The organism is Arcicella rosea (genome assembly GCF_014204325.1).
GTDB lineage: Bacteria > Bacteroidota > Bacteroidia > Cytophagales > Spirosomataceae > Arcicella > Arcicella rosea_A.
Genome location: NZ_JACHKT010000005.1, coordinates 115,344 through 206,539 on the forward strand (window position 1 = coordinate 115,344; position 91,196 = coordinate 206,539).

73 protein-coding genes and 1 pseudogene (1 of these 74 only partly in view) are annotated in these 91,196 nt (G+C 32.9%); 58 read left to right on the forward strand and 16 right to left on the reverse strand.

Going from position 1 to position 91,196, the window contains the following annotated elements; genetic code table 11:
• A protein-coding gene (mtgA, locus tag HNP25_RS05155) for a monofunctional biosynthetic peptidoglycan transglycosylase (protein WP_184131318.1) crosses the window boundary here: on the forward strand, positions 1–27 show its end. It extends 780 nt beyond the left edge of the window; the window shows 27 of its 807 coding nt (coding positions 781–807); its start codon lies beyond the left edge, outside the window; the stop codon is at positions 25–27.
• A 106-nt stretch (positions 28–133) separates the two neighbouring features.
• Here the strand turns inward: mtgA and HNP25_RS05160 are convergent, their stop codons facing one another.
• Together HNP25_RS05160 and HNP25_RS05165 are read right to left on the reverse strand one after the other, a co-directional pair.
• Positions 134–1,267: a glucosaminidase domain-containing protein gene (locus tag HNP25_RS05160; RefSeq protein WP_184131321.1), complete on the reverse strand. Its 1,134-nt coding sequence runs from the start codon at positions 1,265–1,267 to the stop codon at positions 134–136.
• A gap of 134 nt (positions 1,268–1,401) precedes the next feature.
• Positions 1,402–2,172, reverse strand: a complete 771-nt coding sequence (locus HNP25_RS05165; RefSeq protein WP_184131323.1) for a class I SAM-dependent methyltransferase — start codon at positions 2,170–2,172, stop codon at positions 1,402–1,404.
• A 202-nt stretch (positions 2,173–2,374) separates the two neighbouring features.
• Here HNP25_RS05165 and HNP25_RS05170 point away from each other — a divergent pair, with 202 nt between their 5' ends.
• The 28 genes and pseudogenes from HNP25_RS05170 to HNP25_RS05305 all read left to right on the forward strand — a co-directional run bounded on the left by HNP25_RS05170 (position 2,375) and on the right by HNP25_RS05305 (position 37,969).
• On the forward strand, positions 2,375–3,613 hold the full coding sequence (locus tag HNP25_RS05170; protein ID WP_184131326.1) for a GWxTD domain-containing protein: 1,239 nt from the start codon (positions 2,375–2,377) through the stop codon (positions 3,611–3,613).
• Between the two features lie 644 nt (positions 3,614–4,257).
• Positions 4,258–4,968, forward strand: a complete 711-nt coding sequence (locus HNP25_RS05175) for a hypothetical protein (protein WP_184131329.1) — start codon at positions 4,258–4,260, stop codon at positions 4,966–4,968.
• Between the two features lie 100 nt (positions 4,969–5,068).
• On the forward strand, positions 5,069–6,643 hold the full coding sequence (locus HNP25_RS05180; protein WP_184131332.1) for a hypothetical protein: 1,575 nt from the start codon (positions 5,069–5,071) through the stop codon (positions 6,641–6,643).
• 426 nt (positions 6,644–7,069) lie between these two features.
• Positions 7,070–8,749 carry a capsule assembly Wzi family protein gene (locus tag HNP25_RS05185; protein WP_184131335.1) on the forward strand — a complete coding sequence of 560 codons (1,680 nt, stop codon included), beginning with the start codon at positions 7,070–7,072 and terminating at the stop codon, positions 8,747–8,749.
• Positions 8,750–8,800: 51 nt separating this feature from the next.
• Positions 8,801–9,640, forward strand: a complete 840-nt coding sequence (locus HNP25_RS05190; protein ID WP_229202795.1) for a polysaccharide biosynthesis/export family protein — start codon at positions 8,801–8,803, stop codon at positions 9,638–9,640.
• Between the two features lie 40 nt (positions 9,641–9,680).
• Positions 9,681–12,074 carry a GumC family protein gene (locus tag HNP25_RS05195; protein ID WP_184131339.1) on the forward strand — a complete coding sequence of 798 codons (2,394 nt, stop codon included), beginning with the start codon at positions 9,681–9,683 and terminating at the stop codon, positions 12,072–12,074.
• Between the two features lie 50 nt (positions 12,075–12,124).
• Entirely contained in the window at positions 12,125–12,784 is a 660-nt protein-coding gene (locus HNP25_RS05200) for an acylneuraminate cytidylyltransferase family protein (protein WP_184131341.1), read from the forward strand.
• A 10-nt stretch (positions 12,785–12,794) separates the two neighbouring features.
• The gene (locus tag HNP25_RS05205) at positions 12,795–13,475 is read left to right on the forward strand and encodes an inositol monophosphatase family protein (protein ID WP_184131344.1); all 681 of its coding nucleotides are present in this window, start codon (positions 12,795–12,797) and stop codon (positions 13,473–13,475) included.
• Positions 13,420–14,991: an N-acetylneuraminate synthase family protein gene (locus HNP25_RS05210; protein WP_184131347.1), complete on the forward strand. Its 1,572-nt coding sequence runs from the start codon at positions 13,420–13,422 to the stop codon at positions 14,989–14,991. The genes HNP25_RS05205 and HNP25_RS05210 overlap by 56 nt, the downstream gene beginning before the upstream one ends.
• A gap of 81 nt (positions 14,992–15,072) precedes the next feature.
• On the forward strand, positions 15,073–16,377 hold the full coding sequence (locus HNP25_RS05215) for a sialidase family protein (protein WP_184131349.1): 1,305 nt from the start codon (positions 15,073–15,075) through the stop codon (positions 16,375–16,377).
• Between the two features lie 391 nt (positions 16,378–16,768).
• A pseudogene (locus HNP25_RS22035) lies at positions 16,769–16,918 on the forward strand (DapH/DapD/GlmU-related protein); the annotation flags it as partial.
• Between the two features lie 75 nt (positions 16,919–16,993).
• Entirely contained in the window at positions 16,994–18,265 is a 1,272-nt protein-coding gene (locus tag HNP25_RS05225) for a hypothetical protein (protein WP_184131355.1), read from the forward strand.
• 20 nt (positions 18,266–18,285) lie between these two features.
• Complete coding sequence (locus tag HNP25_RS05230) at positions 18,286–19,818, forward strand: lipopolysaccharide biosynthesis protein (protein WP_184131358.1); 1,533 nt, start codon at positions 18,286–18,288, stop codon at positions 19,816–19,818.
• 78 nt (positions 19,819–19,896) lie between these two features.
• Positions 19,897–21,288 (forward strand): O-antigen ligase family protein, encoded by a 1,392-nt coding sequence (locus tag HNP25_RS05235; RefSeq protein WP_184131361.1) that lies wholly within the window; start codon positions 19,897–19,899, stop codon positions 21,286–21,288.
• A 36-nt stretch (positions 21,289–21,324) separates the two neighbouring features.
• On the forward strand, positions 21,325–22,278 hold the full coding sequence (locus HNP25_RS05240; RefSeq protein WP_184131364.1) for a glycosyltransferase family 2 protein: 954 nt from the start codon (positions 21,325–21,327) through the stop codon (positions 22,276–22,278).
• Positions 22,279–22,429: 151 nt separating this feature from the next.
• On the forward strand, positions 22,430–23,707 hold the full coding sequence (locus HNP25_RS05245) for a glycosyltransferase family 4 protein (protein WP_184131367.1): 1,278 nt from the start codon (positions 22,430–22,432) through the stop codon (positions 23,705–23,707).
• A 226-nt stretch (positions 23,708–23,933) separates the two neighbouring features.
• Positions 23,934–25,025 carry a glycoside hydrolase family 99-like domain-containing protein gene (locus tag HNP25_RS05250; RefSeq protein ID WP_184131369.1) on the forward strand — a complete coding sequence of 364 codons (1,092 nt, stop codon included), beginning with the start codon at positions 23,934–23,936 and terminating at the stop codon, positions 25,023–25,025.
• 91 nt (positions 25,026–25,116) lie between these two features.
• Entirely contained in the window at positions 25,117–26,070 is a 954-nt protein-coding gene (locus tag HNP25_RS05255) for a glycosyltransferase family 2 protein (protein WP_184131371.1), read from the forward strand.
• A 54-nt stretch (positions 26,071–26,124) separates the two neighbouring features.
• Entirely contained in the window at positions 26,125–27,264 is a 1,140-nt protein-coding gene (locus HNP25_RS05260; RefSeq protein ID WP_184131374.1) for a glycosyltransferase family 4 protein, read from the forward strand.
• Positions 27,265–27,288: 24 nt separating this feature from the next.
• Entirely contained in the window at positions 27,289–28,377 is a 1,089-nt protein-coding gene (locus tag HNP25_RS05265) for a glycoside hydrolase family 99-like domain-containing protein (RefSeq protein ID WP_184131377.1), read from the forward strand.
• Between the two features lie 18 nt (positions 28,378–28,395).
• The gene (locus HNP25_RS05270) at positions 28,396–29,493 is read left to right on the forward strand and encodes a DUF1972 domain-containing protein (RefSeq protein WP_184131380.1); all 1,098 of its coding nucleotides are present in this window, start codon (positions 28,396–28,398) and stop codon (positions 29,491–29,493) included.
• Positions 29,494–29,555: 62 nt separating this feature from the next.
• The gene (gene rfbB / locus HNP25_RS05275) at positions 29,556–30,608 is read left to right on the forward strand and encodes a dTDP-glucose 4,6-dehydratase (RefSeq protein ID WP_184131383.1); all 1,053 of its coding nucleotides are present in this window, start codon (positions 29,556–29,558) and stop codon (positions 30,606–30,608) included.
• An 84-nt stretch (positions 30,609–30,692) separates the two neighbouring features.
• Positions 30,693–31,553: a glucose-1-phosphate thymidylyltransferase RfbA gene (gene rfbA / locus HNP25_RS05280; protein ID WP_184131386.1), complete on the forward strand. Its 861-nt coding sequence runs from the start codon at positions 30,693–30,695 to the stop codon at positions 31,551–31,553.
• Positions 31,554–31,594: 41 nt separating this feature from the next.
• Complete coding sequence (rfbC, locus tag HNP25_RS05285; RefSeq protein ID WP_184131389.1) at positions 31,595–32,128, forward strand: dTDP-4-dehydrorhamnose 3,5-epimerase; 534 nt, start codon at positions 31,595–31,597, stop codon at positions 32,126–32,128.
• Between the two features lie 235 nt (positions 32,129–32,363).
• Positions 32,364–33,431, forward strand: a complete 1,068-nt coding sequence (gmd, locus tag HNP25_RS05290) for a GDP-mannose 4,6-dehydratase (RefSeq protein ID WP_184131392.1) — start codon at positions 32,364–32,366, stop codon at positions 33,429–33,431.
• Positions 33,432–33,523: 92 nt separating this feature from the next.
• Positions 33,524–34,378 (forward strand): dTDP-4-dehydrorhamnose reductase, encoded by an 855-nt coding sequence (gene rfbD / locus HNP25_RS05295; protein WP_184131395.1) that lies wholly within the window; start codon positions 33,524–33,526, stop codon positions 34,376–34,378.
• A 494-nt stretch (positions 34,379–34,872) separates the two neighbouring features.
• Positions 34,873–36,228, forward strand: coding sequence for an undecaprenyl-phosphate glucose phosphotransferase (locus tag HNP25_RS05300; RefSeq protein WP_184131410.1), 1,356 nt, complete (start codon positions 34,873–34,875; stop codon positions 36,226–36,228).
• 349 nt (positions 36,229–36,577) lie between these two features.
• Positions 36,578–37,969 carry an undecaprenyl-phosphate glucose phosphotransferase gene (locus HNP25_RS05305; RefSeq protein WP_184131425.1) on the forward strand — a complete coding sequence of 464 codons (1,392 nt, stop codon included), beginning with the start codon at positions 36,578–36,580 and terminating at the stop codon, positions 37,967–37,969.
• 42 nt (positions 37,970–38,011) lie between these two features.
• Here HNP25_RS05305 and HNP25_RS05310 read toward each other — a convergent pair whose 3' ends face one another.
• The gene (locus HNP25_RS05310) at positions 38,012–38,752 is read right to left on the reverse strand and encodes a tyrosine-protein phosphatase (RefSeq protein WP_184131428.1); all 741 of its coding nucleotides are present in this window, start codon (positions 38,750–38,752) and stop codon (positions 38,012–38,014) included.
• Between the two features lie 316 nt (positions 38,753–39,068).
• Here HNP25_RS05310 and fucP point away from each other — a divergent pair, with 316 nt between their 5' ends.
• Together fucP and HNP25_RS21800 are read left to right on the forward strand one after the other, a co-directional pair.
• The gene (gene fucP, locus HNP25_RS05315; RefSeq protein ID WP_184131431.1) at positions 39,069–40,304 is read left to right on the forward strand and encodes an L-fucose:H+ symporter permease; all 1,236 of its coding nucleotides are present in this window, start codon (positions 39,069–39,071) and stop codon (positions 40,302–40,304) included.
• Positions 40,305–40,498: 194 nt separating this feature from the next.
• Positions 40,499–41,524, forward strand: a complete 1,026-nt coding sequence (locus HNP25_RS21800) for a zinc-binding alcohol dehydrogenase family protein (protein WP_184131434.1) — start codon at positions 40,499–40,501, stop codon at positions 41,522–41,524.
• Positions 41,525–41,796: 272 nt separating this feature from the next.
• Here HNP25_RS21800 and HNP25_RS05325 read toward each other — a convergent pair whose 3' ends face one another.
• The gene (locus tag HNP25_RS05325; protein ID WP_184131437.1) at positions 41,797–42,819 is read right to left on the reverse strand and encodes a LacI family DNA-binding transcriptional regulator; all 1,023 of its coding nucleotides are present in this window, start codon (positions 42,817–42,819) and stop codon (positions 41,797–41,799) included.
• Positions 42,820–43,093: 274 nt separating this feature from the next.
• Between HNP25_RS05325 and HNP25_RS05330 the strand changes: the two genes are divergently transcribed.
• The 16 genes from HNP25_RS05330 (at position 43,094) to HNP25_RS05405 (ending at position 63,141) form a co-directional block, all read left to right on the forward strand.
• On the forward strand, positions 43,094–43,864 hold the full coding sequence (locus tag HNP25_RS05330; RefSeq protein WP_184131439.1) for an SDR family oxidoreductase: 771 nt from the start codon (positions 43,094–43,096) through the stop codon (positions 43,862–43,864).
• Between the two features lie 40 nt (positions 43,865–43,904).
• Positions 43,905–44,735 carry a 5-dehydro-4-deoxy-D-glucuronate isomerase gene (gene kduI, locus HNP25_RS05335; protein ID WP_184131441.1) on the forward strand — a complete coding sequence of 277 codons (831 nt, stop codon included), beginning with the start codon at positions 43,905–43,907 and terminating at the stop codon, positions 44,733–44,735.
• Positions 44,736–44,950: 215 nt separating this feature from the next.
• On the forward strand, positions 44,951–47,287 hold the full coding sequence (locus HNP25_RS05340; RefSeq protein WP_184131443.1) for a glycosyl hydrolase family 28 protein: 2,337 nt from the start codon (positions 44,951–44,953) through the stop codon (positions 47,285–47,287).
• Position 47,288: 1 nt separating this feature from the next.
• Positions 47,289–47,630: a cupin domain-containing protein gene (locus tag HNP25_RS05345; protein WP_184131445.1), complete on the forward strand. Its 342-nt coding sequence runs from the start codon at positions 47,289–47,291 to the stop codon at positions 47,628–47,630.
• Between the two features lie 336 nt (positions 47,631–47,966).
• Positions 47,967–49,493: a tagaturonate reductase gene (locus HNP25_RS05350; protein WP_184131447.1), complete on the forward strand. Its 1,527-nt coding sequence runs from the start codon at positions 47,967–47,969 to the stop codon at positions 49,491–49,493.
• A 71-nt stretch (positions 49,494–49,564) separates the two neighbouring features.
• A complete protein-coding gene (locus HNP25_RS05355) occupies positions 49,565–51,220 on the forward strand; it encodes a UxaA family hydrolase (RefSeq protein ID WP_184131449.1) in 1,656 nt (551 codons plus the stop codon).
• A 100-nt stretch (positions 51,221–51,320) separates the two neighbouring features.
• A complete protein-coding gene (gene uxaC, locus HNP25_RS05360) occupies positions 51,321–52,730 on the forward strand; it encodes a glucuronate isomerase (protein ID WP_184131451.1) in 1,410 nt (469 codons plus the stop codon).
• A 125-nt stretch (positions 52,731–52,855) separates the two neighbouring features.
• The gene (locus HNP25_RS05365; RefSeq protein WP_184131453.1) at positions 52,856–53,884 is read left to right on the forward strand and encodes a sugar kinase; all 1,029 of its coding nucleotides are present in this window, start codon (positions 52,856–52,858) and stop codon (positions 53,882–53,884) included.
• A gap of 201 nt (positions 53,885–54,085) precedes the next feature.
• On the forward strand, positions 54,086–55,099 hold the full coding sequence (gene fbp, locus HNP25_RS05370; protein ID WP_184131456.1) for a class 1 fructose-bisphosphatase: 1,014 nt from the start codon (positions 54,086–54,088) through the stop codon (positions 55,097–55,099).
• An 18-nt stretch (positions 55,100–55,117) separates the two neighbouring features.
• Entirely contained in the window at positions 55,118–55,792 is a 675-nt protein-coding gene (locus HNP25_RS05375; protein WP_184131458.1) for a bifunctional 4-hydroxy-2-oxoglutarate aldolase/2-dehydro-3-deoxy-phosphogluconate aldolase, read from the forward strand.
• Positions 55,793–55,918: 126 nt separating this feature from the next.
• The gene (locus tag HNP25_RS05380; RefSeq protein WP_184131460.1) at positions 55,919–57,199 is read left to right on the forward strand and encodes an MFS transporter; all 1,281 of its coding nucleotides are present in this window, start codon (positions 55,919–55,921) and stop codon (positions 57,197–57,199) included.
• A gap of 226 nt (positions 57,200–57,425) precedes the next feature.
• Entirely contained in the window at positions 57,426–59,075 is a 1,650-nt protein-coding gene (locus HNP25_RS05385; protein WP_184131462.1) for a M14 family metallopeptidase, read from the forward strand.
• A gap of 44 nt (positions 59,076–59,119) precedes the next feature.
• Entirely contained in the window at positions 59,120–60,865 is a 1,746-nt protein-coding gene (locus HNP25_RS05390; protein WP_184131464.1) for a M14 family metallopeptidase, read from the forward strand.
• 14 nt (positions 60,866–60,879) lie between these two features.
• Positions 60,880–61,419 (forward strand): ATP-dependent protease subunit HslV, encoded by a 540-nt coding sequence (gene hslV, locus HNP25_RS05395; protein ID WP_184131466.1) that lies wholly within the window; start codon positions 60,880–60,882, stop codon positions 61,417–61,419.
• Between the two features lie 218 nt (positions 61,420–61,637).
• Positions 61,638–62,273: a peroxiredoxin gene (locus HNP25_RS05400; RefSeq protein WP_184131468.1), complete on the forward strand. Its 636-nt coding sequence runs from the start codon at positions 61,638–61,640 to the stop codon at positions 62,271–62,273.
• 79 nt (positions 62,274–62,352) lie between these two features.
• Positions 62,353–63,141, forward strand: coding sequence for a glycoside hydrolase family 25 protein (locus tag HNP25_RS05405; RefSeq protein ID WP_184131471.1), 789 nt, complete (start codon positions 62,353–62,355; stop codon positions 63,139–63,141).
• A 64-nt stretch (positions 63,142–63,205) separates the two neighbouring features.
• On the opposite strand, the gene HNP25_RS05410 is transcribed toward HNP25_RS05405, so the two are convergent.
• The 5 genes from HNP25_RS05410 to HNP25_RS05430 form a co-directional block, all read right to left on the reverse strand.
• Complete coding sequence (locus HNP25_RS05410) at positions 63,206–64,402, reverse strand: glycosyltransferase (protein ID WP_184131473.1); 1,197 nt, start codon at positions 64,400–64,402, stop codon at positions 63,206–63,208.
• A 14-nt stretch (positions 64,403–64,416) separates the two neighbouring features.
• Positions 64,417–65,523: a glycosyltransferase family 4 protein gene (locus HNP25_RS05415; protein WP_184131476.1), complete on the reverse strand. Its 1,107-nt coding sequence runs from the start codon at positions 65,521–65,523 to the stop codon at positions 64,417–64,419.
• 150 nt (positions 65,524–65,673) lie between these two features.
• A complete protein-coding gene (locus tag HNP25_RS05420) occupies positions 65,674–66,963 on the reverse strand; it encodes an aminopeptidase P family protein (protein ID WP_184131479.1) in 1,290 nt (429 codons plus the stop codon).
• Positions 66,964–66,974: 11 nt separating this feature from the next.
• Positions 66,975–67,739, reverse strand: coding sequence for a class I SAM-dependent methyltransferase (locus HNP25_RS05425; RefSeq protein WP_184131482.1), 765 nt, complete (start codon positions 67,737–67,739; stop codon positions 66,975–66,977).
• A gap of 129 nt (positions 67,740–67,868) precedes the next feature.
• On the reverse strand, positions 67,869–68,636 hold the full coding sequence (locus HNP25_RS05430) for a 3-keto-disaccharide hydrolase (protein WP_184131485.1): 768 nt from the start codon (positions 68,634–68,636) through the stop codon (positions 67,869–67,871).
• 155 nt (positions 68,637–68,791) lie between these two features.
• Here HNP25_RS05430 and HNP25_RS05435 point away from each other — a divergent pair, with 155 nt between their 5' ends.
• A complete protein-coding gene (locus HNP25_RS05435) occupies positions 68,792–69,292 on the forward strand; it encodes a hypothetical protein (RefSeq protein ID WP_184131487.1) in 501 nt (166 codons plus the stop codon).
• Positions 69,293–69,324: 32 nt separating this feature from the next.
• Positions 69,325–69,732: a hypothetical protein gene (locus HNP25_RS05440; RefSeq protein WP_184131490.1), complete on the forward strand. Its 408-nt coding sequence runs from the start codon at positions 69,325–69,327 to the stop codon at positions 69,730–69,732.
• A gap of 59 nt (positions 69,733–69,791) precedes the next feature.
• On the opposite strand, the gene HNP25_RS05445 is transcribed toward HNP25_RS05440, so the two are convergent.
• Positions 69,792–69,947 carry a hypothetical protein gene (locus HNP25_RS05445; RefSeq protein WP_184131493.1) on the reverse strand — a complete coding sequence of 52 codons (156 nt, stop codon included), beginning with the start codon at positions 69,945–69,947 and terminating at the stop codon, positions 69,792–69,794.
• A 286-nt stretch (positions 69,948–70,233) separates the two neighbouring features.
• Between HNP25_RS05445 and hisS the strand changes: the two genes are divergently transcribed.
• The 3 genes from hisS (at position 70,234) to HNP25_RS05460 (ending at position 74,582) form a co-directional block, all read left to right on the forward strand.
• Complete coding sequence (hisS, locus tag HNP25_RS05450; protein ID WP_184131496.1) at positions 70,234–71,589, forward strand: histidine--tRNA ligase; 1,356 nt, start codon at positions 70,234–70,236, stop codon at positions 71,587–71,589.
• Between the two features lie 125 nt (positions 71,590–71,714).
• On the forward strand, positions 71,715–73,118 hold the full coding sequence (locus HNP25_RS05455; protein WP_184131498.1) for an energy transducer TonB: 1,404 nt from the start codon (positions 71,715–71,717) through the stop codon (positions 73,116–73,118).
• A gap of 42 nt (positions 73,119–73,160) precedes the next feature.
• Positions 73,161–74,582 (forward strand): energy transducer TonB, encoded by a 1,422-nt coding sequence (locus HNP25_RS05460; RefSeq protein ID WP_184131501.1) that lies wholly within the window; start codon positions 73,161–73,163, stop codon positions 74,580–74,582.
• 87 nt (positions 74,583–74,669) lie between these two features.
• On the opposite strand, the gene pgi is transcribed toward HNP25_RS05460, so the two are convergent.
• Positions 74,670–76,316, reverse strand: coding sequence for a glucose-6-phosphate isomerase (gene pgi / locus HNP25_RS05465; RefSeq protein WP_184131504.1), 1,647 nt, complete (start codon positions 76,314–76,316; stop codon positions 74,670–74,672).
• 427 nt (positions 76,317–76,743) lie between these two features.
• On the opposite strand from pgi, the gene HNP25_RS05470 reads away from it, so the two are divergent.
• The 3 genes from HNP25_RS05470 to HNP25_RS05480 all read left to right on the forward strand — a co-directional run bounded on the left by HNP25_RS05470 (position 76,744) and on the right by HNP25_RS05480 (position 82,933).
• Entirely contained in the window at positions 76,744–78,396 is a 1,653-nt protein-coding gene (locus tag HNP25_RS05470) for a CTP synthase (protein ID WP_184131507.1), read from the forward strand.
• Between the two features lie 217 nt (positions 78,397–78,613).
• Positions 78,614–80,467 carry a membrane protein insertase YidC gene (yidC, locus tag HNP25_RS05475; RefSeq protein WP_310587158.1) on the forward strand — a complete coding sequence of 618 codons (1,854 nt, stop codon included), beginning with the start codon at positions 78,614–78,616 and terminating at the stop codon, positions 80,465–80,467.
• A gap of 585 nt (positions 80,468–81,052) precedes the next feature.
• Entirely contained in the window at positions 81,053–82,933 is a 1,881-nt protein-coding gene (locus HNP25_RS05480; protein ID WP_184131510.1) for a tetratricopeptide repeat-containing sensor histidine kinase, read from the forward strand.
• 437 nt (positions 82,934–83,370) lie between these two features.
• On the opposite strand, the gene HNP25_RS05485 is transcribed toward HNP25_RS05480, so the two are convergent.
• Together HNP25_RS05485 and HNP25_RS05490 are read right to left on the reverse strand one after the other, a co-directional pair.
• A complete protein-coding gene (locus HNP25_RS05485; RefSeq protein WP_184131513.1) occupies positions 83,371–84,546 on the reverse strand; it encodes a class I SAM-dependent rRNA methyltransferase in 1,176 nt (391 codons plus the stop codon).
• A 60-nt stretch (positions 84,547–84,606) separates the two neighbouring features.
• On the reverse strand, positions 84,607–85,632 hold the full coding sequence (locus HNP25_RS05490; protein ID WP_184131516.1) for a zinc dependent phospholipase C family protein: 1,026 nt from the start codon (positions 85,630–85,632) through the stop codon (positions 84,607–84,609).
• A gap of 143 nt (positions 85,633–85,775) precedes the next feature.
• On the opposite strand from HNP25_RS05490, the gene rpsT reads away from it, so the two are divergent.
• Together rpsT and radC are read left to right on the forward strand one after the other, a co-directional pair.
• Positions 85,776–86,030, forward strand: a complete 255-nt coding sequence (rpsT, locus tag HNP25_RS05495) for a 30S ribosomal protein S20 (RefSeq protein WP_184131519.1) — start codon at positions 85,776–85,778, stop codon at positions 86,028–86,030.
• Between the two features lie 147 nt (positions 86,031–86,177).
• Entirely contained in the window at positions 86,178–86,879 is a 702-nt protein-coding gene (radC, locus tag HNP25_RS05500; protein ID WP_184131522.1) for a RadC family protein, read from the forward strand.
• 68 nt (positions 86,880–86,947) lie between these two features.
• Here the strand turns inward: radC and HNP25_RS05505 are convergent, their stop codons facing one another.
• Positions 86,948–88,507 (reverse strand): DUF5723 family protein, encoded by a 1,560-nt coding sequence (locus HNP25_RS05505; RefSeq protein WP_184131525.1) that lies wholly within the window; start codon positions 88,505–88,507, stop codon positions 86,948–86,950.
• Between the two features lie 357 nt (positions 88,508–88,864).
• Between HNP25_RS05505 and pfkA the strand changes: the two genes are divergently transcribed.
• A complete protein-coding gene (gene pfkA, locus HNP25_RS05510; protein ID WP_184131528.1) occupies positions 88,865–89,839 on the forward strand; it encodes a 6-phosphofructokinase in 975 nt (324 codons plus the stop codon).
• 93 nt (positions 89,840–89,932) lie between these two features.
• Here the strand turns inward: pfkA and HNP25_RS05515 are convergent, their stop codons facing one another.
• Together HNP25_RS05515 and HNP25_RS05520 are read right to left on the reverse strand one after the other, a co-directional pair.
• On the reverse strand, positions 89,933–90,457 hold the full coding sequence (locus tag HNP25_RS05515) for a T9SS type A sorting domain-containing protein (protein ID WP_184131531.1): 525 nt from the start codon (positions 90,455–90,457) through the stop codon (positions 89,933–89,935).
• 250 nt (positions 90,458–90,707) lie between these two features.
• A partial coding sequence (locus HNP25_RS05520) for an integrase core domain-containing protein (RefSeq protein ID WP_184131535.1) occupies positions 90,708–91,196 on the reverse strand: 489 nt, incomplete at its 5' end.

Consider the following 91,196-nt stretch of genomic DNA (forward strand, 5'->3'; position numbering starts at 1 on the left):
GGAAAAGCTTATATCGCTGATTTGTAATTTTGAGCTAGTAATTTTTATGATGCTTTGATGGAATAAAAAGACGAAACAAAATAATTTTAGGGAACTGATTATCAAAAATTCCACTTTCCATTACTCATTAGAACTAATCGTATTGAGTTAAATTATACTTATCTACTAATTTCATAATTCTATCTGCATAATATTTACCGCCTTTGTGTGAGTAGCCTTTTTCTCCAATTGAATATACAAAGGTGTAAGCGGCAGAATATTTATCTACTCCTTCTTCAATTTGTCCTTTGTAAAATCTTGCAATGCTACTGTAATCACGTTTCCACAAACCTGTTTTGTGTAAAAATATTTCTTCTACCAAAAATGTCATACAATCTGCACGAGAGTTAAAACGCTTGTACCAATTATCAGGACGGTTTTCTTCATCATAAATGTACTGTCCTTCTTCAGTAATTTTCAGAATTTGGACTTTCCCTTCATGTTCGTCTGGTTGTCCTTTCAATTGATAGGCATTTGAATTATTCCCTTTCCATTGTTTTATACCTAAAAAATTATTGGCATAAACGGCATTTCTACTAAATCCATAGCCACTTTCTAAGGATGCCATCGCAATAACGATACTTGCCGGAATTTGATATTTTCTGGATAGATATTGAGCGTCTGGGCTAATGTCAGCAATGAAATTACGAACATCGTCAGTAGTTGGATGACCAATCGCTGTGGCATAAACATTTTGGTTTTTACCGAAAGGGTCTTCGTTGGGTGTAGGAGGGAATCTGAGGGAGGTATTTACTCTTTTTGGGAGAAAATATTCGTTAGTGACATCTTTCCTAAAGCTTTCATCAATAGAAGCAGATACGTTGTTGTCTGTCTGAGTGTTTTTACGCTCATAGGCAAGTACATCATTCTGGAATACTTTTCCAGTAATAACTATCTCACCATAAGATACATTGACAGTATCGTCAGCGGATGAAATACCTATAAATTTCAATTGTTTTACACCAGAATAGCTAAATAAAAACGGGAAAATAGCTTTGTTATAAGCTACGAATGCAGTGCCTAAACTTCTATTATCAGAATAGACTTTTACTCTTTGAACATTATCTCCAACGTGAAATATGAATTTTACCTCATCGCCAACTTGAGCTTTGGCGACATATTCTACATTGAAGGTAAAGCGGTTAAGTTTTTGTGATGAAAATGCAAAAAATACTAAACCCAGCAATAAGATACTTATTACTTGGTTACTAAAAACTGTTTTTATCATTAGTAATGTTTTGTTAGATTTTGATTTTAACTCAGCGGCGGATAAGATGAAACCTCTTGTTAATCTTAACAAAAAAGAATGTGCTTAAATTTTTAGATTAAGCACATTGCAATATATGATTTTTTTTACAATTATTACTTTGTTGCAATATAAAAAAAATCAAAACATTCTTCGGCATCGTCTGAAAGGAAATAATCTTCATGAGTAATTCCAGTGACCAATTTGTCATCTGAACGTTGAATTATATTTCTGCTCATTCGGTTTGCAATGTCGTAAGGGATTTGTAACATCCATCTTGGCAGGCGATATTGCAAGTTAAAAATGTCAAAACGAGTGATTTTTTCAACCGAACGTTTATTTTTTTCGTAGTAGTTCATTACCTTTTCATTACCATGAACTCCTTGGGTTTGAATAGAAGAAAAATGCTTTAAAATAAGATTTTTAAGTTCTGTTGCTAAGTATTCCCTTACGTGCCAAGGATTTCTTGAAAGCGAATATTTTTTATTTACTGTTGTTAAAATTAATTTTCCTCCTGGTTTTAAAACTCTATGTGCTTCTTTGATAAACTCATTATCATCTTCAATGTGTTCTATTACTTGAAAAGTCACAATATAGTCAAAAGTATTATCTGCCAAACCTTTTAATGGCGGCAAAAACATATCAATAAATTTGAAAGAAGGATATTGTATGCTTAGTTGCGTCATCAAAGGCTCATTTTTATCTACACCTGTAAAGTTCGCAACAGAAGGAGCTAAAACGGCTACACCACGCCCAGTTCCGCAGCCAATTTCAAGTAAGTTTCCAGAAACGATTTTAGCAGCTTCAATGTATGGGAATAATAATCTTTGATGAACAGGATTATCTGAAATGATTTCTGAGGAAGCAATTTCGGTTGTTTTGTACATGATATCAGGTAAAAAAGGAAATAATTTTTAATTTTATCCCAAATTTAGGGCATTTGCTTGACATCAGGAAAATACTTGTTAAATTGAATTCGTTATCAACTCAAATTATCTTGTCGAATTTGTAATAATTGACATATTTATATTTGTTAATTTCCTAATATAAACGCTTTGAGCTTGAAGCTTATAGCTATTCTTTCAACTGATGAAAAAAATACTTCTATTCATTCCAATCATTTTGTTTTTGGCAAGTTGTAGCCCTACAGCTCCCAAGAAAACCAAAGAACAAGGCGAAAGTAAAGTCCTTTTACAAAGATTTTTAAGTAAAAGCCGATTTCTGGATAATGGCTCTTCTGTAAGAATTTTTTTAAGTATAGATATTGACAGAACTTTTACACTTGCTGAAGCTAGTAAAGATTTTGTGATTTCATATAATCTTTATCCAGATTACAGTGCCAAGCAAAATAGTTTAAGTACTGGAAATGTTGCTATCAATACTGAGAATGCAACACAGGAAGGAGGATTGTTGACGGTTTGGTTTGATATTCCCAAGCCGAAGGATTTATTAACAGGCTTGGCTCTTGCTGAAATTAAAGATTTAAGAACTGGGAATAAAATTTTTAATGATTGTTTCTTGAGATTTCAATCGGGTAAAGTAAGCGATTACTTTATGTTTTATGATAAAACAGGAAAAACGCCACTGGCTAGAAACTATTTTACGGTTCAAGATACTGTTGTTTTGAGAAGTCTTTCTGAGAAAGAGCAAACTTTTAAAGTTTTCAAATATCGTTATGATTTTGACGCAGCTATTTCACCAATGTCAACTACGCCAAGAGCGGCTTCAAAAAGTTTGTTTGTGGATTCTTCATTTACCATTTCAAGTAATAAGCCTTTTGTCTTAAAAAGTGATGCACTTTATTATTTCACAAGAGATACTACTGAATCGTACGGAATAGGAATGGTCGTTGGAGATAAGCGATTTCCTAAAATGACACGTCCAGAGAAATTAGTAAGACCATTGATTTACGTAAGTACTAATGCTGAAACAAGTGATTTGTATAACTCCAAAGATTCGAAGCGTTCTCTTGATAATTATTGGTTGAATATCATGCAAGGAAACCAAGGTACAGCAAAGAGGACGATTAAATCATATTATCAAAGAGTAGAGCAAGCAAATCGATTATTTACTACTTACAAAGAAGGTTGGAAAACAGATAAAGGAATGGTTTATATCGTAATGGGCGACCCGACGAGAATTACCAGAACAAAAGACAAAGAAGTTTGGACATACACCCGAAATAGCCAGTATTCAGAAGTAAACTTTACTTTTACTCGAAGAGCGAATCAATTTGCAGACGACCATTATGAGTTACAACGTTATGCAGAATATCAATCCATTTGGTTCCCAACAGTAGAACAGTGGCGGAATGGCGATAAGATATAATGTGAACAGGGATTAGAAAGATAAAGACTTTTTAATCCCTGTTTTTTTGCAACTGATAAGAATCACAATGCTTTCAATCTCCTTTCAACCCAGCTTAACCTTCTTAACCTTTGAATAGTTGCTTAAAACCCGTAAATTTTATGTTGAATTAAGATGATATTTAATGAAATCTTAACTTTCAATTCTTCATTTAATCCATTATTTCAATAATTTTTGATTTCTTCATAATTCTTTAATAAATACAATTTTAAAATAGTCTAGCTTTAGTAATTATTTTTCAAAAGTTAATGTGGATAGGAATAATCGTTAAATCAACCTCCATGATACTTAGAAAAGTTTAATTGTGCACAGAATTAAAAGAACTGTTTGAGGACTTATGAGTAGTTAAAACTAATGTTTTATGTTCAATGATGGACTATAAATTTTGTTTTATAGTTTAATTGGCAAATATTATTTTGAATATTGATTTTTGGTCAATTTAAGGATAAAGCAATATTACTATTTTGATAAAGAATAACAAATTTCAGATAAAATATACCGTTTAATAATTTTTTTGTTTGAAAATCGAAAATTGTTCTTACTTTTGACTTAGAAGAATACAAAAATTCTAAGTTTTATCATAGTACTTGAAATTTTAATTCTTTATGCAGTCTAAACGCTATCTAACTTTCATACTATTTATTACGGCATTTTATTTATGCCCTAATAGTAATGTTTGTGCGATAGCCGACTCAACAAACGTTCATAAACATAATGGATCAATCGGTGTCTCTCTAGGAACCAACGGACTAGGATTAGAATTCGCTAAAGCCACTCGTTTTAAAAAAATATATTGGCGTGTTGGCACTACTTATCTTCAGTACCATAGATTGTTTAATGTCAATCTAAATACTAAGTCAACTATCAATATAGAATCTGATTTAAAATTCAACCAGATTTTTTTAGCAAGTCAAATTTATCCTTTCCAAAAGTCATCTTTTCATTTAATCGGAGGAGCTAGTTATTTGTATAATTTCAATGTATCAGCATTTATTGATACAAATACAGGAATTAGTTATGAAGGCGTTGAAGTTAATGCAGAGGATTTTGGAGAAATTAGTATTAAGGTTGATTGGAATAAAATAGTTCCTTTCGTAGGTTTTGGATTTGGTAAAATTATTCCTAGAAAAAGACTTAGTTTTAACGGAGAGATTGGTTGCTATTATATGGGTAGTCCAGTAATAAAAAGTGAATACTTTGGCATTTTGGACACTACTAACGCAGATGAATTAATACCGATAATAGAAAGAAATATCAAAGATTATTCTTTTTTACCTTTTATTAATTTAAAAATTAGATATAGCATTGGAGATTAAGTACGGAGTTATTAATTTGATTTATACATGATTCTAATCTCTTGAATCGTTTGTCTGAAATCTTAAAGTCCTTTAGTCCAATGACCAATAAAACAGAAAAATGAAATACTTTGGTTACTCCATATTATTGATTTTTTTTGTAAGCTTATTTAATGCTTGTAATAATCCATTAGAAAACGTTTCTATTAAGATAAAGGATGCATTAACTGAGTCAGCGATTAATTTAACGTACAGAAATGCAGTAACAAGCGATACAACACTAAAACCCAAAAATATTAAATTTACTTTTTTGGGGGAAGATGCAGAAGGCATAGTAAGTTCAGTTGGGAATAATAAGATTAATATTAGCAGAGAAGGATTGTTAGGAATTGCGATTTCTCCAGAGTATTCAAAAAGACCAGCGAACATTAAGGTTGTCGCTCAATTAGAAGGATACTTAACTGATATTAATCAAGTAACAATACAAGGCAAATCAAATATCAATAGAACGATAAGAATTTTCAACATCAACAACTTGCCATCTGGTATGAGTGTTGATTTAAAGGAATTAAATACTAAAGATATTGCGACCCAAACAGTAAGTTTACTTACGAATGGTCAGAAAGAAAAAGTTAGTTTAGTTGCGAATAGTGGTACAAATGTAATAGATAAATCAGGTACTGTTTTGTCAGGTAAGTTTGAAATGCTTTTGAGTCATTTTGAAAATAAAGCCAGAGAATTTGTTCCTTCAAATTACACTGTGTATCAAGCAATCGGGATTGATAACAAAATATTACCTCCCTTTGAATTTCAATCTTATGGCTTTTTTTCATTTAAAATAATAGATGAGAAATTTGAAGAGGCTAACAACCTTTCTAAACCATGTTCTGTAAGTATTGAAATTAATGAAGATAGTTACCATACAAATGGAACAAGATTAAAAGAAGGAGATACTATTCCATTTTGGGTTTATGCGAATAATACTTGGAAAATGTTAGATAATCCTATTTTAAAAAGAAATGCAAACGGTAAATTATCAATTACAACAAGTATTTCATCGCTTAGTTATTATGCTTTAGGAGAGATGTTTCCTGTTTGCGAGAAAGGGCCAATGCTAGTTGTAAATAGTGCAAATAAAGGATTGGATATTTATCATTACAGTCGATTAATTGAAAAATCATCAGGAAAGAATGTTGGAGATTTATATTTGAGCTTGAATAATGGGGCAAGGTATTCTTTAACAGGTAGAAGGAAAAATACAGTTTATTTGCAAGTATTTAATTACAATAATCAGTATGGTGGAGATTTATCAAAGCCTATTTTCCAAACTGAGCCTTTTGATTTATGTGAGGAGAAAACAATTCCAGTTAATATAGCGACTCCTTCACCACAACCTATTAACGTAGAATTAATCATAGAATGTGCAAAGGGGCAAGTAGTAAATAATGAGACAGTTCCAGCTAAAGTAGATATACAATTCCAACCCAAAGGAGCTTCTGCTAATGATTGGAGAGATTTAATGACACTCACAAGAAATCAATTGAAGGGTAGTACTTATAAACTAAAATATGGAAGTACATATTCAATAAGAGCTTCACCTAATCCAGCACAGGGTTGGTTGTTTTACAAAAGAGATACATTAATAAATACATATAATTATCGTTTTTATATTGAGAATAAAGATTATTGTAAGTAAGAAACTCTTGAGTACTTAATCTAAAGTTTTGAGTGAGGAGTTTTGGGAATTACATATGTGGTTTTTGCTAAATAATATTTTAGGTAATGAATTATTATTGAAAAATTGATTTAGGGTATGTCTAAATTTTAGAGTTATCTATATAATCAAATATTTTATATTATTTAGGCGTCAGCATTTAATGAATTTATACTGTTTGAGCGATAGCGAGTTTATAAATTCTTGACTTTCTTTTGTTACTTTTCTTGTGTCAAGACAAGAAAAGTAAGGTCTTGTAAAAGGGAATATTGTTTTTGGTACAAACAAAATACAAATATATTCTTTAGAACTTTAATTGTTAAATAACGTCGTTTGTTATACCTAAATTAATTATTTTAATTAGCTTTAAAGCTTAATATTGAAGATTACATTAAACAATTCGATTTGATGAGAAAATTTACTAAACTGTTAACCATTTTAATGCTATCATTTTTATACTTACTCGTTTTTCAAGCAAAAGCGCAAGTAGTATATGAACCTAGCTATAAAACAGTTTATCCTTATCTATCAAGATTAGCCCAAAAAGGAGTGATTGATTTAAATGATGTAGTATTACCCTTATCTAGAAATTATATCCTATCCAAATTAGATACACTCAATAATCATCCAGAACGACTTACTTCTCTTGAGAAAGAAGAGCTTGCCTTCTACCTCAAAGAATATACTATTGAGAAAAATTTAAATAAAGATTTTAGTGCAGAGAAGCCATTTCAAAGTATTCTTCAGGCAAAAACGAATGATAGAATTAGATTTGCCGCCTATCAGGATAAACAATTTTCATTTAATCTTCAGCCCATTGTAGGGTATCAAATTGAAAATAATGATAATACAACGATAAACCAACGTTGGATTGGGGCTTGGATTTATGGTTACCTCGGTAAAAACATAGGTTACAGCGTAGATTTTAGAAACAGTCAGTTGAATAATTTACCTGTAGGTTTTGATTATAAACAAAATTTTAGTTCAGAACCAGGTAGAATAGGTGATTTATTGCTAGGAGGAAAGCGATTTGATTATAGTCTTATTAATGCCTCTGTTACGGCTCAATGGAAATGGGGTTATGCTACTTTTGGTAAAACTCCTCTGACAGCAGGCTACGGTACAGGTGGCAAGATTATCTTATCTGATAAAGCTCCTACTTATCCGCAAATACGCCTAGATATTAATCCAGTAAAGTGGTTATCATTTACTTATGCCCATGCTTGGTTGAATTCTAATATTATTGATTCATCTTCTATTTACAGTACAGCAGTACCAGGCAGAAAACAATTTTCCTACAGAGAGAAATATCTAGCATTTCACGCCCTGACGATAAAGCCACTCAAAGGATTAAGCCTTTCTGTCGGCGAATCAGTAATCTACAATGATCAATTGAAAATCGCCTACATGATTCCTATTGCTTTATTTTCAGGCATGAATCATTATTTGGGTGAGGCAAATACCACACAGAATGCAACAAATACTATTGCAAACTCTCAAATATTTGTACAGTTAAGTTCAAGAAATCATATTCCTAAAACGCATTTGTATGCAGGCTTTTTTATTGATGAAATTGAGTTTTCTTTGACAGGTGGAAATGCTAGTGAGAGAAATGCCAGAAATCATACTGCTTATCAAGTAGGTGTAAGTGTAGCTGATTTTCCCATCAATAATTTACATTTAACATTAGAATATTCTAAAGTACAGCCGTTCAACTATGTACATTTTATTCCTGTACAAACTTTTCAAAGTAATAATTTCAACTTAGGTCATTGGATAGGATCAAATGCTGACCAGTTATTTGCTCAGTTACATTATAGAGTATTAAGAGGGTTGGATGTTAAACTAATTTATAATTATGTCAGGAAAGGAACTGTAGGAACTGGAGTTCAGCAAGCTGACTTTAGAGATATTTATCCATTTTTATGGGGAGATTTAAAAAAGTATAGCTATTTCCAGACCCTTTTGCAATATGAATTTATTCACGATTTATTTTTCAAACTGAGCTATCAACACAATGACTTGAATCAGCAAAATGTATCTTCCAATAAAAAGATATTTTCATTTGCTTTAAATTATAGTTTTTAATCACATACAATCAATAAGAAAATCTCAAAAATCATCTTCAAATCAAATTTTATGAAGAATTTATTTAGTAAAAAATGTATTTCAAAAGATATAAAGCTATTGCTGATGATGGCTTTGTCATTATCTTTTTTCACATCTTGTTTAACTACAAAAAATGTAACTTATTTTCAGGGCTCTGACCCTTTAGATACATTACGCTATTCTACTTTAAAAACGATAGCACCACTTATACCCAAAATTCAAACAGATGATATTTTAGCGGTTACAGTGAGTTCATTGAGTGCAGAATCAAATGAGGTTTTTAATTTTCAAAATGTAACGCCATTAATTACTTCAAATTTTCCGGGAGTTACAAGTAATGGAGTAGCAAGAAATCAGCCTTTAGGTTATTTGGTTGATCCTTCAGGAAATATAGAAATGCCCTTGATTGGTAAAGTTCATGTAGCAGGTTTAGCTTTGGAAGAAGCAGGGATTAAGATTAAAGGAGAGTTAGGCAAGTTTTTAAAAGAGCCAACAGCTAACGTACGTTATCTTAACCAAAAATTTACGATATTGGGAGAAGTCAATAGACCAGGAATTTATAATTTGTTAGATAATCATACTTCTTTGCCGGAAGTAATAGGTGTAGCAGGAGACTTAACTATATTTGGAAGAAGAGATAATGTGATGCTAATGAGGACTACCGAGGGGAAAAGAGAGATTATTAAACTAAATCTTAACTCAAGAGAAGTTTTAGAAACGCCCTATTATTTTATTAGAAGTGGTGACATAATTTATGTAGAACCAACCAAAGGGAAACTTGCTTCCTCTGACAGAACTTTGCAGTTAATCCCTATTGCCACAGGTGTTACAACATCTTTAGTATTATTACTAAATCTACTATTCAAGTAAATTGTTAGAAATTTTTTTAATTTAATAATTTTAATTAATCATGGCTGAGAATTCTCTTGATTTTGCTGAAAATAATGAAGACAACTTCGATATTAGAAAAGTCTTTTTGATGTATTTTAGGTATTGGTATTTGTTTGTTATTTCTATCGGAATTACTATTATTGGGGCTTATTTTTATTTACGTTTTACAACGCCTATATATAACGTTAATGCCGTACTTTTAATTAAAGATGAAAAAAAGGGTATAGGTGGAAACGATATGTTGAAGGAGCTAGAAATGTTCTCTGGCAATAAGATTGTAGAAAATGAGATGGAGGTGTTAAAATCTCGTACTCTAATTACTAAAGTGGTTGATGATTTGAACCTTACCGTTGCCTATTTTCAAAAAGGCAAAATTCGTTCATATGATGAAATTTATAAATCTTCACCGATTTGGGTACAACATGGTGAATTAAATGAAATAGCATTTAAAGAACCGTTGTTTATTCATATTATTAATCAGCAAAAGTTTGAGTTAAGGAATAATAATGGTGAATTAATGGGGACTTTTGGCTATGGGCAAAATATTAAGAGCAAATATGGAGCCTTTAGGGTATTTATCAATGATTCTTTATATCGTCATGACGATGACCTTATCAAAATAGCATTTTTGGAAAAAAATTCTTTAATAGAAAATCTTCAAACACAAATTAAAGTAGAATTACTTAACCAAAAAAGTACTGTTCTTAAACTCTCTTTAGAGAACCCTTTACCATTGAAAGGAAGATCAATTTTATCCAAATTAATTGAATCATATACTTTTTCTGCTTTGACAGATAAAAATATGGAAGCGACTGCTACTTTACAATTTATTGATAAACGTTTACGCTTAATTACAGGGGAGTTAGGAGATGTAGAAAAAGATGTAGAGAATTATAAAAGTTCTGAAGGAATTACAGATTTGAGTGTTGAGGGTAATTTATTCTTGGAAAAAGTCAAAGAAAATGACACAAAACTGAATGAAGTAGATATCAATTTAAAGGTATTAGATGGCGTAGAAAATTATCTTAAAAGTAGCCAAAGTGGTGTAGCTCCTGCTACTTTAATGGTGAATGATGCAGTATTAATTGGGTTATTGAGTAAACTCAATGAATTAGAGTTACAAAGGGAAAAGTATGTAAGAACTGTTCAAGCAGATAACCCAATTTTAGGAACAGTCAACACACAAATTGCCAATACAAAAGCAGCCATTCGAGAAAGTATTACCAATCAGAAACAAGGCTTACAAGTAACAAGAGCAAGTTTAAAGAGTTTAAATAGTCGTTTCGAGTCATCAATACGTACTATTCCAAAAAAGGAGAGAGAGTTCGTTAATATAAAAAGACAGCAAGGTATCAAGGAAAGTCTTTTCTTAATGCTATTACAGAAAAAAGAGGAGACTGCCATTTCTTATGCCTCGACTGTTACAGATAGCCGTTTAGTTGATGAACCTTACAGTAATCCTAATCCTGTAAAACCCAAAAGCAGAATTATTTATATTATTGCTATGATTATTGGTTTAATTTTACCAGCAGGCTTAATTAATCTGAAAGAATCCTTTAACGATAAAATTCAATCAAAAACAGAGATTGAAAATGCTACTGGTATTACTGTATTTGGAGAAATTGGTAAAAAACCAAAAGAAATGAAAGACAATATTGTAGATATGAAAAGTACATCCTTCTTGGCTGAACAATTTAGAACACTACGTACTAATTTACAATATGCAGCAGGCGGTGTTAATGTAGATGGAAGAGGGAAAGCAATTTTATTGACTTCTTCTATCGGTGGAGAAGGAAAATCATTTGTCAGTATCAATTTAACTGCTAGTATTGCTTTATTGGATAAAAAAGTAGTGGTACTTGAATTAGATTTACGTAAACCAAAAGTATCTGAATATTTAGGGGTATCTCGTGAAATAGGTATTTCTAACTATTTAATTGGTCAAGCTAAGGTAGAGGATATTATCAAGCAAAGTGCATTAAATCCTAATATGTACGTTTTGCCTTCTGGTCCAATTCCGCCAAACCCTTCAGAATTATTATCGAATGGCAAAATGGGCATATTAATTGAAGAGCTAAGAAAGCAATTTGATTATGTGGTGTTAGATACGCCTCCAGTAGGTCTGGTGACAGATTCTACTATTTTAGGTCAATATGTAGATGCTGTCTTTTATTTGATGCGTTATCAACATACCCCTAAATCCTATCTAAAGGTCTTGAAAGACTTGAAGAGTAAAAACAAATTCAAATCGTTAAATATAATTTTTAATGGAGTTGATTATCGTAACTCTAAAGAGTATGGATATGGATATGGATATGGATATGGATATGGTTATGGTTATGGCTATGGCTATCATGGAGATACCCAAAAACCAACTTTTTGGACAAAATTAAAGAATAATTTTAAAGTCTAGAAGTTTACCTGTAATCAAGAAATACCTCCCCAAAAAAATTAAAATTTAAGATGAAAATTACCGCTGTTATTCCTGTTAGGATAGGCTCCCAAAGGGTTAAAAATAAGAATTTAAAGCCTTTTGGCGATACTACGTTGTTAGCATTAAAAATTGATAACCTTCTAAAAGTTAAAGGTATTTCTGAAATTATAGTTAATACGGATTCTGAAGAAGCTATAGAGTTGGCTAAATTTAAAGGAGTTGCCTTCCATAGGAGAGAAGATTACTTTGCATCTTCCCAATGCACGAATAGTGAGTTTTTACAACATCTTGGGCTGGTAACAGAAACAGATATTTTTGCATATTGCCCTTGTACAACTCCTTTTATTAAACCGTCAACTATTCAAGAAGCAATAGATTTATTTCTTTTGAGTAATGAACATGATTGTTTAGCTACAGTATCTACAGTAAAAGAATTCTTATGGTTAGATGGTAATCCTATAAATTATGAAAGAGATAAGCAACCCAATAGTCAGAATTTACCTAATATTTATGCCTTGAATTTTGGATTAAATTTAATTTCGAGAGATAACTTGATTAAATATAAGAATATAGTAGGTCAAAACCCAATTTTCACAGTTACTAATGAGATTGAAGGTTTAGATATAGACACTCCTTTAGATTTTTTTGTAGCGGAGCAAATTTATTATAAAGGACAAGATTCATTTTAAATGTAAGTGTATGACGATATGTAATCAGATTAAGGAAATTATCATCAATAATTTACCTGAAATTATTTCTCTAAGGAAAGAAAAGATGCTAAAAGAGGATGGTAGTTATGTTTCTAAAGGAGATTTTTTATGCGAAAAGCTTGTAAAAGATTTTATTGCTTCAGAAATGAGTGATTACTTTTTAGTCTCTGAAGAATCTCCTGAAATTAATAATGCTAACTCAAAAAAAGATAAAGTAATTATTTTAGACCCAATAGATGGCACAGAAAATTTTGTCTCGGGTTTAAAAGAATGGGGTGTCGCTATCTGTATTTATGAAAACGGTGTTCATAAAGAGTCTATGCTAGCTCTTCCAGAATTAAATTGTTATCTAAAGACAGGAGATATTTTTGAAAAATTTGAATCAAGAATATGTGGGATATCTTCTAGTTTAACGAAAGAAGATATATTAAAACTTGAACCTGGTTTTGAATATAGAATTATCGGTTGTGCAGTATATAATATGTACAATGTAGTAACTGGTTCTTTTTTTAGCTTCGAAAATCCTAAAGGTGCTAAAGTTTGGGATATAATACCAGGTTTAAATTTAGCTTTAGAAAATGGATTATCAGTAACAGTAAATAACACACAATATCATGGAGAACTTCTTGACCCAAATCAGAAATATATTTTCAAAGTCCAAAACAGATAGAGTATATATACTCGGAAAAGGTGCTAGTTTAGGTAAAATTGCCAAATCGCAGTTAGAAAATGGTGTTGTCATTAATATTAATGACTCAGAAAGATTTTATGCTGGAGATATTGCCTTGGTTCATAGTTTATGGGCATATCAGAGTATTAAAGAAAACGGATTTAAAGCATCTTTGTATATCTCAGACAAACAGATGCCAGAGTCAGTTAATAGTCTTCAAGTTTCATATTTCCCAGATACTTATGAAACAACTGAAAGCTATTTGTTTTCAGCTCATGGTGATGAACTTTTTATATCAGATTTTTTATTCTTGTCAGCTATTAGATTAGGAATCGTAATGGCTAAGGAGCTAAATAAAAAGCTTGATATATACTTTTTAGGCTTTGATTTTGGCTCTGATTCAAATACAACATTGATTGAAGACTATTCTGGGCATAGTCAACAGTTTAGAGACGCTGTTCTTCGTACTCAAGAGGATACTTTTGTTAGAATTAAATCATACATAGAAACTGAAGTTCCTTCAATTAACATTCTTCATGTAGGACGTAAACCATATAGTGATATCTCTATTGGTTTATTTAATCAAGGTAATTTCACTGATTTTGCTGAACACAAAAGTAATAACGATTTGTATTTAGGGGTGAAAGAGAAAATCTTTGCAGGAATACCAATGGTTGTTGCTGAATTAACAAATAATCATATAGGTGACGAAAAAAGATTACGTACTATGATTAGAATGGCAAAAGATGAAGGTGCAGATATTATTAAAGTTCAAAGGAGAGATGTTGATTCATTTTACAGTGAGTCTGAGCTATCCAAACCATATAAGTCACCATTTGGAAACACTTTAGGTCATTATCGTAGAGCAGTTGAGCTTACAGATGATTTGTTTAAGGTATTGATTGATGAATGTAGAAAGAACGAGATTTTTTGGTTTACCTCTGTCTTAGATAAAAACTCTTATGAATATATATTACAATACAATCTACCGCTTATCAAACTTCCAAGCACCATTTCTAATCATAGAAATTATTTGAAACATGTGGCAGATACTTTTGATGGAGATATTGTAGTATCTACAGGTTTTACAGACAAAGAATATGAAGAGTTTGTACTAAATGAATTTACCACAAATAATAGATTACTTTATTTATTACAATGTACTTCCTCTTATCCTGCACCTCCAGATGCATGTAATATTGCAGTAATTAGACATTATAATGAAATAAGACATGAACGTTTTCCTAATATTATCCCCGGCTATTCTAGTCATGATGTAGGAGCATTAGCTTCGCAAATGGCAATTAGTGCGGGTGCATTGATGATAGAAAAACATGTTAAGTTAGGGAATTTAGATTGGGTACATTTTGACAGCGTTGCATTAGATATTTCTAAAGGTGAATTAAGGCAATTTGTTGAAGAGGTAAAAAAAGCAACAATTATATGTGGTGAAAAGGAGAAAAAAGTACATGCTAAGGAACATCACAAATATGTACCTAATGACAAAAGTAATTAAACTTATAGATAATGTATCCTAAACTATTTTGTGATATCTTATCATTCCATAAATCCTAAATATAATGTATTTCTCTCTTACATGAAAAAATTGATATTACTTGTTATTGTTTTATTGTTCAATACGCTTGGTTTTTCAAGTTGTAAAGATGATTTATCCATTTCTTCTCAAGTTATTATTCCCAAAGATACTGTACTGCTCGAAAAAAATGTTACAAAAGAACAAGCCATTCAATACGGAGATGAATTGATAAAAAAGCAGGTTGCTATTTCTAAATTTGAGGGAGAAATTTATGCACATGATTCAAAATTGTTGATTGTAGATGGGATTGGTTATTGTGCATATTACGGTAATGATGCAAGTACTCAGGAGGGAGTTGCTGGGCAAGCCGTAAGACTGTCTGTATTTGATATTGAGAATCCTAGAGATAAAGTAGTGTATGATGTTTTTAAATCAGGGGTAAACTATTCTAATGGTATTAAATTCGATGATGAACATCCATGCTATACACCTGTATTGTTTAGAACTAAAGAGGGTTCAATAAGAATACTTAGTAAGGTTTATCAGAAAGGAGTATCAAAATATTATTACCGAGATTTTGATATAAAAACTAAAAACATTTCTGAACCTAAAATTTGTAAAATAGTTAACGATAACCTTAGTCTAATTGATTTTGATATTGTAAATGTAAGAAAGAGTCTTAAAGTTATCTTGGGAGAGAACTACAAGCTTAGTACTGATTTTATGTTTATGACATCCGAACCAGTTAGGAATGGAGATAGTTTTTTAATAGGACTTACTATTGGCAAGTTTACTGTAAATTGGCAAACAGATGAAGGAACGACTATATTGATGAAAACAGATAACGCTGGTCAATCTTTTACTGTGATGGGAGCTCCTGATAGTAGACAAATTGCTACAAAGTATTGTCTCCAATTTGTAGAAGGTGCATTTGACTTAATTGATAACAATGGAAAGAATATGCTTCTGATAGGAAGGAATAGTTTAGGGAATATTATGCTCAGTGGAAGTATTGATGGAGGATATACTTTTACTACTCCTTATTCTTTAAATCAGGCTTGTGGATATAATACCTTGGCTTCTAAACCTAATCTAATAAAATATAACGAGGGGTATCTATCTATCTGGAATACAACAGAAAATGCAAATAATTACAATTACAGAACAACTTTGGAAATTAGATACGGTAAAGATCCATCAATGTGTGGAAACCCTGTAAAAATTAAATTTAGAAACCAGTTTGGATGTCACTATCCATCGTTGTTTAGATATAAAAATAATTTTTATCTTACTTATACAACTGATTCTAGAAGATTTAATAGAAACAGTACAGGTGAAATCTGTTTTATAAAGTTACCATTTTAAAATAAAAAGTATGAAAAAAATCTTATTAATATTAATTCCGATTAGTGCAAGAAAGATAATATTTAACTGGTTATCATCATTGGAATGGTTCTTTTTAAATAGTATAATATCTTCTTTTCCTTCTCAAAGAATAAGAATTTGGGTTTTGAATTTGATGGGAGCAAAAATTCCTAAATCAACAGCTTTATATGGAGGCAATGAATATAGAAATCCAAAAGGACTTACAATAGGAATGAATACTGCTTTAGGGCATAGAGCTGTTTTGGATGCAAGAATGGGACTCGAAATAGGTAATAACGTTTGCTTTGGTACAGAGGTTATGATTTGGTCATTACATCATGATTATAATGATATTGGATTTAAAGGTATTGGAGGAAAGGTTACAATTTCTGATTATGTATGGTTAGGTTCACGATGTATTATTCTCCCTGGAGTAACTATTGGAGAAGGTGCTGTGGTTGCAGCAGGAGCTGTTGTTACAAAAGATGTTGAGCCTTATACAGTAGTAGGTGGTATTCCTGCTAAGAAAATTTCTCTCAGAGAAAGAAAAGAGTATAATTATTCTCCGAATGCTGATAGACTTCATTTTGTGTAAAATAACTAATATTTCGATAGAATGACTGATAACAATTACTTTCAAAAATATATAGAACTAAAAAAGAAGTTTGGTTTTTTATATAAAGAAATAGATTTAGGAAAAGCTTTAGCTCATGATATAGCTAAAATTACTTTTAATCAAAATAGTGCGAATCAAGCTATTGAAATATTTCATAATATATTTTACAAGATTGATTTTAATCAATTGAAAAAGTCAATGGCAAGTAATAAAATTGTCTGTATTTATTCGGTTGATAGACTAGACTACAAGTATCAGCTTGAGCAAACATTTAAGTATATAGATTCATCGGAAATTTGGATTTTAAGTGATTTTTCTTGGAAAAAAAGCTTTAATATACTTAGAATTCTCAAAGCCTTTTTTTATACTTTGGAAATATCTTGTTCTTATCAATTAAATTTTAAACAAATAATTTTTTTAGCAAGCCGACTGGTATATTACAAAAATCTTTGTGATCAACTTTATCAAACTTTTGATAAGTTTGATAATGAGGGTAAAGTATTTGTAGCCTTTAATAGTGCTTTTACAGTTGAAAATTTGCTAACTCAATTTTTCAGAGGACAAGATGTTCGAACAATTTCTCTATCACATTGCATTTTTACATCTTATAAAAGTTTTGTTCCTTTAGATATAATAAATTTAGAGAATATTGTATCTGAAAAGCTTCTTGTTTGGGGAGAGTCTTCAAGAAATTATCTAATTAACCATTTTGGAGCTTCTAAAGACAGTATAGAAGTAGCAGGTAATCCAAAATATTCTCTAAAAGTTATCAATGTTAAACAAAGTTTTAAAAAAGGGGTAGTACTTCTTGGTAGAAAAATTTATGAAGAATCAAACTTTGATATAGTAAATATATTAAAAAAACTATTACACACATTACCTAATATATGTTTAGAACTAAAACTTCACCTTTCGTTAGATAGTGCTATTTATAAAAAACTATGCGAAGGTACTAATATAAGTGTTATTGAAGGCAAAGAATCATTAAATGAGCTTTTTGAGAAAAAGGGTTATGACTTTGCCATCGTTAATAATTCAACTGCATATTACGAAGCAATGTATTATGACATGGTATGCTTTCGTTATGAGCCATCAGAAAATGAAAAATTTGAAGGATTGGACGATTACTTTCATGATACTTCAAGCCTATTAGATAGAATTTCAATGTTTCAATCTACAAGTTCCGAAAATCTTAATTTCCATGTTGAAAGAGTATTGACTGAAGCCATTGGGATGGGAATAAATCGATACAAAGAACTACTAGAAAGTTAAGATATTAACATATAATTCAAATGAAAGGTTTTAAAAATATATTTGGTGGTGTTGCTTGGAGTATTATTTCTAATGTTATTGGAGCTGGATATAGTTTTCTTTCGGTTCCATTATTACTAACCTACTTTGGTAAGGAGCAGTATGGACTTATTGGGATAGCACTGTCTGTGAATGTTTATTTGAGAATTCTTGATATGGGATTTTCCTCTGGAAATGTTAAGTTTTTTTCAACATACTTAGTGAAAAATGACCTTGATGGTTTAAACAAACTTTTTCAATCCAGTCTATTATTTTACATATCAATTGCATTGATTAATGCTTTAATTTTGTTTGGTTTGAGTTTTTATTGCCAAGAAATTTTTCATTTAACTATAGAGGAAAATCAAGTATTTAAGAAACTTCTTTACATATTGATAATAACATCTTTTCCTGTTTGGGGTTCTAATGTTATGGAACAGTTATTGAGGGCTAAAGAATTAGTTGCTTGGCAACAAAGAGTATTGTTATTATCTAAAATAGGTCAAATAGCATCGATGTTACTAACAATTTTTTTAAAACTAAGCGTTGTTAGTTTTTTTGCAATCAATACATGTAGTTTTTTAATAGTTATACCTTTTTACATAGCAAGAATTAAAAACATGTCTTTAGGGTTATCCTTTATGCCCATGTATCACAAAAAAGCAATGGCTGAGGTATTACCATATTGTTTAAGTGTATTCTCATTTGGTTTATTTCAGTTCTCTGCCAATTACCTAAGGCCTGTGCTATTAGGCATGAAATTAGGGTTATCTGTAGTTACGGATTTTCGATTAATAGAAGGTATTGCTAATCTGATACTGATACTTGGGTCAAGTTTTTTGGGAGTGATATTACCTCACGCAACTAAGGCTAAAGCCTTGGGTGATAAAGAAGCTGAAATGCAAATAGCTAGTAATGGAACAAAGTACATTAGTATTTTTTTGGCATTCTTGATATTTAGTTTTGTTTTAAGCTCCAAAGAAATAATAATAATGTACGTGGGAGCGGAGAATTCCTACCTATCATATTGGTTTAATATCTGGGCAATATCGCTTTTAGGTCTTCATAGTTCTGCTCTATCAAGTATAGTTCTTTCGGGGAATGTTCTTAGACCAATTGTTTATATGTCTGCGTTTTCTACTATATTTTCCCTTACCGCAGCTTGGTTTCTAATGAATTATTTTGGAATGGGTGGGGTGATTATATCTTATTCATTGTATGTAATACTTCAAATGGGTTATTATTATATCTATTATTATCCTACCAAACTGGGCTATAATTCTAATAAGATATTTATTCATTCGTTTTTTGTACCAGTTGTAAGTATCGGGTGTATTTGTTTGGCTATTTATAACTTATCAGCGTTTATTGTATTTTCTAAACTCTATTATGCTGTGTTATACAAAGAATTATTATTTGTTTGTCTAGCAATACCTGTTGCCTATAGCTTCTTTTTTGACAGAAGTGAAAAAATATACATAGCAGATAAGGTAAAAAAAATCACAAAAAAAATAAAGACCATCAACAGACCTTGAGTAAAATAAAGGTGGACAAATACAGAAGAGGTATAAGGTAGAAACTATAAAGAGTCGTAATTGTATAATTCACAGTAAATGGAAGGATATTTTTTTCAATTAATAGCATTTGGTATAGTGTACAAAATGTATCAAGCGGTCTATGTAGAACGGTTAGCTTGGTTTTTGTTTGCCATTTTATTTATTCCTGATCATTTCCCATTGTTTAGCACAACTATTGCATCAAGGTTCTTTATATTTTCCTTAATGTGCATATTCATATTGAAAAATTATAATAATTTAATAAAGAAAATAAAGAGTTTTCCATTGAAATATAGTTGGGGAGCTGTTTTGATTGGGTTCATTATAACATCCATTGCAGACGTTAGACTAAAACTAGATTTCGTGAAAATTATTCTTTGGGGAGGTGGTTTTTTCTTAGATAATTTTTTGGTTGTATTTTTATGTTATAATCTTATCAAAACATTTGATGACCTTATTCGAGCCTACAAGATTATACTACTATTTTTTGGCGTTTTATCAGTTTATGGAATTTATAATATAGTCACACGAGATAATTTTTATATGTCTATCATTTCTAATGTTTATGGTGTAAGAGATTTAGCAGAGGTATATATGTCGGGTAGGGATGGTCGTTTTCGGATTTCTTCGTTTACTTGGCATCCAATTTATTATGGTTTTGTGTTGGGAATGGGGATTTTAATGAGTTTGTTACTACTTATTAGTATAAAGTTAAAGACTCTTTCAAAAAGAGTATATCTGTGTATATTACTGGGAGTAATAGTGAATTTACTTTTTGTAAATTCTCGGACTCCTTTCTTTTCCTTGATAGCAGGGCTACTGATTTTCTTAGTATTTGGACTAGATTTGCAAAAGAAGTTAAGATTTACATTTATTGCAATAGGGCTTTCAAGTATCTTATTGACTAGCGTGCCTAAGTTTTCTGAGTTTGTGAACGATTCATTAGATACTTTTAGTAGTAAAGGGTCTAAATTAGAAGGAAGTTCGGTAGAAATGCGAAATATGCAACTAGATGCAGCATTATTGATTTTTAGCAAAAATCCTGTAACAGGTAACGGTATTGATTATATTATAACAAACTTGGGTTTTTCTTCCGAAGTTGAAAACCGAGTAAGTGATAGTGATTTTGCAGGGTTTGAGAGTTACTTATACAAAATGCTAATAGAACAAGGGTTGATAGGGATTGTTAGTCAAACAGTGTTTATCTTATCTATTATGTTTTACTTGGTCGGTCATACTGTTCGGTCTAAAAGTACCATCCGTAAACAGTTTGCTATATTAAACATAGCAATGCTATGTTGTTTTTTACTTTTTATTTTTGGAACAGGTGATTTAGGAACATTTAAAATTTACTTTTCAATTTTAGGAATTAATTTAAAAGGCTTAGAAAGCCTTAAGATGAAAGAGCAGGCTATGTTAGCACAAAATGCTGCTATTTTAGATGTATAGTATTTATTAATAAATCTATAAAAACTAACACATACAATGGTAAAACAAAATAATAGGCTTGCAATAGTAATACCAGCATACAAAAGAAAATATTTGAAAGAAACTCTCGATTCACTTAAAAATCAGACTAATCAAGCCTTTTCACTCTATATTGGAGATGATAATAGCCCTGAAGATCTTTGGGAGGTTATTAAAGAATTTACTAACGATTTACAAATTGAATATACTAAATTTGATTCAAACTGGGGTGGGAAAGACCTAGTAAGTCATTGGAATAGATGCTTGGATTTGATTAAAAATGAAGATTGGATATGGTTATTTTCAGATGATGATTGTATGGATACGAATTGTGTAGAAGTCTTTTACAATCACATAAATGCAAATCCAAATCATGAATTAATCCATTTTAATGTTAAAGTAATAGATCATATTAGCAAGGAGATTCCTCATTACGAGCAACTCAATAATTTTGAGACATTTATGTCTTCAAAAGACTTTTTTAAAGCCAAAATACTTGGAAATATTCATAGTTATGTTGTAGAATATGTTTTTCATAAAAAACTATTATCAAAATATGGAAAATTTGTAAACTTTGATTTAGCCTGGTGTTCTGATGATGCTACTTGGATAAAATTTGCACAAGAAACAGGTATAAATACGGTAAAAGGTGCAGCAGTTAGTTGGAGACTTAGTGGAATAAATATATCTTCTAAAAATGAGCCAGCTATTGTTAGAAGAAAACTTGATGCTAAACTTTCTTACTTTATCTGGGTACGACTAATTCTGGGAAAGTTACCTTTAAATAAGCTTCATATTATAAAGTGGTTTTTTATAGAGCTGGATGAAGATAAAACACTAAATTTTGCCACTAAATTAAGATTAGCTTTTAAGTATAGTAATCATCTTTGGGATATCGGTACCGCTATTTTTGCAACTACCTACATTGTATATAAAAATGTAAGAATTAAAATGGCTCTTTTAACGAAATAATAATTTATCAATTACGCAATAAAGTAAATAAGAATATCAAAACTTCTATTTAGTCCCTTATATATTTAATACACTAACAAAATTATTATTAAGAAGGATACTAAAGTGCAAATATTGTGTAAGTGAAAATTATTTTTTATTTGATTTAAACATGAAGTATTCAAAAAAAAAAACATTGCTTATTGTTACAGAATGCTTGCCTTACCCGCTTAATTCAGGAGGAAATATCGCACAGTTTGAAATGAACGACAAGCTGAGGGAGCATTTTAACATAATTATGATATTCCCTCTTCACAAAGGTCAAGAAACCTATTTTGAGGAGTTGCAAAGTATCTGGACAGATGTTAAGTTCTTTCCATTTATAAATAGTAATACAAATAGGTTACATAAACTGATCTATAAAAAACCATTAGTTTGGTATAATACCTTTTTGAAAAAGAGGTTATTACGGATGTCAAACTTAGCTTATATTGACGATTTTATACTCAAAAATTCAAAGATTTTCAGTTCTGGATACCTTGATGTGGAAGGGGGATTGGTTGAACGAGTAAAAAGAGTAATTGATGATAATCAAATTGATTACATTCAAGTAGAATTTTATGAACTACTAACTCTAATTAGTTATTTACCCCAAAATATAAAGAGAATATTTGTAAACCATGAATTAAGGTATGTTCGAGAAAGAAGAGAATTAGAGTTATTAACAACAGAAATTCCATTTTTAAGATATCTTTTTATCAGGAATAAGGGTTATGAAATATCCTTTATGAATGAGTATGATAGAGTAGTTACAGTCTCTGATGATGATTGCAAAGAATTGTCAAAGTATCTACCTTCAGATAAACTTTATTCTTCACCGCTGACAATAAAACTACCAAAAGTGGAAGAAAGTAAGGAAATCTCAGAGATAAAAAAGATTATTTTTCTTGGTGGAGAGGAACATTTTCCAAATAATGATGGAATACAGTGGTTCATAGAAAGTTGCTGGGAAAAACTTTGTAAGACATACCCAAACCTACAATTTTCGATTGTAGGAAAATGGAGTGATGACGCTCAAGTCAAGTATTCGAAGTATAATAATATACTATTTCATGGTTTTGTAGATGACTTAGGCACTGTTCTCAAAGATGGGATTTTTGTTGTTCCAATTAGAATTGGGAGCGGAATGAGAATGAAGATTATTGATGCAGTTAACTATAATCTTCCTTTTGTTACTACAACAGTTGGTGTTGAGGGGTTATTATTTAAGAATAACATTGACTGCCTCCATGCTGATGATAGTCAAATGTTTATTAATAGTATTGCTAAATTAATTGAGGATAAACAACTTAGAGAAAATTTATCTAAAAATGCAAAATACACATTGCTAACTGAATATTCACATGATAAACTTATAGGAAGAAGGTTAAATTTGTACCAAACTTTGTAATAAAAATTTACATGTAAAATAATTTGACGAACACATGGTAGATATTTTATCTATTATTAAGTGAATTTATAAATATAATTTGATAAACGCTTGTTAATAAATACAAAAATCAAATTTTCACTTTTTAAAGGTTCTTACTCAACTATTTTTTCTTAAATCAAATAAAAAAGTAATCTCATACATTTAGCCTGTGACATAATAGATCAATTTTTAATTTCAATAAATTATGGATAATAAATTAAGAGCCCTTGCAGTGTATCTACCTCAATTCCATCCTATTCCTGAAAATGACTTATGGTGGGGGAAAGGTTTCACTGAATGGAGAAATGTAGTTAAAGGGAAAACTATTGTTAAAGGTCAATATCAACCACATTTGCCAGGAGAGTTAGGATTTTATGATTTGAGAATTCCTGAGATAAGAGAACAACAAGCAGATTTAGCAAAAAAAAGCGGTATTTACGGATTTTGCTATTACCACTACTGGTTTAATGGTAAACGTTTATTAGAAAGACCCTTGAATGAAGTATTAGAGTCTGGGAAACCTGACTTCCCTTTTTGTGTTTGTTGGGCAAATGAGAATTGGTCTAGGAACTGGGATGGAAGAACTAAAGATATGTTAATGGAGCAAAATTATTCTAAACAGGATGATATAGATCACATAACTTATTTATGTAAAGAAGTTTTTTCTGATAAAAGATATATAACAGTTGATGGTAAACCGGTATTCATTATATATAGACCATCCTTATTTCCGAATATTAAAGAAACAACGGAAACATGGAGAAATGAAGCAAAAAAATATGGATTTAATGATCTTTATCTAGTTTTCTTTTGGTCTTTTGATAGTGGAATTGAACCAATGTCAATTGGATTTGATGCAGCAGCTCAATTTACTCCAAATAAAATGGGGTTCGTGAGAAAAAAAGCAATAGCAAGTGAATTAATTAGAAAACTAGGTGTATTTGCACCCGTTCGAAGCAAATATTTAGTAATAGATTACAAAGAGGTAGTTGATTACTATAAAAACTTTGAATTTCCGGAAAACTTCACTTTATATCCTTGCGTAACACCAATGTGGGATAACTATGTCAGAAGGAGGGAAAAAGGAGGAATGGTTTTGACTAATTCAACTCCTGAAAAGTATAAAGAGTGGCTAGAGAACATTTGTAAGCGTTGGAAACCTCAAAGTGAGGATGAAAATTTTGTTTTTATAAATGCTTGGAATGAATGGGCTGAAGGGAATCATTTAGAGCCTTGTGAAAAATGGGGAACAAAATACCTTGATGCAACTAAAGAAGTGCTTGTTAAAGAAGATTAATTCTTTTTATTAGAGTAAAGTATTGTGATGATAATTTAATTCGAGTGAAATATGATATTTTCTTCTTGAAGAAGTTTTAAATCAAATATTTATGAATAAAGGCTTATCAATAATTATTACTTATTATAATGGATACAACTATATATTTAATTGTATTGACTCATTATTGGCATCTTTTTCAAATTCAAAATCTAAATTGAAGTTTGAAGTTATTTTAGTTGTAGATTCTCCAAATGATCCCAAACTTGATAATTATAAGGTATTTGATAAATATTATGAAATGTTAGATTTAACTATATTAAAGAATGAGTTTAATATCGGTGTATCAGAATCTAGAAATAAAGGCTTAAAGAGTGTAAAGTTTAACCATTTTACAATAATTGACCAAGATGACTTAGTTACACTTAACTATTTTTCTGTATTGGAAAATAATATTAATATTTTTGATTTTGACTTATACATTATTAACGCTAATATTAGGTATACTAAAAGTAACACTGAGTCTAAAATGTTTTACTTTACACCAAAATTTGAACTTGAAAGTATATTATTTCAAAATACTAATATTATTACTCCTGCATTGATAATTTTCAATTCAAATGCTGTGAAAACTGACGGTCTCTTTATCGAAACATCAGAAAAATATAAAGGTTGTGATGACTGGGCTGCCTATCTAAATATTTTAATGAAAAATAATAGCATTAAGTATAGATATATAGAGGATGTATTATTTACTTATTGTTATCATGATAATAACTACAGTCATAATTTAAAAGAAATGATATTTTCTTCCATAACTGTTATTGATTTCTTTATTAAAGTTACAGACAAGTCAAATACAAAAATTCTAAATGCTTTAACTTTTGCTAGGAAAAGATATGAATTTTTATATTATCAAAAGGTTAAGAAAATGAATTACTTTGATTTAATTAGGTATTTTTCTGACCAATTTTTTTATCAATATTTCTTTTCGTTTTTTAATTTTGACAGACTTAGTAGATTGTTCTACAGGTTGTCCAGATTAAAAAAAAATGTATTTCCTTAAAAGTATTTACAAATCATTGAGTTTAATTTTTAAGCATCATTAACACATTTTATCATGAACATTCTTTTACTTCATAGTTCTTCAGATTTATACGGGGCAAGTAAAATCCTTCTGACTACAGTTAAGCTTTTAAAAAATGATTTTCAAATAACAGTCGTTTTATCAGAGGAAGGTCCGCTAGCAATAGCTTTAAGAGAAGAAGAGATAGATGTCGTTATTATTAGGCTTGGAATTTTGAGAAGAAAGTATTTTAATCCAACAGGATTATTGAACAGATTACTTGTTCTAAAAAACGCAAAAGAAGCATTGACAAAAGTAGTAATTGAAAAAAAAATTAATATCATTTATTCAAATACTGCAGCAGTACTAATTGGAGTCTTGGTTGCAAAAAGTTGTAACATTAAGCATATATGGCATATTCACGAAATTATTCCAAAACCTATTTGGTTCTCTAAATTTATTGGGTTTCTTTTAAATAATTTTAGTGATAAGGTTGTAGTTGTTTCTGACGCTGTGAATAACCATTGGAAACCATTGATAAAAAATAAGGAGAAGTTAGTAACCATTTATAATGGTATAGATTATAATCCTTACTTGGAGTCAATCCCAACTTTGAGAGATGAACTAGGAATAAAAGATGGGATTTTATTGATTGGGATGGTTGGAAGAGTGCACTTCTGGAAAGGACAAAAGTATTTTCTAGAACTAGTATCTTTAATAAATGAAAAATTTGAGAATGTCAGATTTGTAATGGTTGGAGATGCATTTCCAGGATATGAGTACTTATATGATGAACTAAGTATTCAAAAAAAAGAGCTCAATATAGAAAATGTAGTATATGATTTAGGATTTAGAACAGACATTCCTCAAATTCTTAAAAGTTTTGATTTATTCATATCACCATCCATTTTACCAGACCCTTTACCTACAGTTATTTTAGAAGCTATGGCTTCAGGTGTTCCTGTTATAGCAACAAACCACGGTGGGTCTGTGGAAATGGTTTCAAATGGAAGAACAGGAGTCTTAATTCCCTGGGATAATGCTCAAAAAGCTTTTGAGTTTTTTAAACCACTAATTGAGAATAAAGAGCAAAGATTATTAATGGGAATCGAAGGGCAAAAGCGTGTTTTAGAACACTTTTCTATCAATTCCTTTAAAGAGAATATGAGAAAAATACTAAAATCTTTAGATTGAACTACGTATAAATTTGCCCAAACAATGTTAAAAAATCTTAAGTATGTTTTGCTTGGCTTTTTAGTATCAATTTGCTTAGCTTTTTCTATATTGAGAGAGACAAAAAACAATGATATAACATTAGGAGCTTACTATTTTGATGGTTGGACAGGAGCTTATCCTAATCATATTACAAAAAAATTAGTTGATTCATTTTCTTTAAGAGAACCTAAATGGGGATGGCTAACAAGTTCTCAGCAAATTGTTAATGAGCAAATTGATGAAGCATCAAATGCAGGATTGTCTTTTTTTAGCTTTTGTTGGTATATGAATTCCTCTAAAAAGCCTAGTGAAGAGCCTTTAAATAATGCTTTAAAATATTTTAGAAACTCTCCCAATAAAAATAAACTTAAATATTGTATCATGGTGGCTAATCACCAAGGATATGAAATTGATAAAAATGATTGGAATCTTGTTTCAAAGGAATGGTTGGAATTATTTTCAGATAAAAGTTACTTAAAGGTTAATGAGAAACCTTTACTAATTTTTTTTAGTATCAATTCTTTAATTACAAAGTTTGGTTCGACTGAAAATGTAAAGAGTGCATTAGATAGTTTAAGATATGCAGCGGTTAATTCTGGACTGAGAGGTATTTCATTTGCTGTTTGTATAAATCCATCCAAAACTAATATCCAAAAGGCTGAAAGTTGTGGTTTTGATATTCTAACAGGATATAATTATCATTCGGCTGGTTTTAGAGGAAATAAAATGAAAATCCCTATTGATAGTTTAATTTTTGCTGAAAGAAAGGTTTGGGATTCTTTTAACAGTCTAAGCAAACTTAATTATATCCCTGTTTCTACTTTGAACTGGGATCCACGTCCATGGGCGAATACCTATAATAACTATGCTAAAGAACCTTATTATGTTGGTTTTTCTCCTGAGTCTGTTTTTCGTTCTGTTAAAAACTGTGTCAGTTGGATCAAAGAAAATACAAGAAATGCCACAAAAGAAAAAATAGCCATTTTATATGCTTGGAACGAAAATGGTGAGGGTGCTTGGTTGACACCTGGAAAAAATGGATTTAATCCATCAAAAAGACTAAAAAAAGCATTGAGTACTTCTATAAAGTAATGTTACAATTTATATTTTATGAAAATAGCTATACTAGGTACAAGAGGAATCCCAAATAACTATGGAGGTTTTGAACAATTTGCAGAATACTTAGCAGATGGTTTAGTTCAAAGAGGGATTGAAGTCTCAGTTTACAATAGTCACAATCATCCTTATCAAGAAAAGGTTTGGAGAGATGTTGAAATTATTCACTGTTACGACCCAGAGGATAAGTATGGAACAGCTGGACAATTTATTTATGATTTAAATTGTATTCTTGATTCAAGGAAAAGAAATTTTGATATTATTCTTCAATTAGGATATACCAGTAGTACGATTTGGGGATGGTTATTACCTTCTAAAAGTATTATAACTACCAATATGGATGGCTTAGAATGGATACGTAGTAAATATTCTAAACCAGTTCAACGTTTTTTGGAATTTGCAGAATATTTGGGAACTAAATTTAGTGACCATTGGATTTCAGATTCTATAGGTATTCAGGAGTATCTTAATCAAAAATACAAGCTTGATTCTGTTTATATACCTTATGGTGCTTTTGTTTTTGAAAACCCTGATGATAAAGATTTAGTCGCTTACCAAGTACAACCATATCAATATGATATGTTGATTGCTCGACTTGAACCCGAAAATAATATTGAAACAATATTAGATGGTGTTGTTAATGCAAAAACCAAAAGGACTTTTTTAGTAATTGGTAAACATCAAACTAAATTTGGAGAATATTTAAAAAGTAAATTTCAATCAAGTGAACATATCAAATTTATTGGTGGTATTTATGATATTAATGTTTTGAACAATCTTCGGCACTATTCAAATATTTATTTTCATGGTCATTCTGTCGGAGGAACAAATCCTTCTTTATTGGAAGCAATGGCCTCAAGTGCCTTAATATGTGCTAATAGAAATAAGTTTAACTCTACTATCTTAGAGAATGATGCTTTCTATTTTTCAAATGCTAAAGAGGTAAGTTTTATTTTAGAGACGGAAGAAAAGTCAAATCAGCAAGTAAAGGTAGAGGCTAATTTTAATAAAATTAAAGAGATTTATACATGGAATCTCATCGTTGAACAATATTTAAATCATTTTAAACAAATTTATTCCATTGGCAAATAACAATAGATTTATTGTGATATAAATCTATTGGATAAAGTCTAATTTTAACACAAATTTAATTTATGAAGAAACTATTAATCACGGGCGGAGCAGGATTCATTGGCTCGCATGTTGTCAGACTATTTGTTACAAAGTATCTCGATTATCAAATTTTCAATTTGGATAAATTGACTTATGCTGGTAATTTGGAGAATTTGAGAGACATTGAAAATCAACCTAATTATACTTTTGTAAAAGGTGATATTGTTGATGCTAGTTTTATTGACGCTTTATTTGCTGAACATCAGTTTGATGGGGTTATTCACTTAGCCGCTGAATCTCACGTGGATAGGTCAATTACTGATCCGATGGCTTTTGTGATGACCAATGTTGTAGGTACTTGTAATTTGTTGAACGCTGCTAAAAATACTTGGAAGGCATCTGGTTATGAAGGTAAGCGTTTTTATCATGTTTCTACGGATGAGGTTTATGGAGAATTACATAATCCAGAAGATTTCTTTACAGAAACAACTCCATACGATCCTCGTTCTCCTTATTCTGCTTCAAAGGCTTCTTCCGACCACTTTGTAAGAGCTTATGGTAATACTTACAAATTGCCTGTAGTAATCACAAACTGTTCTAACAATTATGGTCCGAATCATTTCCCTGAGAAATTATTGCCTTTAATGATTCACAACATCTTGAACAATAAACCGCTTCCTGTTTATGGAAAAGGTGAAAATGTAAGAGATTGGCTATTTGTGGTTGACCATGCTAGAGCCATTGATACTGTTTTCCATCATGGTGTTTTAAATGAAACCTACAATATCGGTGGATTTAACGAATGGAAAAATATAGACATCGTTAAATTAGTTTGTAAAACGATGGACAGCAAACTTGGAAGACCAGAAGGAACTTCGGAACAACTAATCACTTATGTAACTGACCGTGCTGGACATGATTTGAGATACGCTATCGACGCTACAAAAATCATGAACGAATTAGGCTGGAAACCATCTTTACAATTTGAAGAAGGGCTTGAGAAAACAGTAGATTGGTTTTTGAACAACCAAGAATGGCTTGATAATGTTACTTCTGGAAATTATCAGGAATATTATAAAAAAATGTACTCTTAAATTGCTTTAAGCAATAGGCTACAAGCAATAAGCATTTTATGAAATTGCCTGTAGCCTATCGCCTACAGCCTAAAGCTATAAGAAATGAAAGGAATTATTTTAGCAGGCGGTTCGGGGACTCGTCTTCATCCATTAACCTTGGCAGTAAGTAAACAATTAATGCCTGTTTACGATAAACCGATGATTTACTATCCACTTTCAATTCTGATGTTGGCGGGTATTAAAGAAATCTTAATTATTTCAACTCCACACGATTTACCACATTTCAAAAAGCTTTTGGGAGATGGTTCGCAAATCGGTTGTAGATTTGAATATGCAGAACAACCTTTACCAAATGGATTAGCTCAGGCTTTTGTAATTGGAGAAGAATTTATTGGTGATGATAAAGTAGCGTTGGTTTTAGGTGATAATATTTTCTACGGAAGTGGATTAAGTAAATTACTTCAAGCCAACAACGACCCAGAAGGTGGCGTAGTGTATGCTTACCAAGTCCATGACCCAGAAAGATATGGAGTAGTAGAATTTGATGATGATTTTAATGTACTTTCGATTGAAGAAAAGCCTTTGAAACCAAAATCAAATTATGCAGTTCCAGGTTTGTATTTTTATGATAACTCAGTGGTTGAAATCGCAAAAAACATAGCACCTTCACCAAGAGGAGAATATGAAATTACGGATGTAAACAAAGAGTACTTGAAACAAGGGAAATTGAAAGTGGGTGTATTGAACAGAGGAACAGCTTGGTTAGATACTGGTACTTTTGAATCCCTTATGCAAGCAGGACAATTTGTGCAAGTGATTGAAGAAAGACAAGGATTAAAAGTAGGTTGTATTGAAGAAGTAGCTTACAGAATGGGATTCATTGATAAAGAACAACTCAAGAAAATAGCAGAACCACTGGTTAAAAGTGGTTATGGTAAGTATTTACTAGGTTTGTTAGATTAAAAAGATAATCATTTTATAACCAAACACACTAAATTAATTCAATGAAAGTTACTGAAGCTAGTTTAAAGGATGTACTCATTATAGAACCACCAGTATTTGGAGATGCTAGAGGGGTGTTTTTTGAATCATTCAACAGTATTACATGGGCTAAACAAGGTTTGCCGTCAGAGTTTGTACAAGACAATCAGTCTTTTTCTGTAAAAGGTGTTTTAAGAGGCTTACATTTTCAACAAGGAGAATTTGCCCAGGGGAAACTTGTTAGAGTAATTACAGGAAGAGTGCTAGATGTAGCAGTAGATATTAGACCTGATTCTCCAACTTTTGGAAAATGGGAGTTTTTTGAGTTAGATGGAAAGTCTAATAAAATGGTTTATATTCCAGTAGGTTTTGCTCATGGTTTTTTAGCTTTGGAGGATAGCATTTTCTCTTATAAATGTACGGCAGGCTACAATAAAGCATCAGAAGGAGGAATCATTTGGAATGACCCAGTACTGAAAATTGAGTGGCCAGTTGAAAATCCAAATATATCTGATAAAGATTTGATATTGCCCACATTTGAATCTTACTTTAAGTAATAGAGTATTTTTTTGCTAGTAAGTACTGAATAAGTTGTGGATTAGAATAATTCAATTTTGAATATGCCTTTAAATAGTTTTGCTTAGATTAATTATATTATCTAAATTAGCGTTTTAGCAATAGGAAGCCTTTTCTATCCTGCGTTTGGTTGTTGAGTAGGTAAAGCCCTAAATTGTTTAATCAATTTTTAATACTAAAATGCTGATTGATTTCAGTAAAATTAATTAAAGTTATATGAAAAAAGCCCTTATTACAGGCGTTACTGGTCAAGATGGTGCTTATTTAGCGGAGTTATTATTGTCGAAGGGGTACATAGTTCATGGTATAAAAAGACGGAGTTCTTTAATTAACACAGCTAGAATTGACCATTTATATGAGGATTTGCATGAGGATGGCGTTCGTTTTGTGATGCATTATGGAGATTTATCCGATTCAACTAATATAATTCGGATTATTCAGGAGGTTCAACCCGATGAGATTTATAATTTGGGAGCAATGTCTCATGTGAAAGTGTCCTTTGATGAACCAGAATATACGGCACAAGTTGATGGTATTGGCACATTGAGAATTCTTGAGGCGGTACGCTTGTTAGGATTGACCCAAAAAACCAAAATTTATCAAGCCTCAACATCAGAACTGTACGGTTTAGTGCAAGAGGTTCCTCAGTCCGAGTCCACTCCATTTTATCCTCGATCGCCGTATGCAGTCGCAAAAATGTATGCTTATTGGATTACCGTAAATTACAGAGAGGCCTACAATATGTTTGCTGTGAATGGAATATTGTTTAATCATGAATCTCCATTGAGGGGAGAGACTTTTGTTACAAGAAAAATCACTAGAGGGGTATCTCAAATAGCTTTAGGGCTTCAAGATAAACTATACTTAGGGAATTTGGATGCTCAAAGAGATTGGGGGCATGCAAAAGATTATGTGGAAGCCATGTGGCTAATTTTACAACAAGATACTCCAGAGGATTTTGTGATTGCTACTGGTGTAACAACAAAAGTGCGTGAATTTGTAAGGATGGCATTTGCAGAACTAGCGATTGAAATTGATTTTGAAGGTGAGGGGGTTAATGAAATTGGAGTTGTAAGGGCTTGTGGAAATCCACTGTATCAGGTTGAACTGGGGAAAAAAGTTGTTGAAGTTGATGAAAGGTATTTTCGCCCAACAGAGGTGGATTTATTAATTGGTGATCCTACAAAATCTAAAACAAAATTAGGATGGCAACCTATATATGATTTAGCCGCTTTGGTAAAAGATATGATGCAAGCTGATATTAAGTTGTTTAATTCCAAATAATCTATGGATGCATTAGAACTCAGTTGTTTTAATTTTCGATAAGATTTAATAATAATAATTATTCATGTCTTACTAATAAACTTAATGATTGTATGAATATTTTAGTTTTTGGAGGTGTTGGTCAGTTAGGTCAGTGCCTAAAAAAAGTAGCAGATAGCAAAGGAATAGATGGATTAATCTATTTAGATGAGATTCAAGGAAATATACTTGATGTTCAATTGTTAAATAGTTTATTTGAACAATATCAACCTCAATATGCTATTAATTGTGCTGCCTATACTGCTGTAGATAAGGCTGAGGATGAGGTTGATTTATCACGTTTAATAAATAAAACTGGTGCTGAAAATATTGCTAAAGTTTGTGTTAAGCATAATACAACTTTAATTCATATTTCAACAGATTTTGTATTTGAAGGAAAGCTAGCCAAAGCATTGAATGAGGAAGATATTGCTGAGCCCATCAACGTATATGGCTTAACAAAATTAGAAGGAGAGCAAGGTATATCACAGATAACTAGTCAATATTTTACATTAAGAACTAGTTGGTTATATTCTGAGTTTGCAAATAATTTCGTTAAAACGATGTTAAGATTAGGTAAAGAAAGAGAGGAGCTAGGGGTGATTATTGATCAAGTAGGTTCTCCAACTTATGCAGTTGATTTAGCAGGCTGTATTTTGGAAATAATTACTTCTAAAAGTGATGCTTATGGTTTATATCATTATAGTAATGAAGGTGTAACTTCTTGGTATGACTTTGCTAAGGCAATTTTTGAATTTTCTAATTACTCAGTTAAAGTAAAGCCTCTAAAGACTTCCGAGTATCCTACAAAAGCAACGAGGCCTCTTTATTCTGTAATGGATAAAAGTAAGATTAAGAGTTTATTAGGTATTCAAATTCCTTATTGGAGAGATAGTTTAGCTATTTGTATAAAAGAACTCGGATTCTAAATAAGATTGGCGAATAGGATTTTAAAAAGAGAATTTATAATCTATTCTTTGATAAAACCAAAAGATGAATAAAAAGCCACCAATCTTTAAAGATGGTGGCTTTTTTAATACTTATTTTATTCTTTAAAAATTAATAAAATAAGTCAGTGCTGCCAAAAGGATGATTAAAGTAATTCTTCCCCATATTTGAAGTGTGTATTTTGATTCATTGCTCATAATGTAAAGGAGGTTTAAGATATGTAAATGATAAACAAAACTAAATTGTATTCAAATTTACGATTATTTAAGCTAAATTTAGTTGAAATAAGTCATCAATTTATTAAACGGTAGTTATTTAAGTTGTTTTGTAAATATTCTAAGAAGTAATTGTTTTTTGTTTTAGGCTTGAAAATTAAATCCAATTATTGTCATTCGACATTCATAATTTGCTAACATCACCAAAAATATAATCTATTATGCCTCAAAGTATAAGTAAAGTGAGCTATTTCAGGTTGTTGTCTGATATCATAGCTATTGCATGTGTTTTTACATTTTCTTCATTTATCACCAAACCTGAATTTGAAAAAAGTGATAGTATATTATTATTATTATTACTGATAGGGTGGTATTTTTCTACTAAAATCTCTAGTACTTATGATGATTTTAGAACGGAAAGGTATATTGGAGAATTGTTATTGATTTTTCAGAATGTATTAGTGCAGTCTATCATTGCAGGACAAGTCTTATTCATTTTGAATAGACATGAATATACTCGTAGATTTGTTTTTGTTTATATTCTAATACTATTAATAGTTTTAATTATTAAAAACTACATTATTAAAAAAATACTATTAAGGTACCGTCAAAAAGGTCGTAATATCAAAAATGTTGTTTTTGTTGGTTATAATGAAATTACATCTAATCTAATATCACAAATTCAAGATAATCCTCACTATGGATTTAAAGTAATTGGTATTATCGCTAAAGAGGAAGAAGGCTATGATTTTGGTGGAAATACATATTTAGGTGATTTACAAAAATTTCTCAACATGAATGAGGATTATAAAATTGATGAAATCATTATCACTACTGAAGAAATCTCTAATCATTTAATGCAAAAGATATTTGTATTATCCGAGAAAAGAGCCATCAGAACTAAAATTGTTCCGAATTATATTACTTATTACCCAAGTAGATTGCAATTCAAGTTTTTTGGAAACTATCCGCTAATTACTTTTAGAAGCGAGCCTTTACAGGAATATCATTGGAGATTAGTAAAAAGAGTTTTTGACATTGTATTCTCATTATTTGTCTTTGTATTTATTTTTTCATGGTTATTCCCGATTGTAGCGATTTTAATTAAATTGGATTCTAAAGGTCCAGTATTTTTCAGACAGTATCGTTGGGGAAAGGATAATAAGAAATTCAAATGTTTCAAGTTTAGGTCGATGAAACCTGAAAGTAATGATGTTACTGAAAAAGGTACATTTAATCAAGCTCAAATGAATGATCCAAGAATTACAAAGTTAGGTCAGTTTTTGAGGTCATCAAGCTTAGATGAATTGCCTCAGTTTATCAATGTTTTATTAGGTGATATGTCAATAGTTGGCCCAAGACCACATGCACATGAGCATAATATTAGAACCAAAGATGAGGTAGATAGCTATTTGGTAAGACATTGGATTAAGCCAGGAATCACAGGATGGGCTCAAGTAAATGGATATAGAGGGGAAACTAGAACTATTGAACAGATGGAACAAAGAGTAAAATATGATATTTGGTACATCGAAAATTGGTCTTTAGGATTAGACTTTAAAATTATATTCATGACAGTCTATAATGTAATTAAGGGAGAAGAAATGGCATATTGATTTATAAAGAATCCAAGTTTTTATTAACTCAGAAAGCAATGCAACATAAATAGTGCATTGCTTTTTCTGTTTTTGATAAAATATTGTAATATTTTAATTTTTATTGTGTTTATTTTGCAAATATTTTTTTTACAATGTAAAGTAGAATGCAAGAAAAGTTATCTATTTAATTTACTGTTTATCAGTTGTTTATAAAATGATATGTTTTGTAGAGATGCTTTTGGGTAATTTTTATCAACTGTAAAATGCTTATTAATATACCGTTTAATAGATTTTTTTGGGACTATCCAACATAGATTGTAAATTTGCTTTAAGAGAACTCAATCAATAGCACATTAAATATAAATTTATGATGAAAGACTACTTTGGAAGAGAACATTATTATTTACGATTACTCACTGATATTTTAGTGTTGTCACTTTCTTTTTACTTGACTTCAGTAGTTAGTAATCGTAATAATTTTGTTCATGATAGAGAGGTTTTTGTGCTTTTAGTAATAGTTTGGTACTTTTCTAGTAAAATTATTCATGTATATGATGATTTTAGAACGCTTAAGTTTATAGATGAATTTCTACTATTAGTACCAGTAATTGCTATCCAAGCATTAGTGCTTATCCTCTTTTTGTTTTTTCTTAATGATAGAGACAATGCCCGTACGTTTGTTGGTGAATATTGCGGAATGCTTTTTTTGTTTTTGGCAATCAAAAAATATTTATTAAAAAGGTTTTTCCAATTTCTCAGAAAGAAAGGTAGAAATACTAGAAATTTGCTAATTGTTGGTAGTTCAGAAATGGGGATTTCGTTTTTTGATTTTGTAAAGAACAATACGCAATTTGGCTATAATCCTGTAGGTTTTATTGATGAAACAAAGTCTGTTTACCTCAATGGTTTGTATAAAGGTAATTTTGAGGAGGTTGATAAAATTATTGTTGAGAATGGTATTGATGAAATTGTAGTTGCGATGCCGCAGTTCAATAAACAACAATTAGATAAGATTATAGCCGCTGGAGAACGAAATGCCATTAGAACTAGAATCATTCCTGATTACTTTAGGTTTAGCTCAAATAAATTTAAAATGGGGATGTTTGGTAATTTCCCGATGATTACGGTAAGAGATGAGCCTTTGAATCAATTGCATTGGAGACTTATTAAAAGAACGATTGATTTAGGTTTTAGCTTAGTGCTTTCTATATTTATTTTTTCGTGGCTTTTTCCAATAATTGCTATATTGATTAGACTTGAATCAAAAGGAAGTATTTTCTTTATTCAGGAAAGATGGGGAAGAAATAGAGAAATCATTCGTTGTTTGAAGTTTAGGACTATGTATAGCGAGAGTAAAGTAATAGTTGATGGTAAATTTCAACAAACTACTGAAAATGACCCAAGGATTACTAAAATTGGTAGATTTTTGAGAAAAACTAATTTAGATGAACTTCCTCAGTTTTTAAATGTAATAGGTGGTTCAATGTCTGTTGTTGGGCCTAGACCACACGCTGTACAACATAATATCGAAAGTCAGGCATTGATTAATAACTACGCATTACGTAACTGGGTAAAACCTGGAGTAACTGGCTGGGCGCAAGTCAATGGTTTGAGAGGGGAAACAAAAGATTTCAGTTTGATGAGAAAAAGAGTTGTATTTGATATTTGGTACATCGAAAACTGGACGCCTTGGCTTGACTTTAAAATTGTGATAATGACAGTTTATAATATGTTTAGAGGAGAAGATATGGCATATTAATATAAAAGGCTTGAGAACTAAACTCTCAAGCCTTTTTTTATTTTATACTTTTTGATTCAAATGCTTCAATTTTGATATTTTACTGAGAATACTTTTGGATTGTAATACTTTGTTTAATATTCGCAAATCTTCTGGTCTGTGTAAATCTGTTCCAAAAAAATCATAAACATTCATATCCAGTAATTTATTGGCTACTTCATTGGCTTTGCCTCCATATTGATTTACTAAAGACATTAAGTTTAATTGTAAATGACAGCCCAATGCCTTTAATTCTTCAAATTTACTAAGGTTCTCACTCAAGTATAAGTACCTTTCAGGATGTGCAATGATTGGGCGATACCCTTTTGTACGTAAATTGAAAATGGTCGTTTCTAAATTGATGGGTGCTGCCACAAAGGAAAATTCTACTAGAATATATTTATCTCCGAAGGTTAATAAATTATCGCTTTCTAATAATTCTGTAAATTGCTCATCTATTTTATATTCTGCTGCTACATCAATATCAATGTCAATATTTGCCTCTACGAGTGCTTCTTTCAAGGTTTTTAATCCTTCTTGAATGATTTTAGGCGTATTTGGATATACTTCAGCCATGATATGTGGCGTAGTAATAATTTTGGAGAAGCCTAATTCCTTTAATTTTTGAATACAAATAATTGAGTTCTCAATATTTGTACAGCCATCATCAATTCCCGGAATGAGATGGGAATGAATATCCGTACCAATAAATGAAAAATCTGTGACTTTAGGATTATCTGATGATTTTTTAAAAAATGAAAACATATCTTTAATTTAAGCTAAGAGCTTGTAGCTTTGAGCCGTGAGCTTTTTTTTGACCTATTGGTTTTATGCTTTGACCTATTATTCGTGAGCTAATTTCTTGTTTTTTGTACAAAAAATCTGCTAAATAGATTCAAGCTGAAAGAATCATGCTAAAATACCATAAATCTTTGATAATAACGTGAATGGTATATGTTTGTAAATGTTTTTTCTTTGTATTGTCAAATTAATATAAAAATTGAAGAGTAGTTTATGGTTTTTTCTTCTTGTTAGTAGCAATTAGGCATGTATTAATCTTAAACTATTAAAATATTTATTTATGAAAAACAGATATTTAGTACCTTTTATTTTATTGACTACCTTGTTTTTCCTTTGGGGATTTGCACATAATTTGAATCCAATTCTAATTCCACATCTTAAAAAAGCTTGTCAGTTATCAGATTTCCAATCTTCATTAATTGATGGCTCTTTTTTTATTGCTTATTTTATCATGGCTATTCCAGCAGGTATGGTAATGAAACGATATGGTTATAAAACTGGTATCATTGCGGGCTTACTTTTATTTGCTATCGGTGCATTCTTGTTTATTCCTGCTGCTAATACAAGAGTTTTTGGACTCTTCTTGACAGCTTTATTCGTAATTGCTAGTGGGTTGACATTTTTAGAAACAGCGGCAAATCCTTACATGACTGTGCTTGGTGAACCAGAAGGGGCAGCTCAAAGGTTGAACCTTGCTCAATCTTTCAACGGTTTAGCAGCTACGATTGCTCCGTTATTGGGGGGACTTTTTATTTTATCTGGTAATACTTTAACGAGTGCTGAGACAGCTTCGATGTCAACAGAACAAATGAGTGCATTTTTAGATGGCGAGGCAGCAACGGTGAAATTACCTTATTTAATCATTGGGATTATCGTATTATTGGTTGCTGTTTTATTGTACAAGAGCAAATTGCCTGAAATTACTGAAGCTGGTCATGATATTGAATTGCCGTCAGGAAGCCAGTCGATTATGCGTCATAAGCATTTAATTTGGGGAATTGCAGCACAATTTTTTTATGTAGGAGCACAAGTATGTGTCTCTAGCTTCTTTATTCGCTATTTAGGGAAAACGGCTGGTATTGATGAAAAAACAGCAGCAAATTATTTATCGGCTGCGCTATTATGTTTTATGGTTGGACGATTCATAGGGACTTTCTTAATGAAATATATTAGCCCTAATGTACTTCTAGCCATATACGCTTTAGTCAATATTGTTTTATTGACTGTAGTAGTGATTTATGGAGGAATGATTTCTGTATATGCTTTGATTGGTGTAGAGTTCTTCATGTCAATCATGTTTCCAACTATTTTCTCGTTGAGTATTCAATCGTTGGGGAAAGAAACAAAAATTGGCTCATCATTAGTAATTATGTCAATCGTTGGTGGTGCGATATTTCCACTTATCATGGGTAGAATGTCAGATTTGATGAGTATTCAAGTAGCTTATTCAGTTCCATTACTCTGCTTCTTTGTGGTTTTTTACTTCGGTTGGAAAGGCTCAAAAGTAAAAGTTTAAACCAAAATGATTTATAGATAAAATTCAAATTAGTAAGAAAATTAAGGAAATCCTTATGGGTTTAATCAGATAGTTATTTGTAATTTTTAGTTAAAATCAACTGCGAACGAATGAGTTCGTAGTTGAGAAACTAATGTCCTTGCAAATGATTCAGGTATAGTTTTTAATCAAGCATAATTAAATATATTAAATCAGTGAAAACAATAATTCTAAATCAACCCGGTGAATTTCAGCTAATCTCAAGAGAATTTGATGATAATCTTTTAGACAATGAAGCACTTATCAAAATTCATAAAATTGGTATTTGTGGAACGGATTATCATGCTTATCGAGGGAAACAACCATTTTTTTCGTATCCAAGAGTACTAGGTCATGAATTAGGTGCAGAAGTTATTGCTTTAGGAAGAGCTGTTGACACAAATGAATTAAGTATTGGAGATAAAGTATCTGTAGAACCTTATCTAAACTGTGGAAAATGTCAGGCTTGTTTGAATAGTAAACAAAACTGTTGTGAAAACATCAAAGTAATGGGTGTGCATACTGATGGCGGAATGACTGAGTACGTGAAAATTCCTGCTCATAAATTACACCGTTCAAAAGTTTTGGGATATGAACAATTGGCTTTAGTAGAAACTTTGGGTATTGGTGCTCATGCAGTACAAAGAGCAAGTGTTAGTCAAAATGATATTGTGTTGGTGATTGGTGCTGGGCCGATTGGTTTATCAGTTATTCAATTTGTAAAATTGCATGGTGCTAAAATTGTGGTGATGGATTTTAATGTACAAAGACTCGATTTTGCGAAGCAATTATTTGATACAGATGTTTCCGTTTTGGCAAAAGAAGGTTTCACTGCTGATGATTTAAAAGCGACTTTAAATGGAGTATTACCAACGGTGGTTTTTGATGCTACGGGTAATCCACAGTCGATGATGAAAGCATTTTCATATTTAGCTTTTGGTGGAAAATTAGTTTTCGTTGGTTTATTCCAAGGAGATGTTACTTTCTTTGATCCAGATTTTCATCGAAAGGAAATGACACTTTTTGCTAGTAGAAATTCACTTCCTGCTGATTTTAAAATGATTATCAAAAATATGGAAGAAGGGAAGATTCAAACGCAGGCTTGGCTTACGCATGAAGCAGCGTTTGAGGAGTTGCCTGATGTTTTTGAATCATGGCTTGATCCAAGCTCAAGAGTGATTAAGGCGATGGTGACGGTTTAGGATTTCGGATTTCGGATTTCGGATTTAGGATTTAGGATTTCGGATTTAGGATTTCGGATTTAGGATTTCGGATTTCGGATTTCGGATTTCGGATTTCGGATTTCGGATTTCGGATTTCGGATTTCGGATTTCGGATTTCGGATTTCGGATTTCGGATTTCTAAATTAAAAGAGAGCAAGTTATTGTTAAAATTTCTATTCTTATAATTTGTGTAAGCCTTTAGTTGCTTATAGAACCGATGACTGATGTCCGATGTCCGAAAGCTAAAAAATCTACCCAACCACCGAAGACTCTCGAATAATCAATTCTGTATAAAGTTTGAACGTTTGATAAGTTGGTGGAATACTTGAACTTTTTCGCTCAATTAAATCTAACAATAATTCAGCGGAACGTTGACCCATCTGCAAAGATGGTTGAACGACGGTCGTCAAGGCTGGTTCTAACATAGAGGCAGCCTTGAGATTTGTAAAGCCAACAATTGAAATTTGTTCAGGAATAGTAATTTTTTTCGCCTTCAAAGTCGCTAAACAACCTAAAGCCAGTCTATCGCTTACCGTTAAAATCCCGTCTGGAGGTTGAGTTTCGGACAATAGTTCATCAATGATTAATTCCATATTTTCCGAAGAATAATTAGAGTATTTAATCATGGTTTCATCAACTGGAATTTCATATTTGTTGAGGGCAGCAATGTAACCTTTTACTCTTTCTTTGGTAATCGATAAATAAGGCGAAGCTGTAATGTGTGCAATTCTTCTTCTTCCTTCACGAATAAGGTGTTCGGTAGCAGTAAATGCTCCTTCAAAATTGTCTGAGATTACTTTATGGGTATTAATTTCATCTGAAACTCTATCAAACAAAACAATGGGCATTCCCTTTTCATGAAGCTCTTTAAGCTGAGAAACATCGTTCGTTTCGCCAGCCAAAGAAATCAACAAGCCATCCACTCTTCTTGAAGCAATGTGTTTTAGATTGATACTTTCTCTTTCAAATGATTCATGACTTTGAAAAATTACAACATGATAACCACGATTGTATGAAATTGCTTCGATTCCATTAATTACTTGAGAGAAAAAGGGGTTGTCAATTTCAGGAACAATTACTCCGATAGACCTACTTTTATTTTCTTTTAAGCTCAGTGCAATAGGGTTGGGGCGGTAGTTGTATTTTTCGGCATATTCAATCACCAGTTTTTTGGTGTCAGGATTTATTTCATAACTTCCACGCAAAGCCCTTGACACTGTAGAAGTGGATAAGTTTAATGCTTTAGCAATATCTTTGATGGTAATCAGTTCCAATGTTTTGTTCTTTGATTTGTACAATTACAAAAGTATGAGTTTTTTGTGGCTTAAAAATAGTTAAAAGTATGATATTCTGCCAAAAATCTCAAATTGTATTAAATAAGTATAAAAAAGTTTGTTCTTGAGAACGTTCCCGATAACGTTTGCATAAAAATATTCAAATATTTACTTGAACGCTGTATTTATTAAGCATAGGTTTGTTCAGGGTTTGGTAGTGCTAATTTTATGTCAAATCTTTTAAATCTTGGAATAATTAAAAAAAATAGAACTTATGAGTTTATCATCATTATTTAGTTTAGAAGGGAAAGTGGCTTTGGTTACTGGTTGTGACAGAGGTATCGGAATGGGAATGGCATTGGCTTTAGCGGAGGCAGGAGCAGACATCATCTGTGCAGCCCTTACCCTTGAACCAGAAAATAGTGAAATTGAAAAAGGTGTGAGAAGTTTTGGAAGAAATTTCGCTGGTTATAATGTAGATTTAAGCGATAGAGCTACCCTTTATGCTTTTATTAATGAAGTAAAGTCTAAACATCCACAAGTTGATATTTTGATTAACAATGCTGGAATGATTTTGAGAAATCCAGCGGCTGAACATTCTGATGAATATTGGGATAAAGTATTATCAATCAATTTGGATGCTCAGTTTATTTTGGCTCGTGAATTTGGTCGTGATATGGTAGCTAGAGGTTCAGGTAAAATTATTTTTACGGCTTCTTTATTAAGTTTCCAAGGTGGTATTAACGTTCCTAGTTATGCAGCTTCAAAAGGTGCGATTAGTAGTGTGGTAAAAGCTTTGGCAAATGAGTGGGCTTCAAAAGGGGTTAATGTAAATGCAATTGCTCCAGGTTATATCGCAACAGATAATACTGCCGCTTTAAGAGCAGATCCTGAAAGAAGTAAATCAATTTTAGATCGTATTCCTGCTGGTCGTTGGGGCGAACCTACAGATTTTATGGGGCCAGTAGTTTTCTTGGCTTCAGAAGCAGGAGCTTATGTGAACGGAACGATTTTAGTAGTAGATGGCGGCTGGATGGGACGTTAGTTACCCTTTAAACTTATTATTCAATTTTATATTTAATCCTATGCAAAGTAGATACGAGAGTAGCCCTAAAGAAGTGGCTGGAATGAATACGGAAAGCTTAAGAGCTAATTTTTTAATCGAAAAATTGTTTGAAGCGAACCAAGTAAGTTTAACTTATACGCATTACGATAGAGTAATTACTGGCGGAATAATGCCAGTTAGTGAAGCGGTAAGTTTACCAAATTATGATGCTTTGAAAAGTGAATACTTTTTGGAAAGAAGAGAATTAGGTATCATCAATGTTGGTGGCGATGGCAAAATTACGGCTGATGGTGAAGCATTTTTGATTAATAAATTAGATTGTTTGTATGTAGGAAAAGGCGTTCAGGCTGTTTCATTCGAAAGTATTGATGCCAATAATCCAGCTCAATATTTTTTGATTTCTTCTCCAGCACATCAAGCATATCCAACACGGTTGATGAAAAAAGAAGAAGCTTCGCCAGTGAATTTGGGAAGTAATCTTACTTCTAATGAAAGAACCATTTATAAATACATTCATTTAGATGGTATTCGTAGTTGTCAATTAGTAATGGGTTTAACTGTATTGGCAAATGGTAGTGTTTGGAATACAATGCCAGCACATACGCATGACCGTAGAATGGAAGTGTATTGTTACTTCGATATACCTCAAAACCAAGCAGTATTGCATTTGATGGGTCAACCTCAGGAAACTCGTCATTTGTTTGTTTCAAATCATCAAGCGATTATTTCACCGCCTTGGTCGGTTCACTCAGGTTGTGGCACGGCAAATTACTCATTTATTTGGGCGATGGCTGGCGAAAATCAATTATTTACTGATATGGACTTTGTGGAGATTCCTTCTTTACGATAATATTTTCTTTCTCTCAGTCATATATTTATTTATATGATTGAGAGAAAATAACATGGCATTAAGTCCTGAAAGTTTACTTAAGTAGTCTATGATAAAATAAACGACTTTGTTGTGTGGGTTAAAGTGTTATATGTCAGCGTTTTAAATTGTAGTAGCAGCAACTCAAAATTCATTACTGACAATTCACAACTCATACTTAACAATCTCTATTAACAATGAAAAAAATATTAGGTATCATATTTTGTGTTATCCTGATGGCTTTCAAAAGCACTGATGATAAAGTAACAGTATTTCTTATTGGAGATTCAACCTGTGCTAATAAAGCTTCAGCCGATAGTCCTGAAACGGGTTGGGGAATGATTTTTCCTAATTATTTTACCAATGAAATACAAGTACAAAATCATGCTGTAAATGGAAGGAGTACTAAGAGTTTTATCACTGAAAAACGTTGGGAGGCTGTAACTCAACAATTAAAAAAAGGAGATTGGGTTTTGATTCAGTTTGGACATAATGACCAAAAAATTAACGATAGTACTCGTTATGCTGCTCCGCAAACTACTTATAGAAATAACCTGATCAAATTTATCAATGAAACTAGGGCTAAAGGGGCAAATCCTGTTTTGATTACGCCCGTAATGCGTAGAAAGTTTGAGAGTAATGGACAGTTCGTCGATCAGCATGGAGAGTATCCTGCTGTGGTAAAAGCTGTAGCAAAAGAATTTGGAGTAGCCTTGATTGACCTTCATGCTAAAAGTAAAGCAGTGATTGAACAACATGGCGTAGAAGATTCAAAGAAATTATTCATGCACTATATTGGTGGTGTTTTCGGTAAATTTCCAAAAGGTGTTTCTGACGATACTCATTTTTCGAAATATGGTGCTTCGGTTATGGCTAGTTTAGTAGCCGAAGGAATCGTAGAAGCAAATGTTAGCTTGAAGAGTTTTTTAAAGAAATCAGAGTTTCATGAAAAGTACGAATTTGAATTGCCGAAGTATTATACACCATTCTTCAAAAAAGATACGTTTAATATCATCCGTTATGGCGCTAAATCAAATGGAATTACTTTAAATACCAAAGCAATTAATCATGCCATCACTATTTGTGCGGAGTCGGGTGGAGGGACTGTTTTTATTCCAAGTGGCTTGTGGTTGACAGGGCCAATAGTATTGAAATCAAATGTAAATTTACATGTTTCCAAAGGAGCAATCTTACAATTCAGTAGAAATATTGATGATTACCCAATCATAGCAACTACTTGGGAAGGCGAAGAAGCTTTTCGTTGCCAAGCACCGATTTCTGGCGTTGGTTTGATTGATATTGGTTTGACTGGCGAAGGCGTAATTGATGGTGGTGGAGATGTATGGAGAGCCATCAAAAAAGTTAAACAAACGGATGCTCAATGGAAAAAACTCATAAAATCTGGCGGGGTTTTAGATGAAGAGCAAAATACTTGGTATCCAAACGAGCAATCAAAAAAAGGTGCTAAAATGACGGATGGAAGTAAGCTCATCAACGGAAAAATGGCAAAAGATTATGAAGATGTTAAAGGTTTTTTGCGTCCAAATATGCTGAGTCTTACTTCTTGCAAGTTTATTTTATTAGAAGGAATTCATTTCCAAAATTCACCCGCTTGGACAATCCATCCATTACTTTGCGACCACATCACGATGAGAAATGTAGATGTGAAAAACTATTGGTACGCTCAAAATAGCGATGGTGTTGATTTAGAATCTTGTAGAAATGGTATCATGGAAAATTGTACTTTCGATACTGGAGACGATGGCATAACGATTAAATCGGGAAGAGATGAACAAGGTAGAAAAAGAGGCGTACCAACTGAAAATTTTATCATCAAAGATTGTAAAGTATATCATGCACACGGTGGTTTTGTCATTGGTTCGGAGATGTCTGGCGGAGTGAGAAATATGTATGTTTCTAATTGTTCTTTTTTAGGAACTGATGTAGGTTTACGTTTTAAAACGGCAAGAGGAAGAGGTGGAATCGTAGAAAAAATCTACGTTAATAATATTCAAATGACAGAAATTACTGGCGAAGCAGTATTGTTTGATATGTATTATGCTGGAAAAGACCCCGTTGCTATCAATGGTGAATCGGATGAATTGCCAGAAATGCAAGCACAGCCTTTATCCGAAGCAACGCCTCAATTCAGAGATTTTCATGTAAGTAATATCAATTGTTTGGGAGCAGAAACGGGTATCAAAGTAAGAGGTTTGCCTGAGATGAGTGTTAAAAATATCTCTATTGAAAATGCTGTTTTGCAAGCGAATGCTGGTTTACTTTGTATTGAGGCTGAAAATATTTCACTAAAAAACGTTACGTTTATTACAAAAGATAAAACGACCATGCAGGTACAGAACAGTAAAAACATTAGTCTTGACGATATTCGTTATGAAAATGCTGATGTATTATTGAAAATTACTGGAGAGCGTTCACAAAGCATTAAATTATTGAATACTAATACTTCAAAAGCGAAGAAGGAAGTAGAGTTCGGTAAAAAAGTATCCAAAAACATATATAGCAATCAAAAATAATATGTTGTCAGTAAAAGAATTAACCTTAGTGACTGATGAACAGGTAGCTTGGGAGGAACTCGGAGGAGGCATTAAAAGAAAAGTAATGTCTTATAACGATGACATTATGCTAGTGAAAGTAGCTTTTGAAAAAGGTGGTGTCGGAGCGATTCATTCTCATCCACATTTGCAAATAAGTTATGTTTCTGCGGGTACTTTTGAAATCACGATTGGCGACGATAAAAAAGTACTGAAAGAAGGAGATGTTTACTTCGTTCCATCTGAAGTATTGCACGGAGCTATTTGCTTAGAAGCTGGAGAATTAATAGATGTATTTTCGCCGATGCGAGCAGACTTTGTTTGATAGTTAGTGATTTAGTGAGTTGTGATTTAGTGATTTTAGATAGTTAGTAATTTAGTGAATGGTGATTTAGTGATTGTTTTTCAAACGCTACAAATCTCTTTATTCTTAAACCCTTTAGTCTAATGTCTTTTAGTCCTAAAGTCTAAACATCCTAAAGTCAAAAGAACAAAAGTCCTGGGCCTAATGTCTTTTAGTCTAAAATCCTTTAGTCTTAAAGTCTAAAAATCTTAAAGTCTAAAAAAAAAGAATCAAGCATTATTAATATAAATCAATAGTTGGGTTGTCGATATTTCGCAATCCAACTACAGTATCCTCTATTAAAGATTTTCAATCATCATGAATACTTCTCAAAATCATAAAAATCTCAGTAAAAGCAACGCTGCTCTTCCTGAATCTTTGCTCAATTTACCTGAAAAGGTATTACAATTTGGAACGGGCGTGTTGCTAAGAGGCTTGCCAGATTACTTTATTAATAAAGCCAATCAGCAAGGTATTTTTAATGGTAGAATCGTCGTGGTGAAATCAACTGACGGAGGCGATGCCGAAGCTTTTGAGCGTCAAGATAACCTTTATACCATTTGTGAAAGAGGTATTCAACAAGGAGTTGTATTCGAGAAAAATACTGTTTCATCGGCTATCAGCAGAGTATTATCGGCTAAAACAGAATGGGATGCGATTTTAGAATGTGCTAAAAATCCTGATTTACAAATTATTACTTCAAATACTACCGAAGTAGGAATTCAATTGGTGCAGGATGACATCAAGCAAAGTCCGCCAATTTCATTTCCAGGTAAAGTTTTGGCATTTCTTCATGCTAGATTCAAAGCCTTTGAAGGAAGTAAAGAACATGGAATGGTGATTGTACCTACCGAATTAATTCCTGATAATGGAAAGAAATTAGAAGGCATTATTTTTGAATTGGCACACAGAAACGCACTAGAATCAGAATTTATTGATTGGTTAGAATCTTCAGTAACTTTCTGTAATTCATTAGTTGATAGAATTGTTCCGGGTAAACCAAGTGCTGAAGTAAAAGCCAAAATTGAAGCCGAATTAGGTTATCAAGATGATTTATTGATTGTTTCAGAAGTATATCGCTTATGGGCAATTGAAGGCAATCAGAAAGTAAAAAATGTATTATCCTTTCATCAAGCCGACGAAGGAGTAATTATTGAACCCAACATTGATTTATACCGTGAATTAAAATTACGTTTACTCAACGGTACGCATACTTTGAGTTGCGGTTTAGCCTTTTTAGCGGGTTTCAAAACGGTGAAAGAAGCCATGCAACATGAAATAATGTCAGCTTTTATCAGTAATTTAATGTTGGCTGAAATTGGTTTAGGCATTCCTTACAAAGTAGATGATAAAGTAGCACAAAGATTTGGAATGCAAGTATTAGACCGTTTCCGTAACCCAAATCTTGACCATCAATGGCTAAGTATTACGGTACAATACACGTCTAAAATGCGTATGAGAAATATTCCTACGCTTTTGCAATATCATAAAATTTATCAATGCGTACCTGAATACATTGCTTTTGGATTTGCAGCATATTTGTTGTTTATGAAAGCTGTTAAAGAAGAAAATGGTAAATATTATGGAATTTACGCTGATGAATATTATCAGATTCAAGACGATAAAGCTGAGTATTTCTACTCTAAATGGACTAATTTATCTAGTGAAGAATTAGTAACATCGGTTTTGAGTGATAAAAATCTTTGGGAAACAGATTTGACAAATATTACTGGTTTTACAGAAAGCGTAACAACGTTTTTAAATCTTATGATTGAAAAAACTGTGAAGGCTTCTTTAAAATCATACCTTAATAAAGGTGAATTGGTTGAGTATAGTAGAGCATAGTCTTACTTTTAAGTTTAGTTATGCTGTGAACTCAAAGAATTATAATTTTAACCAATCATCAAATATTCATCGTGAAAAGAAACGTTTTAAAAATTCATCCGAACGACAACGTGATTGTCGCTTTAGCAGATTTATCGAAAGGTCAGACTGTGGAATTGGATGGTCAGACTTATACACTGACAGAAGATATTGCTGCTAAACATAAATTTGCTATGCAAGATTTTGAAGTAGGAGCAGAGATTAGAATGTACAATGTATTAGTTGGAAAAGCTCAGTCATTTATCAATAAAGGTGGAAGTATCAATATTTTCAATGTGAAACATGCTGTAGATTCTTTTGAATTACGTGAGAATCATGCCGCTTGGGAAGCTCCATCTTCAGCAGCAAAGTTTGAAGGTAGAACATTTAACGGGTATCATCGTGCTAATGGAAGCGTTGGAACAGCTAATTATTGGTTAGTGATTCCATTGGTATTTTGTGAAAACCGTAACATCGAAGTACTTCGTGAAGCTTTGGTTGATGATTTAGGGTATGCACGTAAACACGAATATCAAAGTCAAACCCATGATTTGATTTCATTATATAAAGCTGGTAAAACTGTTGAAGAAATTTTACAAGCAGATTTACAAAGTCAAGGAGAGAAAGATGCCAAACAAAAGCTTTTCCCAAATGTTGATGGCGTAAAATTCTTATTACATGATGGCGGTTGTGGCGGTACTCGTCAGGATGCTCAAGCTCTTTGTGGATTGTTGGCAGGTTATATTACTCATCCAAACTGTGCAGGTGCTACAGTATTGAGCTTAGGTTGCCAGAATGCACAAGCGAGTATTTTACAAGAAGAAATTGCTAAACGTGATGCTGACTTCAAGAAACCGTTATATATTTTAGAACAACAAAATATTGGAACTGAGTCTGAATTGATGTCTTTGGCATTGAAACAAACTTTTGTTGGATTGATTGAAGCCAACCAAAATACACGTAAACCAGCACCATTAAGTAAATTATGTATTGGTTTAGAGTGCGGAGGTTCTGATGGTTTCTCTGGTATTTCAGCAAATCCAGCCATTGGTTATACTTCAGATTTATTAATTGGTTTGGGTGGTTCAGTGATTTTAGCTGAATTCCCAGAATTATGTGGTGTTGAGCAAGAATTAACAGACCGTTGTTTAGACCCAGAAGATGCTAAATTGTTCAGTCATTTGGTAAATACTTATAACGACCGTGCAAAGGCTGTAGGTTCGGGTTTTGATATGAATCCTTCACCGGGAAATATCAAAGATGGGTTGATAACAGATGCTATAAAATCGGCTGGTGCAGCTAAAAAAGGAGGAACTTCGCCAGTTACTTCTGTTTTAGATTATCCAGAACCAGTAAAAAAAGCAGGATTGACTCTTTTATGTACACCAGGCAACGACGTGGAATCAACAACGGCTGAAGTAGCGTCGGGGGCAAACCTTGTTTTATTCACCACTGGTTTAGGTACTCCAACAGGAAATCCTATAGCACCAGTAGTGAAAATTGCAACGAATACAAAACTGTTCGAAAAGATGTCAGACATTATCGACATCAACACTGGAACTATTATTGAAGGCGAAGAAACGATTGAGGAAGCAGGAGAACGTATTTTAGAATACGCAATAAAAGTAGCTAGTGGTGAAATAGAAATTTGTGCCGTTAGAAATGGACAAGATGATTTTATTCCTTGGAAACGAGGAGTATCTTTATAGGATTGAAAATTGAGTATCGAGGATTGATTTTCAATTTTAACATTCAAAATCAATCCTCGTTTATTTAATTTCTCAATACTCAATCAAAATTTTAACAGAAATGCTGTACACGAAGACATTCTTAGACGAAGATTTCCTTTTACAAACTGCAACTGCTAGTAAACTGTATCATGAGTTTGCTAAAGAGATGCCAATTATTGATTACCATAACCATTTGCCACCAGACCAAATTGCTCAGAACAAAAGTTTTGAAAATTTATCTCAAATCTGGTTGTATGGCGACCACTACAAATGGCGTGCAATGCGTGCGAATGGTATCAATGAAAGCTATTGTACGGGCGATAAATCTGATTATGAGAAGTTTGAAAAATGGGCTGAGACGGTTCCATATACGATGAGAAATCCATTGTATCACTGGACTCACCTTGAATTACAGCGTTATTTTGATGTACATGAAATTTTAAATCCATCGTCAGCTCGTAAAATTTATGATGAGTGTTCTGAAAAATTACAATCGTCAGAATATGCCGTGAGAGGTTTATTAAGTAAAATGAATGTAAAAGTAGCCTGTACTACAGACGACCCTTTAGATTCATTAGAATATCACCAAGCGATTAAAGAAGATGGGACTTTGGATACTAAAGTGTTACCAACGTTTCGTCCAGATAGATTTATTTTAATTGATAATCCTAATTATGCTTCATTCATCGAAAAATTAGGCGTACTTGTCAATACTGAAATCAGTAGTTTTGAAGCTTTAGTTTCAGCTTTGAAAACTCGTGCTGAATTCTTTGCTTCAATGGGAGGAAGACTAGCTGACCACGGTTTAGAGCAAATTTATGCAGCAGATTTCACCGAAGAAGATGCTAATAAAGTATTGAAGAAGAAAATTGTAGGCGAATCTATCAGTGCAGAGGAATCTCTTTTATTCAAATCGGCAATTTTACATCAGTTAGGTGTCATTTATCATGGACTTGGATGGACTCAGCAGTTCCACTTAGGAGCGTTGAGAAATAATAATACTCGTGCTATGCGCTTATTAGGTCCAGATACTGGTTGGGATTCAATCGGAGATTTTTCTCAGGCAGCTTCTTTATCTAAATTTTTAGGTCGTTTAGATGAATATGACCAATTGGCACAAACAATTATTTATAACCTTAACCCACGTGACAACGAGTTAATGGCAACCATGATTGGAAATTTTAATGATGGTTCTGTAGCTGGTAAAATTCAGTTTGGTTCTGGTTGGTGGTTTTTAGACCAAAAAGATGGCATGGAAAGACAGATGAACGCTTTGTCGAACATGGGATTATTGAGTCGCTTTGTGGGTATGTTAACAGATTCACGTAGTTTCTTATCGTTTCCACGCCATGAATATTTCCGTAGAATTCTTTGTAATTTATTAGGAAACGAAATCGAAAATGGTGAATTACCAAACGATATTGAATGGATCGGCAAAATGGTTCAGAATATCTGTTATAATAATGCAAAGGAGTATTTTAAATTTTAAATAGGAAATCAGCATTCGGCAGTCAGCTATCAGCCATTATGTAAATAATAATAAGTTTGATAGCTGACGACCGATAACCGATAGCCAACGACTGTAAAGCTTACAGCCTAAAGCTCAAAAATAGAATGAATAAAGTTTGTTGTTTCGGAGAATTATTATTGCGCCTTTCACCAAAAGCTAATGGCGTTTGGATAAAAGAAACCTCAATGCCAGTTTTTGTAGGCGGAGCAGAATTGAACGTGGCTACGGCTTTAGCCAATTGGGGAATCAATGCGAGTTATTTTACGGCATTACCTGAAAATTCTTTAGCGAACGATATTAAAAATTATATAGCTGATAAAGGTATTGATACTTCGGTTATTCATACTTCTGGTGAAAGAATTGGAACATATTATCTTCCACAAGGAGCTGATTTGAAAAATGCAGGCGTGATTTATGACAGAGCTTACTCTTCATTTGCCTCTTTGAAAGTTGGACAAATTGATTGGAAAACAGTTTTGAAAGATGTTTCTTGGTTTCATTTCAGTGCTATCAGTCCCGCTTTAAATCAAGATGCGGCTGATGTTTGTTTGGAAGTCTTGAAAGTAGCCTCAGCAATGAATATTACCATTTCTGTAGATTTGAATTACCGTTCAAAACTATGGAAATACGGTAAAAAGCCAACAGAAATTATGCCCGAATTAGCACAGTATTGTGATGTAATTATGGGTAATCTTTGGGCAGCCAATACTTTATTAGGAATAGAAATCGACCCATTATTATTGACAAGTTTGGAAAAACAGGATGCTTATGATTATCCAGCACATGGAAAAGCAACTTCCGAAGCCATTCAAAAGACATTTCCGAAATGTAAGTTTGTAGCCAATACTTATAGATTTGATTACAACAAAACGGGCATTGAATATTATACTACTCTTTTTACAGAAGGAAATCAATATCAATCACCAGTATTTTTTGCTGATTCTGTAGTTGATAAAATTGGAAGTGGAGATTGTTTTATGGGAGGCTTAATTTATGGTTTATCACAAAAACAAGAAGCTCAAGAAGTAATCAATTTTGCCGCTGCCGCTGCTTATGGAAAGCTTCAAGAGTATGGCGATGCTACTCAACAAAAAGTAGAAGCAGTAAAATTAATTCTTGAAAATTACCTTTAACCATTGGCGTTTACGAGTTGTATTTCAAAAAAAGCTCGTAAGCTTGATATACTTTTTATGTAAAGTAAACGACATTAGTGGGGGTAAAGTGTTGTTGTATGTTGGTTTTTAAGCAGAGACGAAAGGCTACTCAAAACTCATTACTCATCACTCACAACTCTTAATAACCTATTTGTTTAACAATTAATATTGGCTTTTTTTATGAAAAATGAAAACTTAGCTTTACCCGTTGGTATTACTTTAGATCGATTCATTATGCGGAATCAAGAAGCATTTCAATTTGCTTCGGGGGAATTGTCGCAATTATTGAGAGATATTGCTTTGGCAAGTAAAATTCTTAATCGTGAAATCAATCGTGCTGGATTGGCTGATGTAACAGGGCTGTTAGGTTCGCAAAATGTACAAGGTGAAGCTCAACAAAAATTGGATGTCATTGCTGATATTCGCTTTTTAAGAGCACTTAAAAATGGAGGAGAAGTTTGTGCCATCATTTCGGAGGAAGAACCTGAAATCATTCTGACTGGAAATAATCATGCTAAATATGTCATAGCAATTGACCCGCTGGATGGCTCATCGAATATTGATTCTAACGTTTCAATCGGTACAATTTTTTCAATTTTTCGTAGAAAAACCCCAATTGGTTCAGTTCCTTCTTTAAAAGACTGTATTCAAAGAGGTGACGAACAAGTAGCTGCTGGGTATATTTTATATGGTTCTTCAACCATTTTAGTTTATACCACTGGTAAAGGAGTAAACGGATTTACTTATGATAATTCTTTGGGAGAGTATTTTTTATCTCACCCTCAGATGCAAGTAAATCAAGAAGGAACAATTTTCTCTTGTAATGAAGGTAATTTTTATGATTTCCCTGAATGTATTCAAGAATATCTAACAGAATGTAAACAAAAAAGATACGCAGGGAGATATATTGGCTCTTTAGTGGGAGATTTTCATAGAAATCTTTTGAAAGGGGGAGTATATTTATACCCCCCAACTCGTCATAATCCTGACGGAAAACTTAGGTTACTTTATGAATGCTTACCATTGGCTTTCATCATTGAGCAAGCAGGTGGAAAAGCCTCAGATGGTAAACAGAGAATTTTAGAAATACAGCCTCAAAATCTTCATCAACGCTCACCATTGTACATTGGTTCGTCGAGCATGGTAGAAGCCATTGAGGAATGCTGTAAAGAAATGGACAAACAATTTTCTTAAAAAAATTAAAAAACAAGCATGGCTTTTTTTCAACCCAAAATATTAAATCAATTACTGGCTGACTTTCCAGTAGTTCCAGTGTTTTATCATGAAGACATTGCGTTAACTCAAAATGTAATCAAAGCTTGTTACGATGGCGGAATGCGTGCTTTTGAGTTTACAAACCGTGGAGCAAAAGCCTTAGAGGTATTTAAAGCGATTTACCCTTTTATTCGTGAGCAATGCCCAGAAATGGCATTAGGGATTGGTACAATTTTTACGGTAGAACAAGCTAAAATTTTTATAGAAGCTGGTGCTGATTTTGTTGTTCAACCTGTCATCACAGCAGAAGTTGGTGCATTTTGTCAAGAAAATGCAGTAGCTTGGTTTCCGGGAGCAGCTACTTTAAATGAAATCTATTCTGCTACACAATTAGGTGCAGAAATCGTGAAGATTTTCCCAGGAAACGTTGTTGGTCCAGGTTTTGTAAAATCAATGAAAGGCCCAATGCCAAACGTTAAAGTAATGGTAACGGGCGGTGTAGAACCTACAGAAGAAAGTTTAAAACAATGGTTTTCTGCTGGTGTAACTGCTGTAGGAATGGGGTCTCAGTTATTTCCTGCTAGTTTGTTGGCAAGTGCTAAATTCGATGAATTGACTCATACTGTAGCATCTTTGATGAAATATGTTGAAGGTTTAAAATCTAAAAAATAATCTTTAAATTAAGTAGCCTATGAAAAATGAATTCCGTTTTTGAAATAAAAAAATATTTCAAACTGCTGAGACGGACTGTTCACAATTCATAACTCTTATTTAGCTTACCTCATTTTATAAAAATTCATGGAAAATACCCTAGGTAAATACCGTTGGAGAGTAGTAGCCTTACTATTTTTTGCGACCACAATTAGTTATCTTGACAGACAAGTAATTGCTTTATTAAAACCTACACTAGAAAAAGAATTTAGTTGGACTGAAAGTGATTACAGTAATTTAGTGATGGCGTTTCAGGCTGCTTATGCAGTGGGTTTGATGATTTTTGGTGGATTCATCGACAAAATTGGTACAAAATTAGGTTATGCAATTGCAGTAGCTTGGTGGAGTACAGCTGGTGTTTTAACAGCTTTTGCGGGTAGTACTTTTAGTTTTGGAGTATTCCGTTCGTTATTAGGTTTGGGCGAAGGCGGAAATTTTCCAGCGGCTATCAAAACTGTAGCAGAGTGGTTTCCAAAAAAAGAAAGAGCTTTAGCTACAGGTATTTTCAATTCTGGTGCTAATATTGGTGCAGTAGCTGCTCCTTTGATGGTTCCGTTTATTTTAGCTACTTTTGGTTGGCAGGTTGCTTTTATTATTACTGGTGGCGTTGGTTTTATTTGGTTAATTTTCTGGTGGATTGGTTATGAATTACCAGCTAGACAAAATAAACTGTCTAAAGAAGAATTATTATACATTCAGTCTGATAATGAGCCTGATACTTCGCACGAAGAACCAGTAAAATGGATTACTTTGTTAAGTATTCGTCAGACATGGTCATTTATTTTTGGTAAAATGCTTACTGACCCAATTTGGTGGTTTTTTCTTTATTGGTTACCATCTTATTTTTCAGAAACTTTTCAATTGGATTTAAAGAAGCCAAGTTTAGAATTAATTGTAGTTTATACTGCAACTACTTTTGGAAGTATTGGCGGAGGTTATATTTCTGGTTATTTAATCAAAAAAGGTTGGCCCGTATTCAAAGCTCGTAAAACGGCAATGTTGAGTTTTGCCATTGCAGTTGTTCCAATTGTTTTTGCACAATATTGTACAAACATTTGGCAAGCGGTTGTGTTAATTAGTTTAGCGGCGGCGGCTCACCAAGCTTGGAGTGCAAATATTTTTACTACTGCCTCTGATATGTTTCCTAAAAAAGCCGTAAGTTCGGTAGTTGGTTTAGGTGGAATGGCTGGTTCAGTAGGAGGGATTTTATTCCCATTAATCGTAGGTTATTTATTAGATACTTACAAATCGCAAGGAAATATCACTGCTGGTTATAATATTATTTTTATCTTGTGTGGTGGTGCATACCTTTTAGCATGGGGAATTATGCATTTGTTTAACCCAAGAAATGAACAAGTAGTCATTTAAAATATTAAATTGGATAATAGTAGAGTGTTTACAGGTATCGCAGCTAATGTGATACCTGTTTTGTTTTATGGCGTTCCAATTCTATCTTCCTTATTCATCTTCTGTTTTTCTCCTTATAACTGCTAAGTTGAGCTATACATCTAATCTAAGCTTATAGAATAGTAAAAGTCAATCCAAAGAAGTATTTTGCAACAAATTACATTTCAAATAAACTTCATAACTAAATATGAAAAAACTATTCCTTTTGTCGGGTTTATTGTCGATTTCATTGTGGACATCCGCCCAAAATTCTTACCAAAACCACACACAACTTTCTGCAAGAATTAAGGCATTGAGTTCCAAATTTACTTCAACTGTTACTCTTCAATCTATCGGAAAAAGTAAAGGTAACCGAGATATTTGGGCATTAGCAATCAGTAAAGGTAATGCAAGTAACAAGCCTGCTATTGCTATCATCGCAGGCGTAGAGGGTACTCATTTAGCAGGAACAGAATTGGCAGTACAAATGGCTGAAAAACTAGCTGGAGCAAGTACAGATTCTATTGCTAAATTGTTGGACTCAAAAACGTTTTACTTTATTCCAAGTGTGAACCCTGATGCCCAAGAGCAGTTTTTTGCAAAGTTAAAATTTGAAAGAGGAGGGAACGAAACTGAAACTGACGATGACCGTGACGGATATGTCAATGAAGATTCTTTCGAGGATTTGAATGGTGATGGAATCATTACACAAATTCGTGTAGAAGACCCCACTGGAAGTTTTATCATTAGTAAAGAAGACCCTAGAGTAATGATAAAAGCAGACCCAGCAAAAGGTGAAAAAGGAAAGTATATATTATTGACAGAAGGGACTGACAACGATAAAGATGGTTCTTTTAATGAAGATGCAATTGGCGGCGTGAATATTGATAAAAACATGACTTATGATTATCCAATATTTGTAGCTGGTGCTGGCGATTTTGCGGCTTCTGAAAATGAAACAAAAGCATTGTTAAGCTTTTTGTACAAAGCAAATAATATTTTTGCAGTACTTACTTTTGGTCCAGCAAACAATTTAACAGAAGCGATAAAATTCGATAGAAGTAAAACTGCAAAGAGAATTATCACAGGTTTACTTGAAAAAGATGCAAGCGTTGGCGAGCAGATTTCAAAATTATACAATACTCAAACAGCTTTGAAAGATGCTCCCGCTTTGCCACAAACCAAAGGAAATTTCTCGCAAACTGCTTATTTCCATGCTGGAAGATATAGTTTTACAAGTCCAGGTTGGTGGGCTCCCAAAGTACAAGTAGCGAAAGATTCTACCAAAAAAGAGGTAGCTACATTGGCAAAACCTTCTGATAATGAAGAAATTAAATATTTAAAATGGGCTGACTCACAAAAGTTAAGTAACGTTTTTGTGAATTGGCAATCAGTAAAACATCCAGATTTTGTAGGTAAAAATGTAGAAGTAGGAGGAATTGCTCCTTATTCAAAAATGAATCCTCCTGTAAGTTATTTAACTGAATCTGCGAACAAACATTTGAAGTTTGTGTCTGCTTTAGCGTCGCAAATGCCTGAATTACAGATTGTCAATGTAAATGCTGAATCTGTTTCTGCTGGATTGACTCGTATTTCTATCAAAGTAATCAACACAGGATTATTGCCAACTTATGCTGAAATTGGCGACAAAGTACGTTGGGTTCAGAAAGTAAAAACTGAATTGAAATTAACAGGAAATCAGGCGATTGTCTCTGGCAAGAAAATTAATTTAAGAAGTACTTTAGGTGCTGGCGAAACTCAAGAATACTCTTGGTTAATAAGCGGAAGCGGTTCAATCAGTATTGAGGCTGGTTGTGCAACTACTGGCGTAAAAACGGTAAATGTTAGCTTGAAATAGTGATAAAGCTAGATAAACGTTCAATTTTAATTCGAAATAAATCAATGAAAAAATATATCATCTTAATTCTTTTAACCTGTTCTTTTTCCGTTTTTTCTCAAGAGAAAATTCAGAATGATGACCTTACTGGTTTAAGAGCCATCGGCTCACCAGCGAATCCTAAAGTAAAAATGGCTTGGAATCATTATAATGATTATGCCATGATTACGAAATTCTGTCAGGATTTAGCCAAAGCCTATCCCGATTTAGTAAAGCTTGAGTCGATGGGGAAATCTTACCAAGGGAAAGAAATGTGGGTTCTTACCATCAGCGATACTAAAACTGGTAATGTAGCAAGAAAACCAGGCTTTTATATTGACGGAAATATTCACTCAAACGAAATTCAAGGAACTGAAGTAGCGATGTACACCGCTTGGTATTTGGCTGAAAATTTTGCTTCAGTGCCATTTATCAAGCAATTATTACAAGATAAAGTATTTTATATTACTCCAACGATTAATCCTGATGCTCGTGAAGATTTCTTGAAGAATCCTAACAATGCGAATTCTCCACGTTCGGGTATGATGGCGATGGATGATGATGGTGACGGACAAGCCGACGAAGATAAGTACGATGATTTGGATGGCGATGGTAATATCGTGATGATGAGAAGACGTTCGGCGACGGGGCGTTGGAAAGTAGATCCAGAAAATCCGCAAAGAATGATTCCTGTAAAAGCGGATGAAAAAGGAGATTACGAAATGCTAGGTTATGAAGGGATTGATAATGATGGCGATGGTTTAATCAACGAAGATGTAATTGGATATTATGACCCGAACCGTGATTGGGCTTGGAATTGGCAACCTGATTATGTGCAGCGTGGTGCATTATTTTATCCAGGGACTTTGCCTGAAACACAAAATATCAAGAATTTTATCATGACACACCCAAACATTGCAGGTGCACAAAGTTATCACAATAATGGCGGTATGTTTTTGCGTGGGCCGGGTGCGGAAGAAGACGCTCCATTTTATTCAACACAAGATGCGTCGGTTTACGATTATTTCGGAAAGATTGGTGAAAAAATGAATCCGGGCTACAAGTATTTTGTGATTTATAAAGATTTATATACCGTTTATGGTGGCGAAATAGATTGGTTAGCTTTAGGAAGAGGAATTTTTACTTTTTCTACAGAGTTGATGACTTCTTATAAATTATTCAATAAAAATTCTGAGGAAGGACGTTTTCAAAACAATGAATTCGAAGAATTTAGTCGTTTAATGCTATTTGGTGATGCTTATGTTACTTGGAAGCCATTCAAACATCCGCAGTATGGTGATATTGAAATTGGTGGTTCAAAGAAAAATTATGTAAGAGCACATCCTGGATTTTTATTGGAAGAGGATGCACATAGAAATATGGCTTTTACAATTTTACACGCTTCACAAATGCCGAAGTTAGATGTACTTGAAATCAAACAAAAAGCTTTAGCTGGAGGTTTTACCGAAGTAACAGCTACGATTGTAAACGAAAAAGTAATTCCGACACATTCGGCACATGATGTAAAGTATAAAATTGAGCGTCCTGATTTTATTACGTTAAAAAATGCAACTGTTGTCGCTGGAATGATTGTTGAGAATGAGGATACCAATCTTACTAAAGAACAAATCAATAATCCTCAAACAATTGCTGTTCCAAGTATTCCTGGAATGGGAGTTGTGAAAGTGCGTTGGATTGTTAAAGGTAAAAGTGATAAATTTACGGTCGAAATCGATAGTAAAAAAGGTGGACTGGTGTCTAAGACCTTGTAAAATAATTACCTAAAATGGAAAAAATTAGATCTACAACCGTTCTGGCGGTAGTGCATAATGGCGAAGTAGCGATTGGTGCAGATGGACAAGCGACGATGGGCAATACCGTTGCAAAAAATCATGTACGAAAAATTAGAAAAATGTTGGATGGCAAAATCGTAACTGGTTTTGCTGGTTCAACAGCTGATGCTTTTACTTTGTTGGAGCGTTTTGAAGAAAAATTAAATGCTTATGGTGGCAATATGAAGCGTGCAAGCATTGAATTGGCAAAAGATTGGCGTACAGACCGTTATTTACGCAAATTGGAAGCCATGATGATTGTTGCCAACAAAGAAGAAACCTTGATTATTTCAGGAACAGGCGATGTACTTGAACCAGAAAACGGCATTGCTGCCATCGGTTCAGGGAGTAATTATGCACTTTCAGCAGCTTTGGCGATGCGTAAACATGCTCCTCATTTAAGTGCGGAGGAAATTGTTCGTGAAGGATTGACCATCGCAGCCGATATTTGTATTTACACGAATCATAATTTTATTATTGAAAAACCAGTTTAGGTTTTTGGATTTCGGTCGTCGGCTTTCAGCTTTTTGATTATTTACTTTCATTATATAATTAAATCAGAAAGTAGGGTTGAAATCTGTAATCCGATGACCGAGAGCTGAAAGCCGACATCCTTAAAAAATATCAATTTACCTCAATCTTGAAACCTTTTTTTTATTAATCTTGTATTCCAATAGAGTAAGTATTTATAAACTTTAAATTGATTAAAACTATGTCATTAAGATTAGGAGATATCGCACCCGACTTTACAGCGGAAACAACTCAAGGAACGATTAATTTTCATGAATGGATTGGTGATTCATGGGCTTTACTTTTCAGTCATCCAGCAGATTTTACGCCTGTTTGTACGACTGAATTAGGAAAAACAGCTTTATTAAAAGGTGAATTCGAGAAAAAAGGAGTAAAAGTAATCGCAGTTTCTGTAGATGATTTAGCTTCACACAATAAATGGGTGCCAGATATTGAGGAATTAAATGGTGTTAAAGTGAATTTCCCAATTATTGCAGATGCAGACCGCAACGTGGCTACTTTGTATGATATGATTCACCCAAATGCTTCTGAAAAAGCAACTGTTCGTTCGGTATTTATTATTGGACCAGATAAAAAAATAAAATTAACACTTACTTATCCAGCTTCTACTGGTCGTAATTTTCAAGAAATATTGAGAGTAATTGATTCTCTTCAATTAACGGCAAATTACCAAGTGGCTACGCCAGCAGACTGGAAAGATGGTGAAGATGTTATCATCACACCAGCCGTTAAAACAGAGGACGCTGCGGCTAAATTCCCTAAAGGGTTTACAATTATTAAACCTTATTTGAGAACAACGCCTCAACCAAACAAATAATCGTTAATGATTTAAAAATCATTGATTAGAAAAGGCAAGAAGATTAAATATCTTTCTTGCCTTTTCGTATTTTTGTGGCATGAATTCTTTAAAACTACTCAAAAAACGCTTCCGATTACTTCCTCGAAATGTAAAAGTTATTCTTTTTTCTATACTTTTCCTTTTCATATCTTTTGTCGTTTATATTAGCCTTCGCCCAAATCCTAATGGCTGGACGAAAGTTTCTAAACTTGGCATTACTTTACCGTTACGTTATAAAATTCATGGGATTGATGTCTCGCATCATAATGGGGTGATTAATTGGAAGAAAGTAAAGAAAATGAGATTTTCGGAAGAAGACTTAAAACTAGGTTTTTGCTTTCTGAAAGCTACGGAAGGAATGAGTCACGCCGACCGCCAGTTTGAAAGAAATTGGGAACAAGTAAAAAAGAGTGGATTAAAACGTGGTGCTTATCATTTTTATATCGCTTGGCGTGAACCTGTTGGACAAGCCAAAAATTTTATTAATTCTGTAGATTTAGAAGAAGGTGATTTAGCACCAGTATTGGATATTGAACAAAATTCTTTGAAACCCGACAAACAAATTATTGAAGAACTAGAAACTTGGTTAGAAATTGTTGAAAATCACTACCACAAAAAACCAATTATTTACACAAATCCCAATTTTTACAAGAAATTTATCAAAGGGAATTTCGATGAATATCCACTTTGGATTGCGGATTATTCAAGAGAAAGTTTGAAAGGCTATAATTCAAACTTATGGTTTTGGCAACATAATCAACGTGGCTGGTGCGAAGGTGTAAAAGGTACAGTTGATTTCAATGTTTTTTTGGGTTCTCAAGAAGATTTAGAGGATTTGTGCCTCTAAACTTTCAGTAATTAGATATTAGTTTTAAACTTTTTGATTAAAAAAGGCTAAAAAAACTCAAAGCTCAGAAACTATCCAGAATTACTTTTGCATAATTTTTTGCTTGATTCAGTTCAGCAAATTCTTTCATATTTTGTTGATTACCAATTTGCAGATTACTACTGTTTAGAAGAGTTTTTATCTGACGAAGAAAATCATCTTTAATAGTTTCGTTGATCAATAAACCTAACTGTTTTTCAGCAGTAATTTTCCCCATTAAGCCGTAATGATAAGTAATCAAAGGTTTTTGGGCACTGGCTGCTCTGACCATAATGGCACTCATGCCAATATGTTTTTGGTATAAAGCCAAAATATAATCTGATACTTCAAAAAAAGATTGAATCTCTTCATCAGCCACAAAATGATTATGAACAATTACTTGTACACTATTTTTTTGTTGGAGTAGAGTAAGTTTTTGCTCAAATCTTAATTTTTCTTGCTCGTCCCAAGGCCCGACAATGAGCAAACAAACATTTTTCGCTTCATCTTCAGATAGATTCATAAAAGTATCCATTACTGTTGAAATTCCTTTTCTATCATCTAAATGACCAAAAATTAGGAATACTTTCTTGCTTTCTGTAATGCCTAGTTTTTCCTTTAATGAGTCAATAGATTTTGTGTTGGGATAAACCTGCACTGGGTCTGGCAAGAACTTTACTTTGTTGCTTTTCCAATTTTGTTGAATAAAATCAACAGCAAAAGGGTCAAGACAAAATAAAGTACTTAATGATTTTCGGTGTAAAATAGCTTTAAGCAACAGATATTTACGCCAAAAACTAATTTTTTCTTTGATTGAATTGACGGGATAATTAACCAAAGTTGGTCTAAATAAAATGCCAGAAACTGGGCAAGATGGTTTTTGTTCTGTTAAACAAGCCAATTGAAGATGGTCAAAATACATCATCAAAATATGAACGGCTTGTAAGTTTTTAGCATATTCAGCACAAATTGCCCATTCTAATTTTGCTCGTTTGATTACATCACTTTTGCTATTTTTCCAGTCGTTAAAAGTTGTTTCAGAAGTACTTATCCATTCAATATTTTCTGCGGAAGTTTTTTGAATAATGGAAGGATGCTTTTCAAAAAAATCTGGATTTACTAATACTGCTAAACGAAAATCGTATTTTTCATTTAGAAAATGTTTAAGTAAATGATACAGATAGCCGGGATGATGTCCGCTGGCATCAGGTTCAAAGATTAAAACTGTTTTTTGAAAAGACATGAGATGATAAGTGTTTACTTCGCCAAAATACTTTTATAAACGTTTAAGGTTTGTGTTGCAGTTTTTTCAGCAGAGAAGTATTCTTGACGAATGTTTCCTTTTTCAACAAGAGATTTTCGTAACGCTTCATTCTGAATAATTTCAGTGATTTTATAGGCAACATCTTCTTGATTGTTAGGATTGAAATACAAGGCAGCATCTTGGGCTACTTCTGGAAAACAAGAAGTATTACTCAGTACTACAGGACAGCCACAAGCAAAAGCCTCAAGAATCGGAATACCAAAACCTTCGTACAATGAAGGATAAACGAAAGCAATTGCCTGTTGATATAAGTAAAAAAGCGTATCATCACTCTGGAAATTGAAGTGTTTTACTTGGCTTTGTAAGTCTAAACTCGCAATAAATTCATGTTCAGTTTTATTAAAATCACCACCACCTGCACAAAGTAAATGTACATCTGGATGTTTTTTTAAGACAGAAGCTATTGATGTTACAAAACCAGTAAAGTTTTTGTAGTCATTTCTAGCACCTACATACAACAAGTATTTTTCAGGTGTTTTTACTTGAAAATCTTTTGGTAATTGATGATTTTTAAATGAAGTAGCGTGATAAATCACTGCTATTTTTTCAGGCTTGATTTGATAAAACTCCAATAAGTCAGCCTTGGTATTTTCAGAAATAGCGATGATTTTAGCTGCTCTATTTAGTAATTCTTGCTTCTGAGCGTGACTGGAATTATCGATATGATTAAGGTTGAATCGCTCCTTAATACAATCATGATATGTTAGAACAAAGGGTTTTTTTCCTAAATGATTGAGGTAATAATTATGAAAAAAAGTAGGATGGAAAACATCAAATTTACCTCTTTGAAGCTGTACAATACTATTTAAACGGTTGGTTCTGGAAACCAACATATTCGTAGGCATAAAGCCAAAAATATGCTTAAACTTGTTTGGGCGACGAACAGAACTATTTTTTAAATATTCGTTATTTGAAAATGGCAAGGATAATTTCACACCGACACCCATCTCAAGTAAAGATTCCATCAAATCATGAAAATAGCGAGCCACTCCTCCATATCGCTGTCCCGTAAATGCTTGATGGTCGTAAAGTATTCTCATATTTATTTTTGATTGAGTGAGTTGTGAGTTAATGAATTTTGCTAATCCACTTCAATCAGACGTAGATTAGCAAAATATATTTAAGTCATTACTCCTCTCAATTAATGCACAGTTCTTAAATCTTACAGCTCATGGCTCAAAACTCAAAGCTTATTTTTTCATTAAAGCTTCAATTTCGTCTGCCTCAATCGGAATATTAGCCATTAAATCGATATTGCCATCTTCGGTAATCAATATGTTATTTTCCAAACGAATGCCTAAACCTTCTTCACGAATATAAATTCCTGGTTCAATCGTGAAAACCATTCCTGCTTCAAAACGACGATATTTGTTCCAAACATCATGTACATCAAGCCCCAAATGGTGAGAAACACCGTGCATAAAGTATTTTTTAAACAATGGAGCTTCTGGATTTTGCTTTTCGACTTCTTCACGAGTGAATAAACCTAAGCCGATGAGTTCTTCTTCAATGAATTTTTCAACAGCTTGCTGATAGTCATCCCATAAATTCCCAACGACTAAAATTGATTTAGCAAATTTAAAAGCACGCAAAACAGCATCATAAACCTGACGTTGGCGTGGCGAAAATTTACCATTTACTGGAATTGTTCTTGTTAAATCAGCATTATAATTGGCATATTCAGCGGCAACATCTAGCAAAATAACATCTCCATTTTTACATGGACGACTGTTTTCAATGTAATGCAATACACAAGCATTAGCACCAGAAGCAATAATTGGCTGATAAGCAAAGCCTTTTGAACGATTTCTTACAAATTCATGTACAAGTTCTGCTTCAATTTCGTATTCAGTAACGTATGGTTTTACAAAATCCAGCAATCTTCTAAAACCAAGTTCTGTAATACGCATTGCTTCGCTCAATTGCTCAATTTCAATTGGATTTTTGATGACTCTCAATTGGTGCATCAACGGAGCTACTCTTTCAAATTTATGTAAAGGGAAATGCTCTTTCGCCCATAAAATGAATTTAGCATCACGAGTTTGAACGACAGAATGATTACGAATATGCTCGTTTGAATTCAAGTAAATATGTTCTGCTTCAAAGACCAAAGTCGTTAAAACAGCCTCAAACTGGCTCATCCAATAAATACTTTTTACGCCAGAAACTTCTTGTGCATGTTCTTTTGTGTATTTATAACCTTCCCAAATAGCAATTAATTCAGAGGTTTCTCTGAGGAATAACACTTCTCTGTGAGCAGGATTTGGGCTATCAGGAAAGAGTAAAAGAATAGATTCTTCTTGATCGATTCCTGAAAGATAAAATAAATCTGAGTTTTGCTGAAATCCCATCGTTCCGTCTGCATTGGTAGGCATCGGGTCGTTAGAATTAAAAATAACAATAGATTTAGGTTTTAAAAGTTGGGCTAAACGTTGACGATTTTCAACGAAAAGCGAGTTGTTGATGGGTAAGTATTTCATAATAAAAGATATTATTTCTGGCACAAATAAATAATTTCGTCTTTAGGCAAAGCAAATCTTTTGATTTGGTCGGGGGGCATATTTACACCAAATTTGTCTTCCGTTACTTTCCAGCCACCTTGTTCTAAACGTTTGTTGTAATCTTTTCCGTAAATTCTAAAATGGTCATCTTGTTTGAAAAGACGTTCACGTTCTTTAGGGTCTGTAATCGTTTTATCTTCAAAAGTAGTCGCCAAACTCCAATCTTGTGGCGATTGCATAATTGCCCAACCTGTTGGTTTCAGTACTCTTCTCATTTCTCTCATACACTGAATATCATCTTCAACATGTTCCAGAACGTGGTTACAAAATACTACATCAAAAGTATTCTCTTCAAAAGGAATATGGTGTAAATCCATTTTTACTTTTGCCAATGGCGATTCAATATCAGCAGTGATATAATCCAGATTTTTCATTTTCTCGAAACGGTCGATAAAACAATACTCTGGAGCAACGTGCAGTACTTTTAGTTTGGCATTAAAGAAATTCGTTTTTTGTTGTAAATACATATACATTAAACGGTGGCGTTCTAGTGCCAAACAATTTGGACATAAAGCATTGTCTCTTGGCTCTAAACGACCATACGGTACAAATTTTGAAAACTTAGCTTTACATACTGGACAGGATACTTTAGTGCCTCTTAGAAAGATGGCATAGATTTTCATAGCAAAGTGAGATACTAATTGAAGGTATTTACGTGGAATATTTCTGAGTGTCCAGCTAATGATTGATTTCATAATTTAAACGTTTTGGATTCCGTTTTGAATAATTTAGAATGTTACAAACTAAAATTGGGAACGATTTTTACACAAAGGTAAAAAATCATTCCCAATTTCTGATTAACAAAAGCTAAGAAGCATTGAATACTACATTTCTCTAATCCAAATATTACGGAAACTTACTAAATTACCGTGGTCTTGTAATGAGATTGGTCCTTTCTCGTGAACAGGATTCGTTGGTTGTCCAATATAATTTGTTGCACCTTGAATTTTTGTGTGATTCTGAACGATAACTCCGTTGTGAATCACGGTTACATAAGCAGGTGTTTCAATACCACCGTTTGCCGTAAAACGTGGAGCAGTATAGATAATATCATAAATATTCCAATCGCCCATTTTGGACGTAGCATTTACCAATGGAGGCGTTTGTTTGTAAATAGAACCTGCTTGTCCGTTTCTATAAGTACGGTTTTGGTATGAATTTAATACTTGTACTTCATAAATTCCAGCAAAGAAAACACCACTGTTTCCTTTTTGTTGACCTTTCAACGTTTCAGGTTCGATAGGTGAACGCCATTCTATGTGTAATTGACAATCGCCAAAGTGTTTTTTTGTTGAAATTGTTCCAGCACCTTTAGCTACGGTGAAAATACCATCTTTTACATCCCATTTTGCAGCAGAGCCATCTTTGGCTGATTCCCAACTATCTAAATTTTTTCCATCAAATAAAACAATAGCATCAGATGGCACAGCACCAGGAGTAACTACTCTTACTTCTGGATCCCAGAATTCTGTTGCTTCTGGTTTATCAGGGTTTTTTTGAGTAAAACGGAAATCTTGTGCATTGGCTGAATTCATAGAATACACCGCCAAACTAAGGCTTAAACCCAAAATAAATTTCTTGTTGATCGTCATTGAATTATAGTTTATGTTTATTTTAATTTTAATTTGCGTAAAATAAGCTATTCTTGTTTCTGGATAAATAATCTAATGCTTTATACTGAACGGCAATATTCAAGAATATCTTGCGAAATAATAATTTATTTATGAAAATTACTCAAAGAAATTGGATGAAATTAGCTTTTCTATGTGGATTTATGCTTTTTTTTAATACTGTTATTGAAGGAAATGATGTACAGTCGGCTTTAGATTTGAATATGATACTAAAGGATAAGAAAATACAAATAGTTAAAAATCAATTAATTAAAGGTTGGTCTATGCGTGCAAACGGGAGCAGTTTTTATATAGAAAGAAATAACGATATTTTTTTGCCACAAACAGCTTTAAAAAGTATTGATAGCAGAGCAAGCATAGTTACTAAAACAATCGGGAAAAAGAAAGTGTTGATGATGAAAACCAAAGCTTTTTTTATGATGACTGTTGAAAAAAAGCTTCCTGCCGATAAAGTAGCCATTCTAAGAAACTCGGCAAAAGGTGTTTACCAAACCGATTTTTACACCATAATTTTATGGCAAGAACATGGCTTTACGTACTCAAAACATACGATTCCTCATAATTTAATAGATGAATTTCAAGCAATTGAGACCCTGATGGGAACTAATTGGCAATGATTTTCCAGAAAAAAATATAAACGATAACCAATATGAAACCTGATATTCCTAAAAAAGCTCCTGGTCAAAAATTAGTTAAGAGAATGCCTTTACGCACCAAGTGGATTTTGTGTGCGACGGCTGGTTTATTACTTTTTGGTTTTGGTATTTCTGTAGTAGGAACGGCATCAACCATTAAAGCAGAACCAAATGTGCCATTCTTTAGATGGTTTATTTGGGGACTTTATGGTTTGATTATCACAAGTTTAGGCTTAGTTTCTTTCGGGCAAGCGATTCGTTTTAGAGTATTGATGGATATTAATAAGCGTTTTAGCAGACAAGAAAAAGAAATGATGAAACAGATTAAAAAGTTGAATCATTTAGGAGAAGTACTCCGTGGAAAAGAAGATAAGAAAGAGGAGAAAAAAGCTAAAGCTGGCGACAAAGACAAGAAAGATTAAAAAAAGAAAACCTCGTCTATTCAGACGAGGTTTAAATCTCTTAGAAGAAATTGTACAAATTACTTCGCAGCCTTCGCAGCAAATTCAGCTTTGATTGCCTCAATGTCCACCAATTTAATTTCTGGTGTTTGAGTCAAAAACTTAATTGCATTGACTTTGTTAGTGGCTATAGCCTTGTTTCTTCTGTCTTTTCTTTTTAGTCTTGTAACAGCCATTGCGAACAGAGTTTTAAATTGAGGTGCAAAATTAGGAAGAATATCTTTTGGAAACAAACATATAGGCAATTAATAATTAGACTTTAAGATTTGAAGACGCTAGAATTGGAAGTAAGATTAAGGTAAAATCTAATATCAATCATCCTAAAGTCTTCCAGTCATTTAGTTCAAAAAGAAATAAAACCCATGAAGTTTCCAAAAACTTCATGGGTTTTGTAATTTTGTAGCCATTGGACAATCCTGTCCGTTTTCACGTTTTCGGGACATTTTCCCGATTTTATACTCCATGAAACCAAGTTTAGTAAAAGGTACACGAGATTTTGGACCAGACAAAATGGTTCGTCGCAATTATATTTTTGATACAATCAAAGCCGTTTTTCAAAAGTTTGGTTTCCAGCCAATAGAAACACCAGCCATGGAAAACCTTTCAACGTTGATGGGGAAGTACGGTGAAGAAGGAGACCAATTATTATTCAAAATCTTAAATTCTGGTAATTTTTCAGAGAAAATTACGCAAAATGAATTGGATGAAGGAGCAAAGAAATTAACGTTAAAAATTTCTGAAAAAGGCTTGAAATATGATTTGACAGTTCCTTTTGCACGTTTTGTGGTGATGAATCGTAATGATTTGGCAATGCCTTTTAAACGTTACCAAATTCAGCCAGTTTGGCGTGGCGACCGCCCACAAAGAGGACGTTATCGTGAATTTTATCAATGTGATGCCGATGTGGTTGGTACAGATTCTCTGGTTTGTGAAGCTGAAATCGTGTTGATGATTCATGAAGTATTCAAAAGTCTTGGTATTAATTTCTCTTTAAAAATCAATAATCGTAAAATTCTTACTGGACTTTCGGAAGCTATTGGAGCAGCTGGACAAGAAGGAAATCTTGCCGTTGCCATTGATAAATTAGATAAAATTGGGAAAGAAAAAGTATTAGAAGAATTAGCTGAAAAAGGATTTTCAACGGAATCTTTGGCGAAACTAGATCTAGTTTTTGACATTTCAGGAACTAATCAAGCAAAATTTATCAAACTGGGAGAATTATTACAAGATTCAGAAACTGGGAAAAAAGGAATCGAAGAATTACGTGCCGTTTGGGATTTACTTCAATCTTTTGGTCAAACTGAAGAAAATATTGAATTAGATATTACTTTGGCTCGTGGACTTTCGTATTACACAGGGGCAATTTTTGAAGTAAAAGCTTTAGATGTACAAATGGGTTCTATTTCAGGCGGAGGTCGTTATGATAATTTAACAGGTACTTTTGGTGTAGCTGGTTTATCAGGCGTAGGAATTTCTTTTGGAGTAGATAGAATTTACGATGTTTTAGAAGAATTGAATTTGTTTCCAGAAAATAATTCAGTGACTACAAAATTATTACTTTGTCATTTCGGAGAAAAAGAATTGAATTATACTTTGCCACTTTTGCAAAAAGCTCGTTTGGCAGGAATCAATACAGAAGTTTATCCAGATGTCAGTAAAATCAAAAAACAATTGGATTATGCAGATAAAAAGAAAATTTCTTATGTCTGTATCATCGGTTCAGAAGAAATGGAAACAGGCAAATTGACTTTAAAAAATATGATTACGGGCGAACAAGAGAAATTGACTTTTGAAGAAGTAATCACCAAATTAAGATAAAACGCTTTCGGCATTAATAAATTTAATATTTGTTAATGCCGTTTTTCTTTAATACTACTATTATTTTACAAGATTATTTTTATTTTTGGGAATTGTTCAACCAAATCAGTAAAAACACCCTCAAAATGAAAAAAATACTAACAAGCATTGTTCTTGCCCTTTTCTTTTTTACTTCATTTGCTCAAAATCCCACAGAGAAAATTGACCCCATTCAAGAGTTCATCAGTGCAACTACTCAAGTACCATTCATGGCAAAAATTGCAAATAGTAAAGGACCTGTATCAGTTGCGTTTACGATGGGCGAAAATAATTTGCCAGATAAGTATGAAATAGTTCAGAAATTGACAGAGGAATGTGATAAAGAAGCACTCAGAGTCGTCAAATTAATCCATCCTAAATATCTAAAAGATAAATTAGCTGGGAATAAACGAATTGTTTTAGAAGTACCTTTCTTGAATACTTTCAATGTCTTTTACAGTAAAGGCTACCAAATGGATTATTTTGATAAAGATCAAAAAAGACACTTTGGAAGTGAGCCGATGTACGCAAGAAGGTATTTAGTAGATACACTTTCTGGAAGAATTATTGGTAATGTTGAGTATTTTGTCATTAAAGACAAAATGCCTTCATTAATTGAGATTTCTAAATTACAGATTGATAGTTCTCAGCAAAATTCCTCAGAATTAATTGACAAAACTGATGCAAACAAAATTTATACACTGACAGCATTTAGCAAGTTTAAATTTCCTACTCTGAGCCAATCTTATTATAAAAATGGAAGAGCTGTGTATCGAAATTTTAATGATGAAAACTATAAGTACTATTCAAATGGAAGGATTTCATCTTTTCATAAAAAAGTAAAGGAAGATAAGTTTTTCAAGAATTACACAATAAAATGGCATCCGAATGGACTGATGGCTTCAATTATTACTCATATACCAAATACAAATCAAGAAAACGATGAAGTGGCAGATAATTACCTTGCTGTTTGGGATTCATTAGGAAACCAAATTGTAAAAAATGGTGAAGGTTTTTGTGAGTATTGTAAGTCAAGAAATGATGATTTTTTACTAGAGTCAGGTTTAATAACATCGGGTGTTAAAGATGGAATTTGGAAGGGAAGAGATACAAAGGGGGAAATGGTTTATGAAGAATTTTTTGATAAAGGAGTGTTCATTAAAGGAACTTTTTTGGATAAAGGACAACGAACAGTATATCGATTCCATGATGAACAAGCCTATTTTGAAGGAGGAATGCAAGCATTTTTAAAACACCTTCAACGAAACTTGAAATTTCCTGCTGAAGCACAGAGAGCCAATGTTGGCGGAAAAGTATATGTACAGTTTACAGTTCTTACAGATGGTTCTTTAAGTGATGTTAATGTCATTAAAAGTGTTGGTTTTGGCTGTGACGAAGAAGCTGCACGAGTGATAGAATTGACAAGTGGCAGATGGAATCCTCGTAAGCAAAGAGGAAAAGCAGTGATATCAAAGATGACAGTGCCGATTAGTTTTGTTTTGAGTAGGTAATTTAATCTAAAGAATCTCAAATACATTTTAAATACACTAACAATGAAAAAGATACTTAACATTTTTGTGCTGATACTTTTCTTTTTTACTTCATTTGCACAAAATCTTTCAGAGGAAATCGACCCGATTCAGAAATTTATTGAAGCTACAGTACAAATTCCTTTTTTGGCTCAAGTGGCTGATGTACAGGGCGATGTTACGGTTCGTATTTCTATGGGAGAAGATAATGTGCCAGTACGCTATGAAATTGTTAAAAGTCTCAGAAGTGATTGTGATGAAGAAGCTTTGAGAGTTGCCAAATTAATCAATGTCAAAAATTTACAAGAAAGATTAAATGGAAAAAAAAGAATAGCTATATCAATCCCTTTTTTTACCCCTGAAAAAATTTTGTATGACAACGGAGAAGTATTTATGCTTTTTGATAAAGACAAAAAAAGTATTAACGATGATAGTAATACAAAATATATGGCACGCTATGAGGTAGATTCTTTGAATGGATTTATCAAAAATGGAATAACATATTATATTTTGGAAGATAAAAAAGCTAGATATTTGGATTTTGCTTCCTTAATATTAGATTCTTTTGAAAGAGCTAAGTTGTCAATTTGTGAAAAGAAAACAGACGATGTAAAAATTTACCAAAAAACGGCTTTCAATAATCATAATTTTCCAGTTTTTACAAATTCTTTCTATAGTAATGGTCAACTGGAAAATAGAGTGACAGCGGATAAAGACTATTTTTTTTATCCAAATGGAAGAATTCAAAAAGTTATTGAAAAAGATACTTCAAAAGAGAAAGATAGCAACATAACATTTACTAAAGAATTTAACTGGCATGCTAACGGACAACTTTTTTATGTAAAAACAAGAAGCTTTTCTAAAGATAAAGAGCTAAAGGAGGAAAAATATATTTCCGTTTGGGATACTCTAGGGAATCAATTAGTGAAAGACGGTAGTGGTTTGTGTACTTTGTTTTCTGATAAACTTGAAAATGCTATTCAAGAAACTGGATTAATCAATGATGGTTTAAAAGAAGGAAAATGGGTTGGTAAAACTTTGGAAAATAGAACTGAATTCATCGAACAATACAAAAAAGGCAAACTTATACAAGGTATTGCTTACACAGAGTCTGATTCGGTAGCTTATAAAAATACTGAGGAAATGGCCGAATTTAAAGGTGGATTCAATGCTTATGCTAGTTTTCTACAAGGAAACCTCCATTATCCTAGAGATGCTCAGATGAAAAATGTAGAAGGAAAAGTGTATGTTCAATTTACCGTTTGTACAGATGGTACATTGTGTGACTATAAAATTCTGAAAAGTGTAGGATATGGCTGTGATGAAGAAGCATTAAGAGTAGTCAAAAAATCAAGTGGAAAATGGATTCCTGGAAAACAACGAGGGAAAAATGCACGCTCAAGATTTACTTTACCAATATCTTACAAACTGACAGGTTCAAGATAATGATGACTCAAAACAAAAAATCCACGTGAATTGCACTAAGCTCACGTGGATTTTTTGTTACTAATATTCCAATTTTACAACTGTGCCTTATCTCCAAGCTTTATAAGCATTAATCAAGGCATTAGTTGAAGAATCGTGTGAAGCTATAGTTTCTTCATTGGTAAGTTCAGGTAAGATTTGGTTTGCTAATTGTTTACCTAATTCTACTCCCCATTGGTCAAAACTGAAAATATTCCAGATTACGCCTTGTACAAATATTTTATGTTCATACATCGCAACTAAACTTCCTAAAGTTCTTGGCGTTAATTGTTTGAACAAAATTGAGTTTGTTGGACGGTTTCCTTTGAATACTTTAAAAGCGGCTAATTCAGCAATTTCTTCATCCGATTTTCCTGCTTTTTTAAACTCCGCAACTACTTGTTCTAAAGTTTTTCCGTTCATCAAAGCTTCTGTTTGTGCAAAGAAATTAGACAACAATAAAGTATGATGATTTCCGATTTGGTTATGAGAAATAGCTGGAGCTAAGAAATCGCAAGGTACTAATTTTGTTCCTTGGTGAATCAATTGATAAAATGCGTGCTGTCCGTTAGTACCCGGTTCACCCCAAATGATTGGTCCTGTTTGGTAAGAAACTTCTTCGCCATCACGACCGACATACTTACCATTCGATTCCATATCGCCTTGTTGGAAATATGCTGCAAAACGGTGCATATATTGGTCATAAGGAAGAATTGCTTGCGTGTCTGCTCCGAAAAAATTATTATACCAAATTCCTAACAAAGCTAAAGTAACAGGAATATTTTCGCTGAAATCTGCGGTGCGGAAGTGCTTGTCCATCGCATGAGCGCCTTCCAATAATTCAACAAAATTCTCGAATCCGATTGATAAAACGATTGATAAACCAATAGCCGACCACAATGAGTAACGACCACCAACCCAATCCCAGAAACCAAACATATTATCTGCATCAATTCCGAATTCCACGACTGATTTTTCGTTGGTAGAAATTGCTACAAAGTGTTTTGCAACATCTTCAATAGAGCCACCATTTGCTAAGAACCAATTACGAGCAGAGTGTGCATTCGCCATTGTTTCTTGCGTTGTAAATGTCTTTGAAGCAATCAAGAAAAGTGTTGTAGCTGGATTTACTTTTTTCAATACTTCGGCGATATGCGTACCGTCAACGTTTGAAACAAAATGTAAATTCAAATGATTTTTATAAGGTTTCAAAGCCTCTGTCACCATTACTGGACCTAAATCCGAACCACCAATTCCAATGTTTACAATATCTGTAATGGCTTCTCCAGCGTATCCTTTCCAAGCACCAGAAATTACTTTTTCTGAAAATCCCTTCATTTTTTCCAAAACAGCGTTAACATCTGACATAATTTCTTTGCCATCAACTGCAATCGGAGTATTTGAACGATTTCTTAATGCCACGTGCAAAACAGCACGCTTTTCTGTTTTGTTGATAGTATCGCCAGTAAACATTCTTTCGATTGCATCATCCAATTCGCATTCATTTGCCAATGCTACTAAAATGGCTTTCGTTTTTTCGTTGATTATATTTTTTGAATAATCCACTAAAATATCTTCAAAACGAATGGAAAATTTATCAAAACGCTCTGGGTCGTTAGCGAAAAGTTCTTTTATAGAAGTTGTATCAATTTCAGATTTGTGCTTTGTCAGTAAAGAAAAAGCATGAGTTTGGTCGAAAGGAACAGATTTTAACATAATTGCTTTTGTTATTTTAGAGTAATAATTTCTGGTTATACTCACAAAAGTACAAAAGACTGCTGAATTAGTAGAGATAAAGCCTTTAGGATTTTGTTAAGAAGTCGATTAAAGTATTGATGAAAATTTAAGAGGAGGCTTCACTTCATCAGTAAGGATGATTCATAAGATTCTTTCATCTGCTTTTAGTTTTAATGAAACCAAAATTTTAATTGTCAAAAATATATATTTGTAAAGCGTTGTTATACAGTGATTTATTAGGTTGTTTAGCAAAAGATTTCAGTCTTTATTCAAAAAAAGGCGAAATACTTCCATGAAAATACGCTAACTTTGTATCCCGTAACTAAGGGTTGCGGAACTCCATTCTTCCTCTGTACTTTTTTTGTACACATCCTCTTAGAAAAATTCAAACTTCAATTTTATTACAATGTCAGGTAAAGGGCAACCTAAAACCGCAAAATATATTTTCGTTACGGGCGGTGTAACTTCATCTTTAGGAAAAGGAATTATTGCTTCATCATTAGCCAAATTATTGCAGGCTAGAGGGCTATCAGTAACTATCCAAAAACTGGATCCATATATCAATATTGACCCGGGAACGTTAAACCCTTACGAGCATGGTGAATGTTATGTAACCAACGACGGAGCGGAAACGGATTTGGATTTGGGTCATTATGAGCGTTTTTTGGGTGTACCAACTTCTCAGGCGAATAATATCACTACGGGTAGAGTTTACTTCAATGTTATTACAAAAGAACGTCGTGGTGATTATTTAGGGAAAACTGTTCAAGTTGTTCCTCATATTACAGACGAAATCAAACAAAACATTCTTTTGTTGGGTGCTACTGGTCAATACGATATTGTTATTACTGAATTAGGTGGTTGTGTAGGTGATATTGAATCGCTTCCTTTTATCGAGGCTGCTCGTCAGTTGAAATGGGATTTAGGAGAGAAAAATACACTTTTCATTCACCTTACTTTAGTGCCTTATATCGCAGCTGCGGGTGAATTAAAAACTAAGCCAACACAACACTCAGTCCGTGCTTTGTCGGAATACGGAATTCAGCCAGACATTATTGTTTGTCGTACAGAACATCCAATTCCACAGGAAATGCGTCGTAAAATTGCACTTTTCTGTAACGTTTCGCCGAATGATGTTATTGAAGCAATGGATGCTGAGACAATTTATGATGTGCCATTGTTGATGCGTAAAGAGAAATTAGATCAACGTGCTTTATATAAATTAGATATTTATAATGACAAAGACGCTGATTTAGAACAATGGAAAAACTTCTTGGGCAAATTGAAAAACCCAACAGAGCAAATTACGATTGGTTTAGTTGGTAAATATGTTGAGCTGAAAGATTCATATAAATCTATTGCAGAAGGTTTGATTCATGCTGGAGCGGTAAATGAAACCAAAGTAAATGTTGTTTGGATTTCTTCTGAAAACTTAGTTGAGGGCGATTATCAAAAGAAATTAGAAAACCTAGACGGTATTTTGGTTGCTCCGGGTTTTGGTGAAAGAGGTATCGAAGGGAAAATTAATGCAGTAAAGTATGCTCGTGAAAACAAAGTTCCTTTCTTTGGAATTTGTTTGGGTATGCAATGTGCTGTTATTGAATATGCTAGAAATGTGATTGGTTTAGAAAATGCTCATTCATCAGAAATGAACAAAGAAACACCATATCCAGTAATCGACTTGATGGAAGAACAAAAATTGGTAACTAACAAAGGCGGTACCATGCGTTTAGGTGCTTATGCTTGTAAGTTAGAAAAAGGTTCTTTGGCTCATCATGTATATGGAAAATTGAATATTCAGGAGCGTCACCGTCATCGTTATGAATTTAACAATGCTTATTTAGAGCAATTTAAAAATGCAGGAATGTCTCCGACAGGGATTAATCCAGATTCTGGCTTAGTAGAAGTTGTTGAGTTAAAAGACCATCCTTTCTTTATTGGTGTACAGTTTCACCCAGAGTACAAATCAAATGTAGCAAATCCTGCTCCTTTGTTTGTTCACTTTGTAAAGGCTGCTTTAAGAAACGCTATTCCTTTGATGAAAGGAACTACTAAGTAACCTTTTATCATTTAAAATGATTTAATAAAAGATAAGTAGTAATTTTGCACCGCTAAAGTCAAAAGCTTTGGCGGTTTTATTTGATAGAAAGTTTTTTATGTTTCGTTTTTCTTTTTTAGAGATTGAAATACTTTGAAAATAAAACCGATACAATTAACAGACAAACGAATTGATGTACGAAAGTACTTAAACTCGAAAAAGACAAATTCAAAAGATAATGATGGACAAAAATCAAGTCACGGGGCTGTTGTTGATAATGGCGATGTTGCTGGGATACCAGTTTTTCCTAGCCCCTAAAGTTGAACCAGAAAAAGCACCAGAAAAAGCAAAAGTAACGCAAACTTCCACAGTAGCTAAAGTTACGACAGTTGATTCAGTTGCTTTAAAAGCCGCTGCTGGCGATTTTGCCTCGGCTGCTATTGGTACTGCACAGGAGCTTGTGTTAGAAAATAAAGACATCAAAGTGGTTTTCTCTACTTTGGGTGGTAAAGTAAAACAAGTATTGTTAAAGAATTACGAAACGTACAATTCATTTGCAGCACAGAAAAAAGAACCTCTTTTAATTTTTGATGAAGCTTTTGATAAAATAACGTTTGAATTACCAACCACAAAAGGGAACGTTGATTTGAATAAATTGTACTTCAATACTTCTTCAAAAGGTGGAGTAGTTGCTAATGGAAAGTCAGAAAAAGTTAGTTTTATCTTAAACTTAGCAAACGGACAAAGTATTGAACAAACTTATACTTTAGCAAGTGAAGGTTTCTTAATTGACCAAGATGTTAAATTAAAAGGTTTAGACGGTTTGTTGAAAAACGAATCAGTTAAATTGAATTGGCTTGAAAACGTTCGCCCAACGGAAAAGGATTTAACCGAAAACCGTAAGGCAACCGTTAATTACTTATTAAACGAAGATGAAGAATTTGACCAATTAGCAGAAACACCAACAGGTTCAAAAGAAGAGTCTTTAGAAAAGCCAGTAAAATGGGTTTCTTTCAAAAAGAAATACTTCCTTTCTGGTTTTATCACTAAAAATGCTCCAATCCAGAAAGCAAATATCGTAGCAACTGCCAACGAAACAGATTCTGTAAATATCAAGACTTTAAGAGCTAATATGGATTTAGATTTAGCTGACTTAAAATCTGGAAAAGGAAATTATCAGTGGTATTTTGGTCCAAACGATTATAACCTCATCAAAAACGTAGCACCAGGTTTCGGTAAAAACGTAAAATTGAGTTATGATATTTTCTTGCCAATAACTCGTTATGTGTTTGTTCCATTATTTAATGTTTTAGAAACAGTATTTAATAACTACGGTTTATTAATCATTGCTTTGGTGTTAATTATCAAATTTGCTTTGCTTCCACTTACTTATAAATCGTATGTAAGTATGGCAAAAATGAGAATTTTACAACCTGAATTGAATGCTATCAAGGAAAAAGTAGGAGATGATGCCGCAGCACAACAACAAGCACAAATGAAATTGTATGGCGAAGTAGGAGTAAGTCCACTGAGCGGTTGTGTACCAGTTTTAGCAACGATGCCAATCTTGATGGCGGTGTTTATGTTGTTCCCGAACTTGATTAACTTGCGTCAGCAATCTTTCTTGTGGGCGAATGACCTTTCTACTTTTGACTCTATCGCTACTTTGCCTTTCAGTATTCCATTGTACGGAAATCATATCAGTTTGTTTACTTTGTTAATGACGGTTTCGAGTATTGCTTACGGTTATTATAACAACCAAAATACGCCTGACCAAACGGGTCAACCGATTGACATGAAGAAAATGGCTTATATCACACCAGTAATCTTTATGTTTGTGATGAACTCACTTCCAGCAGGTATGAGTTTCTATTACTTTGTTTCAAACTTGGTGACTATCGGACAGCAAATTGGTATTCGTAAATTTGTAGATGAAGATAAAATCAAAGCAGTTTTAGAAGAAAATCGTAAGAAAATTGCTGCGGGTGGCGTGAAGAAATCTCGTTTTTCAGAGTATATTTCTAAGCAAATGAAAGCTGTTGAGGAAACACAAAAAGCTCAACAAACTGACCCTAAAAAGAAGAAAAAGTAAATATCATATCATTACTTTCAATGAAGGCTTGGCATTTTTGCTAAGCCTTTTTTTATTCATTGATTTGTACTTTACCGTGTTTTATGCTATTTATTGATAATTTATAATTCTCATTATTTATTATTTTGAGCAAATATTTTAAATTTTAATTTGGTTATCAAAGCTCGTGTTTTTGTTTGCTAAGTACTTCATAAAAAAATAATATGTCCTTCAACCTGTCTTTTCTGGATTGATGGTATATTTTCTTTTTTTAACGATATTAATAATTCTCAACTTTTCAAAGGTTTTCTGAAAATAGGATAAAAGTATGACAAAGCTCATTCAAAAAAAATAACAGATAGACTTGTAGGTTTAAGTCATTCTGTATAAGTTTATTAAAAAAAATATTAAACAAGCATCTCAGATAAAAGGCAATTAAGGTACTAAGTGCCGATATTCCTAATACTCTCTCCTTAGTTCTAATAGTGATAGCTCGCCTCTTATTTTTGAATTGAACACAAAAATTAAAAAGTATTTATGGGGAAACCTTCTATTTTTAAGCTAAGAATTTTTAAAAGTAAGATAGTTAAAAAAAGTTTTTTTTTAATGTTGGCTTTAGTGTGCTCTTATTCTTCTGTTTGTTATGCACAGCCAAATCGATTAAAGATTTTAACTGAAAATCTTGCAAATGCCAAACATGACACCGATAGAGTAAATACTTATTATGCACTTTCAAGATTTTACTGGAATAAAAATGCAGATTCGGCTCTTTTCATGGCTGAAAAATCACTTATTCTTGCCAAAAAAAATCATTTTGATAAAGGAATGGCACTGGCATACCTTTCAAAAGGAGTGTCTTTACTGTCTAAAGGACGTTTACCAGAAGCACTCGAATGCCTTTTTAAAAGTCTTCGTATCAGTGAAAAGTTAGGGTTGATTGGTCTTTCTGGGAATGTGTTTATTAACATCGGTAATGTGTATGCCGATATGGAAGATTACAATAATGCTCTTTTTTATTATCGCAAGGCTTACAATATTGCCCTTCAACATAACTATTCTACCTTCAATGAATTAGTGGATATTGGCGAAATATTTAAGTATAAAAATCAGCCTGATTCTACAATTGCATATAATCAAAAAGCACTTAAAATTGCCCAAGTAGCAAAAGATACTATGGGGATTATTGTTACATATTATAATATTGGCGAGAATAATATTACCCTAAAAAACTATTCAATCGCTCGAAACTACCTCAGTAAAGCATTAGTTTTGGCCGAAGAAATGAATGATGATGAAGGCATTACTTACTGTCATAATGCTTTTGCTTTGGTATATTATCATACTGGAAAATATCAAAAGAGCCTAGAATACGCCTTAATGGCGTTGGAAGAGAATAAGAAAATTGGGATTAGTGAAATCTCAAAGCAAGTCTATCATGTGTTGTATTTGACTCACCTAAAACTAGGTAATTATAAAGAAGCATTGCAAATTAGAAATTTGGAGGTAGCCTTGAAAGATAGTCTTAGCGGTGTCGAGAAAACGATGGCTATTACTAAAATTCAGTCAGGTTATGGACTCGAAAAGCAGCAACAACAAATTAATTTATTGAAAAAAAGTGCCATTATTAAACAAGAGGAATTAAAGAATACTGAGTTAAAACGTAATTTGATTACAGCGGTAGCATTATTCTTATTGGTATTGGCTTTGCTTTTAGTGAAAAACTTTGTTGATAAGAAGAAGCTCATCAAACAATTAGAAGAACAAAATAGAGACATCAGTACTAAAAACTTGCATTTAGAAGAACTGATTCTAGTTAGAAACCGAATTTTCTCTATCATCGCACATGATCTTCGTGGCCCTGTACATTCTATTGCTGGGATGATGGATGTGCTGAAAACAGAAAGTATGGATGAGGAAGAAAAAGGTTTTTTTATAGAGAATGCCTCTCAGAGTCTTCATGTTACGGCTAATTTACTGGATAATTTATTGTATTGGGCAAGAAGCCAAATGGACGGTATGCAAGTCAATACAATTGTGTTTGATATTCAGCAGGTAATTCAGCAAAATATTGCTTTGATTGAAGCAAGAGCTATTGAGAAAAGTATTAAGGTTTGCAAGGAAGAGGGGAAATTGCCGCAAATGGTTTCTGCTGACCAAGCGATGATTGATATTGTGATTAGGAATTTGGTGGAAAATGCTGTGAAGTTTTTAAAAGCAGGTAACACGGTAAGAATTGCAACTGAAGAAAAAGAAAATGAACTTACAGTATCAATTAAAGACGACGGACAAGGGATTTCACAAGAGGCTCAATCCAAAATCTTCAATAAATATACTTCTTATTCAAGTTTTGGTACGGCCCAAGAAAAGGGTAGTGGTTTAGGGCTTTTGTTATGTAAAGAGCTTATTGAAAAGAATCAAGGAAAAATCTGGTTTGAAAGCAAGCCTAATGAAGGCACAACTTTCTATTTTACCATTCCTTTGAATTAAATGTAATTCAGAATTTTATTTGGTTTTATATTGATATTTGATGGATAAACAAAACGAATCCTATCTCCGAGATAGGATTTTCCATCTTTTTGATAAGTTGTCCTATCTCTGAGATAGGTTTTCCCATGTTTTTGATAGATCGTCCTATCTTCGAGATAGGTTTTCCCATGTTTTTGATAGATCGTCCTATCTTCGAGATAGGTTTTCTCATCTTTTTGATAGGTCGTACTGTCTCAGAGATAGGTTTTTCCATGTTTTTGATAGGTTGTCCTATCTCCGAGATAGATTTTCTCATCTTTTTGATAGGTCGTCCTATCTCCGAGATAGGTTTCCTCATATTTTTGATAGGTCATCCTGTCTCTGAGATAGCAAAAAGAGTCTCAAACTTCACTTTACCGAAGTTTGAGACTCTTTTTAATTTCATAATAAGCCGTTACTTATTCCACATAAAGCACTAAGCCTTTTAAATAACTGCCTTCTGGATGGAAGAAATTCACAGGATGATCAGCTGGTTGCGTAAGATGATGCAATACTTTTGCTTGTCGCTCAGCTTCTAAAGCAGCCGAAACAACAGTATTGTAGAATAACTCTCTATCCACCACTTGCGAGCATGAGAAGGTAAACAAAATGCCTCCTTTGGCTAATCTCTTGAAACCTTCAGTGTTCAATCTTTTATAACCTTGAATGGCATTGTGACGAGTTGCAACATTTTTGGCATAAGCTGGCGGGTCAAGTACGATAAGGTCGTAAAATTGGTCGTTGGCTTTCAAATACTTCATCACATCTTCCGAATATGCTTGATGGTTCAAGTCTTGAAAATTATTGGCTTCAATATTTTGAGTAACTAAATCAATGGCTTTTTGTGAAACATCCACCGAATGCACTAATTCAGCCTCAGCACCCAACGCATACATCGAAAAACCACCTGAATAACAGAATGAATTCAATACTTTTTTGCCTTTAGAGTATTTCGCTAACAAAGCTCTGTTATCTCTTTGGTCGAGGAAGAAACCCGTTTTCTGTCCAGTTTCCCAGTTAATCATAAACTTGAAACCATTTTCAAGAACAGCGTGAGGCACAGCACATTGTCCGTATAAATAACCATTTTGCACAGTAGCGGCAAACTGATTAGGCAATGTTTCATGTGATTTATTGTAGATAGCCAACAATTTATCACCATAAACTTTTTGAAGAGCTACCGAAATTTTCTCTTTTTCAAGATACATCCCAATGCTATGTGCTTGGAATACAGCAACACCATTATAAAAATCGATGATTAAGCCTGGACAACCATCGCCTTCGCCATGAATCAAACGGTAACAATTAGTAGTTTCGAAATCAATTAATTGACGAACCTGATAGGCTTTTTGGATTTTACCAAACCAAAACTTCTCGTCAGATTCAGTTTCTTGAAAAGAAAATATTTTTACAGCGATACTTCCTTCGTGATAATGACCAGTAGCAAGATAGTTTTTGTGCGAATCGAACACATCAACTGCTTCGCCATCCGAAGGACTGCCGATGATTTTTGCAATAGCACCCGAAAAAATCCAAGGGTGAAAACGTTTTACAGGATTCTCTTTGCCTGCTTTTAAAATAATTTGTGATTTCATGTTGTAAAATTACAGATGAAAATCGTTTTAATCTTTATTCATCGTTCATTTTAACATCAATCAATGTTCATCTCGTACTTTAAAAAGCTTTTGCAGCCAAGTTTTTTGTTCTTTCACTTCTGCTTCCTTTTCTTCTTTAGTAGGTTGATGAACTAAGTTTTTTAAATCTGGCTGACCAGCGTCTATCCAAGCTGTGTACCAAAAATCGCCAATCATTTTAATAGAACGACGCATTTGTCTTTCTACTTGATGATTCAGCATTTCATGATATTGTTTAGAATACTCTTTGGAATAGGTTTTAATCGTGATACCATTTCGTTCTTCGATGCTATATTTTTTACTTGGTTTGGTCGCAAAATTTAGATTTTGTTCAAAAATAAAGACAGAATCCAAGCAGGCATTCGCATTGCGAACGGCTTCCCAAGCTCTTTTACTGATTGATTTTTCATAAGTAGCCGAACCCACAAAGAAATCATATTCATCCGAAAAGCTTTCAGGCAAACGAGATTCCCAAAAAGCATGAATACCGATTTGGTTTGTTTTTTGTCCATTATAATTAGAAGAAGTATGCAATGGCACATTGGCATCTGCAATGTAATGACCAATTTCAGCAGATAGTTTTAATATTTTAGCAGTATTTTTTTCTTGAAAAGCCTTCGTCAATTGAAACTTCATGAATTGAATATGCCAAGGTACAATGCCATGTTTCATCAAACTATCTTCCGAAAACTTTGCCACTGCATCATTCCAGTAATGTGGTAGTTTGTAAGTGGCACTATCTCCATAAGTATCTAAATCAATGTAGTGTTTTGGCGCTTCATCCTTCACGGCATAGCGTCGGCGGTCGGGAGCAACAGAATTTTCTACAATATAATATAGGTTTGTTTTGTAGAAAGAGATCATTTCTGGAGGCAAAGTAAAAACTGCTAAACGATTGATTCGCTGATGAGCGTAAAATCCCCATTTGGTGCTATTAGGAGTATTCAGGCTGTTTTTTGACGGTATTCGTGAGGAATTGCTAAATGCTAAGGGTGATGAAATAATAGCAAACAAGACGAAAATGAAGCTTTTAAATGTTTTTTTCATGGTAATAAACTTTAGGTGAAAAAATCTAATTATATCAAATTTGAAAGTTTTTGTAAATATGCATTTGTATTATCTTAAAAAAGATGTACCTTTGCACCTCAATATTAGAAAATCAGAAAACCAATATTATTCGGGAAATAAACATGGCAAATCACAAATCATCATTAAAGAGAATCAGAGCAAACGAAGCAAAAAGACTACGTAACCGTTATCAGCACAAAACTACCCGTACAATGGTAAAGAAATTGCGCTTGACACACGATAAGGTAGTTGCTACTGATCTCTATAAAAAAGTTTCTTCTGCTCTTGATAAATTAGCTAAGAAGAACATTATTCACAAGAACAAGGCTTCTAACTTGAAATCTAAGTTAGCAAAGTTAGTGAATAAAATAGCTTAATATAGCTTTGAAATATTCATAAAAAAAGACCTTTCTGAAAAGTTGGGTCTTTTTTTATGCCCAAAATTTTGAAGAAGTTGTTTTTAGTTTTAATTTAGAACTAACAAATAATTCAAAATAAAAACTACAAACGAAGTCAAGACACCTATGAAAAACTACGAAAATACACATCTCAACATCAAATCTTGGGCAGAGGAAGACAGACCTCGTGAAAAATTACTTTTGAAAGGTAAAGCCGCTTTATCAGACGCTGAATTATTGGGTATTTTAATTGCTACAGGTATTCAAAAAATGACAGCCGTGGATATTGCCAAAGTAATTCTACAAAGTGTTCAGAACGATTTGAATCAGTTAGGACGACTTTCGGTCAAAGATTTAGCCAAATTCAAAGGAATTGGTGAAGCCAAGGCAATTACTATTGTCAGTGCTTTGGAATTAGGAAGAAGAAAGAAAGAGACAGAAACAAGTACTCGTCCAAGAATCAAATGTTCAGAAGATGCTTATGAAGTATTGAAACCTCATTTATCTGATTTATCACATGAAGAGTTCTGGATTATTCTTTTAAATAGAGCTAACGACGTGATTAAATGCGAAAAAGTAAGTAGCGGAGGGGTTTCTGGAACGATTGCCGACCCGAAAATGATATTCAAAATAGCTTTGGAACATTTAGCGAGTGGAATTATTTTGGCACATAATCATCCTTCTGGTAATCTAAATCCAAGTCAAGCAGATAAAGACCTGACCCAAAAACTAAAAGCCGCTGGCAATAGTTTAGACATTTCTGTATTAGATCATTTGATTTTTACTGATAAAAAATACTACAGTTTTGCAGATGAAGGAGTTATGTAATTAAGAGTTGTGAGTGGTTAGTTTTCGTTTTAATGTATTGGTAATTAGTGTTTTAACTAAAAATGAACTTATTTTTTCCAAAACATCAGTATTTCTTTAAAGCTTTTTCGGGAAGAATTTTCATAAAAACAAGCATTAGGTACAGTAGGAGGGCGACGAAAAATCGGAATACTTGCTCCAAAGTATAGGTTGAGTCCACGAGGTTTGCTGATATTTAAAATACTTCCTAGATTATCTGTTCCAAGAAAAACTGGTCCAAGACGAGCCGCCAAACCAAATGAAAAAGTACTGTAGTTATCCAACAGTGCAAAAGGCATGGCTACTTCTGCCCATTTTGTTTCCCATCTTGGTGTAACTGCTAATAACGAAGGAGATTTTATACCAACAGAATAATCGCTTCGCAAAGCTTGTGTCCAAACACTGTTGATATAAATATTATTTTTATAATGATAATCAAAATTTACACTCAAAGCGGTAGGTAAACTGCTGTTAAATAGGGTTTTAGCTTGTGCGTTATTCAGATTTAGAGAGTTACTGAAACGCTCAAAAGCATCATCAAGGTCAGTTATTTTTTGTTTGTAATCAGCAGAATTAAAAACCTGATTTGTAGTATTAACTTGCCAGTTTTTTACATAATTTGGATTAGTATATTTTAATCCACCAATATCAATTAATGAAACGCCTAAACGATATTTATATTTATTTTTACTTGGGTCTAATTTCAATACTCCTTTTTCTCGATAACTAAACTTTTTAAGATTAGGACGATACTCATAAACAAAACCAATGTCAAATCCCCAGCCATTGCCTGCAGAATCATTACCTAAAAGCCAACTTGGCGAAAATCTAGCATTTTCATAAGCACCGTTGAGGGTGTATCCGTAATTTGCAATAATATTATTTAGTTGGAGCAATCGCTCGTCAGGATTAGCTGGGTCATTGATGATGCCATAATTGGCATTATTGACCATTAAATGTGCTGAGTATAAACCTACTAATCGTTTTATCGTTCCACCAATTTTTACAAAATCTTCTTCTTCATCAAATAATACTTGTCCAAATGTTAAACCAATTTCTACAAAGCTATTAGTATTGAATGAAGTACCATTTAGACTGACTAATTTATTTTGAAGGTCTACGTTTTTAATTCCTGTACGAATAAATTCAGCGAATTGACTTTCCATTCCTGTGAAATTAATCCCTGTTCTAATTCTAGTTGATAGTGCAAAAGCTTGCTGGTCGTTGAGGCTAATCATGATAGACGGCCCACGGAGGTCATCAATAGTATGAAAGTGCTTTTTACCATTACTTTGGTTAGTGGCTAAGTAATCATCACTGTAAATGATATTTTGAGTGCTTGAATTTCTGTATTTGCTAGGAACAGTATTTGAAAATAATTGAAGGATAGAATAAGGGGCATCCCAATTGATGAAATTATTGGTTAGAAACAAATCGTTTCCAATTAAATTAACATAGACTTTATACCTAGAATCTGCGACGTTCGCAGGGTTTGTGTAAAGCGTGTTGGTGCCTGTATAATTACTGCCTGAAATACCTAACCATTGTTGTGATACTCCTAGAAGAGGAAATGATACATAAATAATAAAAAGAAATATTAATCTAAACATGAAATGGTAGTTGAAAAGCTAAGAGATTACCTCTAATGAAATTGAAGAGATAAATTAATGGTTAAATAATTTTGCAAATATACCGCTAATACAAATTACTTCTTGATGATATAGATTTTAGCTTCAAAATATTTTGTTTCTTTGTGAAAAAGCAAGGAATTCAATTTAATATTGAAATATTTACATAAATTACTATTTATGTTTTATTTAACTGTAATTTTTTGAAAAAATCTTAGAAACATCACTTATAAACGATAAATTTGTAAGGTTTTGCGTAATTGAATGATGATTTATATCATTCTTGTTAACCTAATCGCTACTATTAACCAAGTTTACTAAAATACAATCTTTACCAACATGAAAAGAATTGCGGTATTTACTTCAGGAGGTGATGCACCAGGTATGAACGCTTCAATTAGAGCGGTCGTTAGAGGAGGACTACATCATGGAGTCGAAATTTTTGGCATAATTCGTGGATACAATGGAATGATTAAAGGTGATATTATTCCACTAAATTCACAGTCAGTCAGTAATATTATTCAACGTGGTGGTACTATTTTGAAATCTGCTAGGAGTAAAGAGTTTATGACTCCTGAAGGAAGAAAAAAAGGTTACGAACAGTTGAAATCACATGGCATTGAAGGCTTAGTTGCTATCGGAGGAAATGGTACTTTTACAGGAGCTGAAATTTTCTTTAACGAATTTCAAATTCCAACAGTAGGTGTTCCAGGAACAATTGATAATGACCTTTATGGTACGGATTTTACAGTTGGGTATGATACTGCTGTAAACACAGCTTTGGATGCTATTGATAAAATTAGAGATACAGCCGATTCACATGATAGAATTTTCTTTATTGAAGTAATGGGTCGTGACTCTGGCTATATTGCAATTCAATCAGGTATTTCGGGTGGAGCAGAATCAATCTTGATTCCAGAAGAAAGACAAACTGTTGAAGATGTTGTAGAAACATTAAAAGCAGGCTTCAATAAAAAGAAAACTTCTTCAATTGTTATCGTTGCTGAAGGAGACGAAGAGGGAAATGCTGCCGTAATAGCTGAGCGAATCAAACAAACTATTGATGTTCCTGTTGATATTCGTGTAACAAATTTAGGACATATCCAAAGAGGAGGTAGTCCAAGTGCTGCGGACAGAATTCTTGCAAGTCGTTTAGGTTTAGGTGCATTAGAAGGTCTTTTAGCTGGTCATAAAAATGAAATGGCTGGAATTGTAAACGACGAATTGATTTACACTCCTTTCCATGATACAATTACTAAAAAGAAGATTATCAATACTGATTTATTAAGATTAGCTGGTATTTTAAGTAAGTAAATCATTTGAAGATTACTCTTTGAAATCTTTATAGAAATAAAAAAGCTGGAATTTCTTCCAGCTTTTTTTGTGTCTTTTACTTCTTCCTCAACTTCAATGTTTTCTTAAAATCATCTTTTGTAACATCAAAAAGTACTCTCCACTCGGATAAGTTGAAATATCAATTACTTCAGAATACTTTCCTTTTGTTTTAATGACTTTCTGAATCATCGTTTTTCCTAATACATCATATAGATATAATGAAATAGGCTGATTATCATTATTGGTGAATTCCAGCGTGAAATGTCCTTCATTTGGATTCGGGAAGGCATTAAAATATACATTGTTCCAATAAGTATTAGGTTCATTAGCTGTTACCAGATTCACAGTTACTGATTCTGTAGTTGACGAGCAACCATTTGCTGTAATGGTTACATTATAGATTCCTGCATCTTTCGCTGTGAAAGTATTTGTAGTTGCTCCTGTAATCATAGCATTGTCTTTATTCCATTGATAGCCATAAGTAGCATCTTGAATGACAGATAATGTTACATCAGTATTTTGTAAAATATCCGTTGTTCCACTTTTATTGATTGAAGCTTTTACAAGTTTGATTTCAGTAATAGCATGAACTGTCACATCCTAAAAAAGCTTGACAGTTTTAGGGATTAAAACTGAATTAATTGTCAAGCTTTTTTTTATTGTATTACCAAGATTACAACATTTATTTTTTATTCCTAAATGTATTTTAATCTTTTGTGTTAATACTGGTTTTTTTGCTAGGTTGGGCTTCTATTCCTGTTCATTTTTTTGTGTTTTGGGTTATTCCTACTTGATACTTAATGTCGATTCTTACTCCTTTTTTTGCTTACTCTTACTGAGTTTATTACTAGATATTACTCGGTTTGATTTGGCTAAAACTGTTGTGAATGACATGGGGTTTTACTTGATTTTCTTGCGACTTTTCTTGCGTTTTTATCACATCATCAGAGATTTTCTCTGCTGAGGTTTTAGTTCCTTTCTTTTGAGTATTTCGTTTCTTCCATCGCTTGGCTAACACTCCCTTTTGTTCATGAGCTACCACTGGTGTCAGCCTGTCACAACTATCGTGCGTCCTTAATTCATTATAGCTTTTGATGGCTCTATCAACGGCTACTTGAGCCGTTTGATGACTCTCAAAAGTTTGATTTAACAAGAACTCATGTTTGAGGATTCCATTCACTCTTTCTGCCATCGCATTTTCATAAGGGTCTCCGTTTTCTGTCATTGATAATTGAATGCCTAAGTGAGCTGTCGTATTGACATATTCTTGACAACAATACTGAATCCCACGATCACTATGATGAATAAGTTTATCTGTCCGCTTGAGGTCTTTACT

Bases quoted from the DNA above. Each gene is read 5' to 3' on its own strand.
- hslV (WP_184131466.1), top strand. From the start codon at position 60,880: ATGGAAAAAATTAGATCTACAACCGTTCTGGCGGTAGTGCATAATGGC.
- rfbB (WP_184131383.1), top strand. From the start codon at position 29,556: ATGAAGAAACTATTAATCACGGGCGGAGCAGGATTCATTGGCTCGCAT.
- HNP25_RS05270 (WP_184131380.1), top strand. From the start codon at position 28,396: ATGAAAATAGCTATACTAGGTACAAGAGGAATCCCAAATAACTATGGA.
- gmd (WP_184131392.1), top strand. From the start codon at position 32,364: ATGAAAAAAGCCCTTATTACAGGCGTTACTGGTCAAGATGGTGCTTAT.
- HNP25_RS05415 (WP_184131476.1), bottom strand. From the start codon at position 65,523: ATGAGAATACTTTACGACCATCAAGCATTTACGGGACAGCGATATGGA.
- HNP25_RS05215 (WP_184131349.1), top strand. From the start codon at position 15,073: ATGAAAAAATTGATATTACTTGTTATTGTTTTATTGTTCAATACGCTT.
- radC (WP_184131522.1), top strand. From the start codon at position 86,178: ATGAAAAACTACGAAAATACACATCTCAACATCAAATCTTGGGCAGAG.
- HNP25_RS05445 (WP_184131493.1), bottom strand. From the start codon at position 69,947: ATGGCTGTTACAAGACTAAAAAGAAAAGACAGAAGAAACAAGGCTATA.
- HNP25_RS05380 (WP_184131460.1), top strand. From the start codon at position 55,919: ATGGAAAATACCCTAGGTAAATACCGTTGGAGAGTAGTAGCCTTACTA.
- HNP25_RS05460 (WP_184131501.1), top strand. From the start codon at position 73,161: ATGAAAAAGATACTTAACATTTTTGTGCTGATACTTTTCTTTTTTACT.
- HNP25_RS05385 (WP_184131462.1), top strand. From the start codon at position 57,426: ATGAAAAAACTATTCCTTTTGTCGGGTTTATTGTCGATTTCATTGTGG.
- HNP25_RS05165 (WP_184131323.1), bottom strand. From the start codon at position 2,172: ATGTACAAAACAACCGAAATTGCTTCCTCAGAAATCATTTCAGATAAT.
- fucP (WP_184131431.1), top strand. From the start codon at position 39,069: ATGAAAAACAGATATTTAGTACCTTTTATTTTATTGACTACCTTGTTT.
- HNP25_RS05255 (WP_184131371.1), top strand. From the start codon at position 25,117: ATGAATAAAGGCTTATCAATAATTATTACTTATTATAATGGATACAAC.
- HNP25_RS05405 (WP_184131471.1), top strand. From the start codon at position 62,353: ATGAATTCTTTAAAACTACTCAAAAAACGCTTCCGATTACTTCCTCGA.
- HNP25_RS05260 (WP_184131374.1), top strand. From the start codon at position 26,125: ATGAACATTCTTTTACTTCATAGTTCTTCAGATTTATACGGGGCAAGT.
- HNP25_RS05240 (WP_184131364.1), top strand. From the start codon at position 21,325: ATGGTAAAACAAAATAATAGGCTTGCAATAGTAATACCAGCATACAAA.
- kduI (WP_184131441.1), top strand. From the start codon at position 43,905: ATGCAAAGTAGATACGAGAGTAGCCCTAAAGAAGTGGCTGGAATGAAT.
- HNP25_RS05470 (WP_184131507.1), top strand. From the start codon at position 76,744: ATGTCAGGTAAAGGGCAACCTAAAACCGCAAAATATATTTTCGTTACG.
- HNP25_RS05170 (WP_184131326.1), top strand. From the start codon at position 2,375: ATGAAAAAAATACTTCTATTCATTCCAATCATTTTGTTTTTGGCAAGT.
- HNP25_RS05310 (WP_184131428.1), bottom strand. From the start codon at position 38,752: ATGTTTTCATTTTTTAAAAAATCATCAGATAATCCTAAAGTCACAGAT.
- HNP25_RS05365 (WP_184131453.1), top strand. From the start codon at position 52,856: ATGAATAAAGTTTGTTGTTTCGGAGAATTATTATTGCGCCTTTCACCA.
- HNP25_RS05230 (WP_184131358.1), top strand. From the start codon at position 18,286: ATGAAAGGTTTTAAAAATATATTTGGTGGTGTTGCTTGGAGTATTATT.
- HNP25_RS05200 (WP_184131341.1), top strand. From the start codon at position 12,125: ATGAAAATTACCGCTGTTATTCCTGTTAGGATAGGCTCCCAAAGGGTT.
- HNP25_RS05175 (WP_184131329.1), top strand. From the start codon at position 4,258: ATGCAGTCTAAACGCTATCTAACTTTCATACTATTTATTACGGCATTT.
- HNP25_RS05480 (WP_184131510.1), top strand. From the start codon at position 81,053: ATGTTGGCTTTAGTGTGCTCTTATTCTTCTGTTTGTTATGCACAGCCA.
- rfbA (WP_184131386.1), top strand. From the start codon at position 30,693: ATGAAAGGAATTATTTTAGCAGGCGGTTCGGGGACTCGTCTTCATCCA.
- HNP25_RS05250 (WP_184131369.1), top strand. From the start codon at position 23,934: ATGGATAATAAATTAAGAGCCCTTGCAGTGTATCTACCTCAATTCCAT.
- HNP25_RS05455 (WP_184131498.1), top strand. From the start codon at position 71,715: ATGAAAAAAATACTAACAAGCATTGTTCTTGCCCTTTTCTTTTTTACT.
- pgi (WP_184131504.1), bottom strand. From the start codon at position 76,316: ATGTTAAAATCTGTTCCTTTCGACCAAACTCATGCTTTTTCTTTACTG.
- HNP25_RS05490 (WP_184131516.1), bottom strand. From the start codon at position 85,632: ATGAAAAAAACATTTAAAAGCTTCATTTTCGTCTTGTTTGCTATTATT.
- HNP25_RS05195 (WP_184131339.1), top strand. From the start codon at position 9,681: ATGGCTGAGAATTCTCTTGATTTTGCTGAAAATAATGAAGACAACTTC.
- fbp (WP_184131456.1), top strand. From the start codon at position 54,086: ATGAAAAATGAAAACTTAGCTTTACCCGTTGGTATTACTTTAGATCGA.
- HNP25_RS05440 (WP_184131490.1), top strand. From the start codon at position 69,325: ATGAAACCTGATATTCCTAAAAAAGCTCCTGGTCAAAAATTAGTTAAG.
- HNP25_RS05505 (WP_184131525.1), bottom strand. From the start codon at position 88,507: ATGTTTAGATTAATATTTCTTTTTATTATTTATGTATCATTTCCTCTT.
- HNP25_RS05345 (WP_184131445.1), top strand. From the start codon at position 47,289: ATGTTGTCAGTAAAAGAATTAACCTTAGTGACTGATGAACAGGTAGCT.
- HNP25_RS05410 (WP_184131473.1), bottom strand. From the start codon at position 64,402: ATGTCTTTTCAAAAAACAGTTTTAATCTTTGAACCTGATGCCAGCGGA.
- HNP25_RS05180 (WP_184131332.1), top strand. From the start codon at position 5,069: ATGAAATACTTTGGTTACTCCATATTATTGATTTTTTTTGTAAGCTTA.
- HNP25_RS05190 (WP_229202795.1), top strand. From the start codon at position 8,801: ATGAAGAATTTATTTAGTAAAAAATGTATTTCAAAAGATATAAAGCTA.
- HNP25_RS05425 (WP_184131482.1), bottom strand. From the start codon at position 67,739: ATGAAATCAATCATTAGCTGGACACTCAGAAATATTCCACGTAAATAC.
- hisS (WP_184131496.1), top strand. From the start codon at position 70,234: ATGAAACCAAGTTTAGTAAAAGGTACACGAGATTTTGGACCAGACAAA.
- rfbC (WP_184131389.1), top strand. From the start codon at position 31,595: ATGAAAGTTACTGAAGCTAGTTTAAAGGATGTACTCATTATAGAACCA.
- HNP25_RS05225 (WP_184131355.1), top strand. From the start codon at position 16,994: ATGACTGATAACAATTACTTTCAAAAATATATAGAACTAAAAAAGAAG.
- HNP25_RS05435 (WP_184131487.1), top strand. From the start codon at position 68,792: ATGAAATTAGCTTTTCTATGTGGATTTATGCTTTTTTTTAATACTGTT.
- pfkA (WP_184131528.1), top strand. From the start codon at position 88,865: ATGAAAAGAATTGCGGTATTTACTTCAGGAGGTGATGCACCAGGTATG.
- HNP25_RS05485 (WP_184131513.1), bottom strand. From the start codon at position 84,546: ATGAAATCACAAATTATTTTAAAAGCAGGCAAAGAGAATCCTGTAAAA.
- yidC (WP_310587158.1), top strand. From the start codon at position 78,614: ATGATGGACAAAAATCAAGTCACGGGGCTGTTGTTGATAATGGCGATG.
- HNP25_RS05210 (WP_184131347.1), top strand. From the start codon at position 13,420: ATGGAGAACTTCTTGACCCAAATCAGAAATATATTTTCAAAGTCCAAA.
- HNP25_RS05235 (WP_184131361.1), top strand. From the start codon at position 19,897: ATGGAAGGATATTTTTTTCAATTAATAGCATTTGGTATAGTGTACAAA.
- HNP25_RS05340 (WP_184131443.1), top strand. From the start codon at position 44,951: ATGAAAAAAATATTAGGTATCATATTTTGTGTTATCCTGATGGCTTTC.
- HNP25_RS05160 (WP_184131321.1), bottom strand. From the start codon at position 1,267: ATGATAAAAACAGTTTTTAGTAACCAAGTAATAAGTATCTTATTGCTG.
- rpsT (WP_184131519.1), top strand. From the start codon at position 85,776: ATGGCAAATCACAAATCATCATTAAAGAGAATCAGAGCAAACGAAGCA.
- rfbD (WP_184131395.1), top strand. From the start codon at position 33,524: ATGAATATTTTAGTTTTTGGAGGTGTTGGTCAGTTAGGTCAGTGCCTA.
- HNP25_RS05350 (WP_184131447.1), top strand. From the start codon at position 47,967: ATGAATACTTCTCAAAATCATAAAAATCTCAGTAAAAGCAACGCTGCT.
- uxaC (WP_184131451.1), top strand. From the start codon at position 51,321: ATGCTGTACACGAAGACATTCTTAGACGAAGATTTCCTTTTACAAACT.
- HNP25_RS05400 (WP_184131468.1), top strand. From the start codon at position 61,638: ATGTCATTAAGATTAGGAGATATCGCACCCGACTTTACAGCGGAAACA.
- HNP25_RS05420 (WP_184131479.1), bottom strand. From the start codon at position 66,963: ATGAAATACTTACCCATCAACAACTCGCTTTTCGTTGAAAATCGTCAA.
- HNP25_RS05265 (WP_184131377.1), top strand. From the start codon at position 27,289: ATGTTAAAAAATCTTAAGTATGTTTTGCTTGGCTTTTTAGTATCAATT.
- HNP25_RS05245 (WP_184131367.1), top strand. From the start codon at position 22,430: ATGAAGTATTCAAAAAAAAAAACATTGCTTATTGTTACAGAATGCTTG.
- HNP25_RS05375 (WP_184131458.1), top strand. From the start codon at position 55,118: ATGGCTTTTTTTCAACCCAAAATATTAAATCAATTACTGGCTGACTTT.
- HNP25_RS05205 (WP_184131344.1), top strand. From the start codon at position 12,795: ATGACGATATGTAATCAGATTAAGGAAATTATCATCAATAATTTACCT.
- HNP25_RS05330 (WP_184131439.1), top strand. From the start codon at position 43,094: ATGAGTTTATCATCATTATTTAGTTTAGAAGGGAAAGTGGCTTTGGTT.
- HNP25_RS05430 (WP_184131485.1), bottom strand. From the start codon at position 68,636: ATGACGATCAACAAGAAATTTATTTTGGGTTTAAGCCTTAGTTTGGCG.
- HNP25_RS05390 (WP_184131464.1), top strand. From the start codon at position 59,120: ATGAAAAAATATATCATCTTAATTCTTTTAACCTGTTCTTTTTCCGTT.
- HNP25_RS05185 (WP_184131335.1), top strand. From the start codon at position 7,070: ATGAGAAAATTTACTAAACTGTTAACCATTTTAATGCTATCATTTTTA.
- HNP25_RS05305 (WP_184131425.1), top strand. From the start codon at position 36,578: ATGATGAAAGACTACTTTGGAAGAGAACATTATTATTTACGATTACTC.